This window comes from Sphingobacterium sp. DR205 (genome assembly GCF_011064245.1).
Classification (GTDB): domain Bacteria; phylum Bacteroidota; class Bacteroidia; order Sphingobacteriales; family Sphingobacteriaceae; genus Sphingobacterium; species Sphingobacterium athyrii.
The window spans coordinates 6,689,892-6,805,234 of sequence record NZ_CP049333.1 but is presented as its reverse complement, the minus strand read 5'-3'; the positions used below and the strand labels follow the sequence as shown (position 1 = coordinate 6,805,234).

The 115,343-nt window shown below is 40.8% G+C and carries 87 protein-coding genes, 4 tRNA genes, 1 pseudogene and 1 riboswitch (2 of these 93 cut by a window edge); of the genes and pseudogenes, 55 read left to right on the top strand and 37 right to left on the bottom strand.

The features are described from left to right. From G6053_RS28625 to G6053_RS28570, 13 genes are all read left to right on the top strand, one after another. A protein-coding gene (locus tag G6053_RS28625; protein WP_165309300.1) for a TonB-dependent receptor crosses the window boundary here: on the top strand, nt 1-3,104 show its 3' portion. It extends 352 nt beyond the left edge of the window; the window shows 3,104 of its 3,456 coding nt (coding positions 353-3,456); the start codon falls outside the window, past its left edge; the stop codon is at nt 3,102-3,104. Nucleotides 3,105-3,115: 11 nt separating this feature from the next. After that, the gene (locus tag G6053_RS28620; protein ID WP_165309299.1) at nt 3,116-4,960 is read left to right on the top strand and encodes a RagB/SusD family nutrient uptake outer membrane protein; all 1,845 of its coding nucleotides are present in this window, start codon (nt 3,116-3,118) and stop codon (nt 4,958-4,960) included. Nucleotides 4,961-5,129: 169 nt separating this feature from the next. Beyond that, entirely contained in the window at nt 5,130-6,986 is a 1,857-nt protein-coding gene (locus tag G6053_RS28615; RefSeq protein WP_165309298.1) for a PQQ-binding-like beta-propeller repeat protein, read from the top strand. A gap of 42 nt (nt 6,987-7,028) precedes the next feature. After that, nucleotides 7,029-8,855 (top strand): glycoside hydrolase family 9 protein, encoded by a 1,827-nt coding sequence (locus tag G6053_RS28610; protein ID WP_241254877.1) that lies wholly within the window; start codon nt 7,029-7,031, stop codon nt 8,853-8,855. Between the two features lie 50 nt (nt 8,856-8,905). After that, a complete protein-coding gene (locus tag G6053_RS30870) occupies nt 8,906-9,550 on the top strand; it encodes a polysaccharide deacetylase family protein (protein WP_241254876.1) in 645 nt (214 codons plus the stop codon). A 21-nt stretch (nt 9,551-9,571) separates the two neighbouring features. Further along, a complete protein-coding gene (murQ, locus tag G6053_RS28605) occupies nt 9,572-10,384 on the top strand; it encodes an N-acetylmuramic acid 6-phosphate etherase (protein ID WP_108634754.1) in 813 nt (270 codons plus the stop codon). A 37-nt stretch (nt 10,385-10,421) separates the two neighbouring features. Further along, nucleotides 10,422-11,912, top strand: coding sequence for a sodium:solute symporter (locus G6053_RS28600; RefSeq protein ID WP_165309297.1), 1,491 nt, complete (start codon nt 10,422-10,424; stop codon nt 11,910-11,912). Nucleotides 11,913-11,981: 69 nt separating this feature from the next. Beyond that, nucleotides 11,982-12,797 carry a purine-nucleoside phosphorylase gene (locus G6053_RS28595; protein WP_165309296.1) on the top strand — a complete coding sequence of 272 codons (816 nt, stop codon included), beginning with the start codon at nt 11,982-11,984 and terminating at the stop codon, nt 12,795-12,797. Between the two features lie 23 nt (nt 12,798-12,820). Continuing rightward, on the top strand, nt 12,821-14,890 hold the full coding sequence (locus G6053_RS28590; protein WP_108634757.1) for a putative porin: 2,070 nt from the start codon (nt 12,821-12,823) through the stop codon (nt 14,888-14,890). A 139-nt stretch (nt 14,891-15,029) separates the two neighbouring features. Continuing rightward, a tRNA-Val gene (locus tag G6053_RS28585) sits at nt 15,030-15,107 on the top strand. Between the two features lie 9 nt (nt 15,108-15,116). Continuing rightward, a tRNA-Val gene (locus G6053_RS28580) sits at nt 15,117-15,194 on the top strand. A 9-nt stretch (nt 15,195-15,203) separates the two neighbouring features. After that, a tRNA-Val gene (locus G6053_RS28575) sits at nt 15,204-15,278 on the top strand. Nucleotides 15,279-15,312: 34 nt separating this feature from the next. Next, nucleotides 15,313-15,387 (top strand) — tRNA-Val (locus G6053_RS28570). A 115-nt stretch (nt 15,388-15,502) separates the two neighbouring features. Here G6053_RS28570 and G6053_RS28565 read toward each other — a convergent pair. Then, nucleotides 15,503-16,699: an acyloxyacyl hydrolase gene (locus tag G6053_RS28565; protein ID WP_165309295.1), complete on the bottom strand. Its 1,197-nt coding sequence runs from the start codon at nt 16,697-16,699 to the stop codon at nt 15,503-15,505. A 231-nt stretch (nt 16,700-16,930) separates the two neighbouring features. Here G6053_RS28565 and G6053_RS28560 point away from each other — a divergent pair, with 231 nt between their 5' ends. Then, nucleotides 16,931-19,876: a M16 family metallopeptidase gene (locus G6053_RS28560; protein WP_165309294.1), complete on the top strand. Its 2,946-nt coding sequence runs from the start codon at nt 16,931-16,933 to the stop codon at nt 19,874-19,876. Between the two features lie 191 nt (nt 19,877-20,067). Here the strand turns inward: G6053_RS28560 and G6053_RS28555 are convergent, their stop codons facing one another. Continuing rightward, nucleotides 20,068-20,589, bottom strand: coding sequence for an NAD(P)H-dependent oxidoreductase (locus G6053_RS28555; protein WP_108634760.1), 522 nt, complete (start codon nt 20,587-20,589; stop codon nt 20,068-20,070). 227 nt (nt 20,590-20,816) lie between these two features. Here G6053_RS28555 and G6053_RS28550 point away from each other — a divergent pair, with 227 nt between their 5' ends. The 5 genes from G6053_RS28550 (at nt 20,817) to lepB (ending at nt 25,776) form a co-directional block, all read left to right on the top strand. Next, nucleotides 20,817-21,614, top strand: coding sequence for an AAA family ATPase (locus G6053_RS28550; RefSeq protein WP_108634761.1), 798 nt, complete (start codon nt 20,817-20,819; stop codon nt 21,612-21,614). Nucleotide 21,615: 1 nt separating this feature from the next. Further along, the gene (locus tag G6053_RS28545; RefSeq protein WP_165309293.1) at nt 21,616-22,551 is read left to right on the top strand and encodes a ParB/RepB/Spo0J family partition protein; all 936 of its coding nucleotides are present in this window, start codon (nt 21,616-21,618) and stop codon (nt 22,549-22,551) included. A gap of 1 nt (nt 22,552) precedes the next feature. Next, nucleotides 22,553-23,275, top strand: coding sequence for a DUF5683 domain-containing protein (locus G6053_RS28540; protein WP_165309292.1), 723 nt, complete (start codon nt 22,553-22,555; stop codon nt 23,273-23,275). 172 nt (nt 23,276-23,447) lie between these two features. Then, nucleotides 23,448-24,191 carry a 4-hydroxy-tetrahydrodipicolinate reductase gene (gene dapB / locus G6053_RS28535; RefSeq protein WP_108634764.1) on the top strand — a complete coding sequence of 248 codons (744 nt, stop codon included), beginning with the start codon at nt 23,448-23,450 and terminating at the stop codon, nt 24,189-24,191. 16 nt (nt 24,192-24,207) lie between these two features. Beyond that, a complete protein-coding gene (gene lepB / locus G6053_RS28530; protein WP_165309291.1) occupies nt 24,208-25,776 on the top strand; it encodes a signal peptidase I in 1,569 nt (522 codons plus the stop codon). A 295-nt stretch (nt 25,777-26,071) separates the two neighbouring features. Here lepB and G6053_RS28525 read toward each other — a convergent pair whose 3' ends face one another. Then, complete coding sequence (locus G6053_RS28525) at nt 26,072-26,788, bottom strand: pyridoxine 5'-phosphate synthase (RefSeq protein ID WP_165309290.1); 717 nt, start codon at nt 26,786-26,788, stop codon at nt 26,072-26,074. A 61-nt stretch (nt 26,789-26,849) separates the two neighbouring features. On the opposite strand from G6053_RS28525, the gene cdaA reads away from it, so the two are divergent. After that, entirely contained in the window at nt 26,850-27,644 is a 795-nt protein-coding gene (gene cdaA, locus G6053_RS28520; RefSeq protein WP_181390572.1) for a diadenylate cyclase CdaA, read from the top strand. A gap of 139 nt (nt 27,645-27,783) precedes the next feature. Here the strand turns inward: cdaA and G6053_RS28515 are convergent, their stop codons facing one another. The 5 genes from G6053_RS28515 to G6053_RS28495 all read right to left on the bottom strand — a co-directional run bounded on the left by G6053_RS28515 (nt 27,784) and on the right by G6053_RS28495 (nt 32,586). Continuing rightward, on the bottom strand, nt 27,784-28,629 hold the full coding sequence (locus G6053_RS28515; RefSeq protein WP_165309289.1) for a DUF2911 domain-containing protein: 846 nt from the start codon (nt 28,627-28,629) through the stop codon (nt 27,784-27,786). Between the two features lie 233 nt (nt 28,630-28,862). Then, nucleotides 28,863-30,155 (bottom strand): glucose/galactose MFS transporter, encoded by a 1,293-nt coding sequence (gene gluP / locus G6053_RS28510; protein ID WP_108634769.1) that lies wholly within the window; start codon nt 30,153-30,155, stop codon nt 28,863-28,865. A 281-nt stretch (nt 30,156-30,436) separates the two neighbouring features. After that, nucleotides 30,437-30,865: a hotdog fold thioesterase gene (locus tag G6053_RS28505; protein WP_342749297.1), complete on the bottom strand. Its 429-nt coding sequence runs from the start codon at nt 30,863-30,865 to the stop codon at nt 30,437-30,439. After that, nucleotides 30,828-31,376, bottom strand: a complete 549-nt coding sequence (locus G6053_RS28500) for a DinB family protein (protein WP_104383679.1) — start codon at nt 31,374-31,376, stop codon at nt 30,828-30,830. Before G6053_RS28500 ends, G6053_RS28505 begins: the two co-directional genes overlap by 38 nt. Continuing rightward, a complete protein-coding gene (locus tag G6053_RS28495) occupies nt 31,357-32,586 on the bottom strand; it encodes a HAMP domain-containing sensor histidine kinase (protein ID WP_165309288.1) in 1,230 nt (409 codons plus the stop codon). The genes G6053_RS28500 and G6053_RS28495 overlap by 20 nt, the downstream gene beginning before the upstream one ends. 119 nt (nt 32,587-32,705) lie before the next feature. Between G6053_RS28495 and gltX the strand changes: the two genes are divergently transcribed. Then, a complete protein-coding gene (gltX, locus tag G6053_RS28490) occupies nt 32,706-34,226 on the top strand; it encodes a glutamate--tRNA ligase (protein WP_165309287.1) in 1,521 nt (506 codons plus the stop codon). Nucleotides 34,227-34,282: 56 nt separating this feature from the next. On the opposite strand, the gene G6053_RS28485 is transcribed toward gltX, so the two are convergent. The 3 genes and pseudogenes from G6053_RS28485 to G6053_RS28475 all read right to left on the bottom strand — a co-directional run bounded on the left by G6053_RS28485 (nt 34,283) and on the right by G6053_RS28475 (nt 36,916). After that, complete coding sequence (locus tag G6053_RS28485; protein ID WP_165309286.1) at nt 34,283-35,860, bottom strand: hypothetical protein; 1,578 nt, start codon at nt 35,858-35,860, stop codon at nt 34,283-34,285. A gap of 6 nt (nt 35,861-35,866) precedes the next feature. After that, nucleotides 35,867-36,190, bottom strand: a pseudogene (locus G6053_RS28480) (HlyD family efflux transporter periplasmic adaptor subunit); the annotation flags it as partial. A 12-nt stretch (nt 36,191-36,202) separates the two neighbouring features. Then, a complete protein-coding gene (locus G6053_RS28475) occupies nt 36,203-36,916 on the bottom strand; it encodes a biotin/lipoyl-binding protein (RefSeq protein ID WP_165309285.1) in 714 nt (237 codons plus the stop codon). Between the two features lie 277 nt (nt 36,917-37,193). On the opposite strand from G6053_RS28475, the gene G6053_RS28470 reads away from it, so the two are divergent. Next, nucleotides 37,194-38,003, top strand: coding sequence for an AraC family transcriptional regulator (locus G6053_RS28470; protein WP_165309284.1), 810 nt, complete (start codon nt 37,194-37,196; stop codon nt 38,001-38,003). A 10-nt stretch (nt 38,004-38,013) separates the two neighbouring features. Here G6053_RS28470 and G6053_RS28465 read toward each other — a convergent pair whose 3' ends face one another. Both G6053_RS28465 and dapF read right to left on the bottom strand, forming a co-directional pair. After that, on the bottom strand, nt 38,014-40,899 hold the full coding sequence (locus tag G6053_RS28465; RefSeq protein ID WP_165309283.1) for a DEAD/DEAH box helicase: 2,886 nt from the start codon (nt 40,897-40,899) through the stop codon (nt 38,014-38,016). A gap of 182 nt (nt 40,900-41,081) precedes the next feature. Beyond that, nucleotides 41,082-41,861, bottom strand: coding sequence for a diaminopimelate epimerase (gene dapF / locus G6053_RS28460; protein WP_165309282.1), 780 nt, complete (start codon nt 41,859-41,861; stop codon nt 41,082-41,084). A 230-nt stretch (nt 41,862-42,091) separates the two neighbouring features. On the opposite strand from dapF, the gene G6053_RS28455 reads away from it, so the two are divergent. The 5 genes from G6053_RS28455 to G6053_RS28435 all read left to right on the top strand — a co-directional run bounded on the left by G6053_RS28455 (nt 42,092) and on the right by G6053_RS28435 (nt 46,703). Continuing rightward, complete coding sequence (locus G6053_RS28455; RefSeq protein ID WP_165309281.1) at nt 42,092-43,648, top strand: Do family serine endopeptidase; 1,557 nt, start codon at nt 42,092-42,094, stop codon at nt 43,646-43,648. Between the two features lie 455 nt (nt 43,649-44,103). Next, nucleotides 44,104-44,550, top strand: a complete 447-nt coding sequence (locus G6053_RS28450; RefSeq protein ID WP_165309280.1) for a low molecular weight protein-tyrosine-phosphatase — start codon at nt 44,104-44,106, stop codon at nt 44,548-44,550. A 120-nt stretch (nt 44,551-44,670) separates the two neighbouring features. Beyond that, entirely contained in the window at nt 44,671-45,018 is a 348-nt protein-coding gene (locus tag G6053_RS28445; RefSeq protein WP_165309279.1) for a hypothetical protein, read from the top strand. A gap of 3 nt (nt 45,019-45,021) precedes the next feature. Beyond that, nucleotides 45,022-45,780, top strand: a complete 759-nt coding sequence (locus G6053_RS28440) for a peptidylprolyl isomerase (protein WP_165309278.1) — start codon at nt 45,022-45,024, stop codon at nt 45,778-45,780. A gap of 155 nt (nt 45,781-45,935) precedes the next feature. Then, nucleotides 45,936-46,703: an exodeoxyribonuclease III gene (locus tag G6053_RS28435; protein WP_165309277.1), complete on the top strand. Its 768-nt coding sequence runs from the start codon at nt 45,936-45,938 to the stop codon at nt 46,701-46,703. Nucleotides 46,704-46,783: 80 nt separating this feature from the next. On the opposite strand, the gene G6053_RS28430 is transcribed toward G6053_RS28435, so the two are convergent. After that, nucleotides 46,784-47,845, bottom strand: a complete 1,062-nt coding sequence (locus G6053_RS28430) for an Mrp/NBP35 family ATP-binding protein (RefSeq protein ID WP_165309276.1) — start codon at nt 47,843-47,845, stop codon at nt 46,784-46,786. A 352-nt stretch (nt 47,846-48,197) separates the two neighbouring features. Between G6053_RS28430 and G6053_RS28425 the strand changes: the two genes are divergently transcribed. Next, a complete protein-coding gene (locus tag G6053_RS28425) occupies nt 48,198-50,402 on the top strand; it encodes a biosynthetic peptidoglycan transglycosylase (protein ID WP_165309275.1) in 2,205 nt (734 codons plus the stop codon). A gap of 151 nt (nt 50,403-50,553) precedes the next feature. Next, nucleotides 50,554-51,093, top strand: a complete 540-nt coding sequence (locus tag G6053_RS28420) for a phosphoribosyltransferase family protein (RefSeq protein WP_121120772.1) — start codon at nt 50,554-50,556, stop codon at nt 51,091-51,093. A gap of 158 nt (nt 51,094-51,251) precedes the next feature. Here the strand turns inward: G6053_RS28420 and G6053_RS28415 are convergent, their stop codons facing one another. Continuing rightward, on the bottom strand, nt 51,252-51,818 hold the full coding sequence (locus G6053_RS28415) for a DNA-3-methyladenine glycosylase I (protein ID WP_165309274.1): 567 nt from the start codon (nt 51,816-51,818) through the stop codon (nt 51,252-51,254). Between the two features lie 120 nt (nt 51,819-51,938). Here G6053_RS28415 and G6053_RS28410 point away from each other — a divergent pair, with 120 nt between their 5' ends. From G6053_RS28410 to G6053_RS28400, 3 genes are all read left to right on the top strand, one after another. Further along, on the top strand, nt 51,939-52,910 hold the full coding sequence (locus tag G6053_RS28410; RefSeq protein ID WP_165309273.1) for a DUF4271 domain-containing protein: 972 nt from the start codon (nt 51,939-51,941) through the stop codon (nt 52,908-52,910). An 11-nt stretch (nt 52,911-52,921) separates the two neighbouring features. Then, entirely contained in the window at nt 52,922-53,692 is a 771-nt protein-coding gene (locus G6053_RS28405) for a uroporphyrinogen-III synthase (RefSeq protein ID WP_165309272.1), read from the top strand. A gap of 438 nt (nt 53,693-54,130) precedes the next feature. Further along, on the top strand, nt 54,131-55,000 hold the full coding sequence (locus G6053_RS28400; RefSeq protein WP_108634787.1) for a cupin-like domain-containing protein: 870 nt from the start codon (nt 54,131-54,133) through the stop codon (nt 54,998-55,000). Nucleotides 55,001-55,070: 70 nt separating this feature from the next. On the opposite strand, the gene G6053_RS28395 is transcribed toward G6053_RS28400, so the two are convergent. Continuing rightward, nucleotides 55,071-57,956 carry a PD-(D/E)XK nuclease family protein gene (locus tag G6053_RS28395; RefSeq protein ID WP_108634788.1) on the bottom strand — a complete coding sequence of 962 codons (2,886 nt, stop codon included), beginning with the start codon at nt 57,954-57,956 and terminating at the stop codon, nt 55,071-55,073. 9 nt (nt 57,957-57,965) lie between these two features. Next, a complete protein-coding gene (locus G6053_RS28390) occupies nt 57,966-61,400 on the bottom strand; it encodes a UvrD-helicase domain-containing protein (RefSeq protein ID WP_165309271.1) in 3,435 nt (1,144 codons plus the stop codon). A gap of 272 nt (nt 61,401-61,672) precedes the next feature. On the opposite strand from G6053_RS28390, the gene G6053_RS28385 reads away from it, so the two are divergent. The 5 genes from G6053_RS28385 to G6053_RS28365 all read left to right on the top strand — a co-directional run bounded on the left by G6053_RS28385 (nt 61,673) and on the right by G6053_RS28365 (nt 68,627). Then, on the top strand, nt 61,673-62,194 hold the full coding sequence (locus G6053_RS28385) for a 30S ribosomal protein S16 (protein ID WP_108634790.1): 522 nt from the start codon (nt 61,673-61,675) through the stop codon (nt 62,192-62,194). Between the two features lie 229 nt (nt 62,195-62,423). Continuing rightward, a complete protein-coding gene (gene rimM, locus G6053_RS28380; RefSeq protein WP_108634791.1) occupies nt 62,424-62,948 on the top strand; it encodes a ribosome maturation factor RimM in 525 nt (174 codons plus the stop codon). A 261-nt stretch (nt 62,949-63,209) separates the two neighbouring features. After that, entirely contained in the window at nt 63,210-64,061 is an 852-nt protein-coding gene (locus tag G6053_RS28375; protein WP_181390576.1) for a hypothetical protein, read from the top strand. Nucleotides 64,062-64,162: 101 nt separating this feature from the next. Beyond that, nucleotides 64,163-64,265: riboswitch (SAM riboswitch) on the top strand. 71 nt (nt 64,266-64,336) lie between these two features. Beyond that, a complete protein-coding gene (gene metF, locus G6053_RS28370; protein ID WP_108634793.1) occupies nt 64,337-65,293 on the top strand; it encodes a methylenetetrahydrofolate reductase [NAD(P)H] in 957 nt (318 codons plus the stop codon). A gap of 304 nt (nt 65,294-65,597) precedes the next feature. After that, nucleotides 65,598-68,627 carry a DUF2723 domain-containing protein gene (locus G6053_RS28365; protein WP_108634794.1) on the top strand — a complete coding sequence of 1,010 codons (3,030 nt, stop codon included), beginning with the start codon at nt 65,598-65,600 and terminating at the stop codon, nt 68,625-68,627. A 66-nt stretch (nt 68,628-68,693) separates the two neighbouring features. Here the strand turns inward: G6053_RS28365 and G6053_RS28360 are convergent, their stop codons facing one another. The 5 genes from G6053_RS28360 to G6053_RS28340 form a co-directional block, all read right to left on the bottom strand. Continuing rightward, entirely contained in the window at nt 68,694-69,353 is a 660-nt protein-coding gene (locus G6053_RS28360; RefSeq protein ID WP_165309270.1) for an OmpW family outer membrane protein, read from the bottom strand. Between the two features lie 272 nt (nt 69,354-69,625). Continuing rightward, nucleotides 69,626-71,296 carry a glutamine--tRNA ligase/YqeY domain fusion protein gene (locus tag G6053_RS28355; protein ID WP_206531834.1) on the bottom strand — a complete coding sequence of 557 codons (1,671 nt, stop codon included), beginning with the start codon at nt 71,294-71,296 and terminating at the stop codon, nt 69,626-69,628. Between the two features lie 171 nt (nt 71,297-71,467). Then, nucleotides 71,468-72,115, bottom strand: a complete 648-nt coding sequence (locus tag G6053_RS28350) for a carbonic anhydrase (RefSeq protein WP_108634797.1) — start codon at nt 72,113-72,115, stop codon at nt 71,468-71,470. Nucleotides 72,116-72,194: 79 nt separating this feature from the next. Further along, nucleotides 72,195-73,730 carry a SulP family inorganic anion transporter gene (locus G6053_RS28345; protein ID WP_108634798.1) on the bottom strand — a complete coding sequence of 512 codons (1,536 nt, stop codon included), beginning with the start codon at nt 73,728-73,730 and terminating at the stop codon, nt 72,195-72,197. Between the two features lie 181 nt (nt 73,731-73,911). After that, nucleotides 73,912-74,247, bottom strand: a complete 336-nt coding sequence (locus tag G6053_RS28340; protein WP_223581658.1) for a hypothetical protein — start codon at nt 74,245-74,247, stop codon at nt 73,912-73,914. 169 nt (nt 74,248-74,416) lie between these two features. On the opposite strand from G6053_RS28340, the gene G6053_RS28335 reads away from it, so the two are divergent. The 3 genes from G6053_RS28335 (at nt 74,417) to G6053_RS28325 (ending at nt 77,851) form a co-directional block, all read left to right on the top strand. Then, nucleotides 74,417-75,958, top strand: coding sequence for a helicase HerA-like domain-containing protein (locus G6053_RS28335; RefSeq protein WP_165309269.1), 1,542 nt, complete (start codon nt 74,417-74,419; stop codon nt 75,956-75,958). Between the two features lie 133 nt (nt 75,959-76,091). Next, the gene (locus G6053_RS28330) at nt 76,092-77,003 is read left to right on the top strand and encodes a sugar phosphate nucleotidyltransferase (protein WP_165309268.1); all 912 of its coding nucleotides are present in this window, start codon (nt 76,092-76,094) and stop codon (nt 77,001-77,003) included. A 170-nt stretch (nt 77,004-77,173) separates the two neighbouring features. Continuing rightward, nucleotides 77,174-77,851: a TIGR02117 family protein gene (locus tag G6053_RS28325; protein WP_165309267.1), complete on the top strand. Its 678-nt coding sequence runs from the start codon at nt 77,174-77,176 to the stop codon at nt 77,849-77,851. 144 nt (nt 77,852-77,995) lie between these two features. Here G6053_RS28325 and dnaK read toward each other — a convergent pair whose 3' ends face one another. The 3 genes from dnaK to G6053_RS28310 form a co-directional block, all read right to left on the bottom strand. Next, nucleotides 77,996-79,903 (bottom strand): molecular chaperone DnaK, encoded by a 1,908-nt coding sequence (gene dnaK, locus G6053_RS28320; protein WP_108634803.1) that lies wholly within the window; start codon nt 79,901-79,903, stop codon nt 77,996-77,998. Between the two features lie 131 nt (nt 79,904-80,034). Further along, nucleotides 80,035-80,919 (bottom strand): GLPGLI family protein, encoded by an 885-nt coding sequence (locus G6053_RS28315; RefSeq protein WP_165309266.1) that lies wholly within the window; start codon nt 80,917-80,919, stop codon nt 80,035-80,037. Continuing rightward, entirely contained in the window at nt 80,912-83,596 is a 2,685-nt protein-coding gene (locus tag G6053_RS28310) for a TonB-dependent receptor (RefSeq protein WP_165309265.1), read from the bottom strand. Before G6053_RS28310 ends, G6053_RS28315 begins: the two co-directional genes overlap by 8 nt. 138 nt (nt 83,597-83,734) lie before the next feature. Between G6053_RS28310 and G6053_RS28305 the strand changes: the two genes are divergently transcribed. Further along, nucleotides 83,735-84,289 (top strand): thioredoxin family protein, encoded by a 555-nt coding sequence (locus G6053_RS28305; protein WP_165309264.1) that lies wholly within the window; start codon nt 83,735-83,737, stop codon nt 84,287-84,289. A gap of 79 nt (nt 84,290-84,368) precedes the next feature. On the opposite strand, the gene G6053_RS28300 is transcribed toward G6053_RS28305, so the two are convergent. Then, nucleotides 84,369-85,067: an ankyrin repeat domain-containing protein gene (locus tag G6053_RS28300; RefSeq protein ID WP_165309263.1), complete on the bottom strand. Its 699-nt coding sequence runs from the start codon at nt 85,065-85,067 to the stop codon at nt 84,369-84,371. Between the two features lie 180 nt (nt 85,068-85,247). On the opposite strand from G6053_RS28300, the gene G6053_RS28295 reads away from it, so the two are divergent. The 3 genes from G6053_RS28295 (at nt 85,248) to G6053_RS28285 (ending at nt 87,714) form a co-directional block, all read left to right on the top strand. Continuing rightward, nucleotides 85,248-85,610, top strand: coding sequence for an MmcQ/YjbR family DNA-binding protein (locus G6053_RS28295; RefSeq protein WP_108634808.1), 363 nt, complete (start codon nt 85,248-85,250; stop codon nt 85,608-85,610). A 146-nt stretch (nt 85,611-85,756) separates the two neighbouring features. After that, nucleotides 85,757-86,953, top strand: coding sequence for a PCMD domain-containing protein (locus G6053_RS28290; protein ID WP_241254875.1), 1,197 nt, complete (start codon nt 85,757-85,759; stop codon nt 86,951-86,953). Continuing rightward, nucleotides 86,953-87,714, top strand: coding sequence for a porin family protein (locus G6053_RS28285; RefSeq protein ID WP_165309262.1), 762 nt, complete (start codon nt 86,953-86,955; stop codon nt 87,712-87,714). Before G6053_RS28290 ends, G6053_RS28285 begins: the two co-directional genes overlap by 1 nt. A 75-nt stretch (nt 87,715-87,789) precedes the next feature. Here the strand turns inward: G6053_RS28285 and G6053_RS28280 are convergent, their stop codons facing one another. Further along, nucleotides 87,790-88,752, bottom strand: coding sequence for a 2-oxoglutarate and iron-dependent oxygenase domain-containing protein (locus G6053_RS28280; RefSeq protein WP_108634811.1), 963 nt, complete (start codon nt 88,750-88,752; stop codon nt 87,790-87,792). Between the two features lie 279 nt (nt 88,753-89,031). Here G6053_RS28280 and G6053_RS28275 point away from each other — a divergent pair, with 279 nt between their 5' ends. The 9 genes from G6053_RS28275 to G6053_RS28235 all read left to right on the top strand — a co-directional run bounded on the left by G6053_RS28275 (nt 89,032) and on the right by G6053_RS28235 (nt 101,578). Beyond that, nucleotides 89,032-89,472: a MarR family transcriptional regulator gene (locus tag G6053_RS28275; RefSeq protein ID WP_108634812.1), complete on the top strand. Its 441-nt coding sequence runs from the start codon at nt 89,032-89,034 to the stop codon at nt 89,470-89,472. A 40-nt stretch (nt 89,473-89,512) separates the two neighbouring features. Beyond that, a complete protein-coding gene (locus G6053_RS28270) occupies nt 89,513-91,942 on the top strand; it encodes a 3-hydroxyacyl-CoA dehydrogenase/enoyl-CoA hydratase family protein (protein WP_108635110.1) in 2,430 nt (809 codons plus the stop codon). 38 nt (nt 91,943-91,980) lie between these two features. Beyond that, nucleotides 91,981-92,340: a four helix bundle protein gene (locus G6053_RS28265; RefSeq protein ID WP_108634813.1), complete on the top strand. Its 360-nt coding sequence runs from the start codon at nt 91,981-91,983 to the stop codon at nt 92,338-92,340. 54 nt (nt 92,341-92,394) lie between these two features. Beyond that, entirely contained in the window at nt 92,395-93,570 is a 1,176-nt protein-coding gene (locus tag G6053_RS28260) for an acetyl-CoA C-acyltransferase (RefSeq protein WP_108634814.1), read from the top strand. Between the two features lie 133 nt (nt 93,571-93,703). After that, entirely contained in the window at nt 93,704-95,485 is a 1,782-nt protein-coding gene (locus G6053_RS28255; protein WP_108634815.1) for an acyl-CoA dehydrogenase family protein, read from the top strand. A 121-nt stretch (nt 95,486-95,606) separates the two neighbouring features. After that, nucleotides 95,607-96,863 (top strand): putative sulfate exporter family transporter, encoded by a 1,257-nt coding sequence (locus tag G6053_RS28250; RefSeq protein WP_108634816.1) that lies wholly within the window; start codon nt 95,607-95,609, stop codon nt 96,861-96,863. Nucleotides 96,864-97,551: 688 nt separating this feature from the next. Beyond that, the gene (locus G6053_RS28245; RefSeq protein WP_108634817.1) at nt 97,552-100,149 is read left to right on the top strand and encodes a TonB-dependent receptor; all 2,598 of its coding nucleotides are present in this window, start codon (nt 97,552-97,554) and stop codon (nt 100,147-100,149) included. Nucleotides 100,150-100,332: 183 nt separating this feature from the next. After that, entirely contained in the window at nt 100,333-100,881 is a 549-nt protein-coding gene (locus tag G6053_RS28240; RefSeq protein WP_108634818.1) for a sigma-70 family RNA polymerase sigma factor, read from the top strand. Further along, a complete protein-coding gene (locus G6053_RS28235) occupies nt 100,871-101,578 on the top strand; it encodes a hypothetical protein (RefSeq protein ID WP_181390579.1) in 708 nt (235 codons plus the stop codon). Before G6053_RS28240 ends, G6053_RS28235 begins: the two co-directional genes overlap by 11 nt. 65 nt (nt 101,579-101,643) lie before the next feature. Here G6053_RS28235 and G6053_RS28230 read toward each other — a convergent pair whose 3' ends face one another. The 8 genes from G6053_RS28230 to G6053_RS28195 all read right to left on the bottom strand — a co-directional run bounded on the left by G6053_RS28230 (nt 101,644) and on the right by G6053_RS28195 (nt 112,288). Beyond that, complete coding sequence (locus G6053_RS28230; RefSeq protein ID WP_108634819.1) at nt 101,644-104,817, bottom strand: carboxypeptidase regulatory-like domain-containing protein; 3,174 nt, start codon at nt 104,815-104,817, stop codon at nt 101,644-101,646. Between the two features lie 540 nt (nt 104,818-105,357). Beyond that, nucleotides 105,358-105,921: a nitroreductase gene (locus G6053_RS28225; protein ID WP_108634820.1), complete on the bottom strand. Its 564-nt coding sequence runs from the start codon at nt 105,919-105,921 to the stop codon at nt 105,358-105,360. Between the two features lie 27 nt (nt 105,922-105,948). Further along, on the bottom strand, nt 105,949-107,211 hold the full coding sequence (gene pepT / locus G6053_RS28220; protein WP_108634821.1) for a peptidase T: 1,263 nt from the start codon (nt 107,209-107,211) through the stop codon (nt 105,949-105,951). 161 nt (nt 107,212-107,372) lie between these two features. Beyond that, entirely contained in the window at nt 107,373-108,200 is an 828-nt protein-coding gene (locus G6053_RS28215; protein ID WP_108634822.1) for a DUF4197 domain-containing protein, read from the bottom strand. Nucleotides 108,201-108,443: 243 nt separating this feature from the next. Beyond that, on the bottom strand, nt 108,444-109,280 hold the full coding sequence (locus G6053_RS28210; protein ID WP_108634823.1) for an endonuclease/exonuclease/phosphatase family protein: 837 nt from the start codon (nt 109,278-109,280) through the stop codon (nt 108,444-108,446). A gap of 312 nt (nt 109,281-109,592) precedes the next feature. Beyond that, nucleotides 109,593-110,360, bottom strand: a complete 768-nt coding sequence (locus G6053_RS28205) for a glycerophosphodiester phosphodiesterase family protein (protein ID WP_241254874.1) — start codon at nt 110,358-110,360, stop codon at nt 109,593-109,595. Nucleotides 110,361-110,469: 109 nt separating this feature from the next. After that, nucleotides 110,470-111,117, bottom strand: coding sequence for an HD domain-containing protein (locus G6053_RS28200; protein WP_108634824.1), 648 nt, complete (start codon nt 111,115-111,117; stop codon nt 110,470-110,472). Next, nucleotides 111,110-112,288, bottom strand: coding sequence for an RNA methyltransferase (locus tag G6053_RS28195; RefSeq protein ID WP_108635112.1), 1,179 nt, complete (start codon nt 112,286-112,288; stop codon nt 111,110-111,112). Before G6053_RS28195 ends, G6053_RS28200 begins: the two co-directional genes overlap by 8 nt. 77 nt (nt 112,289-112,365) lie before the next feature. Between G6053_RS28195 and G6053_RS28190 the strand changes: the two genes are divergently transcribed. Then, nucleotides 112,366-112,740 carry a DUF3127 domain-containing protein gene (locus G6053_RS28190; protein ID WP_077437102.1) on the top strand — a complete coding sequence of 125 codons (375 nt, stop codon included), beginning with the start codon at nt 112,366-112,368 and terminating at the stop codon, nt 112,738-112,740. 325 nt (nt 112,741-113,065) lie between these two features. Beyond that, nucleotides 113,066-113,530 (top strand): copper resistance protein NlpE, encoded by a 465-nt coding sequence (locus tag G6053_RS28185; protein ID WP_108634825.1) that lies wholly within the window; start codon nt 113,066-113,068, stop codon nt 113,528-113,530. An 18-nt stretch (nt 113,531-113,548) separates the two neighbouring features. On the opposite strand, the gene G6053_RS28180 is transcribed toward G6053_RS28185, so the two are convergent. Continuing rightward, the gene (locus G6053_RS28180) at nt 113,549-114,550 is read right to left on the bottom strand and encodes an acyltransferase family protein (RefSeq protein ID WP_108634826.1); all 1,002 of its coding nucleotides are present in this window, start codon (nt 114,548-114,550) and stop codon (nt 113,549-113,551) included. Nucleotides 114,551-114,568: 18 nt separating this feature from the next. After that, a protein-coding gene (locus G6053_RS28175; protein WP_108634827.1) for an MFS transporter crosses the window boundary here: on the bottom strand, nt 114,569-115,343 show its 3' portion. Its footprint extends 377 nt past the window's final position; only the last 775 of its 1,152 coding nucleotides appear in the window; the start codon falls outside the window, past its right edge — the gene reads right to left on this strand; the stop codon is at nt 114,569-114,571.

Below are 115,343 nucleotides of genomic sequence, written 5' to 3'. Positions count from 1 at the left end.
TTGATGATAACCAATCGTTGGAAGAGGTGGTTGTGGTAGGTTATGGTACCCAAAAGAAAGGGAATTTGACGGGGGCGGTTGCTTCTATTAATATTAAAGAGACGATGCAGGGACGGCCAATTGCTGATGCTGGTCGGGCCATGCAAGGGAGTACACCGGGCTTGAGTGTTACTATACCTAATGGTGAGGTCGGGTCTGATCCGACAATTAAAATTCGCGGGCAAATAGGGTCCATCAATGGATCCAGTAATCCATTGATATTATTGGATAACGTTGAAATCCCAAGTATTAATGTTGTTAATCCCGATGATATTGAGTCTATAACTGTTTTAAAAGATGCTGCTGCTTCTTCCATTTATGGTGCTAAGGCTGCATTTGGTGTTGTTCTGATTACAACGAAACAGGGAGCTAAAACCGAAAGCAATACAATCAGTTATTCCAATAATTTCTCTTTTCAGAACCCATTCAAGAAATATGAAATGGGGACGGTGGATGCTTTGAGGTATTCATTGGATGCTGGAAAGCGAGAGGGAAACAATTTTGTTGGTGCTTTCTATAAAATCAATGAAGAGAGCTATAAAAGAGCTGTTGAATGGCAGGATAAGTATGGTGGTTCTATTGGTAAAAATGATCCGACTTTGTATGGGCGTGACTGGTATTTTGATCCTGCTACAGGATATAAATACGGTGTCCGGACTTACGATCCATTTGACTATATGATTCGTGAATGGGCTCCGACACAACAACATAATCTGTCCCTGTCAGGGAAGACTGGCAAAACGGGTTATAACGTGGGGTTGGGAATGCTCGATCAGTCCGGCATGTTAAAAACAAATACAGATCAATTCTCGCGTTACAATGCATCAGTAAGAGTTACAAGTGAACTCAATAAGTATATTACGGCACGTGCAGGTGCGATTTATTCGCGGACAAATAAACAATATCCATATGCGACAAATTCAACTACGGCTGACCCGTGGCTTTATATGTACCGATGGAGTTCGTTGTATCCATACGGAAATGATGGTGACGGTGATCCGATTCGTAGTCCGGCCTATGAGACCGGAGCGGCAAATGTAGCGAGTCAGGTTAAGAACTACATGAACTTTAATGCGGGTGCTACCGTAAACTTTATGGAAAATTGGAAGCTTGATTTTGATTATACGTTGTCAAATCAGGAAATGCTCTGGAACCAGCCGGGAACCCGTTTTACAGCTGGTAATTCATGGGGTGCTCCAGTGAAAAAGTTGGATGCTTCAGGTAATCAGATGTATGTGGATGGCGCAGGTAATTATGTGGATGCTTCGGCTGCAGGGGCTGTACCAGCGTATGATTTAGATTATTTTACATATACAGCATCGGGCTCTAATCCGGATCATTACCGCAGGGACAATTCGAATATTTTACGTCATACAATCAATGCATTTACGACGTATAATTTAAATCTTGAAGGCGGTCATGATTTTAAATTTATGTTGGGGCTGAACCGTATTGCAGAGAAAACAGAAAATTCTTGGACCCAAGTTACTAAATTACTCGATATTAAGAATCCGCAATTGACATTTGGTTCTGGAACTGTGACTGGCTCGGGGGCAAAATTTTGGGAATCACAGATCGGTTTCTTTGGTCGTGTTAATTATGCTTATAAGGATAAGTATCTTTTTGAGGCGAATTTACGTAGAGATGGATCTTCTAAATTTCCGACGAATTTAAGATGGAAGTGGTATCCGTCGGTGTCCGCCGGTTGGGTAGTTTCACAAGAGTCTTTTATGGACTGGTCCAGCGATTTTATGAACCAATTGAAAATCCGCGGTTCTTGGGGTAGCATTGGAGATCAATCTGTTTCCAATGCGTTATACACGAGTTTTATGGAAAACTCGCAATCTACATGGATAGGCAATGCGGGTGATAGGAGCTGGTTTGTCGGAACGCCGGCGGCGGTTTTATCTGCTATAGGTTGGCAAGATATTGCGACATTAGATGTTGGTTTTGATGCGCGTTTCTTTAAAAATAAACTGGGTTTTGTGTTTGATTGGTATCAGCGGGATACAAAGAACATGATTGTGCCAATGGAGGGCGTAGCGCCAACATTTGGTTCTAAAGCCCCGATGGGTAATTTTGGAGCATTGCGCACTCGTGGATGGGAGTTTGCTGTCGATTATAATCATCGATTTGAGAATGGCTTAGGTATCAACTTGCGAGCTAATATTTCTGATGCGAAGTCTGTTATCACGGAATATGGAACAACAACGATTGTTACTGAAAACTATAGTGGTAAGACTTATGGCGAGATTTGGGGATATGAAACAGATCGTTTATATCAAAATAGCGATTTCGTCTATAATGGAAATGAGTTAGTTACCGCGGTTATAGATGGTAAGACAATGAATAAGTTGTCGGATCCGAATGGAGCTTACCAAAGCTGGGTGCAAAATTCCGCTACATTCCGTTTTGGCCCAGGTGATGTTAAATTCAAGGACCTGAACGGAGACGGTAAGATCGATAATGGCAAGAAAACATTGGCGGACCATGGTGATTTGAAAGTGATCGGTAATTCAACGCCACGATATGAATATGGCTTCCGTTTGGGAGCTGATTTTAAAGGGTTTGATGTTTCGGCATTCTTTCAGGGTGTAGGTAGTAGACAGGTATGGGGGACAGGTTTCTTAGCTCAAGCGGGCTTTAATTCTTCAGATGGAGCTATGCCTGCGGTAATGTCTTCAAACTACTGGACTAAAGATCGTACAGATGCATTTTATCCGGCTCCTTTTAATAATGCTGGAACAAACGATATCAACAATATGCAGGTTCAAAGCCGTTATTTGCTAGATATGTCTTATCTGCGGGTGAAGAATCTGACGCTCGGTTATACGGTTCCGGCAGGTACATTAAAACGAATCGGTATCAGTAACCTGAGAGTTTACACTGCGTTGGAAAATTTCTTTACCTGGGATAAGTTGAAGGGGTTACCAATCGACCCGGAGGTTGTGGACGGTGTAAATATGTTTGTTGATGTGTTAAAAAATAATTACAACGGCGGTCGCACGGGGGTTGGAACGCCAACTTTTAAATCAGCATCTGTGGGTGTTCAATTAACATTCTAATTGAAATTATCATGAAAATAAAAGCAAAATTTTTATATATATTATTAGGGGTTTCCATGGGGTTGACAGGCTGTAACAGCTTGTTGGACCGCCCGGCCCTGGATAAAATTACAGACGGACAAGGTCTTTACTGGAGGGATGAAAATGATCTCAGGCTGTTTGCGAATGGATTTTATACGCAGTATTTCAATGGTTATAATAGTTCCTATACAACGGATTACACACCTGTTAGGGGGTATACCTTTTCTGATGATTTGACTTTTAGTGGTCAGCAGACTAGTTTTGAAAACTCTATTCCAGATTCGAGATATTCTGTTGCTGAAGCTGGAGATTGGTTGAGTGGTTATGCAGGGCCAACCTGGAATTTTTCCTGGGTACGTAAGTCTAATATTTTCTTGGACCGTCTAGAGAATATCGCTAAGCCTAATTTAACACCAGAACAGTACAATCATTGGACTGCCGTGGCTCGTTTTTTCAAAGGATTTGAATATGCGCGCTTGGTTTCTGTGTTTGGTGATGTGCCTTATTTTGAGAAAGAAATACCTGCGGCTGATTTCGATACGCAGTACAAAGATCGTATGAATCGTGGTGAAGTGATGGATCACGTGTATGATGACTTTGTATTTGTGCTGCAAAATATGCGTAATGATGACGGGGTGAATGTCTTGAATAAATACGTGGCGGCTTCTTTTATTTCACGCCTGATGTTATTTGAAGGATCTTGGCAAAAATATCATGGTCTGGATCAGGCTAAAGCAAAAAAATACTTGGAGTTAGCGCAAAATGCTGCTGAGGTTGTGATGAGTTCCGGTAAATTTTCCTTTGGCTCGGACTTTAAAAGTTTGTTTTCTTCGCAGGACCTAAATAGTAACAAGGAGGTTATTCTTTATCGTAAGTATGACGCTTCTGTAAATGTGTTTCACGCAATCGGTTCTTATCAAAATGGTATAGAAGCACAGGCATCAGCTCCGAATTTGAATCTGATCAAGGAATTTATTTGTGTTGATGGCAAGCCATTCGCTTCATCTACCGTTGAAAATGCCTCAGATTTCTCACTGGCAAATTTAGCAAAAACACGCGATCCTCGATTTGAGGCTTCATTTGATACTGATCTAAACTCGAAAGCCTCTACTTTTGTTTATGGCACTAAGTATGTTGCGCGAAATGGCTATAAAATTCCAAGTGCCAATCCGGATTATTCCAAATGGAATTCCAATACAAATACTTCTGATGCTCCTGTTATCCGTTATGCGGAAGTCGTGTTGAACTGGTTGGAAGCGAAGCAGATTTTGGCTGAGTTCTTCGGTGGCGCTGCTGTGAGCCAATCGGATATAGATAAGTCAATTAATGCGATCCGTAACAGGCCTCTGGATGAAACAGCGGTAGCGAGAGGGGTGAAGAAAACAGCAGCTCTCCAATTGGGGGCTATTGCAAGTGATCCTTTGCGTGATGGAGATGTGTCACCTCTGATGTGGGAGATTCGTCGTGAGCGTCGCATGGAGTTTGTCTTTGAGTATTCGCGCTTAATGGATCTTAGAAGATGGAAGAAACTGAATTATATGGATTTTTCCAAAAATACGGATTACTTTACCGGTATCTGGGTCGATGTAGCAAAACAGGCTCCGGATTTTTTGAAGGCTAACTATGTTAATGTGACTAAAGTTAGAAAGGCGGATGGTACTGTCGTGACCTTCAATGGTTCAAATGCCGCTGAAATGGTCGGATTTATTGTGGTTCAAAATGCTTCAAACAGAAATGCGATTATGGATAAGAATTATTTGGCACCTGTTGGTCAGGCACAGATGGTCGAATATGAGCAACGCGGTTATAAATTGACCCAAACGAAAGGTTGGTAATTCGATTCTTAGTAGTATTAAGCCTTGTCTATTTCTTAGACAAGGCTTTTTTGTAAATCCATCGAATATGAATAAGTGATATTTTTTAATCAAAAAAACATCGTGCATAAAAACGCATTTTTGTTTGATATTTATGCATAAAAACGCTATTTTTAAGAAAACTTAATCCATGAAACCAAAGTTTACCGCTGTTATTATTGCATTATTATGCATTTTCAACGTCTCCTTTGCGCAATCCTTTAAATTTGCTCATGTTACGGATACCCACGTCGGTGGTGCAACAGGAGCGGAAGATCTGCGACGTACTGTAAAGGATCTTAATACATTGAAAGACATTGATTTTGTTATTCTCTCCGGAGATATCACCGAATTTGGTGCTGATCAAGAACTTAAACTAGCAAAACGGATTTTGGATAGCTTGCAACTGCCCTGGTATGTAATCCCGGGCAATCATGATGGCAACTGGTCCGAAAATGGCGCCAATACTTTTCGTACGGTCTTTGGTGGGGAGACTTTTTTCTTCAAACACAAAGGCTATGAATTTATTGGGACTAATTCGGGGCCAAATATGCGGATGAGTCCCGGTCAGATCCCGCGTGAAAATTTGGTGTGGATGGATTCTATCTTTGCTGCGAACCCGGACCGACAAACACCATTAATTTATATTAACCATTATCCACAGGATTCCTCGCTGAATAATTGGTTTGATGCATTAAAACGTGTCAAGACACGAAATGTTCAATTGGCGTTCTGTGGGCATGGGCATGCGAATAAGGCTTACGACTGGGAGGGTATTCCTGGCGTGATGGGAAGATCAAATCTACGGGCAAATAAACCTGTCGGCGGCTATAATATTGTTACTATAGGTGATGGTAAGGCTATTTATCAGGAGCGTAATCCAGGTGTAGGGACGCAAGAAAAACCTTGGCTGGAGGTACCTTTATTCGATCATCATTATGATAAAGAAACGGCTGTTTATCCAAGGCCAAGTTATGCTGTCAATGAGAAATATGCGGGTGCTGTTCGTGTAAACTGGACGTTCGAAGATGCAAGCGACATAGGTGCTGGACTGACCATTGATAAAAACAAAGTAATTACTTCAAATACTGCTGGGGATATTTTTGCGCTGGATCTTAGATCTGGTAAAAAACTTTGGTCTTACAGGACTGGAGGAAAGGTTTATTCCACCCCCGGCGTATGGAAGGGTATTGTTGTAGCCGGTTCTTCGGATCATTTTATTTATGCTGTCGATGCAGAAAATGGAAAACTCCTCTGGAGGGTGCAAACAGATAAAGCTGTCTTGGGGTCACCCTTAATTCAGGATGGTGTTGCTTTTATTGGAGGCTCAGATGGTAAATTTAGGGCCTTGGATGTAAAGACTGGGGAGTTAAAATGGAGTTTTGATGAGGTCAAGGGTTTTGTGTCTACTTTGCCAACGTATTATTTGGGTAATGTGATCTTTGGCTCCTGGGGGAATGGGTTTTATGCATTGAATGCAAAAACTGGAACATTATCCTGGGAATGGAATAACGGACACGCGAATCGGATGTTTTCAGCTGCTGCCTGTAATCCTGTCGGGGTGAATAACCGTGTTTTTGTCGTTGCGCCTGATCGCTTTATGACTGCTTTGGATGCAAAGAACGGTGCTGTTATCTGGCGCGAAAAGAAAGATACCATCCGTGTGCGGGAGTCTATGGGATTAGCGGTGAATAAAAAGCAGGTGTACGTAAAGACAATGGACGGCGACCTGTTGGGGATTTCTTCTTCAGATGATAAAATGGACGTAATTTGGAAAGCAAAACTAAAATTGCCTTATGAATTGACGCCTTCGGCAATTAAAACAAACCGTAAATTGGTGTTTGTGCCGAGTCATTCGGGTTTGCTTTCGGCTGTAGATGCAAAAACAGGCGCGGTTAGCTGGCAATATAAAATTTCCAATGGCATGGTCAATCCTGTTGCCATACATGGTAATAATGAGGTTGTTGCGAGTACGATGGATGGGAAAATAGTTTCTTTGCGATTCTAAACAACCGTTTGAGTTGATTTTATTAAAAATAAATGCCTTATTATGATAAAAGAATGTCTAAACTTCTTAAATTTACGTCAAGCTTTTTTGCTTGTTTTTGCATGTTTTGTTTGTAACTTTGCGGAAGCACAGCAAAATGCTTGGATTCGAATAAACCAATTAGGCTATACTCCGACAGGAAAAAAGGTCGCGGTATGGGGCGGGAAATCAATCAGGCAGCTTCGTTCTTTTGAAGTTAAAAATGCACAGACAGGTAAAACGGTATATATTCATCCAGTAGGGAAGGATTTTGGTGCCTATGGCCCTTTTGTTCAGAGTTTTCGATTTGATTTCTCGGCCATGCAGGATACCGGACGCTTTTTCATCCAGGTCGGGGAGGTTAAATCTCCTGACTTTAGAGTTGCGCCTGATGTTTATAGGGGGGCGGCAGATTTTGTGTTGCGCTACATGCGTCAACAACGGACATTGTTCAATCCTTTTTTGAAGGATAGCTGTCATACGCACGATGGTTTTACGCTGTATGCAGGTAAAGTGGGGATTGCAGACAGTACACATATCGATGCTGGTGGAGGATGGCATGACGCGTCTGATTATTTGCAGTATGCAACTACCTCGGCCAATGCGACATTTCATCTGCTGGCAGCCTATCGTGACTTTCCACAGGTATTTGCTGATCAAAAGCAGGCCAATGGTTTAGATGGAAAGAATGGTCGTGCTGATGTGCTGGATGAAGCAAAATGGGGACTGGACTGGTTGTTGAAGATGCATCCAAAGGCGAATCAGATGTACAATCAGATCGCGGATGACAGGGATCATGCCAGTATGCGTATGCCCAAGGAAGATCCGTATTATGGGCGGGGAGTTGAACGCCCGGTGTATTTTGTAGATGGCGAGCCACAACAACGGGGCAAATTTATGAATAACACCACGGGGACAAGTTCTACTGCAGGAAAGTTTAGCAGTGCTTTCCGTTTGGGATCTGTGCTTTTTGGCATACAGGATAAAAAATATGCAAAATTGCTGTCGCGGAAAGCGGAGACAGCTTATGCGTATGCAAATATAAAACCCGGGGTGACACAGACGGTTTCGGTCAAATCACCCTATATCTATGCGGAAGACAATTGGGTGGATGATATGCAGCTGGCGGCAGCAATGGGATTTTCGGCAACAAAGAAAAACAAGTTTGCCGAGGAGGCCATGCAGTATGCCAGAAAGGAAAAAATAACACCCTGGATGATAACAGATACAGCTGCACATTATCAGTGGTATCCTTTTATCAACTTGGGACATTATGAATTGGCAAAAAAATTAAAAGGACAGGATCGCGAGGAGATTGTTTCATATTATAGGCAAGGTATTGAAGAGGTTAATAAACGTGCGGAGCAAAATGCATTTTTGAGAGGGGTTCCTTTTATCTGGTGCAGTAACAATCTAACTGTTTCGTTCGCCATGCAATGCCTTTGGTATAAAGAGCTGACAGGAGATAATCAGTTTGATGAACTGGAACAGGCAAACTTTGACTGGCTCTTTGGTGCGAATCCATGGGGGACAAGCATGGTCTACGGTCTTCCCTCCCGGGGTGATACTCCGGTTGATCCGCATTCTGCTTTTACCTATCTGGGTAAGCACCCGATTGACGGTGGACTGGTGGATGGCCCGATCATGGCATCTACTTATCGGAACCTGATCGGTATAAAGCTGAATAATCCCGATAGTTATGCTGAATTTCAGAGTGACCTTGCCGTCTATCATGACGATTATGGTGACTACAGCACCAATGAGCCTACCATGGATGGGACGGCTTCGTTGATCTACTTGCTGGCAGCTAAAGAAGGAAAGGCATTGGAGGAGCCTGTGGGAAAAAAGTAAGCAGGGATGTCTTCGGGGCTATAGTCCGCGGCGATTCTACAGTGAAAAAAGTGGCTTTACTTTTTACGGGTCACGATTTATCTGAGGGGACAGATGCGGTTTTGAATAGTTTAAAGCATCATCATGTGAAAGGGAATTTTTTTCTTACGGGGGACTACCTGCGGAATGCAGGTTTCAAACCTGATGTTCGAAGGATGTTAAAAGACGGACATGTGGTGTCTGGGCATTCCGATAAGCATCTCCTGATCAGTGACTGGGGAAGCCGTGATGAATTGCTGGTCAGCCGGGATTCATTCCTGCGGGATCTGAAGACCAATGTGGGGGAGCTGGCACTTTCGGGGATTGATACCTGTCAACTGCGTCATTATATTCCTTCTTATGAATGGTATAATAGTCAGACGGTAGCATGGGCAAAGGAAATAGGGCTGTCTTCAATCAACTACACGCCCGGAATACGGACTGCCGCAGATTATACCTATCCAGAAATGGGTGAACGTTATCTGTCTTCCATTGCGATTTTGGAGGGACTTTGGTCGTATGAAGAGAAGTTCGGCCTGAATGGTTTTATGATTTTGGTCCATATGGGGACGGATGAAAGACGGAAAGATAAATTGTATCATCATTTGGATGATATGATCAATATATTAAAAAAGAAAGGTTATCAAATAGTGGATATACCCGGTTTATTGAATTAAGAAATACAATATATATTAAGAATGGTTAATACAACGGAGAAAGATTCGAATTATCAGGATTTGGACAAGATGTCTGTACATGAATTATTGACTAATATCAATAACGAGGATAAATCTGTGCCGCTAGCTGTTGAAAGGTCTATTCCTCAGATCGAAGCATTGGTTAAGGTTACTGTGGAGAAAATGAAGGCTGGTGGTCGGACTTTTTATATTGGAGCTGGTACAAGTGGTCGACTGGGAGTCTTAGATGCATCTGAATTGCCTCCGACTTATGGTGTGCCATTTGAGTGGATTATCGGGTTAATTGCAGGCGGGGATACTGCGATCCGCAAAGCCGTGGAATTTGCGGAAGATGATCTGGAACAGGCTTGGAAGGATATGGAAGCATATGATATAGACGAAAATGATGTCGTTATCGGTATTGCTGCGTCGGGTACCACACCTTATGTCATCGGTGGTCTGAAGACCGCAAACGAGAGGGGGCTGGTAACTGGATGTATTGTCTGTAACGGTGGTTCTCCGATTGCTGAAATTGCACAGTATCCTGTTGAGGTTATTGTGGGACCTGAATTTGTGACGGGTTCTACCCGTATGAAATCTGGTACCGCACAAAAGCTTGTATTAAATATGTTTAGCACGGCGGTCATGATTCAGCTTGGGCGTGTGAAGGGAAATAAAATGGTCGATATGCAACTATCAAACCATAAATTGGTCGGTCGTGGCGTACGGATCATCATGGATCAGACAGGAGCTACAGAAGAAGATGCGGCGGTTTTGCTGGAACAATTTGGCAATGTAAGGCAAGCGATCGAAGCTTATCAGGCGACACATTAAAATCATCAGCTATCAAATCACCTATTAAAAACAAACTATGTCACCAGTTATATTATTATCCTTTATTGTGATCTATTTTGCGGTCTTACTCGCAGTAGCGCACTTCACCTCAAAAGGATCTTCGGATAATTCCACCTTTTTTGTTGCCAACCGAAATTCGAAATGGTATATGGTGGCCTTTGGGATGATCGGTACCGCACTCTCCGGGGTGACCTTTATCTCGGTTCCGGGTGCTGTGGGGGCATCTGAATTCAGCTATTTTCAATTTGTTCTTGGAAATGCAGTTGGCTTCGTCATTATCGCTTATGTATTGCTTCCGTTGTACTATAGAATGAACCTGACCTCCATCTACACCTATCTGGAAGAACGTTTTGGACATACGACTTATAAAACCGGCGCGGCGATCTTCTTGGTTTCCCGTACCATCGGTTCGGCCTTTCGCTTATACCTGGTCGCAATTGTCTTGCAACACTTTATTTTTGATGCCTGGAATGTGCCTTTCGCGATTACAGTAGTGATCTGTCTGGTGCTTATCTGGCTATATACCAATAAGGGGGGCTTAAAGACGATTATTGTCACAGATACCCTACAGACTACCTTTTTAGTGACTGCCGTTATTCTGTCGATCTATTTTATGGCTAAGGGATTGGACTTCGGGATCGTAGATACATTCGAAGCGGTTAAAGAAAGCAGCTATTCCAAAATCTTCTTCTGGGATGATTTTGTGGGCAGTAAGGCCAATTTTTGGAAGCAATTCCTGGGCGGAATTTTTGTTACCATCGCCATGACAGGGCTTGATCAGGATCTGATGCAAAAGAATCTGTCAATGGGAACGATCAAAGAAGCGCAGAAGAATATGATTACATTCACAAGTGTATTTGTGGTGATCAATATTTTCTTTTTGGCTGTGGGCGCTTTATTATATATCTACGCCGCAAAAAATGGTATTGATGTCTCGCAATTAGCGACCCGTGATTACCTGTACCCGGAGATTGCGTTGAATCATCTTGCTATCGTTCCGGCGATCATCTTTATGATGGGACTGACAGCGGCAACTTTTGCAACAACCGATAGCGCGCTTACGGCGTTGACAACATCGTTCTGTGTGGATTTTCTGAACTTCAATAAAAAGGAAAATCCAAATGATCCTGCTCTTGTCAAACAGCGTAATTATGTCCACTTTGCTTTTTCGATTGTTATGTTGCTTGTTATTCTCGTATTTAAGCTTATCAATGATGATTCTGTAGTAAATGCAATATTTACTGCGGCAAGCTACACCTATGGGCCACTATTGGGGCTGTTTGTTTTCGGAATCTTCACAAAATCTGCTGTGCGGGATAAGGCGGTGCCTTATATCTGTGTGCTTTCGCCTACGGTATTGTATTTATTGAAAACTTATGTGATTGAAGTATATACACCTTATGTGATCGGGCTCGACTTGATTATCATCAATGGTTTTATCACTTTCTTGATGCTTTTGATCAGCTCTCCAGGTAAAGCGGACGAAAAGGCGCTTTCTCATAACTAAGCTGCTATATTTGATTTGTGCGTACAAAAAAATTAAGTTAAGTTTGAGATACTTAGTTTTTTTGTACGTATGTATCATAGCATAAATGAAACGACGGAGTTTATCCGTAGAAAAATTGGAGATTTTACTCCAGAATTCGGTATCATCCTTGGTACTGGTTTGGGTAAATTGGTTGATGAGATTGAAGTCGAGTATCAGCTGATGTATTCCAATATCCCTAACTTTCCCATCTCTACAGTCGAATTTCACTCCGGTAAATTGATTTTTGGAAAATTGAATGGTAGAAATGTGGTTGCCATGCAAGGAAGACTTCATTATTATGAAGGTTATGATATGCAGCAGATTACTTTTCCCATCCGGATCATGAAAGTGCTGGGTGTCAAAAAGCTCTTTGTGTCAAACGCTGCCGGATCGCTGAATCCGGAGGTCAGAAATGGAGATCTGGGTATTATTGAGGACCATATCAATCTGTTGCCCGATAATCCATTGCGTGGGCAGAACCTAGGTGAATTCGGACCTCGTTTTCCGGATATGAGCGAACCTTATAACCGTGCGATGATTGAACAGGCGCTTGAAATCGCGTCAAAGCACGGAATTACGGCACGAAAGGTTGTGTATGTCTCCTCGCAGGGACCAAATCTGGAAACAAAAGCTGAATACCGTTTCATGCGAATTATTGGGGGGGATGTAGTCGGTATGAGTACAGTACCAGAGGTAATTGTTGCCAATCATATGGCTCTTCCGGTGTTCGCGATTTCTGTTGTTACGGATGAGGGCTTTCACGATGTGTTAAAACCTGTCTCTTTGCAGGAAATCGTCGCTGTTGCAGAGAAAGCGGAACCTAAGATGACATTAATTTTGAAAGAATTGATAGCTTTGCAGTAAATTTAGACTATATACAATTTTAGATGAAGTTGATCGTACGCGTATTAGCCGCACTGTGTGTCTTACTTGTTTGTTCCATGGATGTTATTGCGCAAAGCAAGGAGGAGTGGAGCAGCGCATTGGATTCGGCGAGAGCCAAAGAAGATGGGAAAAAAGATTCGGTTATCCTGTCAGCAAAATATATTCGTTATGCGACATTGGATATGCTGAAAAAAGGAACTTATACAAGGCAAATAGATACTTCACACCGTAATTATCAATATTATAATCCCCAAAATACGCCCTGGAATCCCAGTATTAATCTAGGGTCTTATGGTCTTGCCACACGCGACTTATTATTTCAGCCCAAAAAGACAATCGGATTTCAGTCTGGATTCACGGCCTTGGAGCGTTATCTATTGAACCCGGATTCTGTTCAATATTTTAGGGCAAGGGCTCGCTATTCTGAACTGTCGGCTGTGGGATTCTTTTTCAATGATCAGGTCTTTCGGGCCCGGGTGGCGCAAAATATCAATTCGCAATGGAATATGAATGTTGATTTCCATTCAACGAAAACAGATGGATTTTATCTAGGTCAGAGCTATGCTGATTTGAAAGCATCTATTGCCTCTTGGTATGAGTCGAAAAATAACCGGTATAATCTCTTAATTAATGCTGTATTCAATCGTTTGGATGCAATGGAAAATGGATCTATCATCGAAGATCGGCCATTTGCTCCTGAAAATAGACAGGCTCCGGATCGGTTTATTCCTAAGTTTTATGACGCAGGTAGAACCGGGATACCACGATCAAAATGGTGGGATAATTCGCTGTTCCTGCGGCAGTCGCTCTATGTTGGTCGTATTGATACAGTAGATAAGGGGAAGCCTACCCAGCAGATTTATCCGACAAACAGTATGGCGCACAATACAAGGATCCGGAAGCAGACATATAACTTCTTTAAAAATATGAATGACCAAAATGCTGCGTTACCTTACAATAATCAGGCGTTAAGCTTGAATAATGATAAAACAGGCATTACTAACGTTTCAAATGAGTTTGAGTATAACTTTTTTCTTCGGGGCAAATCGATTTTTAAAAATGAAGCTAAGCTAAATCTGGCTTTCCAGCATGATATGAATTGGGTAGAGCAAAGTCAGGTAGACTCCCTGCGTTACTATACCAATCAGGCCGCTTACCCTGAGCCATTGAAAAAATTGCCGGATAGTACAACATTCGATCGTTTCTATCAGAATGGAATCGTTAAGGGGGAACTGGGCTACAAATTTTCGGATCGACTGGATTTTAGCCTGAAGGCCAATCAAATTGTTTTCGGACATAATATTGGTGATTTTCTCTATGAAGCAAAGGCGGATATTTCCATGGGAGATAAAATCGGAAAGGTGACGCTTTCGGCTTATTCACAAAATAAATCACCCGAGATGGTCTTCGAAAACCTGAATTATACCTATGCAAAATGGAATGATCTGGATCTAAAAAAGACTAAAATTCAGAATGTGGCCTTTCAATACCGCAACCCGACATTGGGGTTCAATGGAAAGGTCGAATATTTTCGGATGAATAATTATACTTATTTTGAGGAATTATCGAATCCACAGAATGACCGGAAGAAAGATAAGTGGATCAATCCTGCGCAATTGGATAACGCTAATTTGCTGAAGGTAAGTGTGGGGCAGAAGTTTAAGCTTAATCATTTTACACTGGATAATCTGGTGGTTTATCAAAAGACGGATCAGCAGAATATATTGGCGGTTCCCGAACTTTATACTTGGCACAGTCTTTACTACAGTAATCTCTTTTATAAAGTGATTGACTATAGTATTGGTATTGATGCTAAATTTAATACACCTTATGCCAATCCGAATTATTCGATAGGGACGGGACAGTTTTATAACGCTTATCAGCAGATCGAATTTTCGACTTATCCGATTATGGACTTATGGATCACGGCAAATATACAGCGGGTCAATATGTTTTTAAGTTATAATTTCCTAAACCAGAATTTTTATCCGAATGGCTATTATACTGTTAGACGTTATCCGATGAATACAGCAAACTTTAGATTTGGTATTTCGTGGAAGTTTTATGATTAATTTCTGTGAAAATTATATGGGTGTTTCTTAGCTTGTTGCGGTTTTTGATGTAGAAAATCTTCGAAAATAATTTTGAGAATAGAATTTTTAAGCTATATTTGCACACGCAATTAGGGAACGGCGTTCTTTAAAAAAGTATGGAGGCTTAGCTCAGCTGGTTCAGAGCATCTGCCTTACAAGCAGAGGGTCACTGGTTCGAATCCAGTAGCCTCCACCATACAAAGACGGAGAATTAGCTCAGCTGGTTCAGAGCATCTGCCTTACAAGCAGAGGGTCACTGGTTCGAATCCAGTATTCTCCACCAATCCAAAGCGGAGGCTTAGCTCAGCTGGTTCAGAGCATCTGCCTTACAAGCAGAGGGTCACTGGTTCGAATCCAGTAGCCTCCACAAAGCATCATCAAATGGTGCTTTTTTTTCGTTAGGGGATTTAGCTCAGCTGGTTTAGAGCACTACCTCGACAAGGTAGGGGTCACTGGTTCGAACCCAGTAATCCCCACAATAAAAAAAGCGTTCTTATGAACGCTTTTTTTATGCAATCTAAGGGATATTTTAAATGTCCATGTAAATGTCCTTTATTTTTTTAACACGTTGTCAGTTTCCTTTAACAACTGTTAATTGCTGGCTGGATTTGCCCGTTTCTTACCCAGCTTAAAGCCATACCCTGTTGTCCATTCGATAAAATCTGCTTTACCGCCATGTGCTTTAATGGAAACTCCAGCAAAGAAATCTTTGTACACTTTATAGCGTACACCTGCCCTTAGATAGACAGGTGTGCTTTCACCATTGAATTTATTACGGTGTAAATATACACCGACATTTCCATTGATATATAGTCTGGAATTTAACACATGGTCAATGTAGAACGCAGGGCCATAGGAAAACAATGCTCCAAAGCTCCTTGCTTTGTCACCGGCGACTTTCTCGTCGTTTCCGCTTGCTGAATAAAAAGCATCCATTCCAGCGCCAAGACGCCATTTGTATCCCAAATGCCTGCTATAATAAGCTCCCAAGGTTGATTTAAAATATTGACTGTCATGCTCCCGATCGATCTGTTTGAATCCAAAAGCGTAATTGAAATGTAGTTCTTCTGTTTCTTCCATTTTTGGAACGTTAGTTTTTCTGTAGTCGAAAGGCCTGCTTGTTGGTGTATACGAAACAGAAAGACTTAAAGGGAGCAGGTTTATGCCTGTATTCGGCAGTGCTAGGGCGCCATTGCTGAAATGATGGAACGCAATACCTGCACCAACTTGGAATTTTTGACTTAGACGGTAATTGGCCTGAAGTCCTAAGTCAATAAATACATTGTTTTTACTTCCTATTAATAGATTGAAAGGGTTGTCCTCTTCATTATATGGATTGAACCGTCCGGAGAGGCCTAGTGCGATCCGATAGTTGAAGTTCCACTTGCTATTGACTTTCGGTTTTATAGGGATCGCGACAAAGCCATAGAATGCGAAAGGCCGGCCAAGATGTTCCTGGCCAAAAGTACTGCTATAAATTCCTACCCCATAAATGGGGTAATTGTATATCTCGTTGTAAATGCTCTTCAATGAATCTTGGAACTGTGTCTGGAAGCCAACCCGAAAGTTAAGTCCACTATAGTAAGAATCTGCAAGGGTCTCTTTGGAGCGTTCATTGAATTTGAGTTCACCACCACTCTCGTGTTCAAGCTGAAATATTAGTCTAGTTTTTGCCGGTGTACGGCTATTTAATGTGTCTTTCTGATTTTCTATTCTGGGGGTGACCTGCGCATTTGTACGAAAGGAAAGAAGCGCGAAGATCACAAAAACAAGTATGCTTGATCTCATGAATTAAAACGTTAGCGTTTTTTAAAATTTTTGCAAAAGTAAGAATGATAAATCATTGTAGCAATTTTCCTTTAACAGTTGGTTAAATTACGAGGCATAAATTGACGCTTCTCAGCGACAAAGAAACATGTACAACAACAGCGGAGCGTAATAATTGTTTTTATATGTTCGTGATTATATTGCATATCCACAGCAATTTATCTAAGTTTGAGTTGAAAAGAAAAAGGAAATATGATTAAAAATCTATTTAAAATTACCGCTGTAACGTTTGCTCTAACAACAGCGGCGGGAGCTCTGTTTGCCCAAAATGCCAAATTTGAATGGAAAGAAGCTTCTGAGGGTGGGTACGCCTACAAGTATGTGACCAATGACCCCACTCATTCAAGATTCTATAAACTTAAAAATGGCCTAACCGTTATTCTAAGTCCGACTAAAAAGGAACCACGTATCCAGACCTACATCGCTACAAAAGCAGGAAGTAAAACCGATCCGAAGGACCATACTGGTTTGGCGCATTATCTGGAGCACATGCTCTTCAAGGGGACGGATAAATTTGGATCCAAAGATTGGGCGAAAGAAAAGCCTTTATTGGATCAGATTGACGAACTCTATGAAAAGTACAACGGTACGACTGATGAGACACAGCGGAAAGCAATATACAAGGAAATTGACCGTGTGTCCGGTGAAGCTGCAAAGTATGCAATCGCAAATGAGTACGATAAGCTGATGGCATCCATGGGGGCCGAAGGAACTAATGCGTTTACCTCATTTGAACAGACGGTATACCAGGAGCAGATTCCAAGTAATGTAATGGATAAATATCTTGCTGTACAGGCTGAACGTTTTAGAAACCCGATACTGCGTCTGTTCCATACGGAGCTCGAGGCAGTATATGAAGAGAAAAATATCGGATTGGATAAAGATAGCCGAAAGGCTGTTGAGGCTATGTTTGAAGCCGCATTCCCAAATAATAACTACGGAAAGCAGACTACCATCGGTACTGTGGAGCATCTGAAAAACCCCTCATTAAAAGCAATCCGTGAATATTTTAATACCTATTATGTGCCCAATAATATGGGGGTGATCATGTCCGGTGATTTTGAGCCTACAGAGGTCGTCAAAAAGGTCGATAAGAGTTTTGCTTTTATGCAGCCAAAAGAAATACCGCCATATACTTTTGATCCTGAGAAACCTATTTTAAGCCCGATTGTTCGCGAGGTCAAAGGGCCGGATGCGGAATTTATGTTTATGGGATTCCGTTTCCCCGGGGCGGCGACCAAGGATGCACAGCTATTAAATCTGATGAGTCAGATTCTGACGAACGGTTCCGCCGGTCTGATCGATCTGGATTTGGTAAAGAACCAGAAATTATTGGGCGCGGGAGCCTTTCCTTATGTATTAAAAGATTATTCCTTATTGATCCTTCAGGGGAATCCAAGTCAGGGACAGCGCCTGGAGGAGGTGCAGCAGTTATTGCTTAAAGAACTGGACAAATTGCGAAAAGGTGAGTTTTCGGATGACCTGATAGGTGCGATTGTCAATAATGCGAAAAAAGATGAGATCAAACAGCATGAAAGTTACGGTGAACGTGCTGAAGCTTTGATGGATGCTTTCACATCAGGTCAGGACTGGGCGTCGGTAGTTAGTTATTCTGACGGACTAAATAAGATTACAAAACAGGATATCGTCGATTTTGCCAATAAATATCTAAACGATAATAATTATGTTGTTGTTTATAAACGCAAAGGGGTAGACAATAATGTCGTTAAGGTTGTGAAGCCGGAAATTACACCAGTCACTGTCAATCGTGACGATCAATCTGATTTTCTGAAGGCAGTGGAAGCAATGCCTGAGGATAAAATCCAGCCGGTATGGGTAGACTATAATAAAGATGTTCAGAAAGCTACCGCAAATGACTTGCCTGTGCTTGCGGTGAAGAATAATGATAACGAACTATTCTCGCTGTCCTATCGTTTTGATGTAGGTAAATGGAATAATAAATTACTTTCGCTGGCAGCAGGTTACCTGGAGTTTTTGGGTACAAAAGATAAATCCAGTGAGCAATTCAGTAAGGATTTTTATCAATTGGCGTCTGATTTTTCAGTGTCTGCCGGAAACGAGGAGACATTGGTTTCAATTTCGGGTTTAAACTCGAATTTTATCGCTACACAATCTTTAATTCAGGACTTATTGCGCAATTGTGTTTCTGATCAGGAAGCTTTCAAAATGTATATTACGCGTCTTAAGAAGTCCAGAGCCAATGCAAAGGAAAATAAAGGGGCTATCATGGAGGGGTTAAAATCGTATGCAAAATACGGAGCCAAAAATCCGTTCAATAATGTGTTTACAGATGCGGAACTGGATGCGTTGAAGGCGGAAGATTTGGTGAACGCACTGCATGATCTGGCCAATATGAAGCACACCATGCTTTATTTCGGGCCGTTGAGCGCCAGTGAATTTGTAGCAAAGGCAAAACCATTGAAACAGGGCACGGGTGACTACGTGAAGGGTGCAAAAGGTTTGGTGTTTACTGAGCTGCCAACGACTAAAAATCAGGTGCTATTTGCCGATTTTGATATGAAGCAAGCCGAAGTATTCTGGTATAGAACATCCGGCCAGTATTCGAACCCATTAACACCAACAGTGTCGTTGTTCAATAATTATTTTGGAGGTGGCATGGGAAGTATTGTCTTTCAGACCATTCGTGAATCAAAAGCGCTGGCCTATTCTACTTCCGCATTCTATGGACAGCCCTATAAAAAAGAAAATCATTATACAGTAGGTGCTTATGTAGGGACACAGGCCGATAAATTCAATGAAGCGATCAAAGGTATGAATGAATTATTGGATGTGCTGCCTGAAAGTGCGAAAGGGCTGGATATTGCTAAAGTGAGTTTACAGAAGTCCATCGCCAGTGAGCGGGTGCTGAACGCATCTATTTTAAGTAGCTATCTGGCGGCTCAACGCTTGGGTAATACAACTGATATCCGTAAAGCTGTCTATGAACAGGCGCCTAAGCTGACTTACGGCGACTTAAGTATGTTCCACAAGAATGAAATGAGCCAAAAACCTTACGTATACTGTATTGTAGCGAAAGAAGATAGCCTTAAATCGGAAGATCTTGCCAAATTGGGCGAAGTAAAAAAACTTGACTTAAAAGAATTGTTTGGGTATTAGTTTTTTTAGGTATTCCTATTTTAGATAGGGGATTTGAAGCCTTCGCTGTGTCGAAGGCTTCTTTTTTTGCGATTCGGTTACCTGTATATTCTTGTCTTGGCAGATGATCCGAATTGTTGCATGTAAGATATATGAAAAGCTCCAATGTGCCTGTTGGGGTACTCTCCACGGCGAATACCTGCAATGATGGATTAAAACCGTATAATTTCCTCAATCTGTTCGTTGATAAACTGGAGTGTGTCTTCTTTAAATAATTCCCCGTTTTCGTTCAGTTCCTGCTGCACATTGGGGAGGAATATCTTGAGCGGGAGGACATGCATTCTGAGGTAGTGACATATTCCGGTGAGATGATCTATCCCGCGTAGGTTGCCATATCTTCCGGAAGATAATCCTACCAACGCAACTTTTTTGTGGTAAAAACTGATCGGGAAAGTGCAGCAGTCAATAAAAAGTTTGAGCGCACCGGGGATGCTTCCGTTGTATTCAGGGGCGACAAAAATAAACATATCGGCTTGGCTGACCTTTTGCTGGATCGGTTCAAAAGCGGAACTTCTTTTTCCGTAAAGGTCTGTTTCTAAAATATTTGCAGGGAGATCTGATAGCGAAAGGATCTCGTTTTCAACGGATTTACGATGAAGTAGCCGTTGGTAGCATTTTGCTATTTTTAACGTCTTACTATGAGGACGGTTTGTTCCGGATATTATTAAAATCATTGTGTTGTTGATACTTATAAAAAGCACTATTTCAAAGTGGATACATATCTTGATTTTTTGTATCTTAGCATCCTGAGGATATGTGCTTTTGATCAATCAAAAGTACGAAATATGCTGAATTTGTTAGGCTAATTTAAATTTAGCGTAAATATTTGGACAAATTGATCTTCAGGAAAGTGAAATGTAGTGTAAAATGACATTTTAATAAAGAAAGGTTTTCATTCAAGATGGGAAAAGTAATCGCAATCGCAAACCAAAAGGGTGGGGTCGGAAAAACCACAACGTCAATTAACTTGGCGGCTAGTTTGGCGGTTTTAGAATATAAAACATTGTTGGTGGATGCGGATCCTCAAGCAAACTCTACTTCTGGGATTGGTTTTGACCCTCGTACGATCAATGAAAGTATATATGAATGTTTGGTCAATGATCTGAACCCAAGAGACGCTATTCAGTCTACTGAAACGCCTAATCTTGATCTTTTACCGGCTCATATTGACCTGGTAGGTGCGGAGATTGAAATGATCAATATGCACGAGCGGGAGTACAAGATGAAAAAGATCTTGGATCAGGTAAAAAATGATTATGATTTTGTTATCATTGACTGTTCACCTTCATTGGGATTAATTACCATTAATGCCCTGTCAGCATCCGATTCAGTAATCATACCGGTTCAATGTGAGTATTTTGCATTGGAGGGGCTGGGAAAATTGCTGAACACAATTAAAATTGTTCAGAACCGTTTAAATACTAGTTTGGAGATTGAGGGTATTTTATTGACGATGTATGATGTGCGTTTAAGGCTTTCCAATCAAGTTGTTGAAGAAGTGAAAACACATTTTACGGATTTAGTTTTTGATACCATCATTCAACGTAATACCCGTTTAAGTGAAGCTCCTAGTTTCGGTATTTCTGTTATCATGCACGACGCTTCCTGTAAAGGTGCGATCAACTATTTGAATCTGGCGCGTGAAATATTGCAGAAAAACGGGCATTTTAATGAAATGAATACAACAGTAACCGCATAATATGGCAGCACATCAGCGTAAAACAGGACTGGGAAGAGGTTTAGGTGCGCTATTAAACGATAGTGTAGAAGCTCCTGCTAAAAATAATCAGCAAGTAGAGGAGGCTCCTCTAGTGACGCCCTCTACAGCAAATACAACAAAAGAAAATGGCAGTATCAGCCACGTCCGGGTAGAGGAGATATCGGTGAACCCGTTTCAACCTCGTACGGAATTTGACCCGGTCGCGTTACAGGAATTAGCTGAATCCATTACCTTACAAGGGTTAATCCAGCCGATTACCGTACGAAAGATTTCGGACGGAAACTACCAGTTGATCTCTGGGGAACGGCGTCTTCGGGCTTCAAGACTGGCGGGCATAACTGAGATTCCTGCCTATATCCGTACGGCCAATGATCAGCAGATGTTGGAAATGGCTTTGATCGAGAACATCCAACGTGAAAACTTAAATGCTATCGAAGTGGCTTTAAGCTTCCAGCGCATGATCGAGGAATGTAATTTGAAGCAGGAGGAATTGGGCGAGCGTGTCAGCAAAAACCGCTCGACAGTAACGAATTATTTGCGCTTATTAAAACTTCCACCGGTCATTCAAGCTGCCATACGTGATGGCGCTCTGACTATGGGGCATGCACGCGCGTTGATCAATATTGCAGAAGTAGATAAGCAGCTCTATATCTTTAAATTGATCATCGACCAAGGTCTTTCGGTTAGAAAAGCTGAAGAGCTGGTACGTGAGCTTCAAAAAGGGGGCAAGAAAAAAGCGGGTAAGGACAAAACTCCAATGTCCTTTCAGTTACAGAAAATTGAAGATGATCTGGCTTCGAAATTTTCGTCAAGAGTCAAATTGAATTTAAAGAGCACCAAAGGCAAGGGGGCTATTGAGATTCCTTTTGAATCCGAGGACGACCTGAGCCGTATTCTTGAACTTTTAGATTGGTAATATGACCAAGTTAATAAGTTTGTTCTTTGCCTTATTTGCTGTACTCATCGTGCATGGACAGACTGTCGATACAATTTCCAAAAAACCGGTTCAAACGCTCAAAACAGAAAGTTTGAAACCAAAGTCAGCGCAGGATACAGTAAAAAAGGAATCCCGAAAAGAACGTAAAAAACGTGAAAAGGAGGAAGCCAAAGCGAAGGAGAAGGTCGTATTTAAAGATTCTACGCGTTTAGCGATTGAAGCAAAGAATAAACAGGCCTGGAAGCGTTCTTTGGTACTTCCCGGTTGGGGGCAGTATACTAATGGTGGTGTATGGTGGATAAAAGTTCCTGCGATCTATGGCGGATTGGCGACTACAGTGCTCGTCTTCGATTTTAATAATAGATATTACAAAGAACTTCTGGGGGTGCTAAAAGCGAGGGAAGACGGATCGCCGGAGGATCCCTTTTATCAGGAACGCCCAACAGAAACAATTATTCGTGCAAAGGATAATGCAAGGCGAGACCGGGATCTGATGGTATTACTTACTCTCGGTGTGTATGGATTGAACGTCGCCGAAGCTTATATCGATTCGATGCTAAAATATCGCTGGAGCATCGGCGATGATAAGCCCAAAAAGACGGCTTTTTCCATTGGACCTACATTAATGGATGCGAGTCTTGCATCTGGTTCGTTTACTTTTAAACCTACTGTTGGATTAAAGTTGTCCATGAAATTCAATTAAAACTTCGGGCCACAGTCCGTATGAAGTGCCGTTGGATGGCAATTTAAAGTCTTTATTGGTCTTTGAATAGGGACACTTTTAATAAAAAATCGTTGTTAACCACGGTTTTGTGTCTGTTTTTCACTGGAATTTTTTAATTTTAAAAATAAACTATACTTTATTTTCTAGATATATGAACATCATTCTCTTGGGATATGGCAAAATGGGGCAGATTATCGAAAGGTATGCACTGAAAAGAGGCCATCAGATTTTTTTAGTTGTGGATGAAAATAATCGTCCCAGCCTGACAGTTGATGATATTAAGGGAGCTGATGTAGCGATCGACTTTAGTGTGCCATCTGCTGCTCTGGATAATATGAATCTTTGTCTGGAAGCTGGTGTGCCGATTGTCGTAGGGACAACGGGCTGGTACGATCAACTGGAAAGTGTCAGAGAAAAATGTTTGGACTTAGATGGAACTATTTTATATGGTTCAAATTTTTCGATCGGCGTGAATGTATTTTTCCATATTAACCGTATGTTGGCACAGGCTTTACAGCCTTATAAACAATATGATGTTCAGGTTGAAGAAATTCACCATATCCACAAATTGGATGCACCGAGTGGTACAGCGATAACCATAGCAGAAGGTATCTTGGACCACAGTGATGTGAAGACAAACTGGGTCAACACCGTTGTGGGGGAGCAGGATGAAATTATTCCTAAACCACAAGAACTTCTCATAGAGAGCCATCGCATTGAAGAAGTCCCGGGTACACATACCGTATTGTACAGTTCCGAAGTAGATCAAATAGAATTTAAGCACACTGCACATAGCCGTGACGGCTTTGCTTTGGGAGCAGTAGTTGCTGCTGAGTGGCTGAACGGTAAAAAGGGATTTTATCAAGTGACGGAAATTTTCGATTTTAATAAATAGTACTAATTAATAGATTATGTGGTTAATTATCTTTGCGGTTTTAACGGCAATAGCAGGACATGGATTGTGGCAATTGTTTGTTAAAGCTGGCAGAAAAGGCTGGGAAGCAATCGTACCTTTTTATAGTCAATATATTCAAGCCAAATTAACGGGGCGCCCAACCTGGTGGGTGATCTTATTGCTGATTCCGATTGTTAATATTTTTGTTTTCTATAACCTGTACCTCGACTTTATCCATTGTTTTGGCAAGCGTCGTTTTTGGGAAAATGCGGCAGCTGTTTTGGTGCCGTTTATTGTACTGCCAATGTGGGCAAAAGATAATAACGTACGTTTTCTAAATGGCTTGTATGCGAAAAATCTGAAGACCGCCGCACAGGAAGGTGTTGAATTGACTGAGGAAAAGCGCGCAGAAATTGAGCAGGAGTCCTATAGGGAATACAAGATTAAATATCCGTATAAAAAATCTATGGTACGTGAATGGGCTGACGCCATTGTGTTTGCAACTGTTGCCGCATCGCTTATTCGTGGATTTTTAATTGAAGCTTACATGATCCCTACCGGATCAATGGAACGTACTTTATTGATCGGTGATTTTCTATTTGTGAGTAAATTGAACTACGGACCTCGTGTACCTAATACGCCAATAGCATTTCCTTTTGCGCATCATACCATGCCAATAACTGGCGGTAAAGCCTACTCTGAGCTTATCGAGCTGCCTTACAAACGTCTGCCGGGTTTTCAAAAGATCGAACGAAATGATGTTGTTGTCTTTAATTTCCCTGCAGGGGACACAGTGGCCTTGGAAAATCAGAATGCCAGTTACTATGACCTGGTAAGGGCATATGGCTGGCAAACAGTTAATGCGCAATTCACCGTTCAGGCCCGCCCAATAGATAAACGTGAAAATTATATCAAACGTTGTGTGGGTTTGCCGGGAGATAAGATCTCAATGAAGGATGCAAAGCTCTTTGTCAATGACCAACCTGGATTTGATCCGCCTGAAAGTCAATTGGATTATCTGGTGCTGACCGACGGAACTCCATTGAACATGGATCGTCTACGGGAATTGAGAATAGAGGCCGTAGGCTCGGATCAACAGCCCGGGGTTTATCAACTGTTTATGACAAAGGACGAGCTGGCGTTGGTGAAATCCTGGTCAAATGTAAAAGAAATCAGAAGAAGTCCAGTTGGGGAAGGTGCCTATCCATATGATCCTCAGTATAAGTGGGATTTTGATAACTTCGGTCCAATACTCATTCCTAAAAAAGGCTGGACGGTTGCACTGAACGCGCAAACACTACCAATTTATGAACGTGCAATTCACGTTTATGAAAATAATAAATTGGAGAAACGGGCTGACGGGATTTATATCAATGATGTCAAAGCGGATAGCTACACTTTTAAAATGGATTATTTCTGGATGATGGGGGATAACCGCCACAATTCTCTGGATTCAAGAGGATGGGGCTTTGTTCCTGAAGACCATATCGTGGGTAAGGCATTATTCACCTGGATGAGCTGGGATGAAATCGGTTCGGGCTTTTCTAAGATTCGCTGGAACCGTATATTTAAGGGAATTCATTAATCCTTTCATAAGAAGTTTATCTTCTTTTGATGGTGGATTTAAAACAAATAGAAAAAGGCTTTCTTCCTGCAAGAAAGCCTTTTTCTATTTGTTTTTTCCTTATTCTGGAACGCCTCTTTAGTCTTGTTTTTTGCGAGGAGATGCAACTGTGGCTTACGGTACCCGGCTGTTTGGACAAAATCCTGGCGCTGACCGGCACGCTTCCTCCAGTAGAGATGTACTTATTCATCAGGTACCTTTAGCGACATGTACTTTAGCTGTGCTTAAACAGTGTAGCCAGCCTTCCTCGTATCGTTTATTTTAAGCAGGCCAGATAGCGTTTGATTGTTTCTTCAAGTCCGAGGTATAGCGCGTCTGAAATTAAGGCATGGCCAATGCTGACTTCCAGTAACTCGGGTATATGCTGATTAAAATACTGGAGGTTGTTTAAATCCAGGTCATGACCGGCATTCAGACCTAATCCAACTTTACGTGCTTTCAGTGCAGCTCTGAAATAGGGGCTGATGGCGGCATCTTTATCAAAACCATATTCGCTGGCGAAGCCTTCTGTGTATAATTCGATACGATCCGTACCTGTTTCAGCTGCTGCCTCGACCATCTCCTCAACTGGGTCCACAAAGATAGAAACACGTATACCGGCATCTTTGAACAATTGGCACATATCCTTTAAGTAGGCTTTGTTTTTGATCGTATCCCAACCATGATTGGAGGTCAACTGTCCTTCAGCATCCGGCACCAAGGTGACTTGTGCGGGCTTATTGGCGAGGACAAGATCAATGAATTTCTGTTCCTGGCAATTGCCTTCGATATTGAGTTCAGTCTGAATTTCAGCTTTTAAGTCAAATACATCCTGATAGCGGATATGCCTTTCGTCCGGTCTTGGGTGGATAGTGATGCCCTGCGCTCCAAAACGTTCGCAGGCTAATGCAGCAGCCACAAGATTAGGATTATTGCCTCCTCTTGAATTTCTGAGTGTTGCGATTTTATTGATATTTACTGAAAGTCTAGTCATTTTTACTATATGTTATAGGGTAAAAATACGAATAATATCTATTTTTTTTTAACTTGCATATATGGATGGAATCGATTATAGCTTGTTTAGTGGCTTTCGCCTATTGGACGTTATCGATATTATATTGGTGGCGATTATTATCTACTATATCTATAGTCTGATTCGGGGTACCATTGCGGTGAATATTTTGATCGGGGTGGCCTTATTTTATGGGGTTTATATTGTCGTCAAACAGATGCACATGCGTCTATTGACCGAGATATTCGGGGGATTTATATCTGTAGGTTCCATTGCGCTTATCGTGGTATTCCAGCAGGAAATCAGGCGCTTTTTGCTCCATGTGGGCAAGAATATATCGATGAAACGAAAGAAGGTTTTCTGGTCTTTTTTAGGAAATAAAAAAGCTATACAGAAGGATCTGACCGAGGATTTAAGGCCGGTTGTGGAGGCTTGTAGAAGCATGTCGCGTACACGCACTGGGGCGCTATTGGTTTTCTCAAAATATTTTGATGAGGAATATTACCAGAGCAGCGGCGAATATATTGACGCTCATATTTCGAAACGATTAATCGAGAGCATCTTCCATAAAAATAGCCCCTTGCATGATGGCGCAGTAGTGATTGTCGATTTTAAAATTATGACGGCTTCCTGTGTATTGCCACTTTCGGATAGTGAGGATTTACCGCTACAATTTGGGTTGCGGCATCGTGCGGCGATCGGGGTGACAGAAATTTCCGACGCCATAGCGGTCATTGTCTCCGAAGAAACCGGAGAGATATCTTTTGCAAAGGACGGCAATGTGAATATGAATGTTTCGCCTGAGGAATTGGAACAACTGCTGAAAGATGAGTTATAAAAATGAAGTTGGCCAAGAGTAAAGCGAACTTGCTGCCGATTGAATAAAGGGAGAGGCTGGGGGACACGAATGAAATTAACAAAAAGCGGGGGTATCCAATCTTTTGGATACCCCCGCTTTGCTTCTGGTTATCACTGCTTTATTTTTTTGCCGCATTGATAATCTGCGTATTCAATTTGATGTATTCGCTATTTTTACCCTCCGTAGCGACTTCAACTCCTTTCGTAGCCGTTTCTATGGCACCTTTCTTATCGCCGGCTTTGAGCTGCGCTTTCGCCTTCCAGTACAATACATGGGCTGCTTTAGGCTGTGCTTTCGCGGCTTCGTCAAACCAAGCTAATGCTTTCTTCTCGTCTATATTATTGTTGAAATAATACTGGGCAGCAGCGAAATAAGGTTTTTTCTCACCTTTCATTGCTTCCTCTATGGAGGCGATGATTTTTGCCTGTTGATTGACTTTAAGCGCTACTTTTATTGCTGTTTTCTCCCATGCAAGACTTAATATGGCATCTGTTGGTGTGACATTGTCGAAAGAGATCGTAAATGTTTCAACCGGACTACTTAAATTCTGTGGCTTAACATTGAAACGAAGTGCATCTTCGGCCTGATTATAAGTGTAGGCACCCCATTGTTTGATATTCTTGCTGATAATTACAGTCCACTCGTTCTTGTTAGGGATGGTGAATAATGCATAGGTTCCTGCAGCGAGTTTATTTCCGTTGATTGTAACATCACCTTCGAAGGTCAAGGTTGTATTGGTATTGGCACCCGTACGCCATACCTCATTGTAAGGTACAAGGTCACCAAAGATCTTACGGCCGTTCATGCTCGGACGGCTGTAGTTGAGGGTTACATTTTCAATCCCTAATCCCTGTGTAACTGTTTGGGCACTACTTGCTGCCGGAAATTTTAACTGGGCATAGGATTCATTGGCAGTAAACATTAAAGCTGCTGCAAATGCAATGGCAAAGAATTTCTTTTTCATTTGTTCGATAATTTCTTTTTGGGCCAATTAGCCCGGTGATTTATGAATATAGAATTTTGCTAATTAATGGCTAATGCTTTTCTAATTCATATAAAGCATGTCGCATAATCTGTAATCGAGTAAATCCGTGCTGCAACTGAACTTGGATTTATCTTTTAAAAATAGGAAGAATTTCACAAAAAAGGGCATCTATTTTTAGATGCCCTTTTTTGTGAAATTCTTAGGTACTTTTCTTACGCTTTTTTTCCAATTTTATGACCTGCTATTGAAAAGTACATGATATATAAATATCCGGGAATCATGGCATAAAGGAATGCATGTTGAAAATCAATATGCAAGTGATCTTTTAAATAACCATAGACTAATGGCCAAATCGCACCACCTGCGATTCCCATGATCATAATGGCCGATCCGGTTTTTGTGAATTTTCCTAGCCCTTTGATTCCTAATGGGAAAATTGCAGGCCACATTAAGGAGTTTGCAATTCCTAATAAAGCAACAAAAACGAATGATGTGGTTCCGGTTGTAAAAACAGATATAAGCGTAAATGTAATTCCTATAATGGTACAGATTCGTAGTGCCATTTGTTGAGATACATATTTAGGAATCGAGATGATACCGATAATGTACCCGATCAGCATACACGAAAGTGTAAAAGCTGTGGCGTATGTTGTAAAGAACGGATCTACTTTTAGCTCCCGTGCGTAGACACCAATGATATCCCCTGCCATTACTTCAACCGCAACACAAAAGAAAATGGCCAGTGCTCCTAAGAAGAGGTGTGGGAATTGAAAGATCGACGTTTTTTTCGCTATGACATTGCCATTTTCTTCTCCACTTTCTTCTTCTGCATCAACGTCGACTTCTGGAAGATGTGTGAATTTTAAGAAAATTGCGAATGCAACAAAGATTACAGCCAGGGAGATGTAAGGCGTGTGAACGCGTTGGAGGAGGTCATCTAAAATGGCATTTTTTTGCACTAGATCTACTGTAGCTTCTAATTTAGCCGTTACATTTTGTGCGTCTTTCAAAAAGAGTGTTCCAAATAATATCGGTACAATAATTCCTGCGGATTTATTAAAGAAGCCTGCTATCGAGATCCGTTGTGCAGCACTATCTATTGGGCCAATAATACTCAAATAAGGATTAACAGCAGTTTGAAGTAGGGCCATGCCCGATCCCTGAATAAATATTCCCGTTAAAAATAATCCATAACTTCTGCTATCGGCCGCAGGGATGAAAATCAAGGATCCCAAACCTAATATAACAAGACTGACTACCAAGCCATTTTGGAAGCCTATTTTTTTTATAATAACTGAACTTGGAAGTGCCAGAAAAAAATAAGCAATATAGGATGCGAAGGTTACAAAAAATGCCTGTAAATCTGTTTCTAAATTACAAGCAATCTTTAAGAACGGAATTAACGTTCCGTTTGCCCAGGTAATAAAACCGAGGATAAAAAATAATCCACAGCAAATGGCCATAGGGCGAAAAGCTGTTTTACCAACGTTAGGATTAGTGGTCATGTTTTATTTTATATATTTAGTTAAGTTATCGTTCACGGATTTGTCAATCAGTACAAAATAGCTTTAGGCAAACGATTGCATGCTATTTTTGTTGATTTTTAAAATATCCATCTTACAAGACTACTTAATTTTCTTGAATATCGGAAATAAATAAAGCGGGATTTTGATAATTATTTGGCAAAAAAAAGAAGAATAAATTGTTAAAATTATTCTTCTTTGCTTGTTAATATTGTTGATTTCGAATTACATGGTGCTAATAAATCGAGTTAGCAAACTCGGTCTTATTTGGGCACGATAGCTACTGTAAGTCTTGAGATACAATTCAGCTTATCGAAGCGATCATACATTTTTATCTCCCAGATATGTGTCGATCGACCAATGTGAATTGGGCTGCATTTTGCCGTAATGATTCCGCTGCTTACCGGCCGGATGTGATTTGCATTGACTTCGAGCCCTACACCGCGATATTTATCTGGGTCGACGACTAAATTAGATGCAATGCTGCCTAACGATTCTGCGAGTACCACCGATGCACCACCATGTAGGATACCATGAGGTTGTTTCACATTATCTGTGACGGGCATGGTTGCCGTAATGCTGTTGTCATCAATTTCGGTAGCGCTGATTTCCAATAAACCGGATAGGTATTTATTGAAAAAGACATTTATTTCCTCAATGTTGTAAGGCTGAAACCAAATTTTTGACATCATCTGAGTTTAAATAACGTTCCTGAATTATAATGCGGTGATGGTTAAGATGTCCAGCAATCACATATAACAATGCTTTGACACTGGTCAGTCGCTCTGAGGCCATGCCTTTGCGTTCTAACTCAGCATCGTTGAAACTGTTGAACAGCATGAGGTTGGCCTTACGCAGATAAGTAAACTCTTTGCTTAGGCTTTCCAACGTACGGTCATTGTAACGGGAGTGTTGAATAAAGTAGTCCTGATCATAACCGGCCAGCTCTTTCAGATCGTTGCGTGAAAATCGCAAGGCACGGTAAGCCATGATGCGCTCATTGTCAATAACATGACCGACTACTTCTTTAATTGTCCATTTGTCTTCGGCATATTTGAAATTACCTCTTTCTTCTGGAATGGTATCCAGAAATGCCGGAAAAGAGAGCGTTTGTTCTTCCAATACATCTAATACATTATCGACTACAGTCTCAATATAAGGAGCATATACTGCCGGATATTCGTCAGATTTGAGTGGCTTCATATTTTAAGTTGCTTTTTAAGATTATTCGAAAAGTTGTTCCTTTACCTATTTCAGATTCTTTAACAAAGATTTGTCCTTGATGATACCGCACCATTCGTTTGGTTAAGCTAAGGCCAAGTCCCCAACCTCTTTTACGTGTTGTAAAACCCGGCTGGAAGACAGATTCAAAATTTGATCTTGGAATTCCTTTGCCCGTATCACTAATGTCTATAAAAATTTCTTCTTTCGCAATATTTTCTGAAATATTAACAGTTATCTTTCCTTCTGTGCCAATTGCATTTACGCCGTTTTTCAATAAATTTTCGATAATCCAGTCAAAAAGTGGAATATTAAGTTTGGCTTCTACATGGGGATCTCCCGTTAATTCGAATGTAATTTTATTACTGGTCCGTATCCGGAAATAATCCACGTAATTTTTGATGACCTCATAGAGGTTGTGATTGGTCAGCACAGGTGTTGAACCTATTTTTGAAAAACGATCGGCGACAATTTCCAATCGTTTAATATCATTTTCCATTTCATTCAGTGTATCGTCTTCCTCAGCATCAAATTTGATGCGAATCAGCTCCAGCCAGCCCATTAATGAAGATATGGGGGTTCCCAATTGATGGGCGGCTTCTTTTGTTAGCCCTACCCAGACAAGGTTCTGCTCGGATTTTCGAATGGAATTGAAAACGGTATAAGCAATAATCAGGAAGAGGGCAATAAGTGATAACTGAACATAGGGGAATACACGCAATTGCTGTAAAAACCAAGAGTCTTTATAGTAAACATGCCATTTTTGACCATTTTCCAATTCCAAAGTAATGGGCGGATGACTCTTTTTCATAAAGGCAAGCTGTTTATGGAAATAATTTGGGTCATAATCCAGCTGCTTTGTAACACTGTCATTATGGATTGGCTTGATATTGGTCTTGGTGGAATCCAGATTGCGCCAAAAAATAATATCGTCTTTATCGTCGGTGATGATTGCAGGTAGATTTAAACTATCTCTGACAGCATAGATGAATGTAATGAATTCATCGTCCACATCGGGCATGGTCATGATATTTTTGGTGCTCATTGCCCATACCTCGGCTTTGGAACGTTCGGCGTGTGCGAGATTCCGGACAAGATAATTGGTATAAACCAAGGATGCGATGGCAATGATCGCCGCAAAGATGAGCAAAATAAATTTCCAGCGTTGTTGGCTTATCTGAGAGGGTTTCATGATTCCGTATTTTGTACTCAGCTGCAAATTAATGAATAAATGTCTGTTTTATGCACTTTTATTTTACCTTAGAAGTCATCCTGTTATCCAAATCAAAAATTTTGTGGTAATTTTGCGGCATGAGTTCAGAAAGAAGAGTAAGAGTGCGCTTTGCACCGAGTCCTACTGGTGGTCTCCACCTTGGAGGAGTACGTACAGCTTTGTTTAATTTTCTCTATGCACGTCAGCATCAGGGAGATTTTATTTTACGTGTCGAGGATACAGACCAAACTCGTTTTGTCCCGGGAGCGGAGGAGTATATCAACGAATGTTTAGCTTGGTGTGGCCTGACTCCAGATGAAAGCCCGTTGCAAGGTGGTCAATATGGCCCTTACCGTCAAAGTGAACGAAAACCATCTTACCGCAAATATGCAGAACAGTTGATCGAGAATGGATATGCTTATTACGCATTCGATACAGCTGAGGAATTGGAAGAGCAGCGTAAGCTGCAGCCTAATTTCCGTTATAGCCATGAAAACAGGTTGCAATTGCGTAATTCTTTGAGCTTAAGTGATGCTGAAACACAACGATTACTGGATGCGGGAACACCGCATACCATCCGGATAAAGATCCCTACGGAGGAAACTGTGTCATTCACGGATATGATCCGTGGGAAAGTTGCCTTTGATACCAACCTTGTCGATGATAAGGTATTGCTTAAAGCTGATGGAATGCCTACTTATCATTTAGCCGTGGTTGTGGATGATAAGGCAATGGAGATATCCCATGTCTTCCGTGGTGAAGAATGGTTGCCTTCTGCTCCGATCCATATTCTGTTGTGGGAATATCTGGGATGGGGTGAGCGCATGCCGCAATGGGCGCATCTTCCGCTGATCCTTAAACCTGATGGCAATGGAAAATTAAGTAAACGTGATGGTGACCGTTTGGGGTTCCCTGTTTATGCCATGAACTGGACGGATGCCAAATCTGGTGATACGACAAAGGGGTTCCGTGAAATGGGTTTCTTGCCTGAGGCTTTTGTCAATATGCTTGGTGTATTGGGCTGGAATGACGGTACTGAACAGGAATTATTCTCGTTGGAGGAGCTGATCCAAAAATTCAGCGTCGAGCGCATTAGCAAAGCCGGAGCAAAATTTGATTTTGAGAAAGCAAAATGGTTCAATCACGAATGGATTAAACGTTCTTCGAGCGATTCATTATTACCTCAGATCAAGGAGGTGCTGGCTCATCATCAAATAGAAGCAGAAGAAGGTTATGTAAACCGCGTATTGGCAGCGGTCAAAGAACGTTTAACTTTTGTTGAAGATTTTTGGGGCCAAGCTGCTTTCTTTTTTGTACAGCCTGTTGAATACGATCTGAATTCCGTAAAGCCAAAATGGTCTGCGGAGAAGACAGCATTTTTTGAAAACATCATCCCGTCATTTGAAGGCTTTTCAGATTGGAAAGCAGCTGAGCTGGAGGCATTTTTTAAAGAAGCGATTCAGAACTCAGGAATGAAGATGGGGGAATTGATGATGCCGTTCCGGATTATGCTGGTAGGTGGTAAGTTTGGTCCCGATGTATTTCAAATCGTTGAATTACTCGGTCAGAACGAAGTTATCGAGCGTATAAAGAAGGCTCTTCTAGCGTTTAACGCCTAGTGACTAAAAATATACCGTATAGGAAAGCTGTTGCAAACTCGTTGCAATGGCTTTTTTTATAAATATGGTATTCTCAACCGCATAAACAGTGCCTTGGCGGGGGCAAATAGAAAAATGATTAAGGTGATGGCTCCTCCCAAGATCCCGAGATAGGTAAAGATCTCCATATTACTGATCAGGGATGCTTGCTGGGTAATTGTTGTCTGAAGACTTTTGCTGGCAAGATTCGTTGCCAATTGATCACCGGATGTTCCCAAGTATTTTTCGACCAAAGCGCTCCAATAGGTGACTGTGATCGGATTGCTCGTATTTAAGTGTTGTTCGATCTGGATAAAATGTTTTTGATTTAAGGTGTAAGTGATGTTTTGAATCAGCGCAAAGCCAATATTGGTGCTCCAGAATCTAACGGTCGTGCCCATTAAACCTGCATTGCCCACATGATGTGGAGCAACTCCTGTTAGAATATAGATCACAAGTGGCGTAAAAAGCCAGCCCTGTCCGATTCCCTGGAGAAATAGTGGCAGGCCTATTGCCCAAACAGTGGTATCGGGATAGAACGTAGGGACAAACAAAAAGCAGGATGTGGTCAACACCAGGAAGCCCAGTCCAAAGATGTATTTCGGTGATACATCGCGCAATAAGAGTATTCCTGAGCTACCTACTCCCACTATGGTCCCCAGTACATTAATGTATTGGATGTCAACAACGTAATGCCAGGGCCACCGCCATACATTGGACATGACAGCGTAGACATTATTGAGGCTGCTCCGGATCAGATAAAATAGAAAAAATAGGATAACGCCAAAAATAACGTTCTTATAGCTCAAAATTTCAAAATGAAACAGTGGTCTTCTTACGAGATGTTGTTTGATTACAAAAAGAGCCCCGAAAATTAGGAAAAGTGCGAGGTTAATTGTGATCGTGTTGTGTTCGAACCAATAATATTTACGACCATAAATCAACACATATGCGCCACAGCTTAACGAAATCAGCAGAAAGAGACAGCTGGCCAGATCCAATTGATAAAGTGGGAATTTCCGGCTTAATCTCCTGTTGTTCAAAAGTAGTAAAGCAATCGCGATGACCATCAAATGCCAATAGAGCACAACATGAATCATATCCTCCCAACCATAATCCATAATACTTTCTTTTAAGAGGGATGTTGTTATTGTTCCGCCTGTCAGCATAAAAGTATACAAGAAGAAATAGGCAATGGTGCGGCTTTTGGAATGCCTGATCTGCATCATCAGCAAGGGAAGAAAACAAGCGCCTTCAAGAACACAAAAAATACCCTCGATCACCCGGAGCACCCCAATGAGGAAGGGATCTCTGGTCAGAGAAATGGCCAATAAAATGAGGATGGATACCGTGCAGGTCAGCAGGATATATGTCCTTACCCGAAAGAAGGCAAATAGCCGTTGGAATATCAACAGCGCTACGACAATAGCACCATACATCAACGAAAGAAAATATTGAATATCTTCCATTTCGATCGCCAATGTAGAAGCGGTAAAAGCGGTGTTCGAATGAAACAGGGACATCAGCATGAGATGTGGAAACATGGCCAACATCATCATGGGAAGTTTAATCCATTCGGGAACCCAGCTGTAATATAAAGATTTGTTTGAACTCATGAATAATTAAGATTGGTGGGCCGCATGTACCACAACGTTCATTCCTGCACGTAGTTTTGTCAGATCCTGTTTTGGTGCAAAGACAATTTTGATGGGTATGCGCTGCTCTATTTTAACGAAGTTTCCGGTTGCATTATCCTGGGGTATGACCGAAAATCTGGATCCTGACGCCGGAGAAAAGGAATGAATTTTTCCCTTCAAATGTAATTTCGGAAAAGCGTCCACCTGTATGGTGACTTCGGTTCCTTCGTTTAGGTTCGCTAACTGTGTTTCTCTAAAATTGGCATTAATCCATTTCTCTTCGCTGACGACATTGACTAAAGTCTGTCCCTCTTTAACAAATTAGCCCGGTTGGATCGTTCTTTTTCCAACAAAGCCGTCATAAGGTGCCGTCACTACGGTATAGGACAGGAAGACTTCGGCATTGTTTTTTGCTGCTTTTTTAATATCGATATTGGCCTTGGCAGGTAGTTCGCTAGCTTTTTCTTTGCTTGTATTTAATCGTGCCGAGTTGTATTCTTCCTGAATGGCATTGAGCTGAGCCAAAGAAATGTCATACGCTGCCTTGGCATTATCGTATTGTTGTCTGGTTGCGGCATCTGCTTCATGCAAATTTTTAAATCGCCTGTAATCTTGTTCAGTTTGCCATACACTTACTTTGGCTGCTTCTAATCTTGCTTTTTGGACGGAAATGCTATTGGCGGTGACATTTGCGCTTTTGGCAATTACTTCGGCATTCCGTTGACTACTTCGAAGTTCGGCATTCGCCATATCTACTTTGGTCTGATACTCGCTGGCATCTATGCGTAATAACGTGTCTCCACGATGTACATATTGATTTTCCTCAAACCTGACCTCCTTCACAAAGCCTGATATTCGACTTGCTACTGGCGTTACATATTGATCAACCTGAGCATCGTTTGTCGTTACATGTTGACTTGTAAATAACAGATGTTTGCCCAAAATACCGATTCCGGCAAGGAGCAGGACCGCGGCAAATACAACTAAAACTTTATTAAATCCTTTTGTCCTGTCTTTATTTTCTTCTTTACCCATTCTTGTTTTTATGAATATTTTATTGCTTTTCCATCTACGCTCCAGTAAATCTGCCGGTTGTGGTTTGGATGATTGGCTCCCAATGCTTCGAACGGCAATTTCAGAAAAGGCTGACAAATTGTTGTTGAATCAGGGTCGCCCAGATACGCAGTATAGGCTTGAGCATGGAGGAAAACTTTGCACAAAGATACTGCTGGAGGTAGAGGTTTAGTTTTGTATAGTCGGACGGATATTTGTTCATTTGCGCCATATAGTAAAAAAAGTGTAATTTTAAATTATGGAACAGGAACAACTGGTGGCTATAGATGACGAACGGAACGACTTTTATGTGTGTCATACGCATGTAGATCGGATTGATCCGCGTGAATATATACATCGGAAAGCGCGCTTACTTTATGCTGACGGAGGCATTATACATGTGTTTACTGCGATGAAGCATTGGTATCTGCCGGGCCGGTTTTATATGTGGATACCGGCAAATACGGCCTACCATCTGGAAAGTTCCAGCTCCCGTATTCACCTGTATAGTTTTTACTTTAAAGAGCAGCCGGGAGTTCACCCTGTTCTGTTGGAGCCGAACATATTTCTGAGCAATGATCTAATGCGGGAGATGTTTTTGTTTGCGCAGGATTGGGAAGGCGGGGTCGGTAAAAAAGACAACTATTCAAGGTATTGTCTATTGCGGGCGATGATGGCTATTATTCCGGAGATGAGTCCGCCGATAGATGCTTTCCCTATGCAGCATCCCTATCCTAAGAATGAAAAGCTTCGGCGTATAGCGCGGTATCTAAATACGAATATTGATCAGGCCTTTACAATCGAACAGGTAGCGGCACAGTTTGGCATGAGTAGCCGATCCCTTTCACGGCTGTTTAAGGAAGATATGGGGATTAGCTATATCCGTTTTTTGAGAGCCATACGCATTGCAAAGTCTTTGGAACTGATGGCTGAAAATACCTATTCCATCCTGGAAATTGCGATGCGGATTGGCTACAATGAACTGTCGTCTTTCAGTAATATCTTTACACGTGTTACGGGTATCCGTCCTTCGGTTTATATGTCGAAAATCAACGAATACAAAAATTGATTGGACTGGATTACGCCAAAAGTTCGTGTAGATCTTCCTGAGAAAGTGATTTTATAAAACTTTCTTCAGTTGTAATAAGGGTTTGTGCAATAGATTTCTTCCGGTTCTGTAGCGCCAATATTTTCTCTTCGACGGTGTCTTTGCTGATGAATTTGTAAATAAATACATTTCGTGTCTGTCCAATGCGATGGGAACGGTCTACCGCTTGTTGTTCTACGGCAGGATTCCACCAAGGATCCAATATAAAGACATAGTCTGCTTCGATCAGGTTAAGACCAACACCGCCAGCTTTGATTGATATCAAAAAAAGTTTGGTGTTATTGTTTTTACGGAACTGACTAACAGCTTCGTCGCGGTTTTTAGTTCCGCCATCGAGGTAGGCATAGTTTGTTCCTTTTTTATCAAAATATTGTTTGAAGATATTAAGCTGTTTGACGAATTGGGAAAAAATAAGGACCTTGTTTCCTCGCTGCATCACCATTTCAAGAGTTTCAATGACAGCGTCAAATTTTCCCGAATCACCAACAAAGTCCTCGTCGACCATTCTAGGATGATTGGCTAGCTGGCGAAGCTTTGTCAATCCCTGTAATAAGGCAATCTGGGTTGACTTTGGCTTGTTGTCCAATTGCCCGTCGAGAATGGCATTGCGATATTCGGATTTGACTTTTTCATAAAGTTCGGATTGCTTATCGGTCATTTCACAGTACAGTACCTGTTCTGTTTTGGGGGGCAGTTCTGTTGCGACCTGATCTTTCGTACGCCTCAAGATAAACGGTTTGACAATCGCCTGAAGACGTTGTGCTTTTTCTTCATCCTTTTTCTTTTCAATGGGCTGCACAAACTCTTTTTGAAAGTAGGTGTAACTTCCCAATAAACCGGGATTGGTAAAATGCATTTGTGCCCAAAGATCAGAAACAGAGTTTTCAACAGGAGTCCCGCTTAATGCGAGTTTATTTTTACTCTTCAGACTTTTTATGGCCTTAAATGATTTTGAGGTCGGATTTTTAATATTCTGGCTTTCATCGAGGATTATGTAATTGAAATAAAAGCCACTCAGTATTTCCTCATCGATACGTGCAATGCCATAAGTCGTAATTACCAGGTCATACTTGGCAAATAGTGTGGCATCTTTAATACGGTTATTCCCGGTATGCAAATGGATTTTGAGCTGTGGGGCAAACTGCTGTGCTTCCTTTTGCCAATTGTAAACGAGTGATGTTGGTAACACCAGGAGTGAGGTGTGTACGTCCTGCTGATCTGTAATTTGCTCTTTTTGTTGCTGCAACAGGGCTAAAGTCTGTATGGTTTTCCCCAACCCCATGTCATCTGCGAGACAACCACCGAATTTATACTGTTTTAGAAAGTTAAACCAGTTATAGCCTGCCTTTTGATAGGGCCGAAGATTTCCTTTGAAATGTTTTGGTTCCGGAATATCGGCAATTTCCTCAAACGTCGCGAGATTTTGCAATTTACGGTTGAAGACTAATTTGGTATGTTCGCTAATCTCAAAGAGCAGACCAATATGTACTTTGTTTAATTTAAGTTCATGTCTATCGGCAGAAAACTGAAAGAGATGGTTGTATTGTGCAAACCATTCTTCAGGGATCATGGCGATTTCCCCATTAGGTAGGGTAAATTCTTTGATATTGTTTAGAATATGGTTTCGTAAGTTTATAAAAGGAATTTCGTAGGGGCCGAATTTAGCAATGGCACTGATATCAAACCAGTCATTATCTTCGTCAATGGCGATGTCCAATGAGGTATGTCCGATGAAAAATCTTTTCTGTTCGTTGTTTTGTATGATTTCAAATCCCAAGGCGTTTATTTGTTCCTGATGATTATTTATCCAGTCAAATATTGAAATGCGTTTTCCGGATTGGATAGATGGTGCAAGTAATCCAAGTTGGCGGTCCAGATCTTCCAGCCCCAGGGCTTTTAAATTCTCGTGCTGCTGTTCTTCCCATTGTAAAGAACGTTTGACCCGATGGAAGATATATAAGTCTTTCTCTTCATGATATTCCATCCGGACAGTCACCTTATTTTCCGCTCCCGCAGTAAATGTATGTGGGCCATATCTGAATTGCAGCTGTAATTGCGATGCGCCATCTTCTACATAAATTAAATGCAGCAATGGGACTGCCTGGTGTTGATGCGTTTGTATTTCAAAGCCTTCGGCATAAACATGATAACGTTCAATCAATCCGCAGACAAAAGTTTCAAAATATTTTTTTTCGGTACTTCTCCCCACAGAGATGTATCGCTTATTGAGAAAGGGACTAAGCTTTTTTCCTTCCAGCGCCTGATCAAAATAGTATAAGGTATTATTTAAGAGTAGCCATGCCTGTGCATTGGTCAATACAATGGCATTTTTAAACATAAATTCCAAGCGTTGATTTTCGTACTTTATGGTTGGAAAGTAACGGGTCTCTTCTTCATTACGGCGAAAGTGGAATAGGATAGAGGCAGCTGAGGTTGCCAATTTAATTTCTTGGTCTGCTGGGTAACCGTCTTTGCTCATCATAAAGAGCGGTTTATTTCCAATAGACTCAAAAAATTGGATCATCTTTTCATCAATTTTGGGTCGCAGCAAGTCGTAGAGCTTTTTGTCAAAGACTTTGGAGAAAAAATCTACAGGTCTGATTGCTTTTTTATAATATTTCTTGATGAGGTTTGTCTGTTCGATATCATCGAGCAGTCGGATCAGCTTGTAATCTACCTCATCCAATTCTGCGGCATAAGCATCTACGGTATTGCTAAATATACGTTGGTATCGTAGTGAGTAGGTTCCGTTCGGATTGAGTTTGACCATGTGTGGCTCAATGAGATAGCCAAGATAGGGATGCTCACAAATAGAATAAACGATTTTATATACTGGAAATGACTTTGACTGTTGCATTAAAAATAGCGGACCTTGTAAATAAAGGTATCTAATATACAATAAAATATACCATTAAACGTAATTTGCCGAATGAAATTTAAAAAAATATACATTACGGAAATAGCCTGCAATATTTTAGGTAATAAATTGGCATCGTATCAAGACTATATTGGCCGGCGATAGCAATATGTTTCCAAATACTAGAAATTGCCCTCAAAAACAAATTGAGCAGGGCCTTTGAGAAAAACATTTGTAAAACTATTTCCTTTTTTATGAAAAGAGATATACAATTGTCCACCTAGTACGCGAATAGGAATAACGATCTCGCCTTCTAGGTTCATTTGCAGGGCCACGGCCATTGCCGCAGCGGTAGCACCGGTACCACAGGCGTAAGTTTCATCTTCTACACCACGCTCGAATGTGCGCAGGAAATAACCATTTTCCTCCTTCTCGATAAAATTGACATTGATGCCATCGTTGGCATAAGTAGCGCTGTTGCGAATCGAGTAGCCATCCTGAAAAACATTTTTTTCTTTTAGGTTTGTAACGAAGCTAACGTAATGGGGTGACCCGGTCTGCAGGATGTAGGCATCGCCATCTCGTCCAAACTCATGTACGTCGATCATTTGCAGGTTGACAAGTTCGGCAGAAAGGAAAGCATGGTGTGCGCCGTCTACTGCCAAAAAGTCAGTCTTGTCAGTGATGATGCCTAAATCATGTGCAAAGGCCACGATACAGCGCCCCCCATTGCCGCACATACTTCCTTCTCGACCATCAGCGTTATAGTAGATCATCTCAAAATCGTAATTTTCTTTGTTTTGAAGCAGCATGAGGCCATCCGCGCCTATCCCAAACCTGCGGTCACAGAGGCTCTTCACCAGAACTTCGTCCGTGCGGTTAAATGAATTGTCGCGATTATCGACTAGGATGAAATCATTGCCAGCTCCCTGATATTTTGAAAATCTTATTTTCGATGCCATTCTATTGATTTTAAGTAACAAAAATACGTTTTTTTGTTACAAAAAAGCGGCAGGAAGTTAAGATTTGTTAAAATTATTGCATTTGTCTAGCAATTAACATTTTTTAACGTGTCGGATTTTCCGAAGGCCTTTAAATGGTATTACATTTGAACATATCCGAATAAAATCGGTAATTTTAAGAGCAAAAATTATCAGCTTATATTAAGACATTTTAAAATAAAAATAAGTTTATGAATAAGGTCGGTTTAACGCTATTAACAGCTGTTTTCGGTGGAGCAGTAGCATTAGGTGGTTACAAGCTTATTGAAAATAAGAAACTTGATAGTATGTCTTTTGAGGACAAACAGAAAGTTTATTTTGCCAATAACCCTACAGGAGTCATGTCTTCAACGGGCAATCCTGATTTTACACAAGCATCTGCGGCGGTGGCTCCGGGTGTCGTACATATTAAGACAACTTATAGTCGAAAGGGGTCGCAGCAATCTGAAGGTTCTCCATTCGACATGTTTGAAGAATTCTTCGGTATGCCTCAGGGTGGGGGACGTCGTCAGATGCAGGCACAACCTGTGCAAGCGTCAGGATCAGGAGTCATTATCTCTGACGATGGGTATATTGTTACCAACAATCACGTTGTAGAGGATGCGGATAAGATTGAGGTGGTGCTAACAGACAAGCGCACGTATGAAGCGAAGTTGATCGGTCGCGACCCAAATACGGATATTGCTTTATTAAAAGTAGCAGGAAAAGGTCTTCCTGTTGTAAAGTTGGGTAACTCAGATAATGTAAACGTGGGTGAATGGGTATTGGCCTTTGGTTATCCACTTGGGCTTCAATCAACCGTAACAGCTGGTATTGTCAGTGCAACAGGTCGTGATATTGGTATTTTAAGAGAGGGACAGCAACAACGTGGTAATCCTTTTGGCGGTGCTACTGAACAACCACTTGCAAGCTCTGCTATCGAGTCCTTTATCCAGACTGATGCGGTGATCAATAAGGGGAATAGTGGTGGCGCATTAACTAACGCCTCCGGTGAATTAATCGGTATCAACTCTGCTATTGCATCACCAACAGGGGTTTATGCAGGTTATGGTTTTGCTATTCCTGTCAATTTAGTGAAAAAAATTGTGGATGATTTTGTGGAATTTGGTAATGTAAAACGTGGCTATATTGGTATTAGTTATGTGCCAATAACATCGGAACTGGCCAAAGAAAAAGGGATCTCCGATGTTAATGGATTATATGTGGAGGATGCTGTAGCCGGTGGAGCTGCGGCAGCTGCAGGGATTAAAAAAGGCGATATCTTGACTAAGATCAACGGTAAGACCATCACTGGCTCTCCGGTATTAAGTGAAACTATTGGCCGTCTGCGTCCGGGTGATAAAGTAAATATTACGTACAAACGTGACGGTAAAGAAAAACAGGTTTCGTTGACATTGAAAGGTGAGGAGTCGCTAAAATCGGCTTCAGGTGCAAATGGAAAAGCTTCAAAAAGTGCAACTGAAATCTACAACAAATTGGGTGCAAGCTTTATTCCTGCTTCTGCTGCTAAGAAGAAAGAACTGGGTGTAAACTCCGGTGTTGTGGTGACACAAGTAAACCGCGGCGGTATATTTGATTATTTTGGTGTAGAAAGAGGTTTGGTGATCACTGAGGTCAATGGAAAAGCCGTAAACAGTGTTGATGATATCGAGTCGGCATTGGGAGCAACACAACGCAATATCGTTCGCTTAAAAGGTGTATCTCCACAAGGAGGTGCTGTTCAGTTGAGCTTCCCAGTGGAATATTAAAAATTGAATTAAGAATTGGTTGATTAATATAGTTTAGGTGGTTCTAGCCGTAAGGTTAGGCCACCTTTTTTATTTATTAAAGACCTTATTGGCTAGAGATGAAATCTTAAAAGTCTGTTTGTGCGGTATTGAAATCATGGAAACAGAATTGTAAATGTCCGGTCATCAAAAATCATCCTGAGGTTGAAGTTGCGATAAGAAAATATGATTTCATCAGGATTGTTTCTTTAATAATTTAAGTTTAGTTATTTTGTGCAATAAAATCTGATAGACTGATTTTGTTTGGTATCATAGACAGGGAATGAGGTCTATGATTTATTGTTACATAGTACCTGCTATGGAGATTTAAAGAGTTTTTACAATTAAAATGCGATCTATTCAAATGTCGGGAGCATTCAGCCGGCCGATTTGTCGTATTGCTCTTTATAGTTCATAGCTTTAAAAAAAATATTTCGATGAAAATTTTAATGGTTTGTTTGGGAAATATCTGTCGTTCGCCACTGGCACATGGGATATTGAAGCAAAAAGTAAAAGATAAACAATTAAACTGGATCGTAGAATCCGCAGGCACGGGTGATTGGCATATTGGTGAAGCGCCAGACCGAAGGGCAATTTCGATTGCAAAGAAATATGGGGTCGATATATCCGGCCAACGGGCAAGACATTTTCAGCCGGCGTTTTTCGAAGAATATGACCTTATTTTTGTCATGGACCGTCAGAATTTTGCAGATGTATGTGCACAAGCTGCCAATAAAGGTGACCTGGAGAAAGTGCAATTATTTTTGGCTGATGATATTGTTCCGGATCCGTATTTTGATGATAATTTGTTCGATCCGGTTTTTCAGATGATTGACAAGCGCTGTATGGAGGTGATCGAGAAAATGTCAAAGAAGAAGGAATAATATTGGGTTTGTCATTGCGCTTGCCTTATGGGTAATGACGTTAATGTGTGGTTTTTTGTGTCGGAGACAGGTAGCTTGTAGGCCAAGTTGAAATTGTCTTCGTTTGTTTAAAGGAAAAAAATGAAAGCAGCAGAAGTAAACAAGAAATGGAGCACGCTACAGAGTGAAATCGCGTCTCTATTTGATATGGAAAAACCTGACATCAAGGTATGTTTATTCCTTATCGGTGTACAGGAATTGGGAAAAGGTCCGCAGAGTTTCTCGAAACGGCAGAAAGAGGAACTGATGCATATTGCCACATGCCGTCTGTTCAGTTCGATGGGGTTTTATAATCTCAAAGGATTGGATGAAGAAGGATGGCCGCATTGGGAACTGATAAAACCTATTCCCAACTATACATTATTGGAGCAAGAACTTATCATGAAGTCCTTGATTATTGATTATTTTGAAGAATTAAACGTCATCTAAAGCATGAGATTTTTAAAAGTTTGTTTAGTAGCACTATTTTGCTTTTTACAGGTTATGGCGTTTGCCGCTAAACCTGAGTATAAATATGTCCAGATTATTACGGATAAGGGAACCTGTGTATTGCGATTGTATAATGAAACGCCTCGACATCGGGACAACTTTGTGAAATTGGCAAAAAGTAAATATTATGATGGCACACTGTTCCATCGGGTTATTCAGAACTTTATGATCCAAGGGGGCGATCCGGATTCAAGAAATGCAGTCGGTGGTGCTCAGTTAGGAAATGGAGGACCTGGTTATACGATTCCTGCAGAAATCCAAGATGGATTATTCCATAAAAAAGGTGCTATCGGTGCTGCCCGGGACAATAATCCAGCAAAAGCGTCTTCTGGGTCTCAATTTTATCTTGTTCAGGGCAAGGTGTTCACTCCCGAAGATCTTGACCGCCTAGAGCAGACGCGGATGAACGGAAAGAAGTTTTCTGAAACACAGCGTCAGGCTTATACAACAATCGGTGGTGCTCCGCATCTGGACTGGAACTATACCGTATTCGGTGAATTAGTGAATGGAATAGAAGTGATCGACAAGATTGCGGAAGTAAAAACAGACAAGCATGACCGGCCGGAGGTGGATCAGAAGATGACCATGCATCTGTTGACCAGACGAGAGGCACTTAATCTGGAACGTGAACTGAAAGGTCTAAAACCACAGACTGGATTCTTTACAAAGATTGGTGACCTATTCTCTTCCAAAGATTATTAAATTGTCGTTGATTGAATTATGTACTGCGGAAGAACGCACTGAGTTTTTCCGGGTATTATTGGATCATAACAACCAAAATATAGCGCTGTATTGTAAGTCTCAGACTTATAGATGTAAAGTTTTAAATCTAATATCTCAATACTCATATCTAAACAATGAAAATAGTAACCTATAATGTGAACGGTTTGCGAGCTGCTTTAAAGAAGGATTGGTTAGGCTGGCTGAAAAATGTGGATGCAGATGTCATATGTCTTCAGGAGATTAAAGCTACTCCGGACCAGATTCCAGAAATCGCGCTACTGGAGGAGATGGGGTATGAACATTACTGGTATCCGGCTCAAAAGAAGGGATATAGCGGTGTTGCTCTCTTTACCAAAATTTCTCCAACGCATGTTGAATATGGCTGCGGTCATGAAGACTATGATTTTGAGGGACGTATTATTCGTGCTGATTTTGATAAAGTTTCGGTGATGAGTACTTATTTTCCATCTGGAACAACAGGAGATGTAAGACAGGATTTTAAATATCGTTTTTTGGACGATTTTCAGCTGTATAGTGACAAGCTGTTGTTAGAGCGGCCAAATTTGGTCGTATGCGGAGACTATAACATCTGTCATCGTGCTATTGACATCCATAATCCGAAATCAAATGCAAATTCTTCCGGATTTTTGCCGGAGGAACGCGAATGGATGGAAAATTTCATTAATTCAGGATATATCGACTCTTTTCGTCATTTGAATCCGGATCCGCATAACTATACCTGGTGGAGTTACCGTGCGGGAGCGCGTGCACGAAATCTGGGTTGGCGCATTGATTATAATATGGTCTCAAAACCATTGGGAGCGCAAATCAAAGCTTCGCAGATTTTGGCGAATGCGGTCCATTCGGATCACTGTCCGGTTTTGTTGGAATTGGACGTTTAAATTTGGTAAATCAGGTTTAAATAGAATCGTATGTGTATTAAGCAGCAGCTGTGCTGGACAGCTGCTGCTTAATACAGTGCTTAAACCTGACTGTGGATAATGGAAAGTTGCTGCGCAACTTTCTCTGCAATTGTTAAAAAGGATTTTGTCACGGGGTCTTCCTGATCTGTTGCAATCGGGAAACCGTTGTCGCCTGCATCGGAAATGCCTTTAAGCAATGGTATCTCACCAAGGAAGGGGACCTTATATTCTTCGGCCAGGCGTTTTCCTCCGTCTTTACCAAAAATATAATATTTATTTTCCGGTAGTTCTGCAGGGGTAAAATATGCCATATTTTCCACAACTCCCAAGAGCGGAATATTGATACTGTCCATCAAGAACATCCCGATGCCTTTGACTGCATCGGCGAGTGCTACATGCTGTGGTGTCGTGACAATGACTGCTCCTGCAATTGGGAAGGTTTGTGATACCGTGATATGGATATCACCGGTCCCCGGAGGCATATCAACCACAAGGTAATCCAACTCTCCCCAATTAGCATCGTTAAATAGCTGTTTGATGGCTGAAGTGGTCATTGGACCACGCCATGGAATAGGTTGGTTGGGATCGGTAAAGAAACCGATGGAAAGTAATTTTAAACCAAACTTTTCAAGAGGTTCAATTTTAACCTGACCGTCAGGCATTTCAACAGATCCCGGTTTCGCACCCTCCAGTCCAAACATAATCGGAAGCGAAGGACCATAGATATCGGCGTCCAATAGGCCCGTTTTTGCACCCTTGGCGTGAAGCGCCAAGGCTAGGTTGGCTGCAACTGTCGATTTCCCGACACCGCCCTTGCCCGACGAGACCAGAATGATATTTTTAATCCCTGAAACCTGCGCTCCCTGTTTACCGATCACATTGGAAGTCATGTTTATCTGTACTTCAAGATTTTTATCAATAAAATGTGCTATAGCATTGCGGCAAGCATGTTCAATATGGTCTTTTAGTGGACAGGCGGGGGTAGTCAATATGACATCGAAGGCAATTTTTTGGTCTTCGATCTGAATATTTTGAATCATATTCAATGTGACAAGATCCTTTTTTAGATCAGGCTCTTCAACATAGGATAATGCATTTAATATTTGTTCTTTGGTAACCATCTATTATTCATTTGAAATCATGGAATACAAAACTACTCATTGCCGATCAATTTCATGTCATCTGTTTGTTTTTAATGGAGTTCAATTAGGTCACAGCCCCTAATGAATGACTCTGCCGCCTTAATGAAAATTGAAGCGAAGTCAAGCCGACTGGACAGCGTGTTTACATTTTGGCTTTGCTAGCAAGGTTTTCTTTATTTTAGGAATTGGACCGACAATTCAGCGCTCAGTTTGACTAGCTTTAATAACGAGACATACCCACGCGGGTTTCGGTGTAATTATAATTGTATATAAAGGCAAATTTATCTAAGTTTGACTATTGATATGCATGGATTTGCATGAAATTTTAATTATGTCCGATCGATTTATAACATCTCTGAAGTCGCGCAAGTGGCGATGGCTTTATATTACTTTGGCTGTTTTCTTGATTTTGGTAATTGCGGTAAGTGTGTATGCTTACCAAAAGAGAGATGGGATGCTCATGGGGGTGATCAATAAAGCAAAAGCGAAACTGCTGGAAAAGTATGACATGGATTTGAAAATCCAGTATTATGCTTTTCAGGGGATTAATGCGGTGCAGTTTAAAAATATACAGTTGCTGCCTAAAAATAGAGCGCCTCTGGCGCAAATTAATGACCTGACCGTATCCGTTAAATTGTGGCCTCTTTTATTCGGTGATGTGAAGCTCGGGGAGGTTATTATGGATAATGCCACCGTATCATTGGTCAAGAAAGATTCGATCAGTAATTATGATTTTTTGTTTAAGAAACAAAAGAAGGATACCATTGAGAATGATAACCCAAAGCAGAACTTGGCCGCATTGGCGGATCGTCTGCTCAAAAATGTATTCTTTAAGATTCCGAATGATCTCGATCTCAAAAATTTTGAGCTTTCCTACAAAGACGACAGTACTTCACAGCGTATTGTTATTCCTTCAGCCGTTATCGATGGTGGTGACATGGAATCCAAATTCTTGTTGAACGATCATGAGGCAGCCTGGAACCTAACAGGGACGATAGATTCGGACAATCAGGAATGTGACCTACGTCTTTTTTCGGATAAGAAGGAAGTTAACCTTCCTTTATTACAGCGTAAATTTGGTCTGGCGGTTAGCTTTGATGAGATATCCTTTCGATTGGACAAAGCTAATCGACGAAATAAGGAACTGTTGGAATTGCATGGACAGTGGGGATTTAAAAACCTGAAAGTAAATCATTGGCGTATTTCCAGTAAAGACGTTATTTTTCCTGAAGCGACCATGCAGGGGGCGCTCAACATAGGAGCCTCTTCTATTGAGGTGAGTAAAGAAAGTACCGTACAGGTAAAAGATTTTGTTTTTTCTCCTTATTTAAAATATATACATAGGCCTGAAAAAGAAATTTTTCTAGCTATTCACACGGATAAAATCAAAGCGCAGGATTTTTTTGATGCCATGCCCGTTGGGTTATTTCCGGGGCTTGATGGAATTCAGGTTGAGGGACATATTCAATATGACCTAAATTTTGCTTTGGAATTAAAAAGACCCGATAAGCTCCTTTTTTCTTCCAAAATGGACGACCGCGATCTGCAGGTCGTGAAATGGGGTGAAGCTAATATTGGAATGCTAAATACCCCTTTTACCTATACGGCCTATGAAGATGGAAAACCCATGCGTGAGATTGTGGTCGGCCCGCAAAACCCAAATTTTACGCCATTGGATCAAATTTCCCGTTATATGCAGATCAGTCTGATCAATACCGAAGATCCATTTTTCTTTAAACATAAAGGATTTGAGGAGAAGGCTTTCAAGCTCTCTATTGTCACAAATATTAAAGAGAAAGGCTTTAAACGTGGCGCAAGCACCATATCCATGCAATTGGTCAAAAATGTGTTTCTAAACCGGAATAAGACCGTCGTTCGAAAATTGGAGGAAATTTTGTTGGTTTGGCTGATGGAACGTTCGCAGCAGGTAAGTAAAAAACGGATGTACGAGGTTTATCTCAACGTGATCGAGTGGGGGAATAACGTATATGGGATTACTGAAGCTGCTCGCTACTATTTTGGAAAAACACCGGCGCAACTCGGGCTTGGGGAAAGTATATTTTTGTCCAGTATCGTGCCACGTCCGAAGAAAGGGCTCAACTTCTTTGACTGGACAGGGCATCTGAAAGGAAATATGTTGCGTTATTTTAACATTTATGGTCATATTATGACTAAGACTGGGCAGATAGGTGTTGATTCGACAACATCGGCCTATGGATTCTATGAGGTCGTGTTGCAACCACATCTGCGTGCTGCCAGACCTGCTGTTGTAGATTCGATAGATACATTGGATATGGGCGATGATCCGCTGCTGTTCGATGACCTGGGCAACGGGGCAGCAGTTGATAATCTGGAAGGCATTTCCCTCCCTAAAACGATAAAAAAGATGTCTCATCCTGAAAAGCAGGACGAGGAAACGGCCGAGCCGGAAAAACATAAAAGATCTATTTTCGATAAGATCCTGGGCCGAAACAAAGAGGAAAAGGAAAAAACGGAGACGGAGACGACCAAAGATCCCAAAAAAGAACAGAAGTAGCTGACTGAAAAGTTTGTGGTTGGTTGCCTTACTCTTAAGAAAGATTTTGATATATTGACATCAGGTGTGGACGCTAAAAATCAGCTGGTATAAAACTTCGGAAACTCCATCTCGGAGATGGAAATATTATCGATAAAAATAATTTAGTGGAATGAAAAAAATAGAAATTGACGGATTGCTTTTTGAACCGCTTTTTGAAGAAGAACAGATTCAGAAAAGGGTTCGTTTGATGGGGATAGACATCAGTCTACGATATGAGCATAAGCAGCCTGTTTTTATAGGCGTTTTGAACGGTTGTTTTATGTTTATGGCAGATCTGCTCAAACAGATAGAAGTTCCCTGTGAGATGTCTTTTATTAAATTAGCCTCCTATATCGGTACAGGCCAATCTGAGTTGAATGAGTTATTGGGACTGGGTATTGATCTAGAAGGGCGTGATGTCATTATTGTGGAAGATATCGTCGACTCCGGACATTCGTTAAAGCATACGCTAGATGCTGTGAAGCGGTTAAATCCGGCCAGTGTCATTGCTTGTGCACTTTTGGTAAAGCCTGAAGCGTTACAATACCATTTTGAAGAGCTGACCTACGTTGGTTTTGAGATTAGCAAGGAGTTTGTTGTGGGGTATGGGATGGATTTTAACGGTCTTTGCCGCAACTTACCAGATATCTATAAGAATGTTCCGGTTTAGATTTTAGGATTAAGATATTGTGATGAGAGATCTGAGTCGGGAGTTTTTGATTTGCTAGGATCGATTTCGCTGTTGAAAATAGATCAAGGAACGATAGAAATATCCTTCCGCAAAGGTCGTTTTTCTTTTATCTTTTTTTCCTTGATCTATAATGCGGTTTAATATTTAAACGAGCAGCTTTCAATATGGTCATTGACCATGCCTACCGCCTGCATATAAGCATAGCAAATGGTGGAACCAAAAAACTTGAAACCTCTTTTTTTCATGTCTTTTGCTATTTTATCGGAAATCACAGTCGTCGCCGGCACCTGTTGTAGACTAGGCCAGTGATTGACTAGGGGTTGCTGTTCGGGTAAAAATGTGTATAGATAATTGTAAAAGCTACCATATTCAATCTGGATTTTTTCGAACAGTTGCGCGTTGGTAATGGTCGACTCAATTTTATTTCGATGTTTAATAATACCGGAGTCTTTTAAGAGTGCCTCGACATGAGCTGCCGTAAAATCGGCGACTTTATTGACATCAAAATTAGCAAAGGCTTCTTGATAAGCCGATCTCCGACGGAGGATCGTAATCCAGCTCAAACCGGCCTGTGCTGATTCGAGTACCAAAAATTCGAAAAGGGTCTTATCATCTTTTACCTGTCGCCCCCATTCTTTATCGTGATAGGCCACATATTGTTCGTCAGATCCGCACCATTGACAGCGTATTATTTCTTTTGGCATGTTCTATAAAGATTTTTTGAATGCAATATAACTTTTTATCCTAACTTTACGACCATAAAAGAGTTTCGAATCTAAGCGGTCCATGATTTCTGAATGGCCGATAAGGGACAATTTATTTTAATGAAAGTTAACGTCTTTAGATATTATATTGTATTTGTAATCCTCTTTGTGTTTTCGGCTGTACAGTTGAGTGCGCAGCGACGGATATCTCGACAGGCTGTTCGAGAAAGTATTTCTCTGCCTGATAGTATACTGATGCTAAGAGATTCAGTGGCGTCGTCAAACCAGGAGATGCTGGCGTCTTTGAATCCGGCACTTCAAAAGCAATATCGGATTGTTACGGTGGAGGCGGAAGGGCTGGTTATTCACAACATGTATGACTATAATGTAAAACAATATTTTAAAGGAGAGAAAGGCGGTAATGCCCTGGAACGGCAATATGGAACACCTAAGCCGCATCGGGATAACTGGATATTATTTACTGCGCTCTTTTTGATATTTGGCGTTGGGTTAATCCGTGTATTTTTTCCTTCCGATATAAAATTGGTATTTCAGGGTTATTTTGATGACAGGGTATTGCTGTCCGTTAGTAAAGAGGATACGATCCTGACTTCATGGCCGTTTATTTTCCTATTTGTATTATTCTCGGGAGCGATAGCTTTGTTTGTCAGTCTATTTTATGCTTACGAACTGAACCGCTTCGATTTTATTACCTTTCCTAATTATATGAAGACCGTTTGTATGGTGGGCGGCCTGTTTGCTTTTAAAATTGGATTTATCCGATTCTTGTCTTTTGTTTTTGAAATCAGAAAACTTGTCAAAGAATATGTGACCGTATTATATCTGATTTATTTTAATACGCTTTTCCTGATGCTTCCGGTGCTATTGATATTGAGTCTTGCCCCTTTATCCTCCGTCGGCATAGTCTTGCATATGGCGATTATTGGAGCCATCTTGCTGTTCCTATATAGATTTCTCAAAACAGCGGCTCATATTATGTCGATGTATAAATTTTCAATTTCCTATTTAATTTTGTACCTTTGTTGCCTAGAAATAGCACCAATATTAATACTGTTAAGATTATTGAGCTAAAACTGGTTAATATGCAAACTTCAGACGTAGAAAGAGCAAAGAAGGTAAAAAGTGTACTGGTGACTTTACCAAAGCCTGAAAACGATAAGTCCCCTTATTATGATTTAGCAAAGAAATACGGGTTAAAATTAGACTTTCGAGGTTTTATACACGTAGAGGGAGTTCCCGCCAAAGATGTGCGTAGGGATAAAGTAAATTTGGCAGATTATACTGCGGTAATATTTACGAGTAGAAATGCTGTAGATCATTATTTTAGGATATGTGAAGAGATGCGGTTTGAAGTGTCTGCAGAAATGAAATATTTCTGTATTTCAGAAACAATCGCCCTCTATCTTCAAAAATATATTCAGTATAGGAAACGCAAAATATTCTTCGGTAAACAGACGGCTAAAGATTTGGAAGAGGTGCTGAAAAAGCATAAAGCAGAAAATTTTCTGTTCCCTTGTTCAGATGTTGCCAATGAAGAAACAAGCAACTGGTTGCAGCAGAACGGTTACAAATTTACACCTGCAGTTCTGTTTAGAACAGTGGTAAGTGACTTGAGTGATCTTAAAGATGTATTTTACGATGTAATCGTGTTCTTTAGTCCTTCCAGTGTACAGTCTTTATATGACAACTTTCCAGACTTTAAGCAAAACAATACGCGTATAGCTGCGTTTGGAGCTTCTACACAACAGGCCCTTTTGGAGCATGGATTGATATTGGATATTCCTGCGCCCACACCAAAGGCACCTAGCATGACAATGGCCGTAGAAGAATATATCAAAAAAGTGAATAAATAATACCTATCTTAGGTCAATAATATAAAGGGTTTTTTCAAAACCCTTTTTTTGTTGAATCCGGAACCTGCAAGGTAAATGATACTTGGATAGCAGTTGTCCACATACTATGATCACAATAAACATATTCGTTTCGTTTTCACACCGTTGATAAGAAAACCTGACGAAAGTATGATCGGGACATACGGTTTGTAGATAATTGGGAGAGGTGAAAGATGGTACCTCCGATTTGTTAAAATGATTTTTTTAATAGATAAAGGGACGGATTGTTATAAGGGAAAAATGTATTAAAAGTGACAGATGTCATTGAGATTTTAAATATATTTCCATTAAATTGTATTTGGGTTATTTGTTCCGATTAAAAATAAAGTGTATGCGTTATTTTTAAAATTTGATAGAAATATTTTTTTTATGTTTGTAATTAAGCAAAATTAGTCAGTCGTGAAGTTAAAGCAAGTTGATAAAATTTCGGGCATTCGATCAGAGGACTTTTTAAAAAAATATCTGAAACCTGGGTTTCCGGTGGTTATAAAAGATTTTATTAGTGCTGATAGTCCTGCATGGAAGAAATGGAGTTATGATTACTTTAAGGAAATAGCCGGTGATATTAAGATTGATGTCTATGGAAAAGAAGAAGATTCAATGGATCGTGCTGCCAGTGCTCCTGTGGGGCAAATGACATTTGCGGAATATTTGGATCTTATTACTAAAGAACCTACCGAGTTACGATTGTTTCTGTTCAATCTGCTCAAGATACGTCCCGAACTAAAGCAGGATGTTATCTATAATGATGTAACAGGTGGAAAAGTATTGCAGTGGCTGCCCTTTATGTTTTTCGGAGGTGAAGGTTCAAGTACACGGAATCATTTTGATATCGATATGTCCCATGTGTTCATATCACAGTTTCAGGGACTTAAACGTATTTGGCTTTTTCCGAATGATCAATCCGATCTGATGTATAAGCTTCCGTATAACTTCCATAGTATTGCTAATCCAAAGTACAGCAATGTGGAAGAATTTCCGGGGATAGAATATCTGGAGGGCTATGAAGCGGTGATCCACCCAGGAGAAACGCTCTATATGCCTGCAGGCTGGTGGCACTACATACAATATGAGACAGAAGGTTATTCTATTTCAGTAAGGGCATTGGCAAATTCGATCAGTGAGAAATTAAAAGGAGCACGTAACCTTTTTATCACCAGACATTTTGATAATACCATGCGTAAGATCTTTAAAGATCATTGGTTTCATTATAAAATAAATACCGCCAAACGGCGAGCCAATAATGCGATAAAAAAAAATAAACGCTAAAAATAAGGGGACATTCATGAATGTCCCCTTATTTTTTTAAGTGATCGAGCTAAGAGGCTGAAGACGATTTCTATACTGACTCTTCATTTTCCGTCCATTTACTGGCTTCTCTATAAAACAAGGTGTAGGGGTCGCTGGGATAGATAACAGTGTCCGGATTATGTCTAAATGAAATTTCGGGATTGAAAATTTCTTGGAGTATGTCTCTTAGAAATTTGACAAAATTATCTTTTTGGAACGCCAAAAAATCCGCGGTCAATATGCCTTCTTTTCCATTGAATAAAGTTCCTTCCTCACGCATTTTTCGGGCGACATACAGGTGTGGTTCCAATTGCTTTCGTCCTGTTTTTTGTTCAAATACATAAGCATAGAAAAGCGTTTGTATCAATGCTTTATTTTCCGTATTGGGGGCAAAAACCTGATCCATTTCTTTAAAAATAACGGAATCACCTCCTGTTTTGTAATCGACAATCCGGCTGATGATCCGATCGTCATGCGTGATGACTTCGTCAACACGGTCAATGATACCGTATAAAGTAACCTGTTCCTCTTTGCCATTGACTTCAATAGTGAATGGAAGGGTGTAGTCGGTGTCGTTTTCCAGTTCTATAATCCGAAAAGCTTTGTAGTTGGCTATATCGTATTCAAGGTACATCTTGACATATTCACAGGCAATCTTTAGCATGATGCGCTGTAAACTGTTTAAACCATCTATAGATTTTAATTCCAACTGATATTGTATGCCTATTTCCCGAATAACAAAAGATTCGATCTGATTGAGCTGTTGCTGCAGGATTTGGGTCGGCGTAAAGTCTTTCTGGCTCTTGAAAGGCAAGAATATTTTCTCCATGACATTATGGATGACAGTTCCCAATTTGTTCATCTCAAACTCCTGTGAAATAGAAGGCGGTTCTTTGATATTCGCAATATGCTTGAGGAAAAACTGCAATGGCGATTGCAAATAAGTTGTTAATGCGGTCGCTGATATTCGCTTCTGATCGACAATAAAGTCTTGATACATCTTTGTCCAGACTTCGCCCTTCTTTTCGATGACAATCTCCGCCGTTTTATCGGCGAACTGGATCGTCTGTTGCTGAACTTTTCGTTCAAAATTAAACTTGCTTTCAAATTCCAACTGTTTGATAAATCGGCTTTCCTCTCCTGTTGAGCTTTCGTCTACCAATCCGTTATAAAAAATATGGATTCCCTCGCTATATTGAAAGTGTCTGTAAAATAAATAGGCTGACAATGCATCTTGATTTTCCAATATCGGAAGTCCATAAGCTCTTCGCAAGCTATTGGGAATAAACGTTGGAGAATTGGATATTTTGGGCAGGATACCTTCGTTGGCCCCCAGGATGTACACGTTGTCAAAATTTAAACATCGGCTTTCCAAAAGCCCCATAATCTGTATGCCTTCTAGCGGATTTCCCTCTATTGCGGAGTTTATAGGTGATATGGCCTTTTTAATCAAGCCGACCTGGAAGCTGATGCTCAAAGGTGCAACGGTATCAAATCCCAATAGCAGCTGGTTGAGTGTCTTTTTGGTTTCTATCAGCAGGTTATTGTCAATCTGACGGATGCGTTCATATGATGATATACTGTGTAGCAAGTCTTCAACAATGTTGATGAGCGAAGGGATCAATTGGGGAGCATGTTCAATCGGAACGAAAAATTGGGGTAAGGAACTTTTGAAATGTAGCTCTTCCAAGGCAATTTCAAATAATTGCCTATCGGCGATTTCTTTCTGAATTTGCAATTTATCTTCCAAAGAGACTTGTGTCAGGGGATGATTGATAAAGGTCTCAATGGTCTGATAGGAAATCTTGCGTTTTTTTAACTGTGATATTTCTAGATGCACTTCCATCCATAAGTCCAATAGCCCATAGATAGGCGATTGGGTTAGGGGATATCCGGTCGTAATATTGGGATTAACATCGGGTAGGCTTTGGAGCAAAGGGACTAACAGGTTCTCATCGGCCAATAAGATGGCCGAAGTCTTATCTGTACTATTTTGCTTTTCGAGGATATCATAAAGCAATTTTGCCTGACTTATTTTTCCTGTACTCGCATATAGGTTTACTGTTGAGGTTCTGTTACCGATAATATTCGGACTGTCGCCAAGTGCATTGACAAGTCCGGTCTGAAAGATATTTCGACGAATAAATAGGCCAGCTTCTTGCATATTGTCCTCCAGATAGTAGGCATCTGCATCGAAGTAGAACAGCGCTTTTCCTTCTTCTTGCCATTTTCGGAATAACTTAGCCTCTGCTCGATTTAATGCATTGAAACCAACGAATAGGATCTGCTGAAAAGATGATGTAAAGTCCTGATTTGTGGCTCTGCCCTCAACCAGATCACGATAGATCGTAGGATAATTGGTTTGGCCTTCTGCTTTAAGCTTTTCTTTGAATCTAGTGTATAATACCGGAAGTCTTTTCCATAATTGTAAAAAGCGTTCTTGTACACCGCTATGCCCCGCTATGGAAAATGATTGCCAGAACTGACGGATGAACCCCTGCTGCTCTGGCGTAAGATGTTGAAAAGCAATGTCAATTTTGGTGTTGTCATAAAGTTCCATGTAGATCTGGTCGATCGGAACCAGATCATAATCCAGTTGTCCAAAGTCACTCAATATAATCTCCGCAATAGGATAGAATTCTTCTAAAGTCTCCGGTTGTTTTCCCTCTGCGGCCAAAAGGTCATTGTGGATTTTAAAGAGCTGAAAAAATTGTCCGAGAGCGCTGGCCTCTGCATCGTTGGATGATAATTTAAAGAATTCTTGTATGGTGAAAAATTGAGGGGACCAGATGGCCTGTCCATAGACGTCGGCAAGATGTTTTTTGAGGTACGTAATCGGACGTTTATTGTTAAACACGATGGCAATCTCACTCAAATCGTTTCCAAAACGTTGTTGAATATCCGCTGCTACTAATTTTAAAAAGGCTGTCTGCATCGCGATTGTTTATTTTACTTCAATTAATTGATTTGACTTGGCATAATAGAGGTAGGCCCTAACATTATTATAGCCTAGGTTCTCTAAGTTTTTTTTGTAATTGTCGACCTGATATTTATGTCCGATGTAGTCAGTTTGCGTAAACTTAAAATCCAGTACAATTGTTTCTTCTTCGGAGGTGAAGACTTTGTCGGGACGGATGGTTTCCCCTTCAGCAGTAATGATACTGGCTTCATTCCAGATTTTATATTTCCCGGTGAGCCACTGATTGATGGTGGGGTGGTGCCAGATCTGGTTGATTTCCTGCATCAGAAAGGGTTCGTCCTCTTTTGAGAGTATACCTTCTTGAATTAGCTGCCGTACTAATCTGGAGATATCTTTTTCTCGAGAAATTTGGGACATGATCTCGTGGGCCAATATCCCATACTGCGCTGCTTTCTCCAGCATCATAATGTCGTTGATCATACGTGTACTGGACTTTTCTAAGGCCATTTCCAGTTCTTTGGAAATAGGGTAGTGGCTGAGTGAAATGATGTTGTTCCGTTGGATTTGATGATCTTTTTGTTTGATGGTCTGGTCGATCTTAACCGAGGTGCCTTCCAATGGAAATGGAGCGGAAGCTGAATCTAATACTTGATAAAGTATATCACTGATATACTCATCCTTGATATCATAGCCCGTAATTTCCCCCGTCTTCTTATCAACGGACTCTTTAAATAAAGGAGCTGTAATATAGAGATGTTCAATAGCACGTGTTGTCGCGACATAGAAGGTATTGAGCGCGTCCATATAATTGAATAGCATTTCCTCAAAATACTGTTTGAAAAACACAGATTTTCCAACTGTTGCTGTATATTTTATGGGAATTTTTCCCAATTGGGCAAACGGCGTTTCATGGGTATCTATCCAAAAATCCCCATTGATCATTCCGTCCAGATCCCAGGAACAGAACGGAAGCATGACAACATCATAGGCAAGTCCTTTTGATTTATGGATTGTCGTTACCTCAATCGCATTGATTTCTCCATTGGATGGTAGTACTGCGCGATTCCCATCCTCTTCCCAAAATTCCAGGAATTGAATAATGCCACGCTCGCCGTTGGAAGAGAAGCCCGAAATCATATCTTTGAATGCCAGCAGATAAGGCAGATGGATGTTTTGCTCGGTTGTGAAGCCGTAGATTTCGATCAGTTTTTCTATGAGGTGAACCAATGGCTGTTTTTGCCAGGTTTCCCAAGAGTCGATCAGGGGCTGGGGAAGAAAATCTTTCAGCGCGCGGATGTCATTTGAAGCAAATGCTAGCCAAGCATTTTGACTGACTGTATTTTTCTGTATGGTCTGATAGAGATAGACCATTTTTGCTTTGTGTATGCTGTGTTTGTCCGAATTGTAGACGAGTGCTTTTAATGTTTCTATCAGCAAAAGCACAGCATCGTTGCCGGCCAGCACCAGCGCGTCGCCGGAGATGACCTCAAAGGTAAGATTTTGCTCTTTTTTGAAATCCATCAATTTTTGGATGACCAATTTGGCCTGCGCATTACTGCGGACAAGGATACCAATTTGTTTGGCATGATATCGCCCAGTAATAAACCATTCTTCTATTTTTTTACATAAAAACAGAAGTGATTCCTCAACGACCTGATTTCTTCTATAGCGACCATCTGACACAGGGATGTATGCTATTTCAATGGAGCCCAACTTGTCGAGGCTCCCCTTTTTGTGTGCGGGGATTTCCTGCTGACTGTTTTCGTAGGCTTTGATAAGCATGCTATCGTTGCCTGAGGCAGCCCACCAACGTTTCCCATCTTCGTCTAAGTTTTCATCGACCTTTTTATTAAGAACCTCTTGCAAATGTTGAGGAATACTGCTAAAAAGATAATTGTTTAGCTGGATGATATTTGGAAGACTCCGAAAATTGGTGTCAAGGCTTCCGTTTTCAATAAAAGTGGTTTTGACGCTTTCATCAAGGTGAAATGCATGACCAATTTGTTGTTCGACCTGATGGAGCAATATACGCCAATCTCCGTTCCGCCAACGGTATATACTCTGTTTGACATCGCCAACAATCAGATGTTCACTCAGGGTACCATTTGCATCTGCAAGTGCATTGATCAGTAGTGGGCTATAGTTTTTCCATTGGATACGAGAGGTGTCCTGAAATTCGTCAAATAAAAAATAATTGAAGCGATTGCCTATTTTTTCCCAGATAAATGTCGGGTCGCTGTTCTCATCGATCCCGAGTTTATTTAACAGGATCTGTGAATCTGAGATTAACTGTGCGCCGTTTTCCTTGCGCCACTGGGTGAGCAGGTCGCTCATTTCTTTGAGCAGGCGCAAGTAATAGAGATTGTTCTGTACTGCTTGGTAGGCAATATAAGCCGGTAGATTCTCCTGTAGTGTCTGAAAAGATTTTAAGATGGGAGCAAGTGCTGACAGAAGATCATGGCGTATATTTTTGTCACTAGCTGTAAATGCATCTTCGTTGTCTATTAGCTGTACGTATTTGTCCAATATCTTGGCAATTTCGGAAGAACTTAACTTGTCTGTCTTTTTACTGGTCTTGCTCGCCGAAATAATCTTGTTGCGTGATTTTCCCTTGAGTTCATTTTCACTGATGTTGAATCTTTTGAAGGTTTCACTGAAAGCTTCAATGGTCAGCGAAAGTGCTTCTGTGAAGGAATTTATTTTTTGTTCGATTTCCTGGTTCAGGAGATTGAAAATTTCTCTCGGATTGGCTGAATTAATATAGCTGTCAAACTCCTGGAAATTTTCAGAGAAAATAAGGTTGGCCAGCCCCATCAATTGTTGTCGATAGTTCCAGTTCTCATTTTTGGCTATTTTTTTCTCCGCATAGGCGATGATCCAATCGAGTAGGTCAGGACGTTCATCCAGTAGCTGATTGAGCATGACTGTCAACTCATTTTTGACTTTATTGACATTCATCTCGATCTTATAGGCCGCATCGAGATTAAGCTCATAAGTGAATGCACGGATGACTTTTTGGGAAAAACCATCTATTGTACTTATTGTAAAATGGCTATAGTCGTGTAAGATCTGGCGGTAGACGCGATGAGATTTCTCCTGGATTAGATAGGGGGTCCAATCGGGGTGCTGCTGTAGTAATAATTTTCTAAAATCTTCGATTTTAGGACCGGAGTCTCCGATAGCCAGGCCATGGAGTACAGTGAGTATACGCTCTTTCATTTCTGCGGTGGCCTTGTTGGTAAATGTCACAGCCAGTATCTCTTTGTAGCTATTTTCATTGGATAACAGTAAAGTGAGATAATGCAGGGTCAGGCTGAAGGTTTTTCCGGAACCGGCCGAAGCTTTAAGTATTTTTAATGGCGCAACAGATTTCATGGAATGAAGGTAGAAAGTAAAATGTGAATTGGCAAATGCTTTGGAGAAAAGCAATTTGTTATGTGTATCCGGCTGAAGTATCATTACTCGACTTGAACTTGCCTGATTTGAACAATAAAATTGTCAGTTGATGACGTATTTGCAATACCTTTTTGAAAAGATAGCTTACTATTTGCGAATTGGCTCTAAAGTAGGGTGGTCGGTATATGGATATATCTGGGGAGGAAACTTAGTGCTTTGGTATTCTGAAATTTAGCTGTTTTTGTTTTCGTTTTTCCTTTTTTTATGTTTATCTTTGCATCCCCTCTAGTATGAAGCTCGGGGGATATGTTGAATACATAAAATAAAATTAAGAAATGGCAACTAAAATCAGATTGCAAAGACATGGTAAAAAAGGACGTCCTTTTTACCACGTAGTCGTAGCGGATTCTCGCGCTCCACGTGATGGTAAATTCATCGAACGTATTGGTTCTTACAACCCAAACACAAATCCTGCAACTATCGTTTTGGATTTCGAAAAAGCGTTGGATTGGATGAATAAAGGTGCTCAACCTACTGACACAGCTCGTGCTATCCTTTCTTACAAAGGTGTTCTTTACAAAAAACACTTACAAGGTGGTGTGAAAAAAGGTGCTTTTGATGAAACTGCTGCTGAAGCTAAATTCACTGCTTGGACTGAAGCTAACGAAGCTAGAATCTCTGGTAAAAAAGATGGTTTAGCGCAATCTAAAGCTGATGCTAAAAAAGCTGCTTTAGCTGCTGAGGCGAAGAAAAAAGAAGAAAAAGCTGCTGCTGTAGCTGCTAAAAATGCTCCTGTAGCAGAAGAACCTGCTGCTGAAGAGACTGAAGCTCCTGCATCAGAAGAAACTGAAGGTTAATTCTTTCATAAAGTATTCGAGAAAGCCGACTCAATCTTGAGCCGGCTTTTTTTAATAAACTTGTTTATGGGTTAAGATGTGATGCTGATTGCGCTGGTCCAAAATAGTGAACGGGCCATACCATTATATCTTCATTCAAAAAAATGAAAATTAAACAGATGCTCAATATATAGCGAAGCTGATCAAAATAGCATCTCAATACTAATATCTCAATACGCAATACTACCAAATGACTGTCGATCAAAGTTTTTATATAGGCTATATCAGCAAAACGAGGGGGCTTAAAGGCGAAATACAATTGTTTTTCGAATTTGAAGACTACGAAAGCCTGGATATGGATGTCGTTTTCCTGGAGGTCAACAAAAAGCTTGTGCCCTATTTTATCGATGCTATAAAACTGCAGAAAAATAGTACGGCCTACGTGACATTTGAAGATGTCGATCACATCGATAAGGCACAGGCACTTGTCCGCAAAAAGGTTTATCTGTCCAATGATAAAATGCCAGAACGGGATCCAGATGATTTTAGATATACGGATTTAATTGGATTTTTGGTGATCGACGAAACTCATGGTGAACTGGGAGAAATTACGGATGTACAGGAATTTCCACAGCAATTCGTCGCTACAGTTGATATGAATGGTAAAGAATTGATGTTTCCGCTATCCGATGATTTAATCTTAGGAATAGATGGCGAAGAAGAGATTATTGAAGTTACATTGCCTGAAGGGCTAGTTGATCTCTATAAAGAATAAGAGAGGCGATCTTAGCTTAAATCCGTTGTCCAGATCGGGATTTAAGCGTATTGCTTGATTCGTGTAAATATTAACAAAGCAGGTTCAAATTCGTAAGCGAAGTTTTGAACCTGCTTTTGTTTCATTGGGTTAAGGTCACAAAAGTATTTGATTTTATTGGCGGAATTCACTTGTTGAAATGATCTGGTATATCTTACTTTGGGGGATTTTGAGTATATTGGTACTAAATAATCAATATATTGACCATATTAAATGATCGTTTTGAGACCATTATTGATCCTTATTTTAACGCTATTTTTGTCCTCCTGCGTTTTTCTGGGAAGGGATAAGGAGTTCCCTGACGGAAATTACCAGGTTATCTGCGGTTATACCAATGAGGTTTATTTAAAGGCTAAAGCCGATAATCCGCTAAATGTTGAGCCTGATGCCCGTTGTGATCACCCGCTTTATTATCGTTCCTTTCTTTCCCTTCAGGATAAAGAACATTTTGTCCTCGCCATAGACGATATCCTGTTGTATGGTAAATATGCATTTAACGGGAGTAAGCTTGAGCTTATAGATGCTACAAAGGGAAAACTATCCTTGGATATTATCCGGATGAAAAAGGATTTTGTGCAGTTGAAAGGTGATTTCTCTGCGTTTAATTCCGCTCATTTGCCAAATACCGAGCGACTGTACATCAATTTCGAATTGGACAAGACACCCATTCGGGAGCAGCCCAGTAAATTTGATAGCGGAATCAATCTTTGGCGTAATATTCCAACAAGAGCTGAGAATGACCAAGAGATAAAGAGCCGTGCATTGAATTTTTTAGATTATTCGATTGCCTATTTTCAGCACATTTCTAATTCTGGCGTTCATAATGATTACAAGATAGACGGAGTTGAGTCGCCGATTACCTATGCCCAAAATGGAATTGTATTAAAGGAATGGAAAGATGTTCCTGTCTCGTGGAAGGAGTTGTTTTACAATGAGGAAAATGCAATGGTCGCCTATAAATATTTGCTAGCTGGATTTAAGTATGGACAAAAGGAGAAGTATAGTGTGACGGGGTTGCTATTAATTACATTTTATTTGAAGAATTTACGTAACTCACTATCAACTTTGGGATAAATTACATCGATAAAGCCGGGAGCAAGACAGCTTTATCGATGTAATTTATAGATTTTCGAAAAATATTTTTGTTGTTTGGTTTTTTAAAACGATATTAGCAACGCTTATAGAGAAAGGCCGAGGGACTAGACCCAGTGAAGCCTTAGCAACCTGTATTGTTCAAGGTGCTAAATTCTACCCTGCTCCATGTGGGAAAGATAAGTTACATGCAGATAGACATATCCTCGACTTGTGCGTTTCGATGTAAGCCAACCCAAACTTAAAACAGTTTTTTAATGAAGATTACCGATCATATCCAGAATGCTAAAGGAAAAACATTGTTTTCTTTTGAGCTATTGCCTCCTGCAAAGGGACAGGGCATCCAAAGTATTTTTAAAACAATGGATGAGCTGATGGAATTTAAACCACCTTTTATAGATGTAACTTATCATCGTGAAGATTACATCTATAAGGAACATGCTAGCGGGTTATTGGAGCGAGTATCCTATCGCAAACGACCGGGAACAGTGGCGATATGTGCTGCTATCATGAATAAGTATAAGGTAGATGCAGTGCCGCATCTGATATGTGGTGGCTTTACCAAAGAGGAAACAGAAAATGCTTTGATTGACCTGAATTTCTTGGGTATCGACAATGTGTTGGTGCTGCGAGGTGATGCGCGTAAAGGAGATGCTGATTTTATTCCAACTGAAGGTGGTCACGCTTTTGCTACGGATCTATTGGAGCAGGTCGCGGATATGAATAAGGGGAAGTATCTCCACGAAGATATTATTACATCTGAAAAAACTGATTTTTGTATCGGAGTTGCCGGATATCCGGAGAAACATTTTGAATCACCTAATTTCAATACGGACTTTAAATACCTGAAACAAAAAGTCGATATGGGGGCGGAATTTATCGTGACGCAGATGTTCTTTAATGTAGAAAAATACAAGGAATTTGTGACCAAATGCCGTGACAACGGAATTCATGTGCCTATTATTCCGGGGCTCAAACCTTTGACGACAAAAAAACAGTTGGTCACATTGCCACGAATTTTCCATTTGGATATTCCGGAGGAATTGAGTGATGCAGTTGCATCATGTAAAACCAATGCCGATGTAAGGCAAGTAGGTGAAGAATGGCTTGTACAACAATGTCAGGAACTGATCAAATTTGGTGCGCCAGTGTTGCATTTTTATACCATGAGTAATCCCGGTCCAACCAAAAAGATTGTTGAAAAATTAGTCTAAAAATATAAATAGAGCGAGGGAAGAGTCCCTCGCTTTTTTATTAAAACTATAGTAGAAATACGTCTATGTCTCTGTGAAACGAATTTCTGTCCATCCGATTGTCGCCTGTCGTGCATAGCGGGCGAAGGTTGGCATCACTTCCCTTTAAAAAACTGTATTTCTCTTTTCATTATAGAAGCAGCATCCTCAGAAAAATATTTTTATTAAATCATGATGTTAAATAGTGTTAATTAACATTTTTAAATCGAGATAACTGTTTAATTTAAAGTACTAAAAGGAATAAAGATTTATACCAGTTGACCTTATGACGTACAATAAATTAAATAATCTATTCGGTTTGACCTGTGGCCTTATTGCCACGCTTGTCTACATTGCTACCGTTGAAAAGACCGTAAGCTGGTGGGACTGTGGTGAATTTATTGCCTGTGCCTACAAACTTGAGGTGGCGCATCAGCCCGGCGCACCTTTATTTTTGCTTATTCAGAATGTTTTTTCCAATCTCGCACTCGGTAACGTCGGAAAGATAGCCTACTGGATGAATATTGGTTCGGCGATCTGTAGTGGTTTGACAGTAGTATTTCTGTTTTGGACAATCACTGCTATAGCCAAGAAAATTTTGAAGAAGCCACAGCAGCCTACTTTCTCCTACTACCTACAGCTTTTCGCTGCAGGGACAGTCGGGGCAATGGCTTTCAGCTTCAGTGATACATTTTGGTATTCCGCTGTGGAATCTGAAGTGTACGCGATGTCCTCGCTTTGTACGGCAGTGGTTTTCTGGGCAATTTTCAAATGGGAAGCGCGGGCAGATCAGCATGGAAGCGACCGCTGGTTGATTTTTATTGCTTTTGTCATGGGACTTTCGATCGGAGTGCACCTATTGAATCTGTTGGCTATTCCAGCCATAGCCATGGTGGTCTATTTTAAAAGGACTTCGCAAATTAATCTGAAAGGTGTTTTAACGGCATTTTTATTAGGCTTGTTGGTTTTGGCAGCAATTCTTTGGGGTGTCATTCAGTGGTTGGTAGGTTTTGCTTCCAAAATAGACCTGTTATTTGTGAATTCACTCGGACTGGGGTTTGGGTCTGGAATTCTGTTCTTGTGCGTACTTATCGGTGGCGTCATTGTATATGGTCTTTTTTATTCGCATAGAAACCGGAAGTATACATTAAACACAGCCTTATTGGTATTTTGTTTTATTCTGTTTGGCTATAGTTCCTATACCATGGTATTGATCCGTGGTATAGCGAATCCATCCCTCAATAATAATGCACCAGATAATGTCTTTTCGTTTTTGGGTTACTTAGGACGGGAACAATACACACGGGAACCTTTGGTGAAAGGACCTTACTACGATTCGAAAGCTGTGGACATAGAAAATAAAACCAGTTATCGGAAAGATGAGTCCAATTACACGGCATTTACCCAGGTGGATAAGTATGATTTTGATCGAGAAACATTTTTTCCCCGTATTTATAGCCAGGATGCAAATCATCAAGCTTACTATAGAAGTTATCTCAAGTTAAAAGACGGTGAAAAGCCGCAATTCTCCGATAACTTTAAGTTTTTCTTTCATTTTCAATTGGGCGAAATGTATGCACGTTATTTCTTATGGAATTTTGCTGGAAGACAGAATGATAAACAGGGTTATGGAACATATACCGATGGGAATTGGCTTTCAGGATTGAAACCATTGGACAATTGGCGTCTTGGCGGACAATATGACCTTTCGGAATCACAGCAAAATGATCCCAGCCGAAATACGTATTTTTTCCTTCCCTTATTATTGGGTATAGCAGGAGCGATTTGGTTATACAAACACAATAAGCCCTACACTTTGGTGTTAACATTGTTATTCGTCTTTACGGGTATAGCGATTGTCGTGTATCTCAACCAGACACCATTACAACCCCGTGAACGTGATTATGCTTATGCGGGATCCTTTTACGCTTTTGCTATTTGGATCGGACTTGGCGCAATAGCATTGGTGCGCTTTTTTAAGCGTTTCCTTCATACCCGTTATGCCTTAGCTACAGGGGTATCTTTTGCACTTTTGGGAGGACCGATTATTCTGGTACATCAGAACTGGGATGATCATAATCGTTCCGAAAAATCCCTGGCGCGGGATGTTGCGCGCAATTACCTTGAAACCTGTGCGCCGAATGCGATTTTGTTTACCTATGGCGATCATGATACCTTTCCGTTATGGTATTTGCAGGAGGTTGAAGGTGTTCGTCCCGACGTAAGAATAGTTGTACTGAGTTACTTAACGGGTGATTGGTACATGCAGCAGGTTAAGAAACCAACTTATCAGGCTGCGGGACTTCCAATAACGATACCTGCAGAAAAAACAAAAAAGGGTATTCGGGATTATATCCCTTTCGTTGATCGACAGTTGAATGCTGCAGTTGACATCCAACAATTATTGCAATTTGTTACTTCTGATAATCCAGATTATAAAGTACAGCTGAATTCGGGAAATCTGGAGAATTATTTTCCGACTAAGAAGGTTAAATTGGCTATTAACAAAGCCGAGATCTTGAAAAAGAATGCCGTACCAGCTTATTTTCACGAGGCGGTCGTTTCAACAATGGAATGGGAAATCCCCGGGGATCACTTAAGTCGATCAGATTTGACTTTGCTTTCCCTTCTTGAAAATAATCATTGGGATCGGCCGATCTATTTTTCAAATATGCTGCCCGGTGATATTAAGCTAGGGCTGGATAAATATCTTGTCAATGAAGGATTTGCTTCAAGGCTGATGCCGGTCGCTGCCACCAGTGAACAGCAAACGAATGCTGAGGAAATACCTGCTTTGGTCAACGTCGAAGCACTATATGATAATATCATGCATAAATATCATTGGGGAAATGTCAAAAATGCAACCTATTTGGATACGGACTCCTTTCGCTTTTCCAGTATGTACGCTCGGGATATTTTTGGAAAGACGGCCCGGTTGCTGTTAGAAAAAGGGCAGGTAAAGCAGGCAGGTAAAGTTGCTAAGAAAGCATATGACCAATTGCCGGATCGTGTATATGCGATGTCGGATGCGATTAACTATGCGGATATCATTGACAGCTTATACCGTTCTGGACAAGGACACCTGGCCGGAAATATCGTAGACAGAAACTTGGACTATGTTTCACAAAATATGGACTATTTACACCAATTGGTATTAGATAAAAAAAATCTAGGCTTTGAATGGAGCGATATGCAGACGGCATTGGACTCAGTAGATCGTTATCGAGATATCTTATTGGCAGCCAAAGATAGCAAACGACTGGCGCGTGTCGAGGGGTTGAGAAAGCAGTATCAGCAATGGTATGGTATTGAGTAGCAATTCAGAGGCACCTTTTGAACGATCAGAAGGTGCCTCATTTTATATAGGGAGTTTAAAGAAATACTAGAACTTCATGCCGAATCCGATCCCCAAAAGAAAGGGGTTGATATCAACTTTCGCCGGTATTGATAAGTTCGGAGCCAAGTTGGACGCATCCACTTGAACATCCGTCTTCAAGAGAATATACTTAGCATCCAAATTCAGAAAATATTTTTCTGAAAGCTTGACATCAATACCGAGTTGTGTGGCAAATCCAAACGCATTATCATACTTTACGTTTTTTACCGTGGGGCCCTCATTTGCACTATAGAAAATTGTATAGTTTATCCCTGCACCTACATAGGGCCTGAGGTCTCCATCCGGAAGAAAATGATATTGCGCTGTCAAGGTCGGAGGCAGGAGCCATACACTACCTAAATCTACGTTTGCGGAGGTGTTACCTCCAATGGCACTTAAGTTGGAGCCAACGGTATTGACCTTGTGTTTGCTTGTTCCTAAAATCAGCTCCGCTGCGATATTTTTGGTAAAGAAATAAGTGAAATCTAGTTCTGGGATAAATTTTGTGTTGATCGCAATGTCGCCACCAATAGTACTGATATTGGCCGATTCGTTGGGCATTACCGCGACTCCTCTAAGACGCATCTGCCAGCGTTGCTCAGGACTGTTCTGTGCCTGTAAATTTAAAGTACCGAGTGTAAGTGCAAGAATTAGTAACTTTTTCATATCGTTAATGGTATTTGTTTGCTGTAAAACTATTTGTTTTAGGGCATTGCGTGAATGACGATAATCAAGTTAAAAACTGAATGAAATAATTTACAGCTTGGCAGAAAAGATGTACCTTTATCATTTGCTGTTCTTCTAAATGTGGACAAGCGGTGTTGTCTGTGTATGTTTAGAAAGAGGGAGGGCAGATTTGGGTGGTAGGTTGTTTTATGATATAAAAAGCAAAGGGTCGGAATTGTTTCCGACCCTTTGCTTTTTATTGTTTGGTTTACTTAACCATTTTTCTTTACTTCTTTTCCCCAGGAATCTTTCAACGTCACTGTACGGTTAAAGACCAGATGTGCTGGAGTCGAATGTGTGTCTAACGTAAAGTAACCTAAACGTATAAATTGATAACCTTTACCAGGAGTGGCGTTCGCTAAGTCCGGCTCGATATAGGCACGTTCTACCACATGTAAACTTGCTGGGTTGATAGATTCTTTGAAATTTTCAGCTGCAGCTGGATTTTCATCATTGAACAACCTGTCGTACAATCTTACTTCGGCTTCCTTTGCATGCGGAACAGAAATCCAATGGATTGTTCCTTTTACTTTTAGTCCGGAAGTATCCTCACCGGATTTAGAATTAGGGACGTAAGTACAATGTACTTCTGTTACCTTTCCATTTTCATCTTTGACGAAATCGTTACAGGTAACGATATAAGCGTGTTTTAGACGAACTGAAAGCCCAGGACCAAGACGGAAGAATTTTTTTGGAGCATCTTCCATAAAATCTTCGCGCTCTATCCATAGTTCTTTGGAGAAAGGTATGATCCTGTGGCCTTCGCCACCTTCAACTTCGGGGTTATTTTCACCGACTAAATCTTCTACTTGACCATCTGGATAGTTTGTGATCACTAATTTAATCGGATCGAGAACAGCCATTCTACGCCAGGCGGTTTTGTTGAGATCCTCACGGATGCAGAATTCCAATAGACTGACGTCAATCATATTTTCACGCTTTTGAACGCCGATCTTATCGCAGAAGTTACGAATACTCGCGGGAGTATATCCTCTTCTTCTCAAGCCAGAGATTGTTGGCATACGGGGATCATCCCAGCTTTCCACAAACTTATCATTGACCAATTGCAATAGTTTACGTTTGCTCATGACTGTATATGTCATGTTTAAGCGTGCAAATTCATATTGCTTGGAAGGAAAAATTTCCAGCTTTTCAATACACCAATCGTAGAGTGGGCGATGCGGAATAAATTCCAATGTACAGATCGAATGCGTGATTTTCTCAATGGAATCCGATTGGCCGTGGGCAAAATCATACATTGGGTAGATGCACCATTGATTTCCCGTCCGATGATGGTGGGCATGTTTGATGCGGTACAACAATGGATCGCGTAGGTGCATATTTGGACTCGCCAAATCTATTTTTGCACGGAGTACTTTCTCACCATCTTTATATTTTCCTGCTCGCATATCTGCGAATAAGTCCAGATTTTCTGTTATGGACCGGTCGCGGTACGGCGTTGGAATACCCGGTTCTGTCGGGGTACCTTTTGCTGCCGCAATTTCTTCCGCAGTGCTATCGTCCACGTAAGCAAGTCCTTTTTTTATAAGTTCTACAGCATAGCCGTAAAGTGTTTCAAAATAATCTGAAGTATATAATTCTTCTGCCCACTGGAATCCTAGCCATTGAATATCTTTTTTGATGCCTTCAACATACTCGGTATCCTCAGTGACAGGATTAGTGTCATCAAAACGTAGATTAGTCTTGCCATTATACTGCTGTGCCAATCCAAAATTTAAACAGATGGATTTGGCGTGACCAATGTGGAGGTAACCATTTGGTTCAGGAGGAAAACGTGTCAATACACGTCCGCCATGTTTTCCTGTACGAAGATCTTCTTCGACAATTTCCTCGATAAAATTTAATGATTTTTCTTCACTCATAATACAAAGTTAATTATTAGAAGCGAGATATTAGCTAGGATATGATAGATATTCAGCTTAGTCTGAGCAGGTAATCAATCGAAAAATACCCGCTATAGTCGCGACTGCTGGCGCAGCGATGATCTGAAATAAAAAAGGGACGAAGATCCGTCCCTTTTTACCGATTTGTTACTATTTGAAAGCGAATACCTTTCCAAGGGATTCATTGCTTGTAAATGTACAACTTTGATCAATCAATTGACCTGTTCCGATATTGATTACCATACCATGCACGGCAAGTGCCTGGCCATTTTTCCATGCATTTTGGATGATGGAAGTAGAACAAAGATTAAAAACCTGTTCTTTGACATTGAGTTCAACTAAACGGTCTACTTTCTTTTCATTCTCTTCGATACCATCAATCTCTTCGCTATGCAAGCGGTATACATCTTTGATGTGGCCAAGCCAGTTATCAATGATACCGTATTGATTGCGGCTTAAAGATGCGGCCACACCACCACAGCCATAGTGTCCAGCTACGATAACATGTTTTACTTTTAACACGTTGACGGCATAATCCAGTACGCTCAATAAACTCATATCTGAGTGGATGACCATATTGGCAATGTTACGGTGTACAAAGACCTCCCCGGGTTTTGTACCAGTCAATTCATTGGCCGGTACACGGCTGTCTGCACAACCAATCCAAAGAATTTCGGGATTTTGACCTTTTGCAAGTTGTTGGAAACGTCCTGTAGTATCATTTTTTACGAAATCCATCCACTCTTTGTTCCCTTTAATAATATTGTCAAATCCTATTTTTAAATCTTTATTTTCCATATTCTCTATTTGCCCAAAGGCGTTTTTTCAATTTTATATTAATACAAATTTCTAAATCTATTGTTTATTTGAAACAACTTTATTTTTTATATACGACCTGTAAAAGCTCGATTTCCTTGCCTTTACTTTTTGCGTTCTGTTCGAAGTCCTTGATGACTTCAATCACGTCCTTGTCGATAAATTTACTGAATGTCCCATCGATACGGATCTTACTTACTGATTTTGGCAAACTATACAGTTTCTGTTGGATAGGGACCTTATTCAGAAATGACACTTCCTCCGCTAATGTGATCACCGCCTTATCTTCTTCGTTGTCTTTTTCGATCTTATACTTAAAGGCATTTTTCATATTTGCCCGTAGGATATAGAATGTAGCCACAACGATTCCGATCCCAACACCCATTAATAGATCTGTCATTACAATAGCTACAATAGTCACGAAAAATGGAATGAATTGATCCAACCCTTTTCGATACATTGAAGAAAATAGACTCGGCTTAGCCAATTTATAGCCTGTGTGCAATAGAATGGCTGCAAGACATGCCAAAGGAATCATATTTAACATAGTCGGAATAGCCAACATGGCAACAAGTAGCCAGATACCATGCATAATGGCTGATTGTCTTGTTTTTCCGCCCGCATTGACATTGGCTGATGAGCGTACAATAACAGAGGTCAATGGCAAACCGCCCAAAAGTCCACTGGTCATATTCCCGATTCCTTGTGCGACTAATTCACGGTTAGTCGGCGTATTACGTTTATAGGGATCAATCTTGTCGACAGCTTCAATGCTCAATAATGTTTCGAGACTGGCGATGATCGCAATGGTAAATGCAGCTATCCAAACATCCTTGTTGACAATCTGTGTGAAATCAGGTAAAGTGAACAGGCCTGTAAATTCAGCAAATGAGCCTACAATTGGAACAAGAACAAACTGTTTGTCAAGTAGCTGAAAGGAAGATCCCTGAAAAAGATAGGCTAAGCCTACGCCAACGATCACAACAACCAATGGTGCCGGTACCTTATTCAATTTAGGAATCGATGGCCAAAAGATTAAGATCGCTAAGGATAGGGCACAGATAATCAATGCGCCAAAATTGATAGCTGAGACAACGGTGTCAAAATATGCTCCTATACCATGTCCATTGTCCAATTCAAAAGCGTGTGTTTCAATTAATCCCAATGCCAAAGGGATTTGTTTCATAATAATGGTAATACCGATAGCGGCCAACATACCAACAATAACGGCGGAAGGGAAATAATTTCCGATCATACCCGCCTTTAGAATACCAAGGATCACCTGGACCACACCTGCGATGACAACCGCAAGGAGGAAGGTTTCATAAGCGCCCAAGCTCTGAATTGCACCTAGAACAATAACTGTGAGACCTGCAGCCGGTCCACTTACACTGAGTGGTGATTTACTGATTGAAGCAACAACGATTCCACCAATTACACCAGTCAATAATCCTGCAAACAATGGCGCACCTGAGGCCATTGCAATTCCCAAACATAATGGAAGTGCCACCAAAAACACCACAACACTAGCAGGGAAATCATATTTTAAGTCTCTTTTCGAAAGTTTCAGAAAAGCCGACGTACGAGTTCCAAACATAAAATTTGTGTTTATCTGTATAATAAATTTTCTCGAAGCAGCCTATTGCTATAGCAATGGGTACCGATTGAAGGGCACTCGATGCTTTTTGCATTGGCATTATCAGGAAAAATCAATAAGAAGCCGCATACTGGGGTTCAGTATGTGGATAATTTGAATACATCCCATAAGGATGTATTTATTAACAGTTAGGAGGCGGCGTTGGAACCGTAGGATGGAAAGCTAAAATGCTTTTCTCGTTTTTTAGGTAATTCTTTTGTTTTCCTTGGTTCTCAACAATGATTGTTTCGAATACAATGGGTTCGTCAGTTTTTGTATTGAAAAATTTTGAGGCAGTCTCAAGCGTGTCTGTGCTTGCGCCATTGTTGTTCTCGATTTCTATTTGTAAAACAATTTGAAGGATCGTGTTTTGGTCTAAACTATTGGAAAAAATAGGCGATATAGAGATGGCCATCTTTGTGAAAAAGATGATCGCACATAAGAATGCTGCCACAAATCTAAATCTCTTATTTAACATTTTTTAGTACCTTTAATGATATTGTTTTACATGGTAAAAATAGCAATTCTATGTTAATTTCAAATTAAAAGTACATAAAAAATGAAATTTGGCACGAAATTGTGACGAAAAGATTATTTTTTGGAAAATTTTCAATAGTGTTATGTATTATAAATATTAAGCCTTTTCTATGGCAAATAAAGAACAATTTATCGAGAAGGTTCAAGCTTCTTATAACCCCAAGGGGGCTTTTATATATTTGGGAGCTGGTATTTTGAATGGTGAAATTTTAGCCGAAGCAAAGGTCAATCTGGCGCTGAAAATGATGAATCGCCATGGACTGATCGCCGGTGCCACAGGAACAGGGAAAACGCGGACGCTCCAGCTGATTGCTGAGCAGTTATCGGATGCCTCCGTGCCTGTATTTATGCTGGATGTAAAAGGCGATCTTTCTGGTCTTGCCGTCCCCGGTGTTACCAATCAAGCTTTATTGGATCGTGGAAATGCGGTAGGGCTACCCTTTGAACCGGCAAGTTTTCCGGTAGAATTGTATTCGCTGTCGGGGCACAAAGGAATTCCGATGCGAATTACGATAGGTGATTTTGGACCGGTCTTGTTGGGCCGGATCCTGGAGCTGAATGAAACACAGACCGGCGTTTTGGCGGCCATGTTTAAGTACGCACAGGATCATCAGATGCCATTGATAGACTTTACCGATACCAAGAAATTGTTAACTTATCTCGCTGACGGTCCCGGAAGCGAAGAGATCAAGAACGATTATGGGAAGATCAGTTCAGCAAGTTCGGGGACTATCTTGCGTAAGATCGTCGCTTTGGAACAACAGGGACTTGCTCATATCTTTGGTGAGAAGGAATTTGATATCAATGACTTATTTCAGAAAGTTGACGGCAAGGGTATTATCAGTTTGCTAAATATTTCTGATGTACAGGATCAGCCAGTGCTTTATTCGACTTTTTTATTGAGCTTGCTCGCCCAGCTGTTTAAGAATATGCCCGAAGTAGGGGACCTGGATAAGCCGAAATTGGTGTTTTTCTTTGATGAGGCGCACCTTCTTTTCAACGGAGCTTCCAAAGCCTTTTTAACGCAAGTTGATCAGATTATTCGTCTTATCCGCTCCAAGGGGATCGGTGTGTTTTTCTGTACACAGTCTCCGACAGATGTTCCGGAATCCGTATTGGCGCAATTGGGAAACCGGGTACAACACGCTTTGCGGGCCTTTACACCCAATGATGCCGAAAATCTAAAAAAAACAGTCAAAACCTATCCTAAATCAGACTTTTACGAGATTGATCAGATTTTGACTTCTTTGGGTACAGGCCAGGCCTTAATTACTGTGCTGAATGATAAGGGGATTCCTACGGAAGTGGTGGCGACTCATCTGGTACCTGCCCGTGCTGTGATGGGCCCCGCAGACGATGCGACAATCAATCAGATTATTAATCAGTCAGACCTGAAGGTAAAATATCAGGAAAGACAGGAAAATCGTTCGGCGGCTGAGATGATCGATGAGAAAATGGAGGTCGTGCAACAGGAGGAACAGCGCGCAGCAGCGGAGAAAGAAGCCGCCAAAGCCGACAGGCCAACATCAAGAAGGCAAACACCGTTGGAAGCCGCGCAGCGTACCGCGACAACGACACTTGCACGAGAAGGGGTCAAGCTTTTGGGTAAATTGGCAACAGGGCTATTGAACGCATTCTTAAAGAAGAAATAACACTAATTTTTTAATAATTTTCGTTCCGATAAGCTATTTTTAACAACTGTTTGGCACTTAGCTACATTTGCTTTTAAGGGCAATTTTAGCTAAGTTTGCGGACGAAAAGAAGTTCTATTAACACAATTTAAATATGAGTAAACCAACCCTTTTGATTTTGGCAGCAGGAATGGCTAGCCGGTATGGTTCTTTAAAACAAGTAGATGGTTTTGGCCCACACGGCGAGACAATTATTGACTATTCAATCTATGATGCCATTCGCGCAGGATTTGGAAAAGTGGTATTCATTATCCGGGAAGAATTTCTGGAGAAGATGAAAGACGTTTTTGATAAAAAATTGGAAGGTAAAATAGAAGTAGACTACGCTTTTCAAGATTTTGATTTAACGAAATTTGGCGTGAATCACGTCATTGAAAGAACGAAACCTTGGGGCACGGCACATGCTGTCATGAGCGCGAAGGATAAGGTGAATGAACCATTCTGTGTGATCAATGCAGACGATTTCTATGGTTCGGATTCTTTCGACAAAATGGCCAAGTTTTTAACGACAGAGGTATCAGATCAACAGATGTCATTGATGGGCTTTCAAGTGGGTAATACAATGTCTGATTACGGGTATGTATCTCGCGGTGTCTGCGAAGTTAGTGCTTCTGGACATATGGAAAGTGTTACCGAGCGTACCAACATCTATTACAAAGGCGAGGGCGATGATCGTAAAATTGTTTATGAGGAAAATGGCGTTGAACACGATTTGGACCCACAGACGCGCGTTTCGATGAACTTTTGGGGCTTTACACCAAAAATATTCGAAGTCGCGCAAGCGATGTTCCCGGCTTTTGTTGAGGAAAACAAAGAGAATTTAAAGGCGGAGTTCTTTATCCCTTCGGTTCCAGATTATATGGTGAAACATAAACTGGCCGATTTTAAAGTGATCCCAACTTCATCAAAATGGTTTGGAGTGACTTATAAAGAAGATAAACCTATCGTGCAGGAATCAATTTCTAAATTGGTTGCGGATGGTGTTTATCCGGAGAAGTTATTTTAAGAGCTAGCAGAAATAGCTTATCTTTCACCTGTATTGGCAACAATGCAGGTTTTTTTGTGCCTAATCGAGCAAATGTTGCGAATGGTAGTCGTGTTGTAGGAAATGGAAACACTGGAGTAGCCAAGATTAGACCCACATGTTGGATTATGATAAAAAAGGGAATTATTTAAATGAAAAAAATAGGTAAGGTGTTAGGATATATTATTTTAGGAATTATAGGATTTTGTGTTTTATATATTGTTGCAGAGTATTGTCTGTCGCGACTCTCCGCTTCATCTAAAGAGATCTCTTCAGATCAGACCATTCAGGTGTTTGTCAAATCCAACGGTGTACATACGGATATTGTGTTGCCGATTGTCATGAAAGAGCTGGATTGGTCCAACGTGTTTCCTTATGCCAATACAGTCGGTAAAAAAACGGACTATCGGTATATGGGTATAGGTTGGGGGGATAAGGGGTTTTATTTGGACACACCAGAATGGAAAGATCTTAAGGCATCCACGGCTTTTGTAGCTGCTTTTGGTCTGGGAGAGTCCGCTATGCATGTAACCTATTATAACACTATCGAAGAAGACGATTTGTGCTTTGGATATAAAATAAACGAAAAGCAATATCGTGCACTGGTGAAGTATATCTATGATTCTTTGGACCTGCGTGAGGGGAAGCCTATCTTGGTCGAGACAGATGCGCAATACGATGATGCAGATGCCTTTTATGAAGCTAAAGGTGCTTATAGCATGTTTTACTCTTGTAATACCTGGACAAACTATGCCTTGAAAAAAGCGGATATGCCAGCGGGGATATGGGCGACATTGGACAAGGGCATATTGAGCCACTATCGTAAATAGCAACCGTCTGTTAAGGTTGATACCTAAAAATAGATGATAAAACTTTTTCTTTTCGAAATGTAAAGCTCGAGGTGGCGGGTTTTACAACAAAAAAAGCTCCGAGCTTATACAGGCTCGGAGCTTTTTATTTATCAGGAGGAGTGATTATTTCACTTCTTCGTAATCTACGTCAGTTACGTCATCACCACCTTGTTGGCTTCCGCCTTGTGCTTGACCAGCATCTCCTTGAGGTTGTTGTGCACCGCCTTGAGAAGCTGCGTACATCTCTTCAGAAGCCGCATTCCAAGCATTTTGCAATTCTTCAGAAGCTGCATCAATATCGGCGAAGTTTTTCGCTTCATATGCCGCTTTTAATTTTGTTAAGCCAGCTTCGATAGGTGCTTTTTTATCTGCTGAAATTTTGTCACCATATTCTTTCAATTGTTTTTCAGTTGAGAAGATCAGGGCGTCAGCTGCATTTACTTTGTCAGCTTCTTCTTTCATTTTTTTATCGGCATCAGCATTTGCTTCAGCTTCTTCTTTCATGCGTTTGATTTCGTCATCAGATAAACCTGAAGATGCTTCAATACGAATGTTTTGCTCTTTACCAGTTGCTTTATCTTTTGCTGACACTTTGATGATACCGTTGGCATCAATGTCAAAAGTAACTTCAATTTGAGGCACTCCACGAGGTGCAGGTGGAATATCATTCAAATGGAAACGACCGATTGTACGGTTTTGGCTTGCCATTGGACGCTCACCCTGTAAGATGTGGATTTCCACAGATGGTTGATTGTCTGAAGCTGTCGAGAATGTTTCCGATTTTTTAGTCGGGATAGTTGTATTTGCTTCGATCAATTTAGTCATCACACCACCCATTGTCTCAATACCCAATGAAAGTGGAGTAACATCCAATAATAATACATCTTTTACTTCACCAGTCAAAACACCACCTTGGATTGCAGCACCTAAAGCAACAACTTCGTCAGGGTTTACACCTTTAGAAGGCTCTTTTCCGAAGAAAGCTTTCACAGCGTCAACAATTGCTGGGATACGCGTAGAACCACCTACTAAGATAATTTCGTCGATATCTGATTTGCTGAAACCAGCATTTTTCAATGCAGACTCGCAAGGCGCAATTGTTCTCTTGATCAAGTCAGCTGCCAAAGCCTCAAATTTAGCACGTGATAATGTACGAACTAAGTGTTTTGGACCAGTTGCATCTGCAGTAATGTATGGTAAGTTGATTTCAGTAGAAGTTGCACTTGATAATTCAATTTTCGCTTTTTCAGCAGCTTCTTTCAAACGTTGCAATGCCATTGGGTCTTTTTTCAAGTCAAAGCCATTGTTTTCATTTTTGAATTCTTCATTCAACCAGTTGATGATCACGTTATCGAAGTCATCACCACCTAAGTGAGTATCACCGTCAGTAGATTTTACTTCAAAGACACCATCACCTAATTCCAATACGGAAACGTCATGTGTACCACCACCACAGTCAAACACAACGATCTTCATGTCTTTGTGCGCTTTATCCAACCCGTAAGCCAAAGCAGCGGCAGTAGGTTCGTTGATGATACGTTTAACCGATAAACCAGCGATTTCACCGGCTTCTTTTGTTGCTTGACGTTGTGCATCGTTGAAGTATGCAGGTACTGTGATGACAGCCTCAGTTACTTCTTGACCTAAGAAGTCTTCAGCAGTTTTCTTCATTTTTTGAAGAATCATTGCAGAGATTTCTTGTGGAGTATATTTACGGTCGTCAATTTCTACGCGTGGTGTATTATTGTCACCTTTAACGATGTTATAAGGTACATGTTCAGCTTCTTTTACTGCCTCATCATATGAAAGTCCCATAAAACGTTTAATAGAATAAATAGTTTTATGCGGATTAGTAATTGCTTGACGTTTAGCTGGATCACCCACTTTACGTTCGCCACCTTCTACGAAAGCTACAATGGAAGGAGTGGTACGCTTACCTTCGTTGTTCGTAATTACTACAGGCTCGTTACCTTCCATTACGGCAACACATGAGTTTGTAGTACCTAAGTCAATTCCTATAATTTTAGACATATCTTGTATTTTAATTTTTTACTTAATAAATTCTATCACTCTATTATCAACCCTTATGCCAATCCGAATGTTTTGTAAAAAAATCACTATTTGTCATCAATTTGTCCTTAGGTACTGCCAAACTGACATTTTCAATAGACAAGTTGCTCCAAGATCCGTTTTTTTGCTGACTCATTTTGCCGGTTGCGTGGCATATATCTGCCAAAGAGCGCCGAAAATTCCTCCAATTTCATCTGCTTTGATTTTTTGTCCCGCCAATCTGTGGGGACCAGATTATTGGTATAAGCGATATTTGTTGCCCAGTATTGGATGTGCATCTCTGGTATGACCAGCCCCAATATCATGCCCGGAAGACCATGGCTCAGGGCAGGACCTGCAGAGACCGGTATTTCCTCGGCATAGTAGGCGATCAGATAAAGGGAGTCTTTTGTAGCCCCATTTACCCTTCGGCAGTTGATGCCGGCGATATTGCGAAATTCCTCGGTAAAGCGCCAGGTGATGCTGTCCAAGGTTTCGGAAAGTAAATATTTCTCATCGATATTCAATTGAATGTCGGCTGTTCCGGCTTTTAAATCCTGGTAAAGTACTTTACCATTTTTATTGGCTCCGCCTCTGAGCATACCGCGTTGGTTTCCGCCTCCTCCGCCTCGTGCCCCCCCTTGATTTCTACCGCCTCTGCCATTTGCAGTAACATTTGGAGCCCGCATTTTGCCTTCTCCATTCTGCTTTTCGGTACTTGTGCTCTCTTCGGGCATAAGCACGGTAGCATTCTCATCAAAGTATAGGTTCATTCGATCCGTATGCGATTCCGGCATCTTATCGAGGTGCTCCATAAAACCCATGCCCCGATCCATCATTTTTGAGCTCATGTCATTGGACATTTGTCGCATGCGGGCTTTTGTATACGTCACCTTGTCAAAACTAATGGTCCCCCTATTGCCAAAATAGGCGTATTGTGCCTGGAGAGATAATCCGGTGAGACAGGATATAATAATGGCCAAATATGTTTTAATCATTGCTTTTTCCTAAATATTTATTAAAATCCCATTTGACACCAACTAAAAAATACTGTGTCAATACCTGTTGGGTGGATTCCGAGTAATTGGTATCACTGCCATTCCGACGTGTATTGTTAAATGTATTGAAGAGGTCAAAGGCTTTCAGGCTGACTGTCAGACTCTCATCCTTCAATACCTTTTTCTCCAGTTCCAGGTTGGTATAAAATTGATTAATAGATTTCTTGTACAGTTTAGTAGGCCCGGTATAGCTATAGTAAATGTTTGTCATGATGTTAAATTTCTTCGGTAGAAAATATTTGATATATCCCGAAGCCCCACCTTCAAAATTAGTTGCGTTATATTGTGTGTTTATAGAATTTTGTTGTGCATTGAGCCCTGCATTCACTGAGAGGTCAAAATCAAATCCTTCTGAATCTTGCTCATTTAAACTCGACCCGAGACCGAAAGAGGTGTTTTTTGAATTGTTCAGGAGAAACTCACCTTGGGATTGGCCGTTTTCAAATTTAGTGTAGCTATAACTATTGTTATATCTGATGTTTGCACTTTTATTGAAGTTAATGCGACGGTTGGCCAATGGTTGCATGTGATTGATGTTCAATCCGCCATTCCAGTTCGATTTGCCGGATAAATTTTCATAGCTACTGATCTGGGCCGAATTCTCCATAACTGTTGTCTTATTGACAATTGGGTTATTGACAAATGAGAAATTTCCGTTCACGTTAATGTTGGTTCCCTTTAATAAGCTGAAAGCATTATAATTTGCCGAGATGTTATTATTGACAGCCCGTTTGAGGTCCGGATTACCGATCTGTTGAAACAAAGGATTTGTTTGAGGTTGCAGTGGCTGTAACTGATCGAACGAAGGAATGATATTCGAGCTCTGGTAGGCCAGTCGGATATTTTTACTGTTTGAAATCCGGTAATTGGCATCAACGTTTAGATTGTTGTCCCAGAAATTCCTTGAAAGGTTTATATCCCGGTCACTATCGCTTAGCTTTTGATTTTTGTAAAATGTTCGGTTGGAGAAATTAACCTCAAATTTATCTTTCCGATAAGACAGATGAACATTGACTCCCTGGTTGGTATTATTGTCGATCTGATTTTTAGAGTATAATGGATCTACCTTATTCGTTAGACTATCTTTTGATTCCTGGAAGCTTGTGTTCTTTGACTGATTGAAGCTGTAGCCTAGCGCCAGATTCATGGCGTCATTGATTCGATTGTTGAAATTTAATGAGGTAGAAAAGTTATTACCATTATTGTTAATCCGTCGATTTTGGTTAATATCCGTCGTATCGCTGCTTTTATAAAGAATAGTCTTGGAATTTACCTTGCTGTAGGATTCAGATTCATTAAAGCTATTCCCGACCATTAGATTCAATGAGCTGCCGGCTTTGAGTCTTTTTCTATAATTCAGGCGAAAATTATTGCTTTGGCTCGAAGTATTTGATTCATTTTTTTCCTTGAAAGAGCTAACTGAATCTCTTGCAGCATCTGTGGTGAAACTTTCTGACTGACTAAAACTGAAATTATTCGACCAGTTTCCGTTGGCTTGAAGTTCTATATTTTGGGTTGAATCTAGTCGCATGGAGAGATTGGATCTGACACCATTGCTTCTTGCACTATTTTCGTTGTAATTTTTGCTGTTTCGTTCTAAAATCGAGTTGTCTGGGAGGATGTTCTTGTTGTAATCTTCCGACTGATTTTTGTTGCTGCTGTTATTGTAATTATAATTGGCATTTACCTTTAATGCTTTTTTGAGAAACTGATTTTCATAGTTCGCCCCCAAGGAGGTGTTTAGCGGTTGGCCCGTAATCTGGTTGTTCATCCGCAAAGAGCCTTCACGGCTATTGGAACTTCCCATGTTATTGTGATTGGCGGTGATGCCAATCCGTTCAGTTTGGTTGAATTTAGCTGCAAATAAGTTTCCGGCGTAGAGCTCTTTTGTTCCGCCTAAAACCTCCGTACTTCCAAAGATACCTTTTCTGGCCTTTTCTTTCAACACGACATTGACTGTCTGAATCCGAACACCGTCATCTATGCCTGAAAGTTCGGCCTCTTCTGATTTTTTCTCATACAATTGCACTTTGTCCACCGCATCGGCGCGGACATTCCGGATGGCAATTTTAGGGTCATAGCCAAAAAACTCTTCGCCATCAATAAAGACTTTCTGTACCGTTTTGCCCTGCGCTGTGATATTCCCGTCACCGGAGACCGTGAAACCTGGCAATCTTCGAAAAAGATCTTCGAGTTTTGCATTTTTCTCGGTTGCGAAACTTGCCGCATCATATTCTATTGTGTCCCCTTTAAGCGTTATGGGTAATCGACGTGTAATAATAACTTCCTCCAGTACATTTCTTTGCGAATTGATTTTAATGTCGCTGAGATCAATGTCCTTATCTTTGATGTCGATGGTGTCGCTATAAAGTTCAAATTTGGGATAAGTAGCCAGAATGATATAACTCCCGGGTTTAATGTTTTTGATCTGAAATTTCCCTTCTTCATTGGCTCTGTTAAAATAACGGAGCACGGAGTCCCTGTTCAATAGGATGACCGAGGCATTAGTTAAAGGCTTATTGTCAGCTTTATCTAAAATTTTCCCCTTGATACTCGTTTGGGAATAAGCGGTGCTGATTATGAAAAATAATAGAAATAATTGAATTAATCTTTTCATTTACTGGTTGTATCTGCCAAAGATAATTTAGTTAATTGTTAATAAGTGTGAAATCTCATCGGGGAATGTAAAATCTTTGGTATACAGAATTTTTGAGAAAGTTGGATCTAAAAATTACCTTTGCACAAAATTGATTTTATGACGTTTGAAAATTATTTGCAACAATTCAAAGATATATTGAATCATCCTGAAAATCACCCGACATATCAGGATGACGAATACTATCAGTACACCAAAATGAACTGGACAAGAATGGGGCGTTGGTTAAAACGTTTTGAGCCAAGCGAGGCGTTTCAGCGGTTTGTCAACACGATTTCGGAAAAACAACAATGGATCATTATTACCGAACCTTGGTGTGGCGATGCTGCGCATTCTGTACCAATGCTTGCTAAGATGGCTGCCCAAAATCCCAATATTACGGTCGATATCCAATTGCGCGACAGTGCACCCTTTTTGATAGATTCGTATCTAACCAATGGGGGGAAGTCTATCCCAATTTTGGTGATTCGAAATCAGGATGGCGTAGATTTGGCGGTCTGGGGTCCGCGACCAAAAGACTGTCAAGATCTATTCTTAAACTTAAAAGAGCAAGGAAAAGATTTCTCGGATATTAAAGAAGAGATTCAAAAATGGTACAATGCCGACAAAGGAACGGCGATCCAAAAAGAAATTCAGACGCTTTTACAAAAATAGAAGATAGGTGTCAATAAAAAGCGATACCGAAATACTTAGTCCAGGGAGAACCACATCTAATAGATGTGATTCTCCTTTTTTATTTTCCGTTGCCTTTCGCTTCCAGTAAGGCAACAATTTTATTAAATCCTTTTTTTCTTGCATGCTCAACTGGGGTTATACCTTCATGGTCGGCGATGTTTTTATCACTATTTGCGTCGAGTAATATTTGGACAATATCCACATATTTTTGACTGCCATCTCCAAGTATGATTGCTTCCAATAATCCAGTCCAACCCAATCTATTGATGTGGTCGACGGGAAAGCCTTTTGTATGGGCAAGTAACCTAACGGTTTCCACATGGCCGCGTTCACAGGCAGGAATAAGTGCAGTGCCGTTATACCGATTGAAGACCTTGAAGTCTGCACCATGATCAAGGTAAAGTTTAACCAGTTCGGTATACCCCGAAGCCCCAGCATATAGGAAGGAGCTATTTAAACTATTGTCCTGAAGGTTGACGTTTGCGCCATGCTCAAGAAGTAACTTTGCCATGGCAAGATCTTTCTTTTCTGTTGCAACTAATAATAACGGCTTGGAATCATTGCCTTTTTGGTTTGCATCGGCGCCAGCTTCCAATAGTTTTTTTGCTATAGTATGCTGTCCCTTGGAAACGGCTTCGACGATGTTGTCCTGAGTCATATTGTCTTGATTTGTATTGTCTATACTTTTACATTGTATCGGGAGTGTCGATATAGATATAATGGTGAGTAGAATTATCCTGATATATAATTTTTTCATCTGCTAGCTGTGTTAATGATCTTTTTTAGTCCGCTTAGATTCTTTACGTAATTTGACCTATTACAAATTTAATCACAAATCTGAGCTGTTGTTTTGTTAAATTTATATTGATTATTGTCAAATTTATACGTAAATAAGAGCATTGATGGTTGCGAATGAGTTAAATCAAACTAAGAAAATATGAATATTGAAGAGTTAAGAGATTATTGCCTTTCCATTGGTCCGGTGGCAGAGGAGACACCGTTTGGTCCAGATACCTTGGTATTTAAGGTGGGCGGCAAGATATTTTTATTGGTGGGGCTGGATCAGATCGACGGGTTACGATTCAATGTGAAATGTGATCCGGAGAAAGCCGTTGAACTCAGAGAACGGTATGATCAGACAGTACTACCCGGTTATCACATGAACAAAAAGCACTGGAACACTGTGATTGCAAATCAGGAATTGAATGACGGTGCATTGGAAGAACTTATTACACATAGCTATAATCTGATTGTTGAGAGCTTGCCTGCTAAAGTCAAACAGGAAATCAAAGACGCTTAACTGCCTGTTGCAGTGTAAAGAATTGGTTGCCTAGAAAGAAAAGGTGATTGAAATGTCTTTTTTTGGAGGTTAGATCGGTAGCTTTGTGCTCATTTCAATGCATTGTCAACAGCATTGGGAATATATTTACACTAATACTATTTTTTATGAAACAAAGACGAATTTACCCTTGGGTAATTTGTTTTATGCTACTTTTTAGTCTGGGGAGTTGCATAAAAGAGGAGGCTCTGAATATGGAAGCTGATATTGTTGGGGTTCGTGCAGAGGAAGATATTTTTCTATTAAATCCGGTAATTACGAATAATCAGGTAACTATTTACCTTCAGCCAGGTATTCACAACCTTGCAAAGTTGGATATGAAGTTTGATTTAACTCCGGGTGCTTCTATTGAACTATTGCAAGATTCTTTGGAAATGCCGGCTGGTGAAAAGGATGTTAATAAAGTCATAATAGATCAATTATTGAAGAGCGGAGTATATTACAAAGTTATTTCACAAGATAAGCAGTTTGCAAAGAATTACCTCATTAAACTTGTTAAAACAGATGGCGGTTTTGTCCCTACAGAATACGGATTTGAAGATGTTTCAATTGACAAAGATGAGAAATATATCATTTTCTTTAATAAAATAGATGGCCAGGACTTTTATAACTGGGGTTCGGGAAATCCAAGTTTCTCACTTACGTTGAGTTTTGGAGGTGGAGTGAAAGAGCCAGAATCCTATCCGACGAAGACCACTACAGATGCTCATTCTGGAGCGAAAGCAGCCTTATTAGAAACAAAACTCACCGGATCTTTTGGCGCAATGTTTAAAAAACCAATCGCAGCAGGGAATCTATTTATAGGATCATTCGATACAGGTCCCGTATTGACAGACCCACTGTCTGCAACGCAATTTGGTCTTCCTTTCAATCAGATTCCTTTGGCTTTAGAAGGGTATTATAAATATGCTCCGGGAGCGAATGTAACAGATGAAAATTTAAAACCTGTTAATATGAAGGATTCATGTGATATTTATGCGGTTTTCTATAATCGAAAAAAATTAATGGCCTCTGAACCAGATCCTAAAAAAAGAGTATCCTATTTGACAGGGCATAATATTTTGAATGACCCGAGCATCATTGCTATCGCCCGACTTGAAAATGGAGGAGCAACGGGAGATAATGGCTTTGTAAAGTTTGTTTTACCGTTTAAATACTCGGGTTCGGTAGTCGAATCTGATGTTACCAATTTGGATTACAGTATTGCTATAGTGATGTCGTCAAGTAAATATGGTGATAATTTTATCGGTGCTGTTGGTAGTAAGTTGATCGTGGATGATCTCAAAATTGTAACGAAGAAATAATGAAAATTAGCATATATATAGTTTTATTAGCCGTAATGGCTTCTATTCCAGTTTTTATTAAAGCTCAGGAAATAGATAGTAGGGATGGTAAATTAGATGTTCAGGTCATGTTGGGTACCAAGATCGGAGGAGCAGCTCCTTTATCCTTGCCGAGAGAAATTCGGAAGATTAAAAGTTACAGCCCCAACGTTCCATTTTTTGTGGGTGCTAAAGCGAATTATCATATTGATTCCAAATGGGGAGTTGCACTAGGCCTTACTTTTGAGGGCAAAGGAATGGATACTAAAGCGGCAGTAAAGGGATATAAAACAACCTTTAATGCCGTTAATGATTCAAAAGATGAATTGAGAGGGTATTACACAGGGGATATAACCACTAAAGTACATAATCTTTATCTTTCTGTACCTATTCAGGCAACCTACCAGCTTTCAAACCGTTGGAATGTCCAAGCTGGCCCATATATTTCTTTTGCTGTAAAAAAGGAGTTCTACGGAGAAGCTTATAATGGCTATCTACGGCATGAACAACCTACTGGTGACAAGATTATTGTCGACAATGCCGATTATGATTTTAAAGAAAGTGTACGTAATATTGATATTGGACTAAGCTTGGGCACTCAATATAAGGTCAATGGTAAATTTTTTGCACTTGCTCAACTTGACTATGGTTTCAATAATATTATGAAGACTGGTTTTGAAAGTATCAGTTTTGGATTACACAATATCTTTATGAACGTAGGAGTCGGTTATAGATTGAAATAATTTATTATAAAAAAAGCAGATCATCCGATCTGCTTTTTTTATAATAACATCCAGCATGAATGGATTTAGCTTGCCTTACATTTTCAAACCGATTTCTCTTAATCTTTCATCTAGATATTCACCTGCGGTATAGTCTTCATAGGCCTTTGGATGAGCTGCGTCAATGCAAGATTCCAATGAGGCCAAGCTCATCGAAGATTTTGGATGTAAAAAGAACGGAATGGAAAAGCGGGAAGTGCCCATTTTTTCACGAGGAGGATTAACAACGCGGTGAGTTGTTGATTTAAGTTTGTTGTTGGTCAAACGCTGCAACATGTCGCCTACGTTAATGACGATATCCTCTCCCTTTGCTTTGATCGGAAACCATTCGCCATCTTTTGTCAAAACTTCCAGTCCATCTGCGCTAGCACCGATTAATAGTGTAATCAGGTTGATATCTTCATGCGCACCTGCACGTACAGCGTCAGGAGCCAATGCATCAGGATCCGTAATTGGGAAATAATGGATCGCACGCAAGATAGAGTTGCCATTGATTACAAATTTCTCAAAATAATTTTCTTCAAGATCTAGGTAAGTCGCGATTGCTTTTAGTAATTCACGCCCTGTGTCTTCTAGTTTTTTATAAACTTCAGCTGTTACGCCATTAAAACGAGGTATTTCTTCCACTTGTGGATTGTCTGGGAAGTCCGCTTTTGAATACTCTTCACCAACGATCGTCTGACCACGTTGCCAGAATTCTTTTAGATCTGGAGTTTTTGCATCTTTCGCTTTTTCTCTTCCCTTAGCCGTGTATCCACGTTGGCCTGCAAGCTCAGGAAATTCATACTTTTCTTTTATCTCTGTTGGTAAACCAAAGAATTCCGGAACGACCTGATATAATTCCTCAATTAATTCTTTTGATAAACCATGATTTGCAATCGTTACAAAGCCCGTTTCGTTAAAAGCCTTGCCAATATCTTGAATAAATTGATTTCGTTGTTCTTGGGTTCCTTGTGTATAATGCAACAAGTCCAAGCGTGGTATGTTTACTAAAGCCATACGGTGTCGATATTTGTTTAGGACAAATTTAACGCAATTAATTTTGAATATTGCACATTGGCTGTTAATAAAAGTTTTGCGTTTTACTTTATTTAACTGGATTTCAGTTGTTAAAAGTTTTCCACATTTCGATTTTGGTCATAAAAAAGCAAGAAAAGTGATTCTAGAAAGATGAGGACAGGGAATTAACAAAATTTGCATTTTCAAGTTTGTTATTCTAATTCTTAACTATTATATTTGTTATGCAAGCATAATAATAAAATCGCTTGTGAATACGCTATGAACCAAAATCAGACAATCGACTATTTTTTAAAAACAGGTTGGCAGACAATCGCCAATAAATATAATCAAATTGCTTCACAGTATGGTTTTACCCAAGCAGCGGGTTATATTTTAATCAATATCCATAAAGAGGGTACGCCTGTTTCTCAGATTGCGAATTTGACCGGGGTCAAAACAACTAGTTTGTCCCGGGTGTTGAATAATTTAGAGTCCTTGGGATTTATCTACCGAGAGACCAGTACAACGGATAAACGCTCTGTCAAAGTATACCTGACAGAGTTAGGGCGCGAGAAGAGAAGGATTGCGAAAGATGTGGTGCGCAATTTTAACCAGTATCTCGCTGAGAATTTTTCGGAAAATGAACGTGATCAATTAATTGCTTCTCTGGCTAAGCTCAATGAGTTGGCAACCAATTATAAGGAAGAAGTAATTGTGTAGAAGTTAAACCAAATGTACGGATGTGCATGATAAATATGTTATGATGAACAGAAATATTAGAAAAGTGGCAGTTCTCGGTTCGGGTGTTATGGGCTCGCGAATTGCTTGTCATTTTGCTAACATTGGTGTCGAAGTCCTGTTGCTGGATATTGTTCCCCGTGAACTGCTGCCTGCAGAACAAGCAAAAGGTCTAACGTTGGAGAGTAAGACCGTTCGGGATCGAATTGTCAATACTTCGTTAGAAACAGCTTTAAAGACAAATCCTTCACCAATTTACAGCAAATCATTTGTAAAACGTATCAAAACAGGCAATTTTGAGGATAACCTCAAAGATATTGCTCAGGCCGACTGGATTATTGAGGTTGTTGTAGAACGCTTAGATATTAAGAAGTCTGTTTTTGATCGTGTCGAACAGTTCCGTAAACCGGGTACATTGATTACTTCCAATACTTCTGGTATTCCTATTCATCTCATGACTGAGGGGCGTAGTGAAGACTTTAAAGATCATTTCTGTGGCACACACTTTTTCAACCCACCACGTTATCTACCTTTGTTGGAAATAATTCCTACACCGCACACAAAGCCAGAAGTTGTTGATTTTGTCCTTCATTTCGGAGATAAGATGTTGGGTAAAACGGTTGTTCTTTGTAAGGATACACCCGCATTTATCGGTAACCGGATCGGTGTTTATTCGATGCTTGCTGTGACTCATCTGGTAGAACCTTTAGGCCTGACAGTTGAGGAAGTGGATAAATATACGGGTCCGGCAATGGGGCATCCAAAATCGGCTACTTTCCGTACCGCGGATGTTGTCGGTCTCGATACCTTGGTTAATGTTGCTAACGGTCTGGCGCAGAATGCGCCTGATGACGAGGCAAAAGGTGTCTTCCAGCTTCCGGCCTTTATCGGTAAGATGGTTGAAAACAAGTGGCTCGGGGAAAAGACAAAAAAGGGATTTTATGAAAAGGTAAAAGCTGCTGATGGTAATTCTGAAATTCTTTCGCTTGATCTTAAAACACTCACATTTGGTTCCCAGCAAAAAGTTAAGTCTTCAACTTTAGAGGCGACCAAGCCAGTTGAAGATATCCGTAAACGGATGAAAGTCTATGAACAAGGAACAGACAAGGCAGCGGAGCTCTTCCGTGCTATGCATTATCCTTTATTTGAATATGTTTCACGCCGTGTTCCTGAAATCACAGATGATTTCTTCCGTATAGATGATGCCATGCGCGCTGGATTTGGCTGGGAATTGGGGCCATTTGAAGTCTGGGATGCTTTGGGGGTTCGCGAGACATTGGCTAAGATCAAGGCCGAAGAGAAGCGTTTGCCCGGTCAAGATGGCGAAGTGGCATCCTGGGTGCATGAAATGTTGGATTCAGGACATGAATCTTTCTATAAAATAGAAAATGGTGTTCGCTATTACTATGATATCGCATCCAAATCCTATAAACCTATTCCTGGAACCGAAGATTTAATTGTATTGGATCATATCCGTGAAAGCAAAACCATCTGGAAAAATACAGGTGTTTCTATTATTGATCTCGGTGATGGAATCATCAATTGCGAGTTCCATACCAAGATGAATACGATCGGTGGTGATGTGATTCAGGGATTGAATAAAGCGATAGATCTTGCTGAAAAAGAATACCGAGGATTAGTTGTTTCCAATGATGGGAAGAATTTTTCTGCAGGAGCGAATATCGGCATGATATTCATGATGGCCGTAGAACAGGATTTTGATGAACTAAATATGGCTGTTCGAGCCTTTCAAAATACATCCATGCGCTTGCGTTATTCATCGATTCCAGTTGTCGTAGCACCGTTTCAGATGACCTTAGGCGGTGGCTGTGAATTTTCAATGCATGCAGATTTTGTGCAGGCTCATGCCGAAACCTACATGGGCTTAGTGGAACTGGGCGTAGGTGTTATCCCAGGTGGTGGCGGAACTAAGGAATTTGCATTGCGTGCTTCCGAAGAATTTAAAGATGACCAGATCGTTCAGAATACATTAAAAGATAAATTCCTGACCATTGGTCAGGCGAAAGTATCAACCTCGGCTTATGAGGCCTACGAATTGGGCTACTTGCAGAAAGATAAATTTGCCATCACGATGAACCGTGCCCGCCTACTTGCCGATGCAAAGGCAAAAGCATTGGAGCTGGCCGATGAAGGATATGTGCAACCGGCACCACGCAACGATATAAAAGTGTTGGGCAATCAAGGTTTAGGTATCGTATATGTAGGTGCATCTTCGATGCGTGAAGGAAATTATATCTCGGACTATGACCGAAAGATCTCGGAAAAATTGGGTTGGGTGATGTGTGGTGGCAATCTGTCATCGCCAACGGAAGTATCTGAACAATATTTGTTGGATCTTGAGCGCAAAACATTCCTCGAACTCTGTGCTGAACGTAAAACACTTGAAAGAATTCAGTATATGTTGACAAAAGGAAAACCTTTACGGAATTAGATTGTAGATGTGAGCTATTAGATTTGAGATAAGAGATTATGCATGCTTTAAAAGAATTGAAAGTTTGGCAAAGAGCAATAGAATTATCCACAGCGGTATATACAGCTGTTGTAGATTTTCCAATGGATGAAAAATATGGGCTTACATCTCAAATTAAACGTTCGGTTGTGTCTATTGCATCTAATATTGCTGAAGGAGCAGGGAGAAATACGAAAAATGAATTTGTTCATTTTCTCGGTATCGCAAATGGATCTTCTTTCGAGTTGCAGACTCAGCTAATTATAGCTCATAACCTGAATTTAATAGATAAGGATAAAGTAGAACAATTGTGTTCTCATATAGATGAGATTCAAAAGATGATTTTTGGATTTCTTAAAAATTTAAAAACTAATATGTGACATTGGAATATCTCAAATCTCATATCTCCGATCTCACATCTTAATACTCAAATAATGGAAGCATACATAGTAGCAGGATTTCGTACAGCAGTAGGTAAAGCGCCTCGAGGAGGGTTTCGCTTTATGCGGGCTGATGATTTAGCATCAGATGTAATTAAACATCTCGTGTCCACTGTGCCGAATTTAAATAAAGAAGATATAGATGATGTCATTGTGGGTAATGCGATGCCTGAGGCGGAGCAGGGGCTTAATATGGCACGTTTTATTTCCCTAATGGGTTTAGATACCGATAAAGTGCCTGGCGTTACCGTTAATAGGTATTGCGCATCTGGATTGGAAACGATCGCCACGGCGGTTGCAAAGATCAAAACCGGTATGGCTGATGTCATTATCGCCGGTGGAGTTGAAGTGATGTCCGGAATGCCTTTCGGAGGCTGGAAAATTGTTCCCAACCCTGTCGTTGCCAAAGAGCATCCCGATTGGTATTGGGGTATGGGGCTCACAGCGGAGGCTGTAGCGAAAGATTATAATGTCTCCCGTGAAGATCAAGATGCCTTTGCACTGAAGTCTAATCAAAAGGCTGTTGCCGCTATTAAAAATGGTCATCTTAAAGATGGTATTGTGCCGATTACAGTCAAAGAGAACTATCTGAAGGACGGTAAGATAGCGACTCGTGAATATGTTGTAGATACCGATGAAGGGCCTCGTGCAGATACCTCCCTGGAAGCTCTGGGTAAGTTGAAGCCTGTATTTGCGGCCAATGGTTCGGTGACAGCAGGAAACTCCTCACAGACATCGGATGGCGCAGCATTTGTGCTGGTGATGTCAGAGGCTAAAGTGAAGGAACTGGGTGTTAAGCCCATTGCCAAGCTGGTCAGTTTTGCTGTTGCAGGCGTACCGCCACGAATTATGGGAATAGGGCCCATCTATGCAATACCTAAAGCTTTGGAACGGGCTGGGCTTAAAAAAGAAGATATCGATTTGTTCGAATTGAATGAAGCTTTTGCTTCACAGTCTTTGGCCGTTATTCGTGAACTGGAACTTGATGAAGAAAAGGTCAATGTCAATGGTGGAGCGATAGCATTGGGGCATCCGCTAGGCTGTACAGGAGCGAAGCTGACCGTGCAGGTTTTGCATGAATTGAAACGTCGTGGCAAAAAATATGGTATGGTGACGATGTGTGTGGGAACTGGTCAAGGAGCGGCCGGTATCTTTGAACTATTAGACTAAGTTCGGACACTAAAAATAACAGTATAAACCATTTTATTTGCTAATCTCATAGCAGATAAAAATATTCAAAATATTGTGTAAACCTGGGTGGTCAAAAGACTACTCAAGGGTTGCACCTCAAATCTAAAAAACAATGAGCGAAAATAAAGCAATCAAAGGCGGTGAGTTCGTTATTAGAGAGACTCCCTATACAGCTATTTTTATCCCGGAAGAGTTTGATGAAGAAGCAAAGATGATTCGTCAGACCTGTTTAGACTTTTTAGAGACAGAAGTATTAAATAAACTTGATCGTATTGACGCACAGGAAGAAGGATTGATGCCAAGCCTAATGGATAAAGCTGGTGAGTTAGGTATGCTGGGGGTGTCGATTCCAGAAGAGTATGGTGGCTTTGGCAAAAACTTCAATACGTCGATGCTCGTAGCAGAGGCAGTAGGAGGAGGTTTCTCTTTTGCCGTCGCTTTGTCTGCACATACAGGTATTGGTACCTTGCCAATTCTTTATTATGGTAATGCGGAGCAGAAAACGAAGTATATTCCTAAACTCGCAACTGGCGAATGGAAGGCTTCCTACTGTTTGACAGAACCAAATGCCGGATCAGATGCCAATTCCGGCCGCACCTCCGCAAAACTAAATGCTGAAGGAACTCATTATCTGATCAATGGTCAGAAAATGTGGATTACCAACGGTGGATTTGCAGATATCTTTATTGTATTTGCAAAAATCGATGATGATAAAAACCTGACCGCATTTATTGTTGAAAAAGATTTTGGCGGAATCACCATGAACCCCGAAGAGCATAAATTGGGGATCAAAGGCTCTTCCACGCGTCAGATCTTCTTTAATGATTGCCCTGTGCCTGTTGAAAACATGCTATCCGAGCGGGAGAACGGATTTAAGATTGCCGTAAATATTCTGAATATCGGACGGATCAAGTTGGGGGCTGCGACAAATGGTTCAGCTCGTATGGTGATCAATCATGCTGTTCAATATGCCAATGAACGTGTGCAATTTAACTTGCCGATTTCTAAATTTGGTGCTATTCGATACAAATTGGCAGAGATGGCAACACGTTTGTTTGCTGTGGAATCCGCATCCTATCGCGCCGGTCAAAATATTGATGATGCCTATGACGCATTGATCGCAGGCGGTATGGATGAGGCGAAAGCCAAATTGAAATCCGTGGAACAATTTGCAATTGAGTGTGCCATTATAAAAGTATGGTGTTCCGAGATGCTGGATTATGTGGTGGATGAAGGAGTACAGATCTATGGCGGGATGGGCTATTCAGCCGATGCGCCGATGGAGCGTGCTTATCGCGATTCACGTATCAACAGGATCTTCGAGGGTACCAATGAGGTGAATAGACTGCTTGTTGTTGATATGTTATTAAAACGAGCCATGAAAGGTGAACTGGATCTGATGGGGCCAGCACAGGCCGTGGCAAGTGAACTGCTGGCTATTCCTGATTTCGGGGAAGAAGATGATGCCCCATTCGCGGCGGAGAAGAAAATTATCGCCAACCTCAAAAAAGCAGGTCTGCTCATTGCTGGCGCTGCGGTTCAGAAGCTGATGATGTCACTTTCGAAAGAAGAAGAGATCCTGATGAATATCGCAGATATTATCGGTTACGTATACATTGCAGAATCCGTTCTGTTGCGCGCAGAAAAGCTTGTGCATACCGGTTCTGAAAAGGCCGAGTACGCGACAGATATGGCAAAGATCTATTTGTATGGTGCGATTGACAAAATTAATGCTGCAGGTAAGGAAGCTTTGTATTCCTTTGGCGAAGGCGATGAACTGAATATGATGCTTGTTGGATTACGCAGGTTCACAAAAGCGCAGCCATTCAACATCAAAGATGCACGTCAGCGGATTGCAAAAAAATTAATAGAAGAAAATAAATATTGTTTTTGATTGATAATGATTATTGGTTTTGGTTGTATGGCCGGAGAGAAATCTTCGGCCATTTTTGTGTTACAATAACCAAAAGTATCCGCAATTATAGTAAATTTAGCCTTTTAATACTAACCAATATATGGCATCGTCAAGATCATTTGCATTTACAGAAGACTGGGTAGTCGTCATTTTGGGACTCGCCACCATTTTTTTAGCACTTTCAGGTATTTTTGCGCCCGTCCCTAATTTTTCCTGGAATAATTCTTCCGAATTGGCCGCTACAATTTTTGAGCCGGCCAATCTCAGTAAGATTTTTCAGCAGTTTATCTTCGTCTTTGTGGCAGGTATTCTGGGGGCATTTTTGCTCGGTAAATCCGTCAAACATCTGCTGATCGTATTTCCGGTAGTTTTTATTCTGACCGTATTCGCCTTGATATTGGCAGGTAATTCGACGGTGAAAGAATATAATCTCGAAGCTGTTATTTTTAGTTTGATTATCGGTTTGATCATCAGTAATTGCTTTAAGTTGCCTACTTGGTTTAAAGAAGCCCTGAGCACCGAACTATATGTCAAGATCGGATTGATTTTACTGGGTACTACGGTTATCTTTGGCGATATTCTTAAAGCGGGTTCGCTAGGGCTTATTCAGGCTTTGGCGGTTGTGTTGTCAGTATGGTATTTTGCTTTTTGGCTCTGTAAAAAATTGAAGATAGATAAGGAAATGTCCCTGATGTTGTCTAGTGCGGTGTCCATTTGTGGTGTTTCCGCTGCCATAGCTACTTCCGGCGCGATTAAGGGTGATAGCAAAAAGCTCTCCTATGTGATTTCCCTAGTGTTGATCACTGCAATTCCAATGATGATTTTTATGCCTTATATGGCGGAATGGATGGGCTTGTCCCAAGAGGTTACCGGTGCGTGGTTAGGAGGTAGTATCGATACTACCGGAGCTGTTGTTGCTTCCGGTTCCCTGGTGGGAGAAGAAGCGTTAAAGATCAGCACAATTGTTAAATTTTCACAAAATGTATTGCTAGGACTTGCGGCATTTGCGATCAGTATCTATTGGACCTATGCAAAATCTGTGGATGATGAAACAAAGCGGGATAAACCGACGCTAAAGATTATCTGGGAACGCTTTCCTAAATTTGTGCTTGGATTTGTATTTGCATCACTACTATTTTCATTTGTAATTTCTCCTGAAAAAATTGATACTATCAAGGGAAGTCTGAAAAATTTACAAGGCCTCTGGTTTACCCTGGCATTTACTTCGATCGGTCTGGAGACCAATTTCAAAGATCTTTTTGTGCAGGATAATAAGAAACCCCTTTATGCATTTTTGATTGCGCAGACCTTTAATGTCGTAGTGACTTTGTTGATAGCGTTGATACTGTTTCGATAATTTATAGGTGAAAAATTGAGCCGAATACTTTCGGGATTAAACAATATTTGTGAAAAAGTCCACCAACGTTGGTGGATTTTTTTGTTCTAGCCTTTTTCATTTTCTAGATATAGTAATAGTCACGCCAAATGGCTTCCAAGAAAATAGAAGATGCAATTTTTTCTTACTAAAGTGTTTAGGTTGTCGGATAAGAGATTGTTGGTCGTAAATGAAAAAGCAAAGCTAAATCTAAGGGGAAATCTCATGTACAGGAATAGATCTGAATGTATAAAATCTCTTTTTTACAATGTAAGTATCTGTTAATTAGTATTTAATGGTATTTTTTGAAAAAATATTTATAAAATCTATCAAATTAGTAGTCTTTTAAAAAATATTTATATATTTGTACTGTTATCCTGATTTACAACTTGTCATGAAGGGATCGCTGAAAAATGAATATACTTAATTATGGAAAGAATGAAACAAGATTACTTTTTAAAAACAAGCTTACAAACTGCTTCGTTAGAAGTAGATTTTACTACCGTAGAAAATAGTGAAAAACGAATGTGTTGTTAAAATTTCTCTCTTACACTCTCTTATATTAGAAAAGGGAAGCCGAGGCTTCCCTTTTTAAACAAAGTTTTAACAATGAAACAAGTTCTATTGGCGTTGGCACTTGTTTATTTTCACTATTAAACTGAATAAATTTATGAAAAAAAATGCTATTTTTCGAATTAGCGTGATTTTTAGCTTGCTTTTGGCGGCGTCTTATCAGACTTATGCGCAAGTAGAAAATCCTAAACCAATTATAAATGCTTCATTAACAGGTACTGTCGTTGATGCGGTGACAAAAGAGCCTTTACAAGGTGTAACCGTGCAGCTTGAAGCCGTTACCCATCAGGTGAAGACCGATAGCAAGGGCGTATTCCAGTTTGTTACAGGGCAAAAACTACCTTTTACACTTATTGTATCCATTGTGGGCTATCAGACACGACGTGTTGTTGTAGACCAGTCGCCTACCCTGATCGAACTTACTCCACGATTGGAGGCATTAGACCAAGTGGTCGTGACTGCCCGTAGACGCAAAGAGCAATTGCAGGATGTCCCAATTCCTGTTTCTATCATCCGTGGGGCAGCACTGGAAGACGCCGGGGCTTTTAATGTCAATCGACTAAAAGAACTTGTCCCAACAGTGCAGCTGTACTCTTCCAATGCACGTAATACAACTCTGAACATTCGGGGCCTCGGTTCGACTTACGGCCTGACCAATGATGGGATAGACCCGGGTGTCGGATTCTATCTTGACGGTGTCTATATTGCACGGCCTGCAGCAACTTGGCTGGACTTTATTGATATTGACCAGATCGAGGTATTGCGTGGTCCACAGGGGACACTTTTCGGCAAAAACACGACCGCAGGAGCCTTTAATATTACATCGCGGCTACCTCAATTTACACCTGAGGCTAATGTTGAAGTCAGCTATGGCAATCAGGGCTTTATTCAGGCAAAGACGTCGATCTCTGGACCTCTGGCTAAAAATCTAGCTGCCCGCGCTTCCTTTTCTGGCACACAACGGGATGGGAATCTTTTCAACGTCCACAGCAATCGAAAGATCAACGATATCAATAACCTCGGATTCAGGGGGCAATTATTGTTTACACCAACGGAAAATATCAAACTTGTGCTCTCGGGTGACGTTTCTTCCCAAAAGCCGGATGGTTATGGTTGGGCAGTTGCCGGTGTTGTCAAAACTCAGCGGGCTGATTACCGGCAGTTTGATGCCATTATCAAAGATTTAGGCTATGAGCTGCCTTACAAAAGTGCATTTGAACGTAAGATAGACCTCGATACGCAATCCAAAGCGGACAATAAACTGGGCGGCGTAGCGCTGAATGCTGATATCAAGATTGGTGAAGGTACTTTGACATCAACTTCAGCCTGGCGAAAATGGACCTGGGTGCCACTCAATGACCGGGATTATTTAGGCCTTCCTGTTTACACAGTTTCTGCCGGTAATTCGGTACATAACCAATGGTCGCAGGAATTTAGATATTCGGGCAAAATCAGTGAGAAAGTGAGTGGCGTGGTCGGCTTATTTGGTCTGTGGCAGGACCTTGGTACTGATCCTGTACATACTGAGGAAACGGGTTCCGCATTTTGGCGTTTTCAAAAAAGTTCGACAAGCGCCTTATGGGAAACTCCTGGACTATTTGACAACTTCGGGATCAAGACCGTTTACGGTATCAAAAGTACAAGCTTAGCCGCTTATACACAGATTGATTGGGAGGTGACTTCGAAACTTCATATCTTGCCGGGACTACGCTATAACTACGACAAGAAGAAAGCAAATTACGACAGACAGACTTATGGTGGGCTACAGACATCCGATCCGGCGCTGTTGGCTCTCAAGAACGGGGTCTATACCAACCAGACGTTTGATATAAACGCAGATGCAGATAATTTTTCTGGTCAGCTTTCGGCAAAATACCGTTTCAATCCGAAGATCAATGCTTATACTACTTATTCCATCAGCTATAAACCAATTGGAATCAATGTGGGGGGATTACCGACGGCAAATGGAGCGGTACTGTTGGATCTGGCGGAGGTAAAACCGGAAGCGGTACGCCACAAAGAGCTAGGGGTGAAGACCAATCCAACACGCAACTCGATCCTTAATCTATCCCTTTATCAAACCGATATCAAAGATTATCAAACACAGGTTCAAACACCCGAACCAGGTGTAAATCGCGGTTATTTGGCTAACGCCGAGAAAGTACGTGTCAAAGGCGTGGAATTGGATGGTAACATCAATATCGGGCACTTTCTGCGTTTAAATGGGGCACTGGCATATACCGATGCGAAATATGTGAAATTTACGAATGCACCCGTGCCATTGGAGGAGGTTGGTGGACCTCAGGCTTTCAAGGATATTTCAGGCGGAGTTCTTCCCGGAGTTTCCAAATGGTCCTGGTCTTTAGGTGGGGAAATCAATCAGAGTGGCAAATTGATCGGAATCAATGGCTCCTACTTTTTAGGTGCTGATCTTTTCCATCGTTCTAAGTTTTCCTCAAGTTCATCCCCGTCTCAATACCTGAACATCGATGCTTATACACTGCTGAATGCAAGACTTGGTTTTAGAGGGTCAAATGGTGTTTCGGTTTTTGTGTGGAGCAGGAATCTGACAAATAAAGATTACTATGAGCAGTTGCTCGCTGCTCCGGGTAGTTATGGCCAATATGCTGGTGTCGTAGCCGATCCAAGAACCTATGGCGTAACGCTGCGCTACAATTGGAAACAGGGGAATTAAATAAATCCGTAATTCATAAATATATTTTCATTGACCGTCTCTAATGATTTAGGGACGGTTTTTTTTGTGTCCAAAACAAGGGATAATGTCAATGGAAAATTATTGGCGATAATTCTTGGCTTATGCTTGCATTATTTATGGAAAACCGTATCTTAATTCATCATTAAGGTGAAAGAGTTGCGCATGAACGAAAAAGAGCTATTACAACATTATAAAACAACAGGAGATATATCTGCGCTGGGGAAATTATATTCACCTTACATGTCTTTGCTTTATGGTGTATGCTTCAAGTACTTACAGGATCCCGATCGTAGCCAGGATGCGGTGATGCAGATTTTTGAAGAACTCATTCAGAAGCTGCGCCATTACGAAATTGACAATTTTAAAAGCTGGTTACATGTATACAGTAAGAATTACTGTTTGATGCAATTGCGCAAAGACAAGAGGACGACACAGGTGGATATTGAGGATAATTTGTTTGAGAGCGAGCAGAAACTCAATAGCAGTGAAGAGGCAAAATGGGAAGAACGGGATTTTGAAAGATTAGAAGGTTGCATGCAAACCTTAAATCAGGAACAGAAAGAATGTGTGCGTTTGTTTTATCTGGAACAAAAGTGCTATAAAGATATTGCAGATTTAACAGGGTATGACCTGAATAAAGTCAAGAGTGCTATCCAGAATGGGAAGCGCAATTTGAAGATCTGTATGGAAAGGAAAGAAAATGGAAAATAATTATCAATTATCGCGAATTCATAATTACATCCATGGCCTGATGAGTAAAGAGGAAATGTTTCAACTTGAAAAAGAAGCATTAGAAGATCCTTTTTTACAAGATGCCATTGATGGGTATCGATTGCAAAATGGTGTGGATGCTAGACAGTTAAGTTTGTTACAGCAAAGGCTTAACCGTCGGGTAGAGAATACAATAGCGACCAGACACGCGCAATATTATACCTGGCAGCGTTTGGCTGTAGGTGCGGCCGCGGGAGTTTTGTTTGTTGTATTATTGGCGCTTCTATATTTTAAACATTTCAATGGTAAAGCCGAGCGCACCACGGATGTAACCTTAAGTGAGCCGGAGAACCTAGTGACTATCGAGCCCTTGCTCGATGGCGGCGATGCGACTCCACTGGGAGGCTGGAAAGCATTCGAACACTATTTAAACAATCAACTGAAGGATACAGGGATTGGAGGGACGATTATAGTCAATTTCACGATTGGTCAAGATGGTCTTCCGGCTCAGATTCAGGCGGAGGGGACTCCTGCTCAAGCTCTTGTTGAGGAGACCATAAGGCTTCTTCGGTCGGGTGCTAAATGGCAGGGAACAAAAGGTCGCCTGAAGATTACTTTTCCCCTAAAAGAGATGAAGGATCCCGCCCAATCGAATATCATCAAACCACCACATTGTTTTGGGATAGAAAAATCTTAGTGCAAAAAAAATGAGCCATTTCTCTTGAAGGAAACGGCTCATTTTTTTGAAAATAGTATCCATCCTTAAAATGCATACCTTAACCCCAGCTGAATTTGGTAGGGATTACCGTTCAAATTAGATACACCAACACCTGAGCTCATATTGTAAATATATTGTTGGTTGGCAGCATCGAAACTCTTGATAGCGTAGAGGTTCTGTTTGCCCAAGTTATGTCCTACACCCCAGCTTCTTTTTAAGAGGTTGGCAACATTGAAGATATCTACTGATGCCTCAATACCATGTTTCTTGTATATCTTTACATTTTTGGCCAAATGTAGATCAAATACACCATAGAAGCCGTTAATACCACCGTTCCGCTCGGCTACGCGCCCAAGGTTTCCATTGATATAGTTTTTAATGCTTTGTTCTGCTTTAGGATCATCCAGAATTGCTTGAATTCCATCCTTAATGTATTCTGGTGTACTACTGCTATTCGGGTCATAGACAAACGCAAGATCGTTGGAATTTACAAAATCACCATTGACATTTCCATTTACGGCCAGGGAATAACGTGAACCTGCAATTCCGCTAAAACGCAATCCAAAGGATACTCCCCATAACGATGGCATAGTACCATAGAAAACGACCTTATGGCGGAACTGATTATCCGAATACGCCATTGTACTTAAGTCACGCGGATCATCTTTGACCATTAGAGAGAGAGTCGCGGTATTAGCGACATTGCCATTATACGAGGTGTTGTCCTTTGTATCATTCCAGGTATACGACATCGTTATTTGTCCATCTTTGTAATAACGATAAGTTCCGTCCAATACAACGGTGTACGAATTGTTTTTTCCATCACTGTTCATCTCTAGTACCCGGCCGACCTGCTTGGTCTTACGGCTATTGGTCCAGTTGGCTGCACCATTTGTCGTATTGATGCTCGACGCCGGAACATACACTCCACGGTTACTTTCGGCGGTCAATCTAAAGTAAGGGTCTTCTACCATGTTACGATCTACATACATATAGTTATTGCGTCCCCAAGTTCCATAAGCACTTAAACCGATGCGTAGCGAAGGCGAGAAAAAGTGGTTTATAGAGATGTTGGCTTTATATACAGTCGGCACTTTAACATCCTTACTGTTCATATTGATTGTAACAAGTTTTTCGATCTTTGGATTGTCCAACAGTTCGCGTCCTGGAGCTGTATCGGGGTCCTTGCGATATCCTGCGAAATTTGGCTTAGGAATTAATGTAGGATCCGTGATATCTACGCCAGCAATGCGTGAACCATCAAACAACATATTGTTTAACATTGAATATGGGTTGAGTGCCGACCCAAATATACCAGCTCCAAAACGGATGATATTTTTCTTCTCTTCATTGATATCCCAGTTGAATTGCACACGAGGCTGTATTTGAAATGTGTTAATCCCATTGTCGGTTGAAAGACCTAACTCGTCATAGACCGTTTGGTTGAACGTAGCTTTCTTGAGGTATTTCGTGTTGTCTAGACGTAGGCCGCCGACTACGTCAAGGCCTCTCGCGATCTTAGCTTCCATCTGCCCATAAATACCTATGGCCAAATTGTTGACCAAAGTATTCTCTTTGTCAGTCATATAAACATCACGGGCATAGCGATAAGGAGTTAGGTTATTGAAGTTTTGTAGACCTGTAAAATAGAAACGACCGTTCATTTCACTGCCATAACGAAAATCCATGTTGGTATACATGATATCCGCGCCGAAAGTATATTTGATCTTATCCGTATTGTAGTATACGTTGTTGACCAATTGCAACATATTACCGTTGAACCATTCTGGCGAAAAGCGTTGACCACCGAGTTGGATCGAATTGTTGTATTTATTTGTACCATCTACTGATTGGATAGATTCAACGATAGCGCGGGGAATACTATGTGACTGGTCAAATCCATCAACATTATGTTGTGCCTCGGAGCGTTCGTAAAAATGTTGGATCTTCAGATCATTTGTCAATCTGGAACTAATCGAAGTACGCAAAGAAGCCATAAGGCTATTGTTTATATACTTCCTGTTGGTGTACGATTCAAAAGCGTTGATACCGGTATTGTCCCCTTCTTGTTGGTTATCCAGATCATAAACAAAATTATTGCGAATAGTCAATAAATTTTTTTCATTCAGTTGCCAGTCGATTCGCGCGAAAGCAGCGTCAGTCTTCTTCTTTTTGTCAAAAGAACCAAATAGACGGTCGGCACTAGCGCCATATTTACCTACTGCAATCTCTGTAAACTCATCTAAAGTAGCTTGTGTTACTTTGTAACGGGCAATGTCCTCTGTTGTTTGAATATCAGCGATCTGAAGGGGTCGAGTATCCATTTGCCGGTCCCAGGTGACAAAGAAATGGGCTTTGTCCTTAATGATTGGTCCCCCAAGAGAGAAGCCATATTGGTAGGTGGAGAATTTCTGTTTGCGTGGTGTTCCGTTCAGGTTATACTTGCTCGATAGCCAGCCTGCACGTGCGAAAGTAAAGGCACTTCCAGTGAGGGTATTTGTCCCTGATTTGGTCACAGTCGTAATGCTTCCGCCGCCACTGCGGCCAAAGGTGACGTCATAATCGTTGGTGACCACCTTGAATTCTCGAATAGCCTCCATAGAAATTGAATAGGCACCACCACTATTTCCACCAGCTACTGTGCTTCTGGAGTTCATGCCATCTACCGTAAAATTAGTTGATGAGGCCCGCTGACCCGCAAGATTTGTGCCGCTGCTGACAGGTGATAAGTCAATTAAAGAAGAGAAATTACGTCCATTCACGGGCATCTTTTTGAGATCATTGGCCGTAATGGCTGTAGATGCTCCCAATGTTTTGATCTTGTTTTTTAAATCGGCTGCTGCCCCTTGTACGATTACTTCATCCAATTTATTCTCCGCGGAAGATAAGGTAAAGTCTACATTGAGTTCATCGCCATAGCTCAATTTATAATCGGTTTTCTTTTGTTCAGCGTAGCCAATGTGGACCACTGTAATACTATATGGAGAACCTAAAGGCAATTGCTGAAAGGTATAGACACCGTTTTGGTTAGTCAGTGTCGTTTGTCTAAAACCGGTCGATTCATTTTTTACGGATACCGATGTTCCTTTCACTGGTCCCTTGTCATCAGTGACACGACCAGTGATTGTAGCCTCGGTACCTTGGGCGTAGCTTCGATTTGGAATTTGAACAAATGTAATAAGGGTTAAGAGCATTAACCAAATGATTTTTTTGTGCATGATAATTTCAAGTTTAGTTGATGATGCTTGTCACAAGTATGTTGCGAAATTATCCTTGCAAGATTGCCAAATGATTAACTACCTATTATTAAATATTTAAGAAAAATGAACTTTGGTAATCCATTGACCGTAATTAATTAATCTATAAACAGCGGTTCGCTCGGATTCTTCCAAGCCGCTCGCTGCCGGTTCATGTGCCTTAGACTGATGACGTCCTAAGCAAAATTGTATTTAGTATCAATCTTTCCTTCTTATTTGGACATGATAATGTTAACGATAGAAATCTAAGGGAAACATTTTTTGTTAACTAACTTTCAATCCAACATCAGGTAAACGATGTAGAGCAGAGAGATTTTATTGTCGATGAAAAATACATCTTTGAGGTAGGAGGGAGAGACCAGTCCAATCAACAAATTCAAGGCATAGAAAATGCCTACATCGCAGCAGATGACATTGGGTTTGGTCGTGATGCTAAGTAAAAAAAATCAGAAGCGGCCTAGAGGTATGGCTAGACCGCTCTGTATTTCTATATATTGGGATTTATTCTTCCCAACGAATTTTTTCTTCAATCGGTGTACGTATCGGCTCACGCGCCTCTGACTGGTGATGTCCCAAGTAAAATAGGCCGATACATTTTTGGTTCTCTTCCAGATTAAGGAAACCTCCCAAATGATTAATTAAGCCCGGTGTTGCCCAGTATCCACCAATATTCAACGAATGTGCAGCGAGCCACATATTTTCTACAGCGGCAGCAGTACAAGCCAATTCTTCCCATTCGGGAACTTCACCCGTATAATTGACGATAAGCGCAATGGCAACATTCGATTGTGTTGCTTTTTTGCCCATGGTGATCTCCGTTGCTTCCGTATATTTCTCCGCTGGTGTAACCGATTTATAGATGCGCGATAATTCAGTACCCAAGCGTTGAAGTCCTTCTTTGCGGAAGATGACAAAACGCCAAGGTTGTGTCCGTTTATGTGTTGGAGCAGCATTAGCTGCTTCCAAAATGCTAAGGATATCCTCTTTGCTTACTTCCTCTTCAGTAAAAGAAGCCTGAAATACCGATCTTCTGTAGTGTATTGCTTTTAAAACGTCGTTTTTCATTAAAAATATGTTGATTTTAGAATGTATTTATGCTTTTTCTTCCCATAAAGATACAACATGCAAAATTGTTTTGACCGCTTTTTCCATATCTTGTGCTGATACCCATTCCTGTTTCCCATGAAATGCATGTCCACCCGCAAAGATATTAGGACATGGAAGGCCCATAAACGAAAGCCGTGATCCATCGGTACCACCACGGATACTTCTTCTTTCTGCGACCATACCTGCTCTTGTAATAGCTTCCATGCCAATTTCCATAATTTCTGGATACTGATCAAGGACCTCTTTCATATTGCGGTATTGCTCTTTTACAACAAAGGTATAGCTGCAATTTGGATATTGACTGACGATGGATTTTGCTATTGCTTCCAGTTCATCTTCATGTTTTTTCAGATTAGCTGTTGCATGATCACGGATGATAAATTGAATCTCTGCCTTCTCCACCGATCCACTGATATTCACTGGGTGCACAAAACCGTCCTTTTTATTGGTGCTTTCTGGAGAAAGTCTGTCTTTCGGTAATGCATCGATGATGGCACTTGCGATTTTAATCGCACTTTGCATCTTTCCTTTTGCAAAACCAGGGTGCACGGAGACGCCATGGATCGTTAAAGTTGCTCCATCTGCCGAGAATGTCTCATCCTCGATCGTGCCGGCTTTTTCGCCGTCCATGGTGTAGGCAAAGTCTGCCGCCAGACGTTTTAAATCTGCTTTATCAACCCCACGGCCGATTTCTTCGTCCGGTGTGAATAAAATCTTGATATCACCATGTTTAATCTCCGGGTGTTTCATCAACAGACGGGCAGCATCCATTATTTCAGCGATACCCGCTTTATCGTCTGCCCCCAATAATGTTGTTCCACTGGCGGTAATCACATCGTTTCCGATTTGATTGGCCAGGTCGGGATGTTCTGCATATTTGATTACAATGCTCGTATCGTCAGGAAGTACCAGATCTTGGCCTTGGTAATTGTGGTGTACCAAAGGTTTGACATCTTTGCCCGAGGAATCCGGAGAAGTGTCCATGTGAGAACAGAAACAGATCACTGGAACTTTCTTGGCTGTATTGGAAGGTATAGTTGCATAGATGTAACCATTTTCATCCATAGCGGCATCCGAAATGCCCAATGATAAGAGTTCTTCTACCAATAATTTACCCAAATTTTTCTGTTTTTCCGTAGACGGACATGTCGGAGAATTGACATCTGACTGTGTATCAATCTGTACGTAGCGCTGAAATCTTTCCGAAACTGAAAAGTCACTTATGTTATTAATCTCAAATGTGCTCATTTTTATCGCCCTAATATGATAAGGGTGACCAAATTTACAAATTCTAATGGGCTTCGACCAAAAACAAACAAGACTTGTCAATAAACTGACAAGTCTTGTTTACTAGAGGTAATATTTCGCTAACCTCCTGTATCTCTCTTGGGGCTAATTCTAGATTTAGCTTATTTTTTTTCGTCGGCGTAGCCAAATACTTTCTGCAAGATATTTGTATTTCTGCTTCCGCCGATATTGTTTCTAATTTTTGATTCTTGATCCGCTACCTTAATAAATAAACCATCTATGGCCTTTTGTGTGACATAAGCGGTGAGGTTTGTTTCTACCTTATTGCCTAGCGGCAAGTTATTATAGGCACTGGTCAGCTGTGTCCAATATTGGTCAACATTATTCACGCCCATTGCCGATTTAATGACAGGACTGAACTTGTTTGTCAATTCAGTTGATGTATTTGTTTTGAAAAATGTCGTTGCGGCATCCTGCTTGCTACCCAATAGAATATTGGTTGCATCGGTGATGGTCATTTTAGATAATGCATTCACAAATACGGGGGCGGCTTCTTTTACGGCTCCTTCCGCAGCTCTGTTCATGCTCTGTATAAATTGATCACATAGTTTGCCCATACCCACAGCGCGAAGTGTTTTCTCTACTTTTTGAGCCTCCGCAGGCATTAAAATCTTAACTGCTGCATCACCTAAAAAGCCGTCTTTTTTTGCCAGAGACTCGATACTTAGGTTGAGACCGTTGCTTAAAGCCTGTTTAATACCCAGTGATGCATCCTTACTTGATAAGGAAGCTAAAGTATTCGATTTATTTGAACTTGAAGTCGAAGACCCGCTAGTTGAAGAATTCGTTGTTTTTGTGCTATCGGTTTGACCTTGGCTTGCCTTGTTCAAGGCCTCATTAATCTTTTTAAAGATCTGCGCTTCGCTGTTGTTGGAGTACAAAAGCCCCGAAACAAATAGGGTACAATATAGTAATGGAAATTTCATCATGATATGTTTTGCTGTCAAAATTAAGGATATCGACCGTTAATTTTTGTAAAAGTTTAAATTGTCGACTATTATTTCCATGAGATTGTCCATATCCGTAGTAAATGCGCCACAATCTTAATGCTGCGAAAGCTGCGCATTGTCACGGCAGTCTTTGTTGAAAGGAAAGGGTCTAAAAATAAAACGCCCCCAAAAGGGGCGCTTTTTCTGCTATATAATAAAATTGCTTTTTTTATTTTATAGGACCTATTTCCATGAAAGTGTTGTTACAACAGGGAAGTGGTCAGAAGGGAATTTACTCATGTAAGTATCTGTCAGAATACCGTATTTTTTTACCTGGAAAGGCTTTGTGATAAAAATATGATCAATACGGCCAGATGCCCTAAGACTTTTCCCCCAGCCGTTAAAGGAAGAGTTCGGCTCATATTTAAGTGGAGACAGTTCGTGTACATCGGTGACCACTTTACTATTGGCGAGCGTAAAATAGGCTTCGTCTTTTTCATCCACATTGAAATCACCGGTTAAGATCAAAGGAAGATCCTTTGCAAATTCTTTTGCTTTGGCCAAAATCAATTTCGCACTTTCCGTTCTCGCTGTACGTCCGATATGGTCAAAATGTGTGTTCATAAAAATAAAGCGCTTTTTATTGGCTTTATCTTCAAAAATCCCCCAGGTACAGATTCGAGGTAAGGCTGCATCCCAACCTTTATTCGGATGTTCGGTATCTGTCGCTGAAAGCCAGAACGTACCGCTTTTTATGGCTTTGAACCGATTGGTATTGTAATAAATTGCAGAGTGTTCACCCTCCTGTGCGCCGTCATCACGCCCCACACCGACATAGTCGAATCCCGGAAGCAACGTTTTTAGATCCTGAACCTGATCATGAAAGGCTTCCTGAACACCGAATAAATCAAAACCATGATACTTGATCAAATTCGTCAGGGGCACCTTGCGGTCGGTCCACATATTACCGCTATCTACGGTATTTCGTTGTCTGATGTTGTATGTGGCTGCAATAAAATCCTGTGCATAAGAAATATACGATAGGCATAATGCTGCAGCGAGTATAAAGATTTTTTTCATCTATATTAATTATTTATAAGTGTTAATCTCATCGGCATTCATGAGCTCGCTTTGCTCGGTTATTCAATCCCTAGTGTGATCGAATCAATCGTGATGTTTCATTGGAATAATTATTTTGCAATACCTGAGCTTATCGATGTATGGCTGCATGGTATTCCGATTTTGTCCGTTGTTTAATCCCGAAGTTCATTTATATTTCCCATCTTGGATCTCGTATCAATAAAGCCATAGGCTAAACTTGTTTATATTCGACTTGCAGGAAATAAAACGATCTTCAGTTTGTAATGTTGCTGATGATCTCGGGGATAACCTTTATTTTTTCAATACCTGAAGCAACAATTCGGGTTCATCCGTTGTGATAAAATCGATCTTTTTTCCAATTAGATTGCTCATTTCTTCTTCGGTATTGACGGTCCAGGCATTTACTTTCATACCTAATTGATGTGCGTCCTGTAACCAGCTCGCATTCTTTTTGAAGACCGAAAAATGGTAGTCTAGGCCATTGATTCCTGCAGCATTCACATCAGCAGGTGATTTATCTCCATTTAGGTATTGGATATTTGCTTTTGGAGCGAGCTCATGAATCTTTTGACAAGCCTCGAAACTGAATGCGATATAATCTGTTATTTTCTCTGCTTTCAGATTTTTTACCATTTCAACAGACTTTGTTGCAGCCTCAAGCGTTCGTTCTACACCGAGTTTGTTGGTTTTTAACTCCAGGATCAGACGTAAACCCTTTAACTTTTTTCCTGCTTTGATATATTCTTCCAATGTTGGAATGGATTCCCCATTCGGATGTTTTTTGGCGAGGAGCTCCGCATACGTTGCTGTTGCGATGTCGATACCATAAAAATCATTGTCATGATTGACGACAAGGACGTTGTCTTTCGTAAGGTGGACATCAAACTCAGATCCAAAAAGTTTAAGTTCATGTGCGGCTTTTAAAGAGGCAATGGAATTTTGAGGAAGATGACTGTTTTTCCATACCCCACGATGTGCAATTGCTTTGGTCTGTGCAAATAATGTTGTCGATGAAATGACCATAGCCAACGTCAGACAGCTAAAAATGTGTTTTTTCATATGTGTTAGTTTGAATGCTGATTTTTACAGCATAAAAAAGTGGTACTTTTTATCCTGATTCACAAGATCTAAAATACCACTTTTATATTTAGTTATTGTTAACTGTAATTTATTTTTTACCATTCCATTCTGCCATGAACTCATCCAGGAATTCGAGCATATATCGGTGGCGGTGTTCAGCAATTCTTTTTGCGGCCTGTGTATTCATCTTATCTTTCAACAAGAGTAGTTTTTCGTAGAAGTGATTAACTGTCGGAGCTTCAGAATGTTTGTAAGCTTCCTTGTCTTTATATTCCTGTACGGGGATGTTGGGGTTGTACATTTCCCGGCCTTTATTTCCGCCAAAACTAAATGCACGTGCGATACCGATCGCTCCAATGGCGTCCAAACGGTCGGCATCCTGTACAATTTCCATTTCTTTGGAATGGAAAGAGACCTCACCCAAACTTGCTTTGAAAGACATGTTAAAGATGATCTTTTTGACATGGTCGATAATTTCCGGAGAAATTTCCAGACTTGCCAAAAACTCTCCGGCAACGCGAGGGCCAATTGTTTCGTCACCGTCATGGAATTTGCTGTCAGCGATGTCATGCAGGAGTGCGGCTAATTCGCAGACCATGACATCAGCTTCTTCATCTTCTAAAATTAACTTCGTATTGTTCCATACGCGTTGAATATGCGACCAATCATGGCCTGCTTCCGCAAATTTCAAACGATCTTGCACAAATGCGACTGTGCGTTCAATAATGTTATTCATACAATACTTTTGTTTTTTCGCGAGTACCCTCGTATAATTCGTATTCTAATAATCTACAATCTAATTTACCGTTATAAAATTCTATACGTCTGGACGCACGGAGACCAATTTTCTTTGCTAGATCCGGATTACCTGTAAATATATAGCCTCTATAACCTTTGCACTCCTGTTTCATAAAATCACCCATGCGTTTATAAGTAATTTCCAACTTGGTATGCGTACCTAAACGTTCACCGTATTCTGGATTGAATAAGATGACACCACCTTCTTTAGGAACGTGTGTTTCGGCAAAATCGCATACTTCAAATGAAATTAATTGTTCTACACCTGCCGTGCGGGCATTCATTTTGGAAACGTTGATCGCTTCTTCGGAGATATCCGAAGCAATAATTTGAGGAGCCGCTTTTTTATTGATCTGATCTTTTAACAAGCGACGTTCCTGAAAGAAAACAGTTTCATCATAACCGATGAAATGCATGAACGAGTAATTCATGCGCAGGAGTCCCGGTTTTCTATTGGTAGCGATCAATGCCGCTTCAATGGCCAGTGTCCCGGATCCACACATCGGATTGACAAAAGCGGATACGCCATCCCATTTCGATGCAATAATTGTTGATGCCGCCAGGGCCTCCAGCATGGGAGCTTTTCCCGGAATCTTGCGGTAACCATGTTTGGCAAGTGTCTCGCCTGAGGTATCAAGGAAAATTTCAGCACGGTCATCCTTCCAATAGAGGTGAATGACAGCTTTGTTGTTTTCCGGACCAGAATTCGGGCGCATGCCTTTTTTATCTTTAATACGATCTACAATCGCATCCTTCACTTTCACATTTGCAAATAGAGGCGTACTGATTGTTTCATTGTCCACATTGGAGCTTACCGAGAAGTAGCCATCGAATTGGATCAGTTCTTCCCAGGCAATCGCGCTGAGCTCTTCGTAAAGCTCCGTAGGATTGTTGGCCGAAAACTCCTTTAACGAATATAAAATCTGCGAAGCGGTACGCAAGTTCAGATTGAGCTTGATCGTATCATTTACACTGACTTTCAATTCGACTCCAGTAGGAAATGCTCTGACGATGTCAAAACCTAACTCTTTAACTTCCTGTTGCAAATACGGCGATAAGCGTTTATTGCACGTAATGATAACTTTATTGGGGGTGTTGAAAACTTCCATCATATTTTGTACAAAGTTAATTAAACTCTTCCTCAAAAATTGCTTAATTTTACGCTTTAATATTTATTTTTTTGATTATGGAAATTAGAGGAAAAGTACACGAGATAGGAGCGACACAACAAGTGACAGAATCATTCAAAAAACGTGATATGATTGTAGCTTATGCTGAAAACCCACAATTTGTTGAGTATATCCGTTTTGAATCAACACAAGACAGAACTTCAATTTTTGATAACCTGGCTATTGGCGAAGAGGTAGAGGTATCTTTTAATCTTCGTGGCCGTCCTTGGACAAATAAAGATGGCGTGACGACATATTTCAATTCACTGGTTGCATGGCGAGTAACAAAATTAGGAAATGCTGCACCGGCACCATCTTCTCCGGGTTACGCGGATATGCCCGCTCCTGTAGATTTGTCTGGCTCATCAGATGATGATGATTTACCGTTCTAGTCTAAATAAGACATGCAATAATTCCTGTAGGCACATCACGCTATAAATATAGCATGTTTATGGCATGGATTGTCGTACAGTATATGATATAAATAGGGCTGTCCAACGATGGGCGGTCCTTTTTATTTCACTTTGTCAGGGTATGCTACCATCTCGGGACAACCATGGATATCCGGGCAACCATACCATTCCTATCCGCTTTGTTTTTACTTTTTGGACACCGCTTCATTATTTTAACGGCGATGCATTTTTTAGATTTGGATAAACATTTCTTGGCGCCGAAATTGCTTGTTATCCGGTGTATTTAACTCAAAATAGCAGAAATATGAAATCATCCGTATTATTTATTTGCCTCGCAGCACTTTGTTTGAGCGCCTGCAATCAGACAAAAAAGGAAAATCAACACGTGGTAGCACCAGATTCATCCGATCATATAACGATGACAGCGGATACGACCCATACCTCTCAGAATTCTTTGGATTGGCCGGGCAAGTACGAAGCAACTATTCCTTGTGCTGATTGTGAAGGTATCAAAACAAACATTACCTTAAAGAATGACAACACTTTTTCGATTGTAAGTGAATATATCAATAAGAACAGCAAAGTTGAAGATTCAGGTAAAGTCATGTGGCATGACAATGGTTCGGTTGTACATCTGACCGGCAAAGAAACCAACATGAAGTTAAAGGTGGGTGAAAATAAATTGATCGGGCTGGATCAGGATGGGAAGGAGATCGACGGTCCCAATGCACACCTGTATGTCTATAATAAAGTCGAAGGTGAAAAATAAGCACCGGACCAAATTGAACTAACCGCTGACATATTTCCCAAATGGGATCTTTCGCAGGCAATAAGTCAGCAGGGCACTTGAGAGCAGCGTGAGTATTGCTGCTACCGGAATTTTCCATAGCGTGGCTAAGGGAATGAGCGGATGTATATAGTTCAAGAGTAGGATATGGCTTAAATAAATGCCAAAACTATGGATGTCGATAAATTCCCAGAACGCACGTAACCTTTCTGGGAGTTTTAGACATTGAACAAATACAAATAAAAAGCCTGCACTTAATGCAATATTCGGCGACAGATAATTGTATAGCGTGGGGTCAAATTCTCCCTTTTCAATACTTAAACAATAGGTACCCCAACCTGTAATCAGACAGCAGCCTATAAAGAACAGCATGCCCAACCATTTCAGCTGCCCGAGCTGATGGTTGTAAAGGTAATAACCCAGGACAAGATACCCCGTGTAGCCGTAAAAGAACATGAGGTCAAAGTTTGGTAGGTAGGCATTAAACCATTTATTGCTGAAAAATAATGCAGCAAACCAGAGGCATAAAAAAATCTCAATCTCTCTTTTTGAACAATTCCGGATCATTTTTCGTAGAAAAGGAATGGCCAGATAAAGCCCGATCAGCATGTATAGGTACCATAGGTGTGCATTGCTTCCTGATTTTAAGCGAATTAACACAATGTTAATAACTTGTGGAAAACCCACATATTCGAAATCGATGTACCGGATAAAATAATAGATCAGGTAGACAATGGTCCAAAAGATAAATGGTGGAATAATTTTAAACAGGCGCTTTTTATAGCATGTACTTGTATCTTCATCTCTCTGCAAAAGCAATGCGCCGGAGATGATGACAAAGAGGGGGACGGCAAAACGGGAGAAGCTGTTGATCCAATTGGCATAATTCCAATCGAAAGAATTGAAATCATTGCTGTTTAAATAGCCCGAAGAAGAGTGGATCAGGATAATCAAAAAGATCGCAATGATACGCAATACACTGATGTAACTACTTCGGGCCATTTGAATTTTTTTTAACTGTTAACTTTTATTGTCGTAAACCTTGAGATAAAGCAAAGTCAGTAGAGCGCCAATACTTGCCATACCTACACCCACTAGCGAAGGGGTATTGTAAGCCAGTCCTAGTGTAATGGGAATTCCCCCTAAAAATGCACCGAGTGTATTGCCGAGATTAAATGCTGCTTGTCCGCCTGCTGCAGCCAATGTTGCAGCTTCTTTGGAGGCCCGAATTAACATCAGTTGTGTCGGCGAGCCGATAGTGAAGGATACCAAACCTGTAATAAAGGCCAGTGGATAGGCTGTCCAGCCCAGCGGTGAGATAAAATACACCATCACGAGGCACAGTGCCATAGCGGAAAAACTTGCGATTGCAGCTTTTGTTGGCGAAATGGTATCGGCTAGTTTCCCGCCGATCAGATTGCCAAAAAACATACCAACTCCAATCAATATCATAATCAGTGGCACACGGTCAGCTGGAACTCCGGAAACCTTGGTTGCCAAAGGAGCAATATAGCTGATCCAGGCAAATAATCCACCGGTACCGATTGCGATAATCGCCATGAGCAACCAGGCGATTTTTTTGTTGAAAAAATTCAGCTGATTGAAGATATTATTTCCTTTAGAAGCCTCAATTTTCGGCATCCAGGCATATATTGCCGCGAAAGTAATCAGGCCCAGTATACTGATAATGCCATAAGTCAGGCGCCAGGAATAGTGATGACCAAGATAGGTACCCAAAGGTACCCCCGCCAGATTGGCGATTGTCATACCTGTAAACATGATTGAGATGGCCTGG

Bases quoted from the DNA above. Each gene is read 5' to 3' on its own strand.
- G6053_RS28620 (WP_165309299.1), top strand. From the start codon at position 3,116: ATGAAAATAAAAGCAAAATTTTTATATATATTATTAGGGGTTTCCATG.
- G6053_RS28615 (WP_165309298.1), top strand. From the start codon at position 5,130: ATGAAACCAAAGTTTACCGCTGTTATTATTGCATTATTATGCATTTTC.
- G6053_RS28610 (WP_241254877.1), top strand. From the start codon at position 7,029: ATGATAAAAGAATGTCTAAACTTCTTAAATTTACGTCAAGCTTTTTTG.
- murQ (WP_108634754.1), top strand. From the start codon at position 9,572: ATGGTTAATACAACGGAGAAAGATTCGAATTATCAGGATTTGGACAAG.
- G6053_RS28600 (WP_165309297.1), top strand. From the start codon at position 10,422: ATGTCACCAGTTATATTATTATCCTTTATTGTGATCTATTTTGCGGTC.
- G6053_RS28595 (WP_165309296.1), top strand. From the start codon at position 11,982: ATGTATCATAGCATAAATGAAACGACGGAGTTTATCCGTAGAAAAATT.
- G6053_RS28590 (WP_108634757.1), top strand. From the start codon at position 12,821: ATGAAGTTGATCGTACGCGTATTAGCCGCACTGTGTGTCTTACTTGTT.
- G6053_RS28565 (WP_165309295.1), bottom strand. From the start codon at position 16,699: ATGAGATCAAGCATACTTGTTTTTGTGATCTTCGCGCTTCTTTCCTTT.
- G6053_RS28560 (WP_165309294.1), top strand. From the start codon at position 16,931: ATGATTAAAAATCTATTTAAAATTACCGCTGTAACGTTTGCTCTAACA.
- G6053_RS28555 (WP_108634760.1), bottom strand. From the start codon at position 20,589: ATGATTTTAATAATATCCGGAACAAACCGTCCTCATAGTAAGACGTTA.
- G6053_RS28550 (WP_108634761.1), top strand. From the start codon at position 20,817: ATGGGAAAAGTAATCGCAATCGCAAACCAAAAGGGTGGGGTCGGAAAA.
- G6053_RS28545 (WP_165309293.1), top strand. From the start codon at position 21,616: ATGGCAGCACATCAGCGTAAAACAGGACTGGGAAGAGGTTTAGGTGCG.
- G6053_RS28540 (WP_165309292.1), top strand. From the start codon at position 22,553: ATGACCAAGTTAATAAGTTTGTTCTTTGCCTTATTTGCTGTACTCATC.
- dapB (WP_108634764.1), top strand. From the start codon at position 23,448: ATGAACATCATTCTCTTGGGATATGGCAAAATGGGGCAGATTATCGAA.
- lepB (WP_165309291.1), top strand. From the start codon at position 24,208: ATGTGGTTAATTATCTTTGCGGTTTTAACGGCAATAGCAGGACATGGA.
- G6053_RS28525 (WP_165309290.1), bottom strand. From the start codon at position 26,788: ATGACTAGACTTTCAGTAAATATCAATAAAATCGCAACACTCAGAAAT.
- cdaA (WP_181390572.1), top strand. From the start codon at position 26,850: ATGGATGGAATCGATTATAGCTTGTTTAGTGGCTTTCGCCTATTGGAC.
- G6053_RS28515 (WP_165309289.1), bottom strand. From the start codon at position 28,629: ATGAAAAAGAAATTCTTTGCCATTGCATTTGCAGCAGCTTTAATGTTT.
- gluP (WP_108634769.1), bottom strand. From the start codon at position 30,155: ATGACCACTAATCCTAACGTTGGTAAAACAGCTTTTCGCCCTATGGCC.
- G6053_RS28505 (WP_342749297.1), bottom strand. From the start codon at position 30,865: ATGATGTCAAAAATTTGGTTTCAGCCTTACAACATTGAGGAAATAAAT.
- G6053_RS28500 (WP_104383679.1), bottom strand. From the start codon at position 31,376: ATGAAGCCACTCAAATCTGACGAATATCCGGCAGTATATGCTCCTTAT.
- G6053_RS28495 (WP_165309288.1), bottom strand. From the start codon at position 32,586: ATGAAACCCTCTCAGATAAGCCAACAACGCTGGAAATTTATTTTGCTC.
- gltX (WP_165309287.1), top strand. From the start codon at position 32,706: ATGAGTTCAGAAAGAAGAGTAAGAGTGCGCTTTGCACCGAGTCCTACT.
- G6053_RS28485 (WP_165309286.1), bottom strand. From the start codon at position 35,860: ATGAGTTCAAACAAATCTTTATATTACAGCTGGGTTCCCGAATGGATT.
- G6053_RS28475 (WP_165309285.1), bottom strand. From the start codon at position 36,916: ATGGGTAAAGAAGAAAATAAAGACAGGACAAAAGGATTTAATAAAGTT.
- G6053_RS28470 (WP_165309284.1), top strand. From the start codon at position 37,194: ATGGAACAGGAACAACTGGTGGCTATAGATGACGAACGGAACGACTTT.
- G6053_RS28465 (WP_165309283.1), bottom strand. From the start codon at position 40,899: ATGCAACAGTCAAAGTCATTTCCAGTATATAAAATCGTTTATTCTATT.
- dapF (WP_165309282.1), bottom strand. From the start codon at position 41,861: ATGGCATCGAAAATAAGATTTTCAAAATATCAGGGAGCTGGCAATGAT.
- G6053_RS28455 (WP_165309281.1), top strand. From the start codon at position 42,092: ATGAATAAGGTCGGTTTAACGCTATTAACAGCTGTTTTCGGTGGAGCA.
- G6053_RS28450 (WP_165309280.1), top strand. From the start codon at position 44,104: ATGAAAATTTTAATGGTTTGTTTGGGAAATATCTGTCGTTCGCCACTG.
- G6053_RS28445 (WP_165309279.1), top strand. From the start codon at position 44,671: ATGAAAGCAGCAGAAGTAAACAAGAAATGGAGCACGCTACAGAGTGAA.
- G6053_RS28440 (WP_165309278.1), top strand. From the start codon at position 45,022: ATGAGATTTTTAAAAGTTTGTTTAGTAGCACTATTTTGCTTTTTACAG.
- G6053_RS28435 (WP_165309277.1), top strand. From the start codon at position 45,936: ATGAAAATAGTAACCTATAATGTGAACGGTTTGCGAGCTGCTTTAAAG.
- G6053_RS28430 (WP_165309276.1), bottom strand. From the start codon at position 47,845: ATGGTTACCAAAGAACAAATATTAAATGCATTATCCTATGTTGAAGAG.
- G6053_RS28425 (WP_165309275.1), top strand. From the start codon at position 48,198: ATGTCCGATCGATTTATAACATCTCTGAAGTCGCGCAAGTGGCGATGG.
- G6053_RS28420 (WP_121120772.1), top strand. From the start codon at position 50,554: ATGAAAAAAATAGAAATTGACGGATTGCTTTTTGAACCGCTTTTTGAA.
- G6053_RS28415 (WP_165309274.1), bottom strand. From the start codon at position 51,818: ATGCCAAAAGAAATAATACGCTGTCAATGGTGCGGATCTGACGAACAA.
- G6053_RS28410 (WP_165309273.1), top strand. From the start codon at position 51,939: ATGAAAGTTAACGTCTTTAGATATTATATTGTATTTGTAATCCTCTTT.
- G6053_RS28405 (WP_165309272.1), top strand. From the start codon at position 52,922: ATGCAAACTTCAGACGTAGAAAGAGCAAAGAAGGTAAAAAGTGTACTG.
- G6053_RS28395 (WP_108634788.1), bottom strand. From the start codon at position 57,956: ATGCAGACAGCCTTTTTAAAATTAGTAGCAGCGGATATTCAACAACGT.
- G6053_RS28390 (WP_165309271.1), bottom strand. From the start codon at position 61,400: ATGATACTTCAGCCGGATACACATAACAAATTGCTTTTCTCCAAAGCA.
- G6053_RS28385 (WP_108634790.1), top strand. From the start codon at position 61,673: ATGGCAACTAAAATCAGATTGCAAAGACATGGTAAAAAAGGACGTCCT.
- rimM (WP_108634791.1), top strand. From the start codon at position 62,424: ATGACTGTCGATCAAAGTTTTTATATAGGCTATATCAGCAAAACGAGG.
- metF (WP_108634793.1), top strand. From the start codon at position 64,337: ATGAAGATTACCGATCATATCCAGAATGCTAAAGGAAAAACATTGTTT.
- G6053_RS28365 (WP_108634794.1), top strand. From the start codon at position 65,598: ATGACGTACAATAAATTAAATAATCTATTCGGTTTGACCTGTGGCCTT.
- G6053_RS28360 (WP_165309270.1), bottom strand. From the start codon at position 69,353: ATGAAAAAGTTACTAATTCTTGCACTTACACTCGGTACTTTAAATTTA.
- G6053_RS28355 (WP_206531834.1), bottom strand. From the start codon at position 71,296: ATGAGTGAAGAAAAATCATTAAATTTTATCGAGGAAATTGTCGAAGAA.
- G6053_RS28350 (WP_108634797.1), bottom strand. From the start codon at position 72,115: ATGGAAAATAAAGATTTAAAAATAGGATTTGACAATATTATTAAAGGG.
- G6053_RS28345 (WP_108634798.1), bottom strand. From the start codon at position 73,730: ATGTTTGGAACTCGTACGTCGGCTTTTCTGAAACTTTCGAAAAGAGAC.
- G6053_RS28340 (WP_223581658.1), bottom strand. From the start codon at position 74,247: ATGTTAAATAAGAGATTTAGATTTGTGGCAGCATTCTTATGTGCGATC.
- G6053_RS28335 (WP_165309269.1), top strand. From the start codon at position 74,417: ATGGCAAATAAAGAACAATTTATCGAGAAGGTTCAAGCTTCTTATAAC.
- G6053_RS28330 (WP_165309268.1), top strand. From the start codon at position 76,092: ATGAGTAAACCAACCCTTTTGATTTTGGCAGCAGGAATGGCTAGCCGG.
- G6053_RS28325 (WP_165309267.1), top strand. From the start codon at position 77,174: ATGAAAAAAATAGGTAAGGTGTTAGGATATATTATTTTAGGAATTATA.
- dnaK (WP_108634803.1), bottom strand. From the start codon at position 79,903: ATGTCTAAAATTATAGGAATTGACTTAGGTACTACAAACTCATGTGTT.
- G6053_RS28315 (WP_165309266.1), bottom strand. From the start codon at position 80,919: ATGATTAAAACATATTTGGCCATTATTATATCCTGTCTCACCGGATTA.
- G6053_RS28310 (WP_165309265.1), bottom strand. From the start codon at position 83,596: ATGAAAAGATTAATTCAATTATTTCTATTATTTTTCATAATCAGCACC.
- G6053_RS28305 (WP_165309264.1), top strand. From the start codon at position 83,735: ATGACGTTTGAAAATTATTTGCAACAATTCAAAGATATATTGAATCAT.
- G6053_RS28300 (WP_165309263.1), bottom strand. From the start codon at position 85,067: ATGAAAAAATTATATATCAGGATAATTCTACTCACCATTATATCTATA.
- G6053_RS28295 (WP_108634808.1), top strand. From the start codon at position 85,248: ATGAATATTGAAGAGTTAAGAGATTATTGCCTTTCCATTGGTCCGGTG.
- G6053_RS28290 (WP_241254875.1), top strand. From the start codon at position 85,757: ATGAAACAAAGACGAATTTACCCTTGGGTAATTTGTTTTATGCTACTT.
- G6053_RS28285 (WP_165309262.1), top strand. From the start codon at position 86,953: ATGAAAATTAGCATATATATAGTTTTATTAGCCGTAATGGCTTCTATT.
- G6053_RS28280 (WP_108634811.1), bottom strand. From the start codon at position 88,752: ATGGCTTTAGTAAACATACCACGCTTGGACTTGTTGCATTATACACAA.
- G6053_RS28275 (WP_108634812.1), top strand. From the start codon at position 89,032: ATGAACCAAAATCAGACAATCGACTATTTTTTAAAAACAGGTTGGCAG.
- G6053_RS28270 (WP_108635110.1), top strand. From the start codon at position 89,513: ATGATGAACAGAAATATTAGAAAAGTGGCAGTTCTCGGTTCGGGTGTT.
- G6053_RS28265 (WP_108634813.1), top strand. From the start codon at position 91,981: ATGCATGCTTTAAAAGAATTGAAAGTTTGGCAAAGAGCAATAGAATTA.
- G6053_RS28260 (WP_108634814.1), top strand. From the start codon at position 92,395: ATGGAAGCATACATAGTAGCAGGATTTCGTACAGCAGTAGGTAAAGCG.
- G6053_RS28255 (WP_108634815.1), top strand. From the start codon at position 93,704: ATGAGCGAAAATAAAGCAATCAAAGGCGGTGAGTTCGTTATTAGAGAG.
- G6053_RS28250 (WP_108634816.1), top strand. From the start codon at position 95,607: ATGGCATCGTCAAGATCATTTGCATTTACAGAAGACTGGGTAGTCGTC.
- G6053_RS28245 (WP_108634817.1), top strand. From the start codon at position 97,552: ATGAAAAAAAATGCTATTTTTCGAATTAGCGTGATTTTTAGCTTGCTT.
- G6053_RS28240 (WP_108634818.1), top strand. From the start codon at position 100,333: ATGAACGAAAAAGAGCTATTACAACATTATAAAACAACAGGAGATATA.
- G6053_RS28235 (WP_181390579.1), top strand. From the start codon at position 100,871: ATGGAAAATAATTATCAATTATCGCGAATTCATAATTACATCCATGGC.
- G6053_RS28230 (WP_108634819.1), bottom strand. From the start codon at position 104,817: ATGCACAAAAAAATCATTTGGTTAATGCTCTTAACCCTTATTACATTT.
- G6053_RS28225 (WP_108634820.1), bottom strand. From the start codon at position 105,921: ATGAAAAACGACGTTTTAAAAGCAATACACTACAGAAGATCGGTATTT.
- pepT (WP_108634821.1), bottom strand. From the start codon at position 107,211: ATGAGCACATTTGAGATTAATAACATAAGTGACTTTTCAGTTTCGGAA.
- G6053_RS28215 (WP_108634822.1), bottom strand. From the start codon at position 108,200: ATGATGAAATTTCCATTACTATATTGTACCCTATTTGTTTCGGGGCTT.
- G6053_RS28210 (WP_108634823.1), bottom strand. From the start codon at position 109,280: ATGAAAAAAATCTTTATACTCGCTGCAGCATTATGCCTATCGTATATT.
- G6053_RS28205 (WP_241254874.1), bottom strand. From the start codon at position 110,360: ATGAAAAAACACATTTTTAGCTGTCTGACGTTGGCTATGGTCATTTCA.
- G6053_RS28200 (WP_108634824.1), bottom strand. From the start codon at position 111,117: ATGAATAACATTATTGAACGCACAGTCGCATTTGTGCAAGATCGTTTG.
- G6053_RS28195 (WP_108635112.1), bottom strand. From the start codon at position 112,288: ATGGAAGTTTTCAACACCCCCAATAAAGTTATCATTACGTGCAATAAA.
- G6053_RS28190 (WP_077437102.1), top strand. From the start codon at position 112,366: ATGGAAATTAGAGGAAAAGTACACGAGATAGGAGCGACACAACAAGTG.
- G6053_RS28185 (WP_108634825.1), top strand. From the start codon at position 113,066: ATGAAATCATCCGTATTATTTATTTGCCTCGCAGCACTTTGTTTGAGC.
- G6053_RS28180 (WP_108634826.1), bottom strand. From the start codon at position 114,550: ATGGCCCGAAGTAGTTACATCAGTGTATTGCGTATCATTGCGATCTTT.